At 60.9% G+C, this 112,318-nt stretch carries 106 protein-coding genes and 1 other RNA gene (2 of these 107 cut by a window edge); 65 read left to right on the plus strand and 42 right to left on the minus strand.

What is annotated here, in order from left to right; translation table 11 throughout:
- Positions 1-2,176 carry the 3' portion of a fimbria/pilus outer membrane usher protein gene (locus tag ACP7B3_RS10665; protein ID WP_426178766.1) on the plus strand. Its footprint begins 263 nt before the window's first position, so the window shows 2,176 of its 2,439 coding nt (coding positions 264-2,439); the start codon falls outside the window, past its left edge; the stop codon is at positions 2,174-2,176.
- Complete coding sequence (locus tag ACP7B3_RS10670) at positions 2,166-2,717, plus strand: hypothetical protein (RefSeq protein ID WP_426178767.1); 552 nt, start codon at positions 2,166-2,168, stop codon at positions 2,715-2,717. Before ACP7B3_RS10665 ends, ACP7B3_RS10670 begins: the two co-directional genes overlap by 11 nt.
- On the opposite strand, the gene ACP7B3_RS10675 is transcribed toward ACP7B3_RS10670, so the two are convergent.
- From ACP7B3_RS10675 to ACP7B3_RS10690, 4 genes are read right to left on the minus strand one after another with little or no spacing between them, the layout of a single operon-like run.
- The gene (locus tag ACP7B3_RS10675; RefSeq protein ID WP_106575793.1) at positions 2,689-3,426 is read right to left on the minus strand and encodes an amino acid ABC transporter ATP-binding protein; all 738 of its coding nucleotides are present in this window, start codon (positions 3,424-3,426) and stop codon (positions 2,689-2,691) included. The genes ACP7B3_RS10670 and ACP7B3_RS10675 overlap by 29 nt on opposite strands.
- Entirely contained in the window at positions 3,413-4,063 is a 651-nt protein-coding gene (locus tag ACP7B3_RS10680) for an amino acid ABC transporter permease (protein ID WP_242199664.1), read from the minus strand. Before ACP7B3_RS10680 ends, ACP7B3_RS10675 begins: the two co-directional genes overlap by 14 nt.
- Positions 4,060-4,728 carry an amino acid ABC transporter permease gene (locus ACP7B3_RS10685; RefSeq protein ID WP_064454658.1) on the minus strand — a complete coding sequence of 223 codons (669 nt, stop codon included), beginning with the start codon at positions 4,726-4,728 and terminating at the stop codon, positions 4,060-4,062. The genes ACP7B3_RS10680 and ACP7B3_RS10685 overlap by 4 nt, the downstream gene beginning before the upstream one ends.
- 17 nt (positions 4,729-4,745) lie before the next feature.
- On the minus strand, positions 4,746-5,531 hold the full coding sequence (locus ACP7B3_RS10690; RefSeq protein ID WP_106575791.1) for a transporter substrate-binding domain-containing protein: 786 nt from the start codon (positions 5,529-5,531) through the stop codon (positions 4,746-4,748).
- Positions 5,532-5,786: 255 nt separating this feature from the next.
- Here ACP7B3_RS10690 and ACP7B3_RS10695 point away from each other — a divergent pair, with 255 nt between their 5' ends.
- The 6 genes from ACP7B3_RS10695 to ACP7B3_RS10720 all read left to right on the plus strand — a co-directional run bounded on the left by ACP7B3_RS10695 (position 5,787) and on the right by ACP7B3_RS10720 (position 13,081).
- On the plus strand, positions 5,787-6,482 hold the full coding sequence (locus ACP7B3_RS10695; protein ID WP_145157994.1) for a FadR/GntR family transcriptional regulator: 696 nt from the start codon (positions 5,787-5,789) through the stop codon (positions 6,480-6,482).
- Between the two features lie 121 nt (positions 6,483-6,603).
- A complete protein-coding gene (trxA, locus tag ACP7B3_RS10700; protein ID WP_106575789.1) occupies positions 6,604-6,933 on the plus strand; it encodes a thioredoxin TrxA in 330 nt (109 codons plus the stop codon).
- Positions 6,934-7,167: 234 nt separating this feature from the next.
- Positions 7,168-8,427, plus strand: a complete 1,260-nt coding sequence (gene rho, locus ACP7B3_RS10705; protein WP_003176825.1) for a transcription termination factor Rho — start codon at positions 7,168-7,170, stop codon at positions 8,425-8,427.
- 156 nt (positions 8,428-8,583) lie between these two features.
- Positions 8,584-10,587: an acyltransferase family protein gene (locus ACP7B3_RS10710; RefSeq protein ID WP_242199666.1), complete on the plus strand. Its 2,004-nt coding sequence runs from the start codon at positions 8,584-8,586 to the stop codon at positions 10,585-10,587.
- Positions 10,588-10,646: 59 nt separating this feature from the next.
- Complete coding sequence (gene ubiD / locus ACP7B3_RS10715; protein WP_145157988.1) at positions 10,647-12,113, plus strand: 4-hydroxy-3-polyprenylbenzoate decarboxylase; 1,467 nt, start codon at positions 10,647-10,649, stop codon at positions 12,111-12,113.
- Positions 12,113-13,081 carry a CDP-6-deoxy-delta-3,4-glucoseen reductase gene (locus ACP7B3_RS10720; protein WP_426178768.1) on the plus strand — a complete coding sequence of 323 codons (969 nt, stop codon included), beginning with the start codon at positions 12,113-12,115 and terminating at the stop codon, positions 13,079-13,081. Before ubiD ends, ACP7B3_RS10720 begins: the two co-directional genes overlap by 1 nt.
- Here the strand turns inward: ACP7B3_RS10720 and ACP7B3_RS10725 are convergent.
- Positions 13,078-13,560: a sn-glycerol-3-phosphate transporter gene (locus ACP7B3_RS10725; protein WP_426178769.1), complete on the minus strand. Its 483-nt coding sequence runs from the start codon at positions 13,558-13,560 to the stop codon at positions 13,078-13,080. The genes ACP7B3_RS10720 and ACP7B3_RS10725 overlap by 4 nt on opposite strands.
- 322 nt (positions 13,561-13,882) lie before the next feature.
- On the opposite strand from ACP7B3_RS10725, the gene ACP7B3_RS10730 reads away from it, so the two are divergent.
- Positions 13,883-16,270, plus strand: a complete 2,388-nt coding sequence (locus ACP7B3_RS10730; RefSeq protein WP_426178770.1) for a TonB-dependent receptor plug domain-containing protein — start codon at positions 13,883-13,885, stop codon at positions 16,268-16,270.
- Between the two features lie 40 nt (positions 16,271-16,310).
- Positions 16,311-16,964, plus strand: coding sequence for a gamma-glutamylcyclotransferase (locus ACP7B3_RS10735; RefSeq protein WP_145157976.1), 654 nt, complete (start codon positions 16,311-16,313; stop codon positions 16,962-16,964).
- Here the strand turns inward: ACP7B3_RS10735 and glpT are convergent.
- Complete coding sequence (gene glpT / locus ACP7B3_RS10740; RefSeq protein ID WP_145157973.1) at positions 16,961-18,298, minus strand: glycerol-3-phosphate transporter; 1,338 nt, start codon at positions 18,296-18,298, stop codon at positions 16,961-16,963. The genes ACP7B3_RS10735 and glpT overlap by 4 nt on opposite strands.
- 232 nt (positions 18,299-18,530) lie before the next feature.
- Positions 18,531-19,508, minus strand: a complete 978-nt coding sequence (locus ACP7B3_RS10745; protein ID WP_242199674.1) for an NADPH:quinone oxidoreductase family protein — start codon at positions 19,506-19,508, stop codon at positions 18,531-18,533.
- Positions 19,509-19,658: 150 nt separating this feature from the next.
- On the opposite strand from ACP7B3_RS10745, the gene ACP7B3_RS10750 reads away from it, so the two are divergent.
- Positions 19,659-20,066, plus strand: a complete 408-nt coding sequence (locus ACP7B3_RS10750; protein ID WP_106575780.1) for a flagellar basal body-associated protein FliL — start codon at positions 19,659-19,661, stop codon at positions 20,064-20,066.
- 201 nt (positions 20,067-20,267) lie between these two features.
- On the opposite strand, the gene ACP7B3_RS10755 is transcribed toward ACP7B3_RS10750, so the two are convergent.
- The 4 genes from ACP7B3_RS10755 to ACP7B3_RS10770 all read right to left on the minus strand — a co-directional run bounded on the left by ACP7B3_RS10755 (position 20,268) and on the right by ACP7B3_RS10770 (position 25,656).
- Positions 20,268-21,386, minus strand: a complete 1,119-nt coding sequence (locus ACP7B3_RS10755; protein WP_426178771.1) for an ABC transporter permease — start codon at positions 21,384-21,386, stop codon at positions 20,268-20,270.
- Positions 21,386-24,103 carry a ribosome-associated ATPase/putative transporter RbbA gene (rbbA, locus tag ACP7B3_RS10760; RefSeq protein ID WP_426178772.1) on the minus strand — a complete coding sequence of 906 codons (2,718 nt, stop codon included), beginning with the start codon at positions 24,101-24,103 and terminating at the stop codon, positions 21,386-21,388. The genes ACP7B3_RS10755 and rbbA overlap by 1 nt, the downstream gene beginning before the upstream one ends.
- Positions 24,100-25,065 carry an HlyD family secretion protein gene (locus ACP7B3_RS10765; RefSeq protein ID WP_369301909.1) on the minus strand — a complete coding sequence of 322 codons (966 nt, stop codon included), beginning with the start codon at positions 25,063-25,065 and terminating at the stop codon, positions 24,100-24,102. The genes rbbA and ACP7B3_RS10765 overlap by 4 nt, the downstream gene beginning before the upstream one ends.
- Positions 25,066-25,206: 141 nt before the next feature.
- Positions 25,207-25,656, minus strand: a complete 450-nt coding sequence (locus ACP7B3_RS10770; RefSeq protein ID WP_426178773.1) for an EVE domain-containing protein — start codon at positions 25,654-25,656, stop codon at positions 25,207-25,209.
- Positions 25,657-25,850: 194 nt separating this feature from the next.
- Here ACP7B3_RS10770 and ACP7B3_RS10775 point away from each other — a divergent pair, with 194 nt between their 5' ends.
- Complete coding sequence (locus ACP7B3_RS10775; RefSeq protein WP_426178774.1) at positions 25,851-26,000, plus strand: hypothetical protein; 150 nt, start codon at positions 25,851-25,853, stop codon at positions 25,998-26,000.
- Between the two features lie 6 nt (positions 26,001-26,006).
- Here ACP7B3_RS10775 and ACP7B3_RS10780 read toward each other — a convergent pair whose 3' ends face one another.
- From ACP7B3_RS10780 to ACP7B3_RS10795, 4 genes are all read right to left on the minus strand, one after another.
- On the minus strand, positions 26,007-26,636 hold the full coding sequence (locus ACP7B3_RS10780; protein WP_145158576.1) for a 5-formyltetrahydrofolate cyclo-ligase: 630 nt from the start codon (positions 26,634-26,636) through the stop codon (positions 26,007-26,009).
- Between the two features lie 57 nt (positions 26,637-26,693).
- Positions 26,694-26,872: non-coding RNA, 6S RNA (ssrS, locus tag ACP7B3_RS10785), on the minus strand.
- Positions 26,873-26,902: 30 nt separating this feature from the next.
- A complete protein-coding gene (locus ACP7B3_RS10790; RefSeq protein WP_003213956.1) occupies positions 26,903-27,220 on the minus strand; it encodes a cell division protein ZapA in 318 nt (105 codons plus the stop codon).
- A complete protein-coding gene (locus ACP7B3_RS10795; protein ID WP_003177365.1) occupies positions 27,217-27,426 on the minus strand; it encodes a TIGR02449 family protein in 210 nt (69 codons plus the stop codon). The genes ACP7B3_RS10790 and ACP7B3_RS10795 overlap by 4 nt, the downstream gene beginning before the upstream one ends.
- Positions 27,427-27,564: 138 nt before the next feature.
- Here ACP7B3_RS10795 and ACP7B3_RS10800 point away from each other — a divergent pair, with 138 nt between their 5' ends.
- The 9 genes from ACP7B3_RS10800 to gcvH all read left to right on the plus strand — a co-directional run bounded on the left by ACP7B3_RS10800 (position 27,565) and on the right by gcvH (position 36,988).
- Positions 27,565-28,122, plus strand: a complete 558-nt coding sequence (locus tag ACP7B3_RS10800) for a YecA family protein (RefSeq protein ID WP_106575774.1) — start codon at positions 27,565-27,567, stop codon at positions 28,120-28,122.
- Between the two features lie 20 nt (positions 28,123-28,142).
- Positions 28,143-29,465, plus strand: a complete 1,323-nt coding sequence (pepP, locus tag ACP7B3_RS10805) for a Xaa-Pro aminopeptidase (RefSeq protein ID WP_106575773.1) — start codon at positions 28,143-28,145, stop codon at positions 29,463-29,465.
- Positions 29,462-30,649: a 2-octaprenyl-6-methoxyphenyl hydroxylase gene (gene ubiH / locus ACP7B3_RS10810; protein ID WP_145157952.1), complete on the plus strand. Its 1,188-nt coding sequence runs from the start codon at positions 29,462-29,464 to the stop codon at positions 30,647-30,649. The genes pepP and ubiH overlap by 4 nt, the downstream gene beginning before the upstream one ends.
- Positions 30,642-31,127 carry a DUF4442 domain-containing protein gene (locus tag ACP7B3_RS10815; protein ID WP_145157949.1) on the plus strand — a complete coding sequence of 162 codons (486 nt, stop codon included), beginning with the start codon at positions 30,642-30,644 and terminating at the stop codon, positions 31,125-31,127. The genes ubiH and ACP7B3_RS10815 overlap by 8 nt, the downstream gene beginning before the upstream one ends.
- A gap of 9 nt (positions 31,128-31,136) precedes the next feature.
- Positions 31,137-32,354: a 2-octaprenyl-3-methyl-6-methoxy-1,4-benzoquinol hydroxylase gene (locus tag ACP7B3_RS10820; protein ID WP_416365089.1), complete on the plus strand. Its 1,218-nt coding sequence runs from the start codon at positions 31,137-31,139 to the stop codon at positions 32,352-32,354.
- A gap of 159 nt (positions 32,355-32,513) precedes the next feature.
- A complete protein-coding gene (locus ACP7B3_RS10825; RefSeq protein ID WP_369301912.1) occupies positions 32,514-33,518 on the plus strand; it encodes an extracellular solute-binding protein in 1,005 nt (334 codons plus the stop codon).
- A 178-nt stretch (positions 33,519-33,696) separates the two neighbouring features.
- On the plus strand, positions 33,697-35,313 hold the full coding sequence (locus ACP7B3_RS10830; RefSeq protein ID WP_426178775.1) for an ABC transporter permease: 1,617 nt from the start codon (positions 33,697-33,699) through the stop codon (positions 35,311-35,313).
- 156 nt (positions 35,314-35,469) lie between these two features.
- A complete protein-coding gene (gene gcvT, locus ACP7B3_RS10835; RefSeq protein ID WP_145157939.1) occupies positions 35,470-36,552 on the plus strand; it encodes a glycine cleavage system aminomethyltransferase GcvT in 1,083 nt (360 codons plus the stop codon).
- A 52-nt stretch (positions 36,553-36,604) separates the two neighbouring features.
- Positions 36,605-36,988 (plus strand): glycine cleavage system protein GcvH, encoded by a 384-nt coding sequence (gene gcvH, locus ACP7B3_RS10840; RefSeq protein WP_262207134.1) that lies wholly within the window; start codon positions 36,605-36,607, stop codon positions 36,986-36,988.
- A 145-nt stretch (positions 36,989-37,133) separates the two neighbouring features.
- On the opposite strand, the gene ACP7B3_RS10845 is transcribed toward gcvH, so the two are convergent.
- From ACP7B3_RS10845 to ACP7B3_RS10875, 7 genes are all read right to left on the minus strand, one after another.
- Positions 37,134-38,276, minus strand: a complete 1,143-nt coding sequence (locus ACP7B3_RS10845) for a DegT/DnrJ/EryC1/StrS family aminotransferase (protein ID WP_145157933.1) — start codon at positions 38,274-38,276, stop codon at positions 37,134-37,136.
- Positions 38,277-38,431: 155 nt separating this feature from the next.
- Positions 38,432-39,097, minus strand: coding sequence for an outer membrane protein (locus ACP7B3_RS10850; RefSeq protein WP_426178776.1), 666 nt, complete (start codon positions 39,095-39,097; stop codon positions 38,432-38,434).
- A gap of 176 nt (positions 39,098-39,273) precedes the next feature.
- On the minus strand, positions 39,274-39,588 hold the full coding sequence (locus tag ACP7B3_RS10855) for a DUF2388 domain-containing protein (RefSeq protein ID WP_003176799.1): 315 nt from the start codon (positions 39,586-39,588) through the stop codon (positions 39,274-39,276).
- Between the two features lie 69 nt (positions 39,589-39,657).
- Positions 39,658-40,104, minus strand: coding sequence for an NfeD family protein (locus ACP7B3_RS10860; protein ID WP_426178777.1), 447 nt, complete (start codon positions 40,102-40,104; stop codon positions 39,658-39,660).
- Positions 40,105-40,114: 10 nt separating this feature from the next.
- Positions 40,115-41,035 (minus strand): SPFH domain-containing protein, encoded by a 921-nt coding sequence (locus tag ACP7B3_RS10865; RefSeq protein WP_024077991.1) that lies wholly within the window; start codon positions 41,033-41,035, stop codon positions 40,115-40,117.
- 77 nt (positions 41,036-41,112) lie between these two features.
- On the minus strand, positions 41,113-42,804 hold the full coding sequence (locus tag ACP7B3_RS10870) for a GspE/PulE family protein (RefSeq protein ID WP_426178778.1): 1,692 nt from the start codon (positions 42,802-42,804) through the stop codon (positions 41,113-41,115).
- A gap of 82 nt (positions 42,805-42,886) precedes the next feature.
- Positions 42,887-43,225 carry a hypothetical protein gene (locus tag ACP7B3_RS10875; RefSeq protein WP_426178779.1) on the minus strand — a complete coding sequence of 113 codons (339 nt, stop codon included), beginning with the start codon at positions 43,223-43,225 and terminating at the stop codon, positions 42,887-42,889.
- A gap of 127 nt (positions 43,226-43,352) precedes the next feature.
- Here ACP7B3_RS10875 and ACP7B3_RS10880 point away from each other — a divergent pair, with 127 nt between their 5' ends.
- On the plus strand, positions 43,353-43,823 hold the full coding sequence (locus ACP7B3_RS10880) for an Lrp/AsnC family transcriptional regulator (RefSeq protein ID WP_145157919.1): 471 nt from the start codon (positions 43,353-43,355) through the stop codon (positions 43,821-43,823).
- A 49-nt stretch (positions 43,824-43,872) separates the two neighbouring features.
- Here the strand turns inward: ACP7B3_RS10880 and ACP7B3_RS10885 are convergent, their stop codons facing one another.
- Positions 43,873-45,240, minus strand: coding sequence for an inorganic triphosphatase (locus tag ACP7B3_RS10885; protein ID WP_242199752.1), 1,368 nt, complete (start codon positions 45,238-45,240; stop codon positions 43,873-43,875).
- A 158-nt stretch (positions 45,241-45,398) separates the two neighbouring features.
- On the opposite strand from ACP7B3_RS10885, the gene argE reads away from it, so the two are divergent.
- Both argE and argA read left to right on the plus strand, forming a co-directional pair.
- The gene (argE, locus tag ACP7B3_RS10890) at positions 45,399-46,547 is read left to right on the plus strand and encodes an acetylornithine deacetylase (RefSeq protein ID WP_145157914.1); all 1,149 of its coding nucleotides are present in this window, start codon (positions 45,399-45,401) and stop codon (positions 46,545-46,547) included.
- Positions 46,548-46,680: 133 nt separating this feature from the next.
- On the plus strand, positions 46,681-47,979 hold the full coding sequence (gene argA / locus ACP7B3_RS10895; RefSeq protein ID WP_119737335.1) for an amino-acid N-acetyltransferase: 1,299 nt from the start codon (positions 46,681-46,683) through the stop codon (positions 47,977-47,979).
- A gap of 131 nt (positions 47,980-48,110) precedes the next feature.
- Here the strand turns inward: argA and tauA are convergent, their stop codons facing one another.
- Positions 48,111-49,097 carry a taurine ABC transporter substrate-binding protein gene (tauA, locus tag ACP7B3_RS10900; RefSeq protein WP_426178780.1) on the minus strand — a complete coding sequence of 329 codons (987 nt, stop codon included), beginning with the start codon at positions 49,095-49,097 and terminating at the stop codon, positions 48,111-48,113.
- Positions 49,098-49,467: 370 nt separating this feature from the next.
- Here tauA and ACP7B3_RS10905 point away from each other — a divergent pair, with 370 nt between their 5' ends.
- From ACP7B3_RS10905 to ACP7B3_RS10940, 8 genes are all read left to right on the plus strand, one after another.
- Positions 49,468-50,826, plus strand: coding sequence for an OprD family porin (locus ACP7B3_RS10905; RefSeq protein ID WP_145157909.1), 1,359 nt, complete (start codon positions 49,468-49,470; stop codon positions 50,824-50,826).
- Positions 50,827-51,099: 273 nt separating this feature from the next.
- A complete protein-coding gene (locus tag ACP7B3_RS10910; protein WP_003195267.1) occupies positions 51,100-51,738 on the plus strand; it encodes a peroxiredoxin in 639 nt (212 codons plus the stop codon).
- Between the two features lie 316 nt (positions 51,739-52,054).
- Entirely contained in the window at positions 52,055-52,648 is a 594-nt protein-coding gene (gene ssuE, locus ACP7B3_RS10915) for an NADPH-dependent FMN reductase (RefSeq protein WP_106575754.1), read from the plus strand.
- A gap of 93 nt (positions 52,649-52,741) precedes the next feature.
- Positions 52,742-53,710, plus strand: coding sequence for a sulfonate ABC transporter substrate-binding protein (locus ACP7B3_RS10920; RefSeq protein ID WP_426178781.1), 969 nt, complete (start codon positions 52,742-52,744; stop codon positions 53,708-53,710).
- Between the two features lie 25 nt (positions 53,711-53,735).
- Positions 53,736-54,884: an FMNH2-dependent alkanesulfonate monooxygenase gene (ssuD, locus tag ACP7B3_RS10925; protein ID WP_426178782.1), complete on the plus strand. Its 1,149-nt coding sequence runs from the start codon at positions 53,736-53,738 to the stop codon at positions 54,882-54,884.
- Between the two features lie 9 nt (positions 54,885-54,893).
- Positions 54,894-55,682, plus strand: a complete 789-nt coding sequence (gene ssuC / locus ACP7B3_RS10930; protein ID WP_145157904.1) for an aliphatic sulfonate ABC transporter permease SsuC — start codon at positions 54,894-54,896, stop codon at positions 55,680-55,682.
- Positions 55,679-56,485, plus strand: coding sequence for an aliphatic sulfonates ABC transporter ATP-binding protein (ssuB, locus tag ACP7B3_RS10935; RefSeq protein ID WP_106575750.1), 807 nt, complete (start codon positions 55,679-55,681; stop codon positions 56,483-56,485). Before ssuC ends, ssuB begins: the two co-directional genes overlap by 4 nt.
- A 19-nt stretch (positions 56,486-56,504) precedes the next feature.
- Positions 56,505-56,720, plus strand: coding sequence for a TOBE domain-containing protein (locus ACP7B3_RS10940; protein WP_003213899.1), 216 nt, complete (start codon positions 56,505-56,507; stop codon positions 56,718-56,720).
- A 130-nt stretch (positions 56,721-56,850) separates the two neighbouring features.
- Here the strand turns inward: ACP7B3_RS10940 and ACP7B3_RS10945 are convergent, their stop codons facing one another.
- Both ACP7B3_RS10945 and ACP7B3_RS10950 read right to left on the minus strand, forming a co-directional pair.
- Positions 56,851-57,480 carry a TetR/AcrR family transcriptional regulator gene (locus ACP7B3_RS10945; RefSeq protein ID WP_145157898.1) on the minus strand — a complete coding sequence of 210 codons (630 nt, stop codon included), beginning with the start codon at positions 57,478-57,480 and terminating at the stop codon, positions 56,851-56,853.
- A 259-nt stretch (positions 57,481-57,739) separates the two neighbouring features.
- On the minus strand, positions 57,740-59,116 hold the full coding sequence (locus tag ACP7B3_RS10950) for a glutamine synthetase family protein (protein WP_145157896.1): 1,377 nt from the start codon (positions 59,114-59,116) through the stop codon (positions 57,740-57,742).
- A gap of 278 nt (positions 59,117-59,394) precedes the next feature.
- Between ACP7B3_RS10950 and ACP7B3_RS10955 the strand changes: the two genes are divergently transcribed.
- From ACP7B3_RS10955 to ACP7B3_RS10990, 8 genes are all read left to right on the plus strand, one after another.
- Complete coding sequence (locus ACP7B3_RS10955) at positions 59,395-60,174, plus strand: gamma-glutamyl-gamma-aminobutyrate hydrolase family protein (RefSeq protein ID WP_145157893.1); 780 nt, start codon at positions 59,395-59,397, stop codon at positions 60,172-60,174.
- 39 nt (positions 60,175-60,213) lie between these two features.
- Entirely contained in the window at positions 60,214-61,572 is a 1,359-nt protein-coding gene (locus ACP7B3_RS10960; RefSeq protein ID WP_017139534.1) for a glutamine synthetase family protein, read from the plus strand.
- Positions 61,573-61,631: 59 nt separating this feature from the next.
- On the plus strand, positions 61,632-62,996 hold the full coding sequence (locus ACP7B3_RS10965) for an aspartate aminotransferase family protein (RefSeq protein ID WP_426178783.1): 1,365 nt from the start codon (positions 61,632-61,634) through the stop codon (positions 62,994-62,996).
- Positions 62,997-63,202: 206 nt separating this feature from the next.
- Positions 63,203-64,297 carry a polyamine ABC transporter substrate-binding protein gene (locus ACP7B3_RS10970; RefSeq protein WP_145158574.1) on the plus strand — a complete coding sequence of 365 codons (1,095 nt, stop codon included), beginning with the start codon at positions 63,203-63,205 and terminating at the stop codon, positions 64,295-64,297.
- A gap of 242 nt (positions 64,298-64,539) precedes the next feature.
- Positions 64,540-65,634: a polyamine ABC transporter substrate-binding protein gene (locus ACP7B3_RS10975; protein WP_262206593.1), complete on the plus strand. Its 1,095-nt coding sequence runs from the start codon at positions 64,540-64,542 to the stop codon at positions 65,632-65,634.
- A 72-nt stretch (positions 65,635-65,706) separates the two neighbouring features.
- Complete coding sequence (locus ACP7B3_RS10980; protein ID WP_065893882.1) at positions 65,707-66,849, plus strand: ABC transporter ATP-binding protein; 1,143 nt, start codon at positions 65,707-65,709, stop codon at positions 66,847-66,849.
- Positions 66,846-67,766: an ABC transporter permease subunit gene (locus tag ACP7B3_RS10985; protein ID WP_145157884.1), complete on the plus strand. Its 921-nt coding sequence runs from the start codon at positions 66,846-66,848 to the stop codon at positions 67,764-67,766. The genes ACP7B3_RS10980 and ACP7B3_RS10985 overlap by 4 nt, the downstream gene beginning before the upstream one ends.
- Positions 67,763-68,647, plus strand: coding sequence for an ABC transporter permease subunit (locus tag ACP7B3_RS10990; RefSeq protein WP_106575745.1), 885 nt, complete (start codon positions 67,763-67,765; stop codon positions 68,645-68,647). The genes ACP7B3_RS10985 and ACP7B3_RS10990 overlap by 4 nt, the downstream gene beginning before the upstream one ends.
- A gap of 142 nt (positions 68,648-68,789) precedes the next feature.
- Here the strand turns inward: ACP7B3_RS10990 and ACP7B3_RS10995 are convergent, their stop codons facing one another.
- A complete protein-coding gene (locus ACP7B3_RS10995; protein WP_426178784.1) occupies positions 68,790-69,431 on the minus strand; it encodes an HD domain-containing protein in 642 nt (213 codons plus the stop codon).
- 266 nt (positions 69,432-69,697) lie between these two features.
- Between ACP7B3_RS10995 and ACP7B3_RS11000 the strand changes: the two genes are divergently transcribed.
- Positions 69,698-70,663 (plus strand): GlxA family transcriptional regulator, encoded by a 966-nt coding sequence (locus ACP7B3_RS11000; RefSeq protein ID WP_242199772.1) that lies wholly within the window; start codon positions 69,698-69,700, stop codon positions 70,661-70,663.
- 137 nt (positions 70,664-70,800) lie between these two features.
- Here the strand turns inward: ACP7B3_RS11000 and ACP7B3_RS11005 are convergent, their stop codons facing one another.
- Complete coding sequence (locus ACP7B3_RS11005) at positions 70,801-73,155, minus strand: penicillin acylase family protein (RefSeq protein ID WP_426178785.1); 2,355 nt, start codon at positions 73,153-73,155, stop codon at positions 70,801-70,803.
- A gap of 159 nt (positions 73,156-73,314) precedes the next feature.
- Between ACP7B3_RS11005 and ACP7B3_RS11010 the strand changes: the two genes are divergently transcribed.
- Complete coding sequence (locus tag ACP7B3_RS11010; protein WP_242199776.1) at positions 73,315-74,421, plus strand: GNAT family N-acetyltransferase; 1,107 nt, start codon at positions 73,315-73,317, stop codon at positions 74,419-74,421.
- Entirely contained in the window at positions 74,418-75,296 is an 879-nt protein-coding gene (locus ACP7B3_RS11015; RefSeq protein WP_242199778.1) for a hypothetical protein, read from the plus strand. The genes ACP7B3_RS11010 and ACP7B3_RS11015 overlap by 4 nt, the downstream gene beginning before the upstream one ends.
- Here the strand turns inward: ACP7B3_RS11015 and ACP7B3_RS11020 are convergent.
- The 4 genes from ACP7B3_RS11020 to ACP7B3_RS11035 all read right to left on the minus strand — a co-directional run bounded on the left by ACP7B3_RS11020 (position 75,274) and on the right by ACP7B3_RS11035 (position 77,932).
- Positions 75,274-76,497 carry a DegT/DnrJ/EryC1/StrS family aminotransferase gene (locus ACP7B3_RS11020; RefSeq protein ID WP_426178786.1) on the minus strand — a complete coding sequence of 408 codons (1,224 nt, stop codon included), beginning with the start codon at positions 76,495-76,497 and terminating at the stop codon, positions 75,274-75,276. The two genes, ACP7B3_RS11015 and ACP7B3_RS11020, sit on opposite strands and share 23 nt — an antisense overlap.
- Positions 76,497-76,907: a DMT family transporter gene (locus ACP7B3_RS11025; protein ID WP_145157862.1), complete on the minus strand. Its 411-nt coding sequence runs from the start codon at positions 76,905-76,907 to the stop codon at positions 76,497-76,499. Before ACP7B3_RS11025 ends, ACP7B3_RS11020 begins: the two co-directional genes overlap by 1 nt.
- The gene (locus ACP7B3_RS11030) at positions 76,907-77,263 is read right to left on the minus strand and encodes an EamA family transporter (protein ID WP_145157859.1); all 357 of its coding nucleotides are present in this window, start codon (positions 77,261-77,263) and stop codon (positions 76,907-76,909) included. The genes ACP7B3_RS11025 and ACP7B3_RS11030 overlap by 1 nt, the downstream gene beginning before the upstream one ends.
- Positions 77,264-77,353: 90 nt before the next feature.
- Complete coding sequence (locus ACP7B3_RS11035) at positions 77,354-77,932, minus strand: DUF6436 domain-containing protein (protein WP_426178787.1); 579 nt, start codon at positions 77,930-77,932, stop codon at positions 77,354-77,356.
- A gap of 99 nt (positions 77,933-78,031) precedes the next feature.
- Between ACP7B3_RS11035 and ACP7B3_RS11040 the strand changes: the two genes are divergently transcribed.
- Positions 78,032-78,973, plus strand: coding sequence for an alpha/beta hydrolase (locus ACP7B3_RS11040; RefSeq protein ID WP_426178788.1), 942 nt, complete (start codon positions 78,032-78,034; stop codon positions 78,971-78,973).
- Between the two features lie 105 nt (positions 78,974-79,078).
- Here ACP7B3_RS11040 and ACP7B3_RS11045 read toward each other — a convergent pair whose 3' ends face one another.
- Positions 79,079-79,831, minus strand: coding sequence for a DUF2059 domain-containing protein (locus ACP7B3_RS11045; protein WP_106575734.1), 753 nt, complete (start codon positions 79,829-79,831; stop codon positions 79,079-79,081).
- Positions 79,832-79,962: 131 nt separating this feature from the next.
- Between ACP7B3_RS11045 and ACP7B3_RS11050 the strand changes: the two genes are divergently transcribed.
- Together ACP7B3_RS11050 and ACP7B3_RS11055 are read left to right on the plus strand one after the other, a co-directional pair.
- On the plus strand, positions 79,963-80,595 hold the full coding sequence (locus ACP7B3_RS11050; protein ID WP_145158572.1) for a 2OG-Fe(II) oxygenase: 633 nt from the start codon (positions 79,963-79,965) through the stop codon (positions 80,593-80,595).
- Between the two features lie 2 nt (positions 80,596-80,597).
- Positions 80,598-81,080 (plus strand): DUF523 domain-containing protein, encoded by a 483-nt coding sequence (locus ACP7B3_RS11055; RefSeq protein ID WP_404485759.1) that lies wholly within the window; start codon positions 80,598-80,600, stop codon positions 81,078-81,080.
- A gap of 114 nt (positions 81,081-81,194) precedes the next feature.
- On the opposite strand, the gene ACP7B3_RS11060 is transcribed toward ACP7B3_RS11055, so the two are convergent.
- A complete protein-coding gene (locus ACP7B3_RS11060) occupies positions 81,195-81,689 on the minus strand; it encodes a transporter substrate-binding domain-containing protein (RefSeq protein ID WP_145157845.1) in 495 nt (164 codons plus the stop codon).
- A 134-nt stretch (positions 81,690-81,823) separates the two neighbouring features.
- Between ACP7B3_RS11060 and ACP7B3_RS11065 the strand changes: the two genes are divergently transcribed.
- Positions 81,824-82,264, plus strand: coding sequence for a DUF4399 domain-containing protein (locus ACP7B3_RS11065; protein WP_106575730.1), 441 nt, complete (start codon positions 81,824-81,826; stop codon positions 82,262-82,264).
- 63 nt (positions 82,265-82,327) lie between these two features.
- Here ACP7B3_RS11065 and serA read toward each other — a convergent pair whose 3' ends face one another.
- Positions 82,328-83,557, minus strand: coding sequence for a phosphoglycerate dehydrogenase (gene serA / locus ACP7B3_RS11070; RefSeq protein WP_010167810.1), 1,230 nt, complete (start codon positions 83,555-83,557; stop codon positions 82,328-82,330).
- 205 nt (positions 83,558-83,762) lie between these two features.
- Between serA and ACP7B3_RS11075 the strand changes: the two genes are divergently transcribed.
- The 4 genes from ACP7B3_RS11075 to ACP7B3_RS11090 all read left to right on the plus strand — a co-directional run bounded on the left by ACP7B3_RS11075 (position 83,763) and on the right by ACP7B3_RS11090 (position 88,036).
- Complete coding sequence (locus ACP7B3_RS11075) at positions 83,763-85,157, plus strand: FAD-binding oxidoreductase (RefSeq protein ID WP_426178789.1); 1,395 nt, start codon at positions 83,763-83,765, stop codon at positions 85,155-85,157.
- A 22-nt stretch (positions 85,158-85,179) separates the two neighbouring features.
- Positions 85,180-85,845 (plus strand): fumarylacetoacetate hydrolase family protein, encoded by a 666-nt coding sequence (locus ACP7B3_RS11080; RefSeq protein WP_404485753.1) that lies wholly within the window; start codon positions 85,180-85,182, stop codon positions 85,843-85,845.
- Between the two features lie 238 nt (positions 85,846-86,083).
- Positions 86,084-87,007, plus strand: a complete 924-nt coding sequence (locus ACP7B3_RS11085) for an SdiA-regulated domain-containing protein (protein ID WP_426178790.1) — start codon at positions 86,084-86,086, stop codon at positions 87,005-87,007.
- Between the two features lie 120 nt (positions 87,008-87,127).
- On the plus strand, positions 87,128-88,036 hold the full coding sequence (locus ACP7B3_RS11090; protein WP_404485750.1) for an SdiA-regulated domain-containing protein: 909 nt from the start codon (positions 87,128-87,130) through the stop codon (positions 88,034-88,036).
- Here the strand turns inward: ACP7B3_RS11090 and ACP7B3_RS11095 are convergent, their stop codons facing one another.
- Both ACP7B3_RS11095 and rpiA read right to left on the minus strand, forming a co-directional pair.
- Positions 88,037-89,983 (minus strand): autotransporter domain-containing protein, encoded by a 1,947-nt coding sequence (locus ACP7B3_RS11095; RefSeq protein ID WP_426178791.1) that lies wholly within the window; start codon positions 89,981-89,983, stop codon positions 88,037-88,039.
- Positions 89,984-90,349: 366 nt separating this feature from the next.
- Positions 90,350-91,021, minus strand: coding sequence for a ribose-5-phosphate isomerase RpiA (rpiA, locus tag ACP7B3_RS11100; RefSeq protein ID WP_426178792.1), 672 nt, complete (start codon positions 91,019-91,021; stop codon positions 90,350-90,352).
- A 137-nt stretch (positions 91,022-91,158) separates the two neighbouring features.
- Here rpiA and ilvA point away from each other — a divergent pair, with 137 nt between their 5' ends.
- Positions 91,159-92,673 carry a threonine ammonia-lyase, biosynthetic gene (ilvA, locus tag ACP7B3_RS11105; protein ID WP_145157825.1) on the plus strand — a complete coding sequence of 505 codons (1,515 nt, stop codon included), beginning with the start codon at positions 91,159-91,161 and terminating at the stop codon, positions 92,671-92,673.
- A 40-nt stretch (positions 92,674-92,713) separates the two neighbouring features.
- Complete coding sequence (locus tag ACP7B3_RS11110) at positions 92,714-93,127, plus strand: DUF2269 family protein (RefSeq protein WP_242199795.1); 414 nt, start codon at positions 92,714-92,716, stop codon at positions 93,125-93,127.
- Between the two features lie 111 nt (positions 93,128-93,238).
- On the opposite strand, the gene ACP7B3_RS11115 is transcribed toward ACP7B3_RS11110, so the two are convergent.
- Positions 93,239-93,895 carry an HAD family hydrolase gene (locus tag ACP7B3_RS11115; protein WP_145157820.1) on the minus strand — a complete coding sequence of 219 codons (657 nt, stop codon included), beginning with the start codon at positions 93,893-93,895 and terminating at the stop codon, positions 93,239-93,241.
- A gap of 143 nt (positions 93,896-94,038) precedes the next feature.
- Between ACP7B3_RS11115 and ACP7B3_RS11120 the strand changes: the two genes are divergently transcribed.
- A complete protein-coding gene (locus tag ACP7B3_RS11120; protein ID WP_003176750.1) occupies positions 94,039-94,518 on the plus strand; it encodes an RNA pyrophosphohydrolase in 480 nt (159 codons plus the stop codon).
- A gap of 22 nt (positions 94,519-94,540) precedes the next feature.
- A complete protein-coding gene (gene ptsP / locus ACP7B3_RS11125) occupies positions 94,541-96,820 on the plus strand; it encodes a phosphoenolpyruvate--protein phosphotransferase (protein WP_262206608.1) in 2,280 nt (759 codons plus the stop codon).
- 100 nt (positions 96,821-96,920) lie between these two features.
- Here the strand turns inward: ptsP and ACP7B3_RS11130 are convergent, their stop codons facing one another.
- Positions 96,921-97,667, minus strand: a complete 747-nt coding sequence (locus ACP7B3_RS11130) for an NRDE family protein (protein WP_426178793.1) — start codon at positions 97,665-97,667, stop codon at positions 96,921-96,923.
- Between the two features lie 214 nt (positions 97,668-97,881).
- On the opposite strand from ACP7B3_RS11130, the gene lgt reads away from it, so the two are divergent.
- The gene (lgt, locus tag ACP7B3_RS11135; RefSeq protein WP_056857664.1) at positions 97,882-98,694 is read left to right on the plus strand and encodes a prolipoprotein diacylglyceryl transferase; all 813 of its coding nucleotides are present in this window, start codon (positions 97,882-97,884) and stop codon (positions 98,692-98,694) included.
- A gap of 54 nt (positions 98,695-98,748) precedes the next feature.
- Positions 98,749-99,582 carry a thymidylate synthase gene (locus tag ACP7B3_RS11140; RefSeq protein ID WP_106575719.1) on the plus strand — a complete coding sequence of 278 codons (834 nt, stop codon included), beginning with the start codon at positions 98,749-98,751 and terminating at the stop codon, positions 99,580-99,582.
- A 139-nt stretch (positions 99,583-99,721) separates the two neighbouring features.
- Here the strand turns inward: ACP7B3_RS11140 and cadR are convergent, their stop codons facing one another.
- Complete coding sequence (gene cadR, locus ACP7B3_RS11145; RefSeq protein ID WP_145157813.1) at positions 99,722-100,171, minus strand: Cd(II)/Pb(II)-responsive transcriptional regulator; 450 nt, start codon at positions 100,169-100,171, stop codon at positions 99,722-99,724.
- Positions 100,172-100,256: 85 nt separating this feature from the next.
- On the opposite strand from cadR, the gene ACP7B3_RS11150 reads away from it, so the two are divergent.
- From ACP7B3_RS11150 to ACP7B3_RS11180, 7 genes are all read left to right on the plus strand, one after another.
- Complete coding sequence (locus tag ACP7B3_RS11150; RefSeq protein WP_426178794.1) at positions 100,257-102,569, plus strand: heavy metal translocating P-type ATPase; 2,313 nt, start codon at positions 100,257-100,259, stop codon at positions 102,567-102,569.
- 16 nt (positions 102,570-102,585) lie between these two features.
- Positions 102,586-103,449, plus strand: coding sequence for a LysR family transcriptional regulator (locus tag ACP7B3_RS11155; RefSeq protein ID WP_369301936.1), 864 nt, complete (start codon positions 102,586-102,588; stop codon positions 103,447-103,449).
- 236 nt (positions 103,450-103,685) lie between these two features.
- Positions 103,686-104,750, plus strand: a complete 1,065-nt coding sequence (locus tag ACP7B3_RS11160) for a putative 2-aminoethylphosphonate ABC transporter ATP-binding protein (protein WP_426178795.1) — start codon at positions 103,686-103,688, stop codon at positions 104,748-104,750.
- Position 104,751: 1 nt separating this feature from the next.
- Positions 104,752-106,458 carry a putative 2-aminoethylphosphonate ABC transporter permease subunit gene (locus ACP7B3_RS11165; RefSeq protein ID WP_426178796.1) on the plus strand — a complete coding sequence of 569 codons (1,707 nt, stop codon included), beginning with the start codon at positions 104,752-104,754 and terminating at the stop codon, positions 106,456-106,458.
- Positions 106,459-106,480: 22 nt separating this feature from the next.
- On the plus strand, positions 106,481-107,503 hold the full coding sequence (locus tag ACP7B3_RS11170) for a putative 2-aminoethylphosphonate ABC transporter substrate-binding protein (protein ID WP_145157799.1): 1,023 nt from the start codon (positions 106,481-106,483) through the stop codon (positions 107,501-107,503).
- A gap of 125 nt (positions 107,504-107,628) precedes the next feature.
- A complete protein-coding gene (locus tag ACP7B3_RS11175) occupies positions 107,629-108,762 on the plus strand; it encodes a TIGR03364 family FAD-dependent oxidoreductase (protein WP_426178797.1) in 1,134 nt (377 codons plus the stop codon).
- The gene (locus ACP7B3_RS11180; RefSeq protein ID WP_426178798.1) at positions 108,762-109,316 is read left to right on the plus strand and encodes a phosphonate degradation HD-domain oxygenase; all 555 of its coding nucleotides are present in this window, start codon (positions 108,762-108,764) and stop codon (positions 109,314-109,316) included. Before ACP7B3_RS11175 ends, ACP7B3_RS11180 begins: the two co-directional genes overlap by 1 nt.
- Here ACP7B3_RS11180 and ACP7B3_RS11185 read toward each other — a convergent pair.
- Both ACP7B3_RS11185 and ACP7B3_RS11190 read right to left on the minus strand, forming a co-directional pair.
- Positions 109,313-110,680, minus strand: a complete 1,368-nt coding sequence (locus ACP7B3_RS11185; RefSeq protein ID WP_426178799.1) for a GTPase/DUF3482 domain-containing protein — start codon at positions 110,678-110,680, stop codon at positions 109,313-109,315. The genes ACP7B3_RS11180 and ACP7B3_RS11185 overlap by 4 nt on opposite strands.
- A complete protein-coding gene (locus ACP7B3_RS11190; protein ID WP_426178800.1) occupies positions 110,673-112,052 on the minus strand; it encodes a DUF2868 domain-containing protein in 1,380 nt (459 codons plus the stop codon). The genes ACP7B3_RS11185 and ACP7B3_RS11190 overlap by 8 nt, the downstream gene beginning before the upstream one ends.
- Before the next feature lie 69 nt (positions 112,053-112,121).
- On the opposite strand from ACP7B3_RS11190, the gene ACP7B3_RS11195 reads away from it, so the two are divergent.
- Positions 112,122-112,318 carry the 5' end (the start) of a dihydrofolate reductase gene (locus ACP7B3_RS11195; protein ID WP_369301942.1) on the plus strand. 316 nt of this gene lie beyond the right edge of the window, so the window shows 197 of its 513 coding nt (coding positions 1-197); its start codon is at positions 112,122-112,124; the stop codon falls past the right edge of the window.

Raw genomic sequence — 112,318 nt, forward strand, 5'->3', positions numbered from 1 at the left:
AAAGCCGCGCGAGATACTCCGCGAAGGCGCTACACCGGACGCGGCCTGTCATGACTTTCTCGCTGCGTTCCCAACCACAATGCTGAGGTTGCGTCCCGGTACCGAGGAAGTGACGCTGGTTGTGCCGACCCAGTCATTGCGTGCGCCGCAATGGGAGGCCGGGCCCTTTTCCACGGGCGGCTCAGCAGCGCTGTTCAACTATGACGTGCTGGGTTTTGACAGTCATTCGCGCAGTGGGCCCAGCCGGTTCATCTCGGCCTACACCGAGGCAGGCTTCAACCTTGAGGATTGGGTGGTTCGCAGTCGCCAGTTCTATGTGTCCGACAACGGCAAGACCCGTACCGAACACCTTTATGCTTTTGCCCAGCGGGATGTTGCTGCGTTGCAGTCGACTTTCCAGGTCGGCCAGATCTCCAGCCATAACCCCTTGTTTGGCGGGGTCCAGTTGTCCGGGCTGCAGTTTTACCCCGATGGCCAATCACGTGCCGCTGCGGGCGGCAACAATGCGGTGGTCGAAGGCCTCGCCCAGAGCCAGTCGCGGGTTGAAGTGCGCCAGTCCGGCGCGTTGATCCACAGCACGTTGGTGCCCGAAGGCCCATTCAGGCTTGCAGGGTTGCCTCTGCTCAATGCCACCAGTGACCTGGACGTCAGCGTGATCGATGTGCGCGGAGTCAGGCGCAGCTTCGTGGTGCCGGCGGCTTCGTTTGCAGGGGCTGGCCCGGCGGCGCCTGGTTATTATTTTTCGGTTGGCAAGCTGCGCAAAAATACCCTCGAAGAGGGGCCGTCACCGCGGGTCGCCATGGCCAGCGGCACTTGGGGGCTGGGGCGCGATTCGTCGGCGGGCTTTGGTTTGTTGAGCGCCGATGACTATGGGTCGGCGGGCGGCACCCTGAGCAGCGTGTTCATGCAGCGGGTTTCCGTGGGGGCACGTCTCAACCTGTCGCGAGACAGCAAAAACGCAGTGTCCGGGTCGCGCAGCAGCGTCTCCGTGAGCAGCCCGGTGCTGGCCAATGTTGACGTCAACCTCAGTGCGACCACCCAGACCCAAGGTTATCGTGAGGTCACTGAAGCCGGCCGCGTCGCCCGGCCCGACGAATTGGGTTCGCGCTTCAAGAACCAGTACACGGCAGGCATGAGCTGGGCCGATCCCACGCTGGGTGTGTTCTCGCTGGGCTATACCCGCAGCGCTCAATTTGACGGGCGAACGAGCGAGCATGTGTTCACCTCGTGGAACAAGTCATTCAGCCGCGCCGATGTCGCGTTGATTGCCGATTCGCAAGTGGGCGGCACGCGGTCGGATCGTGACGTCACGCGTACTGGCAACCGGCGCGAACGGGCGCTGGACAACGACCTGTCCGTGCGGTTGCAGGTCAGCGTGCCATTGGGTGGGGACCGTCGTGTGCACAGTTACACCAGTCGTCGCGGTGATCAGTTCACCGCGGGCACATCGCTCAGCGAGCGCGTCAACGAGTATGTGAATTACGAAGTGGGCGTCGAGCGCGACCTCAAGGCCCGGCAGGCATCGGTGCGCGGGCAGGTGGACCTGCTGCCCCGTTATACCCGGGTCGGCCTGGGTGTCAGCCGCGACCCGCAGGGCAGCAGTTACACCGGGCAGTTGCAAGGCGGCGTGGTGGCTCACGCAGGCGGGCTGACCTTTTCGCCTTACCCCGTGCAGGACACCTTCGGCATCGTCTCTGTCGGGGATATCGGCGCGGCAAAAGTCGAGACCCCCCAAGGCCCCGTGTGGACCGATTTCAGCGGGCAAGCCGTGATCGCAGGCCTGCCGGCCTACACCAACAGCCGGGTTGAGGTGCAGACCCCGTCCTTGCCCAGGCGCGTCGACCTGAAAAACGGCACGCAGGTGCTCACGGCGGGTCGTGGATCCTTCAATGCCGTGGATTTCGATGTGGTGAAAGTGCGCCGCATTTTGCTCACTGCAAAGGATCAGCAGGGCCGGCCATTGCCCCAGGGTGCCTCGGTGTTTGGCAGGGGCGATCGCTTCCTGACCAGCGTGGTGGGCGAGGGCATGGTGTTCCTCAATGACGTCAATGAGGCGCAAAGCCTGCGTGTTTCATTGCCGGACGCTTCCACCTGCCTGCTACGCATTGACCTCAAGAGCCAACCCGACAATGACAAGTTCTATGAAACCACCTCGGCGGTGTGCCATGGCCGTTAAGCTTAAAAGCGTGCCCTTGGTCATGCTCTGCGCACTGCTCGCGATGGCTGATGCCCGGGCTGAAAATTGCCGCTTATCGGTGAGCCAGCCGCGCATAGACTACGGCGTTATTCGCAGGGAGGCGCTCGTTGAAAGCCCTTCCGTGGCGCTCGGCACTCGCTCGTTGAGCGTGAATGTACTGTGTGCTGAGCCCGCGGCAATCGCGTTGCGTTTTATCGGCGTGGCTGCCGATGGCGAGGGCTTTCGTTTTGGGCGTCAGGGGCGTTTGCGCCTGAACCTCAAACACGCCCGTTTAGATGGGCAGGCCGTCGGCTGGGCGCTCGCGCACTCACCCGGCGAGACGGTCAGCGGGCACCTGTTGCCCGGTCAGACGTTGATAGCGCGAGTGGCCGGGGGACCGAGGGCAGGTCGTCAATTGACGGCCCAGGTCGATATCGACACCGACCTGGCTGCCGACGCCTTCCAGGTGCGTAGCGAAACACACCTTGAGGCGCAGGGCAGTTTCGAACTGGTCAGCCCGGCTGTTCCACCGAGCCAATGAAGTTGGCGAATTCCGGCGTTTTGGGGTTGGCGAACAATGTCTTGGGGTCGCCCACCTCATGCACTTTGCCTTGGTGCATGAACACCAGTTTGTCGCCGACTTCCCGGGCGAAGCGCATTTCGTGGGTCACCATGATCAGGGTCATGCCGTCGTTGGCCAGTTGACGCACCACGCTGAGCACTTCATTGACCAGTTCAGGGTCCAGGGCCGAGGTGATTTCGTCGCACAGCAGCACCTTGGGTGACATGGCCAGTGCGCGCGCAATGGCGACGCGTTGCTGTTGGCCACCGGACAGGCGATCCGGAAAGGCGTCGAACTTTTCCCCCAGCCCGACGCGCTCCAGCATCTGCCTGGCGAGCTGTGCGGCTTTGGCCTTGGGCACTTTTTGCACCACTTGCGGCGCGAGCATGACGTTTTCGCCCACCGTCAGGTGCGGGAACAGGTTGAACTGCTGGAACACCATGCCGACTTTCTGCCGCAGGCTGCGCAGGTCGGCGCGCGCGGCATCGAGGTACTCGCCATCGACTTCGATCACACCGTCGTTGATCGATTCCAGGCCATTGAGGGTACGCAGCAAGGTGGACTTGCCCGAGCCGCTGCGGCCGATGATCGCCACCACCTGGCCTTCTTCGACTGTCAGGTCGATGCCCTTGAGTACGTGGTGATCGCCGTAATACTTATGCAGGGCGGAAATTCTAAGCAGAGGCATGCAGTCTCCTTTCCAGGTAGCGGGCACTGAGGGACAAGGGGTAGCAGAGCAGGAAGTAACCGAGGGCCACCAGGCCGTAGACCATGAAGGGTTCGAAGGTGGCGTTGGCGAGCATGCCGCCGGTCTTGGTCAGTTCGGTAAAGCCAATGATCGAGGTCACGGCGGTGCCTTTGACCACCTGCACCGAGAAACCTACGGTGGGTGCCACGGCAATCCGCAGCGCTTGGGGCAGGATCACGTAGCGCAGTTGTTCAAGCGGGTTGAGTGCCAGGCTGGCCGACGCTTCCCATTGCCCGTGGGCGATGGATTCGACGCAGCCGCGCCAGATCTCGGCCAGGTAGGCGCTGGTAAACAGGGTCAGGGCAATGGCCGCCGCCAGCCAGGGCGAAATATCCACGCCCAACAGGGCGATGCCGAAAAACACCAGGAACAGCTGCATCAACAGCGGCGTGCCCTGAAACAGTTCGATATAGGTGCGCGCAATATTGCGCGCGAAGGCTTTGCGGCTGATGCGCATGGTCATCACCAGCAGACCGATCAGGCCGCCGCCGACAAACGCCACCAGCGACAGCAACAGGGTCCATTGCAGGCCGGTTGCCAGGTTGCGCACGATGTCCCAGAACGAAAAATCACTCATCGGCTGTTCCTCATCACAAACCGCCGGCCGATCCAGTTGAGCAACTGGCGAATCATCAACGCCATGCACAGGTACACCAGCGTGGTCAGCGCGTAGGTTTCAAAGGCGCGGAAGTTGCGCGACTGAATAAAGTTGGCGGCAAAGCTCAGCTCTTCGGTGGCGATCTGCGAACACACGGCCGAGCCGAGCATCACGATGATGATCTGGCTGCTCAGGGCCGGCCACACCTTGCCCAGCGCCGGCAGCAGCACCACGTGGCGGAACGCCTCGAAACGCGTCATTGCCAGTGCGGCAGCGGCTTCCAGCTGGCCGCGAGGGATGGCCTGGATGCCGGCGCGGATGATCTCGGTGGAGTAGGCCCCCAGGTTGATCACCATCGCCAGCACGGCGGCTTGCCATTCGGTGATTTTCAGCCCCAGCGAGGGCAGGCCGAAGAAGATGAAGAACAACTGCACCAGAAACGGCGTGTTGCGGATCAACTCGACATACACACCGAAGAACCACGCAAACGGCTGGATCTTCCAGGCCCGCACCACGGCGCCGACGGTGCCCAGGGCCACCCCGAGAATCGCGCCGATGGCCGTCAGCTCAAGCGTGAACAGCGCGCCGCGCAACAGCAGGTCGGTGTTGGCGAGCACAGGCATAAAGTCAAATTGATACGCCATGAATCAGCTCCGTCGCTTCAAAGGTCAGCGGGCAGCGGCTCTTTAAGCCACTGCATCGCATTTTTCTCCAGGCTGCCGTCGGCTTTGGCCGCTACCAGGATCTGGTTGACCTTCTCCAGCAGCGCCGGCTCGTTCTTGTTCACGCCCACGTAGACCGGCGAGTCCTTGAGTTTTACCTTCAGCGCCGGCACGCGTTTCGGGTTGCGCTCGCTGATTGCCACCATCACCACGTTGCCACTGGCGATCAGGTCGACCTGGCCGGCCAGGTAGGCGGCGATGGTCGAGTTGTTGTCTTCGAAGCGCTTGATCGTGGCTTCCTTGGGCGCAACGGCGGTCAACTCGATGTCTTCGATGGCGCCGCGGGTCACGCTGATGGTCTTGCCCTTGAGGTCGTCAGTGGTGCTGATCGGCGCGTCAGGCGGACCAAACACCGCCAGGTAGAAAGGGGCATAGGCCTTGGAGAAATCGATGACTTTTTCCCGCTCGGCGTTCTTGCCCAGGCTGGAAATCACCAGGTCGACCTTGCCAGTGGTGAGGAAAGGAATGCGGTTGGTGCTGTTGACCGGCGTCAGCTCCAGTTTGACCTTGAGCTGGTCAGCCAGCAGCTTGGCGGTGTCGATGTCCAGGCCGCGGGGCTTCATGTCAGGGCCGACCGAGCCGAACGGCGGGAAGTCTTGAGGCACGGCGACCTTGAGGGTGCCACGGGCGACGATGTCGTCCAGACCATTGGCCTGGGCGGGTGCCTGGCTCAGCATCAGGCTGGCAAACAGGGCAGTGAGCAGGGCGCTGTAGCGCTTGGTCATGGCAACTCTCCGAAAAGGGCGAAGGGATTTTCTGATTTTGCTCAGTGCACAGCCCATGCCATCACGGCTGGTATCGCCTGCAGGGCCGGGATTTATTGAGGTGCGGTGGTCTTACTGGTCTGAACAGTGCTTGCGCTTTTCGCACCTTTTTCGAGCGCCGGTAAAAGCCCGCGAGCCCCTTTGGGGCGTGGCTTGCCGCCGGCTGCGAATAGCTTTACAACTAGCGGCTCAGTTGTCTGGAACTATGAGTTTTTTATGAATTCCATCGCCCAAGCCGTACCGGAAGCGGCCCTGCAGGCCATCCGCAAACTGATCAAGGAGCAGGGCTTTGCAGCGGGCGATGCGTTGCCCTCACAGCGCGACCTGGCGGTGCAGTTGGGCGTGAGTCGGGCATCGCTGCGCGAGGCGTTGTCGTCATTGAGTGCCCTTGGCGTGGTCAGCGTGCAGCCGGGCAAGGGTGTGTTTGTGCAAGAGGTGCAGGAGGCGCCGGGTTTTGCCTGGCCTTTCGCCGCCCAGGCCACACCGCTGGATATCTTCCAGCTGCGCTATGCGCTGGAGGGTTTTGCCGCCGGGCTGGCGGCCGTAACATTGAGTATCGATGAGTTGGACAGCCTGGAAGACAATGTCGAGGCGATGCGCAAGGTGCTCAAGGCCGGCGATTTTGAAGCTGCTGCCCGGCTCGACTTCGAATTTCACCAGCGGATTCTGCTGGCCAGTGGTAACCAGGCGATGGTGAGCATTCTGAGTGCCAGCGCCGAGGTGTTTCTGGAGAGTCAGAAACTACCGTTCATCCGGCCGGAACGGGCCATGGAAACCTGGCAGGAGCACCGCAAGATACTGCGTGCACTGGCTCGGCGCGCCAGTGCGCAAGCACAGAAAACCATGCAGGAACACGTACGCAATGCGGCATTGCGCACTGGCATTGCCTTCGTGACTCCCGTGACACCGTAAGTTGAGCTATACCCAAACTCATGCGTGACCATAGCAAGAGTCAATCAGAGGCGGCTTCCTGAACGGGGGAAGGGCGGCTATGATGGGCCACGTTTTTTTTGCTTACAATCCGGAGACATCCATGAGCAACGATCTTATCAAGCACGTCACCGACGCGAACTTTGAGGAACAAGTACTCAAGGCTCAAGGCCCGGTCCTGGTTGACTACTGGGCTGAATGGTGCGGCCCTTGCAAAATGATCGCCCCTGTTCTGGACGACATTGCAACCACCTACGACGGCAAGCTGACCATCGCCAAGCTGAACATCGACGATAACCAGGAGACTCCGGCCAAGCACGGCGTGCGTGGTATCCCGACCCTGATGCTGTTCAAGAACGGCAACGTCGAAGCCACTAAAGTAGGCGCGCTGTCCAAGTCCCAGCTGCAAGCTTTCCTCGACGCGAACATTTAATCGTCGCCAAAAAAGCCCCGCAAATTGCGGGGCTTTTTCGTGAAACAGGGCTAGACGCTCCGAAATTCAGGTGGTACATTCGGCCCCGCACTGGTTTCTCCACTGCCCCCTGCAAGCCGTCGCCGACGCATTCCTTTTCGATTAGTACGCGATCCTGTCGCCTTCTCTGCGGCGCGGCCTCATTAAGCCAAAAGCTTAATTTCCCCCCTCCATAAATGATTACGTCATTCCTATATGAATCTGACTGAACTCAAGCAAAAGCCGATTACCGACCTGCTCCAATTGGCCGAAGAAATGGGCATAGAAAATATGGCCCGTTCGCGCAAGCAGGACGTGATTTTCTCCCTGCTCAAAAAGCACGCGAAAAGCGGCGAGGAAATCTCCGGTGATGGCGTGCTGGAGATTCTCCAGGACGGCTTCGGCTTCCTCCGCTCTGCAGACGCTTCCTATCTTGCCGGCCCAGACGACATCTATGTCTCGCCGAGCCAGATCCGTCGCTTCAACTTGCGCACCGGTGACACCATCGTTGGCAAGATCCGCCCTCCTAAGGAAGGCGAGCGTTATTTCGCCCTGCTCAAGGTCGACACGATCAACTTCGACCGTCCCGAGAACGCGAAAAACAAGATTCTCTTCGAGAACCTGACCCCGCTGTTCCCGACTGTGCGCATGAAGATGGAAGCCGGTAACGGTTCCACCGAAGACTTGACCGGTCGTGTCATCGACCTGTGCGCCCCGATCGGTAAAGGCCAGCGCGGTCTGATCGTCGCACCGCCGAAAGCCGGTAAGACCATCATGCTGCAGAACATTGCAGCGAACATCGCTCGTAACAACCCGGAAGTTCACCTGATCGTGTTGCTGATCGATGAGCGTCCGGAAGAAGTAACCGAAATGCAGCGCACTGTGCGCGGCGAAGTGGTTGCCTCCACGTTCGATGAGCCGCCAACCCGCCACGTGCAGGTTGCCGAAATGGTGATCGAGAAGGCCAAGCGCCTGGTCGAACACAAGAAAGACGTGGTGATCCTGCTCGACTCCATCACCCGTCTGGCCCGTGCCTACAACACCGTGATCCCAAGCTCCGGCAAGGTCCTCACCGGTGGTGTCGATGCCCACGCCCTGGAGAAACCAAAGCGTTTCTTCGGTGCTGCGCGGAACATCGAAGAAGGCGGCTCGCTGACCATTATCGCCACCGCGCTGGTTGAAACCGGCTCGAAAATGGACGAAGTGATCTACGAAGAGTTCAAGGGTACCGGCAACATGGAACTGCCTCTTGACCGTCGTATCGCTGAGAAGCGTGTGTTCCCTGCGATCAACATCAACCGCTCCGGCACCCGCCGCGAAGAGTTGCTGACCGCCGACGACGAACTGCAGCGCATGTGGATCCTGCGCAAGCTGCTGCACCCGATGGACGAAGTAGCCGCCATCGAGTTCCTGATCGACAAGCTGAAAACCACCAAGACCAACGACGAGTTCTTCCTGTCGATGAAGCGTAAGTAACACGACGCTCCAGGTCTGAAAAAATGGCGCCCTTCGGGGCGCCTTTTTTTTTGTGTCGAGAAAGGGAGCTTTGCAGGACAATAGTGTCAGTTAAGAAACAAATAGACTGAGTGCGGCTACGCTCATCTCCATTCGAATCAGGCTGACCTACGATTTATGACCGCTCTTGCTTACCGAAGGGACGTTGACGGCCTGCGTGCCATCGCTGTCCTGGCTGTTGTGCTGTTCCATTTTGGAGTTCCAGGCGTCACTGGCGGCTTTGTTGGCGTTGACGTGTTCTTTGTGATTTCAGGGTTCCTGATCACTTCGATCATCTGGCGTGAGCGTGAGGCCGGGCGTTTCAGTTTTCTCGATTTCTGGGCTCGCCGGGCCCGGCGCATCCTGCCGGCACTGGTCGTCATGATGTTCGTGTCATTGGTGGTTGGCTGGTTTTTGATGGCGCCCAAGGACTATTCAGAGCTGGGGCGCTCGATTCACAACCAAGTGATCTTCATCTCCAACCTCTTCTTTATGCGTCAGGACGGCTACTTCGATACAGCCTCCGATATGAAGCCGATGCTGCACACGTGGTCGCTTTCGGTTGAAGAGCAGTTCTACATCGGTTTCCCACTCTTGCTGGCGCTGTTGTCGAGCCGGCTCAAGCAATGGCGTGGTGCCTTGTTTGTGCTGATGCTCGCGTCATTTGCTGCCAGCGTATGGGCGGTGTCCCGAGAGCCGGACAAGGCCTTTTTCCTGTTACCAATGCGGGCCTGGGAGTTGCTGGCGGGCTCCATGCTGGCCGTTATGCCGGCGCGGGCGCAGCGCGCAAGCCCGATGCTGGCGCAGACCGTCAGCTTGATCGGCCTGGGAATGATTCTGGTGGCGGTATTGGGCTATGACGCCAGCACCGCCTTTCCAGGGGTTGCAGCGCTGTTGCCGGTGGTGGGTGTGGTGGGGCTTATTTGGGCCAACGGCCAGCACGCCACACTGGTAGGCCGGTTGTTGGGCAGCCGTGTGCTGGTAGGCGTGGGGCTGATTTCCTATTCCTGGTACCTGTGGCACTGGCCGGTGCTGGTGTTTGGCAAGTACGCCAGTATTTTCGGCCTGGCGCCTGTGGAGATTGCGGGGCTGTTTTTCCTGAGCCTGTTGCTGGGCTATGGGTCCTGGCGATTCGTTGAGGGGCCCTTTCGCGAGCGGCGTCTGTTGGCGGGCAATCGGGCAATCCTGGCCGCGGGCGTCATGGCGCTCGTCAGCCTCGGCCTGATCGGCAAGAGCCTGGTGTGGTCGGATGGTTTTGCGTGGCGGCTGCCGCCTCAGGCGCTGCAATTTGCCCAGGCGTACACCTGGAGTCCCACGCTTATGAACTGCTTGTCGGACGACAAGAAAAACAAGCACCGTGAGTTGTGCCATTTTGGTCCGCAGGCGGCCACGGTCAAGGCGCTGGTCTGGGGCGACAGCCATGCCTCGGCGTTGATTCCGGCGTTGAGCGATGCTTCAAAACAGTACGACTTCAGCATCACCCAGGCGGGCTACGCCGGTTGCCTGCCGTTCTACCGGAAAGAAAACACCCCAGGGTGCGGGGCGTTCAACGAGCGCGTTACGCAGTTGCTCAAGCGCGAGCCCTTCAGTGATGTGGTGCTGGTGGCGCGCTGGAGTCTCTACGTGTATGGACAGCGCTCCGGTGATACCGGTGCGTCGATCCATGACCCGGCGACCGGGAAATATGACCGCGCCGTGGCTGAGCAGCTATTCAGCGAAGGTTTGAATACCTTGGTGCAGCAATTACGCGCCGGTGGTCATCGGGTATGGCTGGTCAAGGAAGTGCCGCTGCAGGAATTCAATGTGCCGTACCGGCTTAGCCGTTTGGCCATGTTGGGGCGCCCGACCGACCGCGAAGGCTTGCCCCTGGCTGAACACCAGCAGCGTCAAACCTTTATCAGCAGTGTCTTTGAGCAGATCGCAGCGGCCGATTCAGGTGTTCAACTCCTGGACCCGGCGCCGAAGCTGTGCGACACCAACGGGTGGTGTCGCGTCGAACTCGGCGGCCAGTCGCTGTATACCGATGACAACCACCTCTCGAGCGTGGGCACGCGGTATGTGGAAGGGTTCCTGGAGCCGTTCTTCCGCACCCTGCGCCAGGCCTCGGTGCGAACAGATGTAAGCCGCAATGATGTGCAATAAGCTGCCAGCGCTCGTAAGAGCAGGTAGGATGTACGCCTATTTTACGGGTGGCATGGTTAATGAAATTCAAGGATCTTCGGGATTTCGTGCAGCAGCTTGAGCAGCGCGGAGAGTTGAAACGTATCCAGATGCCGATTTCCCCGGTGCTGGAAATGACTGAGATTTGCGACCGTACCCTGCGTAACAAGGGCCCGGCGCTGCTGTTCGAAAACCCGACCGGCTTTGATATCCCGGTGCTCGGCAACCTGTTCGGCACGCCCGACCGTGTTGCTTTTGGCATGGGCGCCGAGTCGGTCAGCGAGCTGCGCGAGATCGGCAAGCTGCTGGCCTTCCTCAAGGAGCCCGAGCCACCCAAGGGCCTCAAGGATGCCTGGTCGAAGCTGCCGATCTTCCGCAAGATCATCGCCATGGCGCCCAAGGTGGTCAAAGACGCTGTGTGTCAGGAAGTGGTCATCGAAGGCGATGACGTCGACCTCGGCATGCTGCCCGTACAGACCTGCTGGCCCGGCGACGTCGGCCCGCTGATCACCTGGGGCCTGACCGTCACCAAAGGCCCGAACAAAGACCGCCAGAACCTGGGCATCTACCGTCAGCAAGTGATCGGCCGCAACAAGGTGATCATGCGCTGGCTGAGCCACCGTGGCGGCGCACTGGACTTTCGTGAGTGGTGCGAAAAACACCCCGGCAAGCCGTTCCCGGTTTCCGTGGCCCTGGGCGCTGACCCGGCGACCATTCTCGGCGCCGTCACGCCGGTGCCCGACAGCCTGTCCGAATACGCGTTCGCCGGCCTGCTGCGCGGTAATCGTACCGAACTGGTGAAGTGCCGCGGCAACGACCTGCAAGTGCCGGCCACCGCCGAAATCATCCTTGAAGGCGTGATTCATCCAGGCGAAATGGCCGATGAAGGCCCTTACGGCGACCATACCGGCTACTACAACGAAGTCGACAGCTTCCCAGTGTTCACCGTCGAGCGCATCACCCACCGCATCAAACCGATCTACCACAGCACCTATACCGGCCGTCCGCCGGATGAGCCGGCCATTCTGGGCGTGGCGCTCAACGAAGTGTTTGTGCCGATCCTGCAGAAGCAATTCCCGGAAATCACCGACTTCTACCTGCCGCCGGAGGGCTGCTCGTACCGCATGGCCATCGTGACGATGAAGAAGTCGTACCCGGGCCACGCAAAGCGGGTAATGCTCGGCGTGTGGTCGTTTTTGCGACAGTTCATGTACACCAAGTTCGTTATTGTCACCGACGACGACATCAATGCGCGGGACTGGAACGACGTGATCTGGGCCATCACCACGCGCATGGACCCCAAGCGCGACACGGTGATGATCGACAACACGCCGATCGACTACCTCGACTTCGCATCACCAGTGTCAGGCCTGGGCTCGAAAATGGGCCTGGATGCCACCCACAAATGGCCGGGTGAAACGACGCGCGAATGGGGCCGGGTAATTGTCAAGGATGACGCCGTGACTGCGCGTGTCGATGCAATCTGGAAAGAATTGGGAATAGATTGATGCGTGTAACCCTGCAACCTTCCGGCGCTGTACTGGAACTGGTCCCTGGCGAGCGGATCCTCGAAGGTGCACGCCGCCTGGGCTACGAGTGCCCGCAGGCCTGTCGCAATGGCGTGTGCCATGTGTGCGCGGCGCTGCTGGTGGAAGGGCGGGTGCAGCAAGCCGGCGAGGTGCGCGACCATGGTGAGTTCTTCACCTGCATCGCCGAGCCGCTGGAAGATTGCGTTGTGTTGTGGGATGGCGTGCTGGCGCCGGGAGAGTTGCCGTTGCGCAAGTTGTCGTGCCAATTGAGTGAGTGCGTGGAAGTCGGTGGCGATGTATGGCGCGTGCGCCTGCGGGCTCCGGCCGGCAAGCCGGTGCGTTACCACGCCGGGCAATACCTGATGATCGAGCGGGAGAATGGCGAGAAATCGGCGTTTTCTTTGGCCTCGGCGCCCCATGCCGGGCGTGAGCTGGAATTGCATGTGCTGGCCCGTGAGGACAGCGCGCGTGACCTGCTCGAACAGTTGCAGCGTAATCAGATGGCTCGCATCGAATTGCCGTTTGGCGACACTCACCTGGCTGAACTGCCGGACGGGCCGCTGGTACTGATCGCCGCCGGCACCGGCATGGCGCAGATGCACAGCCTGATCGAGCATTGCCGCGCCTCTGGCTTCAAGCACCCGGTACACCTGTACTGGGGCGTGCGCCGCCCGGAAGACTTCTACGAAATCGAGCACTGGGACCAGTGGCTGAAACTGCCCAACCTGTTCCTGCACAAAGTGGTCAGCGACCTCTGTGGCTGGGAAGGCCGTTGCGGGCTCCTGCATGAAGCGGTGTGTGAAGACATCAGCGACCTTAAGGCCGTGCATGTCTACGCCAGTGGCTCGCCGGCGATGATCTACGGCACGCTGGATGCGCTGGTTGAAGCGGGTATGGATGCGCACCAGATGCGCGCCGATGTGTTCGCCTACGCACCGCGCCCTTAAAAGCGCAGGCCGGTGGTGACCATCGCGGCACTAAAGCCCAGTAACACCAGCTCTGCTGCTACCGGCCCATAGTGGGCCCCCACGGACGGGATGATCACCGGCGCAACGCCGAAACGGTTCAACGGGATCTTGTCGCGGTACTCGCCGCGATAGCCCTGCAATAACCCGCCCGTGAGTTTCACATACACCGGATAGTCGGCCATGTCATAGCGCTTGCCTGCATAGGCGTAGTAAGAGCGTTGGCTGAACGAATTGCGAAATGTCGCCGCGCCATACACAAAACCTGACGCTTCATTGCGCTCCAGGCCGATCAGGTCCTGGTTGTTGTTGTGCTTTGGGTCGGGCGCGAAATGCCGGGTGTAGACGCTGGTCTGCGCGTACCAGAACCCCTTGTTGTCATCAGCCGGCGGTACTTCGGCCGCCAGTGCGGTGGTGGCCTGGGCCAGGAACAACAGGCTGGGCAATCGAAACTTCTTCATGGGTGCGACCTCGATAGGCGGTTGGACGGCTAAGTGGGTCGTGCTGTGCGCTATTTTGAGGGTTTGGCGCGTTGTCAGGCTGAACCGCGGCTGAAATTACCGGGATAGCCGGCCCCAATCCTGATGAACAGGTGCGGCGCTTATGCTTTTGCTTATGCTTTAAAGGTATTTAATTTGTTACATAGATATCATTAAGCTATATCTCAACGGACTACCGACTATCTGCCAATAACCAATAACTGACCGCCACCGCCCGCCAGCCGGATCGATCGTAGGAACTCAGAGCATTGACGTTCTGAAGTTTGATTCTGAGGGGAGCGGTATGGGGAGCTACAAGAAGCACGCGTTGTACACGGCAATTTTGTCGGCCAATTTGCTGACTGCTGTGGGATTCAATCCCGTCATGGCCGCGCAGACAGCGGCCACCGATGCACCAAAACTCGACACCGTCATCGTTACCGGCACTCGCGCCCAAGAGCGCACGGCCAGTGCTTCGCTGTCGCCCATTGATGTGATTTCCGGCGATACCCTGCGCAGCACCGGCTCCGATGAGCTGGGCGCAGTGTTAGCGCGCCTGATTCCGTCGATCAACTTCCCGCGTCCGAGCCTGGTGGACGGCGCCGAACTGGTGCGCCCTGCGCAACTGCGCGGGCTGTCGCCGGATCAGGTGCTGGTGCTGGTCAATGGCAAACGCCGCCACACCAGCGCCTTCGTCAACCTTGGCGGGGCGGTGGGGCGTGGCTCGGCCCCGGCGGATTTGAATGCGATACCGTTGTCGGCAGTCGACCACATCGAAGTGCTGCGTGACGGCGCGTCAGCGCGTTACGGCTCTGACGCGATCGCCGGCGTGATCAACGTGATCCTCAAGCACGACGACCACGGCGGTTCGATCTCGACCAAGTTCGGCGAGTACAAAAAGGGTGATGGCATCCAGCGCAATGTCAGCGGCAATACCGGGTTTGCCTTGGGCGACAACGGCTTTATGAATGTCTCGGGCGAAGGTGCCGACAACGATTACACCAACCGCGCCGGCGACGACTTGCGCCCTGGCAGCATCGGTTCCACCACGTATGGGCAGCGTGTGTTCCGTCAGGGCGAACCGGCCACCAATGAAGGCAAATTCCAGTTCAACTCGGAATATTCCTTCAACGATGCAGCCCAGTTCTACACCTTCGGCGGCTACAGCAAGCGTCGCGGCGAGACGGCGGCGTTCTACCGGGCAAGCAATGCGTCCAATAACATCCCGGCGCTGAACCCTAATGGTTATCTGCCGTTGATCAAAGGCAACCTGGAAGACACCTCATTGGTCGTCGGCCTGCGCGGCTTGCTGGCTTACGACTGGCATTACGACCTGTCGGCCAACTACGGCAAGAACCAGTACGCGCTGAGCACCGAAACCATCAACACCTCACTGGGCCTGGCCACGCCGCGCAAGTTCGATAACGGCACCCTGAGCAATGACCAGAAGCAAGTCAGCCTGGACCTGTCGCGCGAATTCGACGTGGGCTTTCTGCCGTATCCGGTGTCGGTGGCGTTTGGCGGCGAGTACCTGCGCCAGGGCTATGAAATCGAAGCCGGAGAGCCTGCGTCCTACTATCAAAGCGGCAGCTCGGGCCTGGGTGGTTTCCGTGATGCCGACGCCGGCAGCAGCGCGCGGCATAGCTGGGCCCAGTACCTGGACCTGGAAACCAACTTCACCGAAAAGCTCAGCGCCTCGGCCGCGGTGCGTCATGAGGACTACAGCGACTTTGGTTCCAACGTCAGCGGTTCGCTGTCGGCCCGTTATGACTTCACCCCGCAAGTGGCCTTGCGTGGCAGCGTCTCGAATGGTTTTCGCGCGCCTTCCCTGGCCCAGCAGAACTTTGCCTACACCTCGTCCCAGTTGATCGGTAACACCATTCAGGAAGCCGGCACGTTCCCGGCCAACAGCCAGGTGGCCCGCCTGCTCGGCGCTGAAGACCTGAAAGCCGAGAAGTCGCGCAACTACAGCCTTGGCCTGGTGCTGGAGCCTGCCGATGACTTGACCGTGACGCTCGACGTGTACCGCATCGACATCCGCGATCGCATCAGCCTGTCCTCCAACCTCAATCTCAACCCGGCCACCATCGCCTACCTGCAAGCCAATGGGGTTGGCAACATCAACTACACCAGCGCCCGTTACTTCACCAACGCCACCGACACCAGCACCGACGGCGTCGATCTGGTGGCCAACTATCGCTACCAGTTCGATAACGGCATCCGCTGGAACAGCACCGTGGGCTACAACTACAACCACACCAAAGTGACCGACGTGAAGCCTAACCCGGCGATTCTGGACAGCCTGGGCGCCAACCTGGTGCGGGTGGACCGACGTGAGCGCATCGGTTTGCTCGGCGACACCACGCCTGAGCACAAACTGAGCCTGGGTAACGATTTCACCTATGGCCATTGGGCGCTGCACAGCAACCTGGTTCGCTACGGTGAATTCACCAGTTATCAAGCAGACAAGGTCAACGACCAGACCTTCAAGGCCGCCTGGGTGTTGGACCTGTCGGCAGACTACAAGCTCAAGAACTGGACCTTCACCCTGGGCGGCGACAACGTCACCGATAAATACCCGGAAAAGGTCAACGCTTACGCCAGCAGTGGCGGCAACCTCGCCTATAGCACTTTTTCGCCGTACGGTTACAGCGGCGCGTTTTATTACGGTAAAGTTGCTTACAACTGGTAACAGCTTATTTGAGTGATAAAGGAGACCTAAGCGATCCGCCATGACCGTTATTGAAACCGATCTTTTGCAATTGGCTTACCCTCCGCGGCTCGATCTGGGGCCGCAACTGACTCACGAGCAATTAATGAGTTCGATGCAGGCCACCATGGCCAAGCACAAGGGTGGGCCGGTCTGGCTGTTCGCTTATGGTTCGCTGATCTGGCGTCCCGAATGCTCGTCGACCCAGCGCATGCGCGCACGGGTTCACGGCTATCACCGGGGCTTGTACCTGTGGTCGCACGAGCATCGGGGTACGCCGGAGTTGCCAGGGTTGGTGTTCGGTCTGGATCGCGGCGGCTCATGCAGCGGGTTTGCCTACCGCTTGCCGGAGGATCAGCTGGAGGCCTCGCTTTACGCCTTGTGGCAACGCGAGATGCCTTACCCTTCGTACCGGCCGCACTGGCTCAGCTGCCGTCTGGAAGATGGCAGTCAGGTACAAGCGTTGGGGTTTGTGTTGGAGCGGCATTTGCCCAGCTACGCCGGCAACTTGCCCGATATCGTGCTCAATCACGTGCTGCAAAGCGCTTGCGGGCGTTACGGCACCACGCGCGATTATGTCGAGCAGACCGTTAACGCCCTGCGTAGCCACGCCATGCCAGATAAAAATCTGGAGGCGCGGCTCAAGCGTTGTGCAAAGGATTGCTCAGGCGATTAACGCGCTGCGCTGACGCTGTTGGTGTGCCACAGCGTTGGGATCAGGAATGCAATCGCCAACAGGCACGCGCCCACCAGCAACACAAAACCACCGTCCCAGCCGAAATGGTCCACGGTGTAGCCCATGGCCGCACTCGCTGCCACTGAACCGCCCAGGTAACCAAACAAGCCCGTGAAACCCGCAGCGGTGCCCGCGGCTTTTTTCGGCGCCAGTTCCAGCGCCTGCAGGCCGATCAGCATCACCGGGCCGTAAATCAGGAAGCCGATGGAGAACAGCGCGATCATGTCGATCATCGGGTTGCCTGGCGGGTTGAGCCAGTAAACCAGGGTCGCCACGGTGACCAACGCCATGAACACGATGCCGGTCAGGCCGCGGTTGCCACGGAAGATCTTGTCCGACATCCAGCCGCACAACAGCGTGCCCGGAATACCCGCCCACTCATAGAAGAAGTACGCCCACGAAGTTTTATCCACGTCGAAGTGCTTGGCTTCCTTGAGGTACGTCGGCGCCCAGTCCAGTACGCCGTAGCGCAGCAGGTAGACGAACACGTTGGCGAAGGCGATGTACCACAGCATTTTGTTGCGCAGCACGTACTTGACGAAGATTTCCTTGGCGCTGAATTCGTCTTCGTGGCTGGCGTCGTAGCCTTCCGGGTAGTCGTTCTTGTATTCCTCGATTGGCGGCAGGCCGACCGATTGCGGGGTGTCACGCATGGTGATGAAGGCAAACGCCGCCACCAGCAACGCCACGGTCGCCGGCACATAGAACGCCGCGTGCCAGTCGTTGAACCAGGCCATGCCCAGCAGGAACAGCGGGCCGATCAGGCCACCGCCGACGTTGTGCGCCACGTTCCAGACCGACACCACGCCGCCGCGTTCTTTCTGCGACCACCAGTGCACCATGGTGCGTCCGCTCGGCGGCCAGCCCATTCCCTGGGCCCAGCCGTTGATGAACAGCAAAATGAACATCATGGTCACGCTGGACGTTGCCCAAGGCGCGAAACCGAAAATGAACATCACCCCGGCCGATATCAGCAGGCCGAAGGGCAGGAAATAGCGCGGGTTGGAGCGGTCGGACACCAGGCCCATGAGGAACTTGGACAAGCCGTAGGCAATCGCAATCGCCGACATCGCCAGGCCCAGCTCACCACGGGTGTAACCCTCGTCGATCAGGTACGGCATGGCCAGCGAGAAGTTTTTGCGCAGCAGGTAGTAACCGGCGTAACCAAAGAAAATACCGGCGAAGATCTGCCAGCGCAGCCGTCGGTAGGTACTGTCTATTTTTTCTTCAGGCAGGGGCGCCTGGTGTGCGGCAGGACGAAAGAAAGCAAACATTCAAGAGCTCCAAATTTCTTGTTTTGACTGCGGATGCGAATGTTACAGTTTCGTTACCGAAAATAGCATCGCCTCTTATCCGCAAACACAGGAAATCGGAGTGATTGCATGTTCTCTTATGAACATGTCGCTAATAGGCAAGTGTGGGTCGTGATTGCGTTCTTCAGAACGATGGGAATCCAAATGTGGGAGCGAGCAAGCCCGCTCCCACATTGACCGCGTTTCAGATCAATCAGCGGGTCTGAACGACGACCTTGCCCACTGCCTTGCGCTGCCCCAGATCATTGATCGCCTGGGCAGCCTGCTCCAGCGGATACACCTGCGACACCAGCGGCTTCAACTTGCCCTCGGCGTACCAGGTGAACAGTTGCTGGAAATTCGCCGCATTGTCCTGCGGCTGGCGCTGGGCAAACGAACCCCAGAACACCCCGACCACCGACGCACCTTTGAGCAGCGCCAGGTTCACCGGCAGCTCGGGAATACGTCCGCTGGCAAAACCCACCACCAACAGGCGGCCGTTCCAGGCGATGCCACGAACGGCCTGGTCAAACAGATCGCCGCCCACCGGGTCGTAGATCACATCGACACCGTTGCCGTCGGTCAGGCGCTTGATCTCATCCTTGAGGCTGGCTTCGCTGTAGTTGATCAACTCGTCTGCACCGGCCGCCTTGGCCACGGCGAGTTTGTCGGCGCTGCTGGCGGCGGCGATCACGCGGGCACCCATGGCCTTGCCGATTTCCACGGCGGCCAGGCCCACGCCGCCAGAGGCGCCGAGCACCAGCAGGGTTTCGCCGGGCTGCAGGTTGGCCCGTTGTTTCAAGGCATGCATCGACGTGCCGTAGGTCATGCTGAATGCGGCGGCGACGTTGAAATCCATGCTCGGCGGGATCGGCAGCACGTTGTAGCCGGGGACCGCGACCTGTTCGGCAAAGCTGCCCCAGCCGGTCAGCGCCATGACCCGGTCGCCGACTTTCAAATGGCTGACCTTCTCGCCCACTTCACTGATCACGCCCGCCGCTTCGCCACCCGGCGAGAACGGGAAGGGCGGCTTGAACTGGTATTTGCCCTCGATGATCAAGGTGTCCGGGAAATTCACCCCGGCCGCGTGCACGTCCAGCAGGATTTCGTTCTTCTTGATCGCCGGGCTTGCGATCTCTTCCAGCACCAGGGTTTCGGCGGGGCCGAAGGCTTTGCACAGCACAGCTTTCATCGGACTATTCCTTTTGGCGTCATGGCCGATAAGTGTAGGAGGGTACGCCCGTGGGTCAACGAGCATGCCCAGGCCTGATAAGTCGCCATAAGCTTGTGCTCAGCCTTGCTAGCGTTATGCTACCCGGCAACCGAATTTGAGGAATGAACTGTGAAAGCGTGGATCCTGTTGATGCTCGCCCTGACCTTGCCGATGGCAGCCCAGGCCGAAGAAGCGAAAGAAGGCGAGGCACCGAAGGTCAGCTATATCAGCCTGACGCCGCCGTTCGTGGGCAACTATGGCCTGGACGGCTCCGCAAAACTCAAGGTGTTCAAGGCCGACATCGCCCTGCGCGTGACCGGGCCTGAAGCCGCCGCTGCGGTCAAAGCCAACGATGCGTTGATCCGGAATCAGTTGGTGGCGTTGTTTACTCAGCAGACCAATGAGGCCATGAGCACCGTTGAGGGCAAAGAAAAGCTGCGCCAGGAAGCCCTCAAGCAAACCCAGCAAGTGATGAACGACGAGACCGGCAAGCCGGTGGTGGAAGACCTGTTGTTCAACAACCTGATCATCCAGTAACGGTTCCATGTGGCGAGCGGGCGTGTCGTGGCGAGCGGGCTTGCCCCGCGTTGGGTGGCGAAGCCGCCCCAGAACCATACGCCTCGGTACACCTGAAACAATGTGGTGTATCTGGGGGATGGGGCTGCTGCGCAGCCCAACGCGGGGCAAGCCCGCTCGCCACAACAAGCCCGCTTGCCACACAAAGCCTGCTCGCCACAATTAAGAGGCCAGGCTTTTTCTGAACCGAGCCAGTGCCACTGCAAAAAACACTGACCCAATCCCCGCCAGCGCCAGCACATCCGGCCACACCACGCTCACGCCTGCGTCCCTGAACAGAATCGCCGCGCTCAAACTCACAAAGTGTGTGGACGGCGATCCCTGCATCACCCATTGCAACCACTCGGGCATGCTGTCCAGCGGCGTGCTGCCGCCCGACAGCAACAGCATCGGGATGATCACCGGAATCGCCAGCAGCCCGAACTGCGGCGTCGAGCGGGCGAGCGTGGCAAGGAATATCCCCAACGCGGTGCTCGCAAACAAATACAGCGCGGTCACAAACAGAAACAGGCTCAGAGAGCCGGCCAACGGCACGCCGAGCAGGCCTTTGACCACCAGCTCCAGCGACAGCCACGTGCACAGCACCACCACCAGCATGTTGCTCCAGATTTTTGCCAGCATGATTTCCAGCGCGGTCAGCGGCAGCACCAGCAAATGGTCGAGGGTGCCGTGCTCGCGTTCGCGCAGCAGCGCGGTGCCGGTCAGCACAATCGCGAGGATGGTGATGTTATTGACGATCTGGATCACCGCCAGAAACCAGCCGCCTTCCAGGTTGGTATTGAACAGCGCGCGGGTGGTCAGCAGTGCAGGCGCCTTCTGGCTGGCGTCGGTTTGGCCGCTGTAGTTGAGCAATTCGCGCTGGAAAATCCTGCCGATGTAACCTGCGCCCATAAACGCCTGGCTCATCGCCGTGGCATCCACGTTGACCTGCACACCCGGCTGGCGCCCGGCCAGCAGGTCGGCCTGGAAATTGGCCGGCACGTTGATCACGAATGTGTACTCGCCGCTGTCCATGACCTTGTCCAGTTGGTCGTAGGCCAGCGGTGCAGGCGGCTGGAATTCGGGCGGTTGCAACGCCTCGGCCATTTGCCGCGAGAGCGCGCTGTGGTCTTCATCAACAAAGGCCACGCTGGCATTGTGCACACCAATCACCGAACCGGCGGCGGGCATGTAGATCGCGACGGTGAAGGCGTAGGCCAGAAACAGCAGCAATACGCTGTCATGGCGCAGGCTGGTCAATTCCTTGAGGCCCAGGCGCAGGATATGAGCGAGCTTGTGCATCACGCCTCCTGCTTCTTGAGCATGATCAGGCTCAGGCCGGTGAACCCGACGAAAAACCCGAACAGCGCCAGGCATTGCGGCCACAACTGGCGCAGGTCGAGGGCCTTGGTGAAGGTGCCCACGGCGATGTCGAGAAAATGCCCGGCGGGAAACAGCATGCCCATCAGCGCGGCGGCGCCTTCCAGGGATGAGCGCGGCACGATCAGCCCGGAGAACTGGATGGTCGGCAGGCTGGTGATGATCATGGTGCCCAGGATTGCCGCGATCTGCGTGCGTGTAAACGCCGAAATCAGCAAGCCCATGCTGGTGGTGGCCAACACATACAACAGGCCGCCGAATGCCAGCGCCAGGCCGCTGCCCTTGAATGGCACGCCGAACAGCCAGCGGTTCATGGCCACCAGCAACGCCAGGTTGACCAGGCTAACGGCCAGGTACGGCGCTTGTTTGCCCAGCAGAAATTCCAGGCGGGTCAGGGGTGTGGCATAGAAGTTGGTGATCGAGCCCAGCTCTTTTTCGCGCACGATGCCCAGCGCGGTGAGCATCGCCGGGATAAACGCCAGGATCAGCGCCATCACGCCGGGGCCGATGGCATTCACGCTGACCACGTCCTGGTTGTAGCGAAAGCGCGTTTCCAGCTTGGCGGCAGCTTGAGTGCTGCGGGGCAGGCTGCTCAGGTCGGCCAGTTGCTGGAGATTGCCTTGGTGTACCGCTTCCACATAGTTACGGCTGGTTTCCGCGCGAAACGGCATGCCGCCGTCGATCCATGCGGCCACGGTGGGTTGGCGGCCGGCGTACAGGTCGCGGCCAAAACCCGGCGGGATTTCCAGGGCCAATTTGATTTCCGAGCGTTGCAGGCGCCGGTGCAGTTCGCTCGCATCGCGAATCGGCGCCTGCTCGGCGAAGTAGCGCGAACTGCGGAAGGCTTCGAGGTAGGCGCGGCTTTGTGGGGTCTGGTCCTGGTCGTAGACGGCGAAGGCGAGGTTTTCCACGTCCAGGGAAATGCCGTAGCCGAAGATCACCATCATGAACATCGCCCCGAGCAGGGCAAAGGCCATGCGCACTTTGTCGCGCAGCAGCTCCTTGCCTTCGCGGCTGGCCACGGCCAGCAGCCGAGAAAGACTGAAACCACGTTTGCTCACGGGCGGCGCACTGGTTTCGCTGACGGTGCTGCTGGGTGCTGCGGGTTCGGGAGCGCCTTGAGCTTGCTCCAGGCAGGTGACGAATGCGGCTTCCAGGGTGTCGCCGTGAAATTGCTGTTGCAGGGCGTCGGGTGTGTCGCACGCCAGCACTTTACCCGCGTGCATCAGAGAGATGCGGTCGCAGCGCTGGGCTTCGTTCATGAAATGGGTGGACAGGAAGATCGTCACGCCTTGTTCGCGGGACAGCTCGATCAGCAGCCGCCAGAAGTCATCCCGCGCCGCCGGGTCTACGCCCGAGGTGGGCTCATCGAGGATCAGCACTTCCGGGCGATGCAGCACCGCCACGGCCAATGACAGGCGCTGGCGCAGGCCAAGGGGCAATTCGCCGGAAGGCTGCTCGGCCACCTCGCCGAGGTCGAAGCGCTGAATCAACTCATCGATACGCGGGCCGCTGTCGGCCTTGGGCAAATCGAACAGCTGCGCGTGCAACACCAGGTTCTGGCGCACGCTGAGTTCGCCGTACAGCGAGAAACTTTGCGACATGAACCCAACGCGCTTGCGGGTGGCCAGGTCCTTGGCGTTCACCGGGTTGCCGAGCAGCGTGGCACTGCCCTCGGTGGCCGGCATCAGCCCGGTGAGGACCTTCATCGTGGTGGTCTTGCCGCAGCCGTTGGAGCCGAGAAAGCCGAAAATCTCACCGCGGCCAATCGCGAAGCTGACCTTGTTTACCGCCGTGAAATCACCAAAGCGCAGGGTCAGCTCGTGGGCTTCGATGGCGATATCGGTGTTGGCGCTTTCGCGCGGCGGGATCACCAACGGCTGATTGTTGTGGGCGCTGTCGCCCTGGAAGTGAGTAAAGGCTTCATCGAGTTTGCCGCTGGGTGTCGCGGCTGCCAATTCGCGGCTCAGGCCATCGGCGATGAGTGTGCCGCGATCGAGCATCAGGCAATGTTCGAACTGCTCGGCTTCTTCCATGTAGGCCGTTGCCACCAGCAGCGTCAGTTGCGGGCGCTCGCGGCGTACGCTGTCGACCAGTTCCCAAAAACGTCGGCGCGACAGCGGGTCGACGCCGGTGGTGGGCTCGTCGAGGATCAACAGGTCCGGGTCGTGGATCAGTGCACAGCACAGGCCGAGTTTCTGTTTCATGCCGCCGGACAACTTGCCGGCCGGGCGCTCGGCGAAGCGTGCAAGGTCGGTGGCCAGCAGCAGGTTATGCATGCGCTGTTCGCAATCGGCTTTCGACAGACCGAACAGTGTGGCGAAGAAGCGGATGTTCTCGCTGATGGACAATTCCGGATACAGGTTGCCGCCCAGGCCTTGGGGCATGAAGGCAATACGCGGGTACAGGCTGTTGCGGTGGCGGCGATTCTCGATGGAGCCGCCGAGCACTTCCAGCTGGCCGTCTTGAAGCTTTTTAACCCCGGCGATCAACCCCAGCAAGCTCGATTTGCCCGCGCCATCCGGACCGATCAACCCGCAGCGCGTGCCGGCGGGCAGGCTGAAGGCAATGTCGATCAGTGCCTGTTGCTTGCCGTAGCGATGGTTGATGCCCGTGGCGTGCAGCGCCAGGCCGGTCATTGCAGGTTGGCCGGCCAGTCGATATCTGCCGTGCGCACGTAGCCGGCGCCGGGCATGCCCGGTTTGGCTTGCGGTACGGCACTGGGTTGGGTCAGACGCAGCTTGACGCGAAACACCAGCTTCTGGCGTTCGTCGCGGGTCTCCACTTCCTTGGGCGTGAACTGCGATTTAGCCGCGACAAAGCTGATTTTGGCCGGCAGCGGTTGTTGGGGCAGGGCGTCGAGCAGGATGCGCGCGTCACTGCCGACGGTCAGGCGACCGGTGACGGAGGCGGGCAGGTAGAGGTTCATGTACTGGTCATTCGGATCAATCAGCAGCAACACGCGACCGCCGGCGCCGAGCACTTCACCTGGCTCGGCCAGGCGCAATTGGATAATGCCGTCGATGGGCGCGCGCAGGCTGCTGTCGTCGATTTCGCTGGTGAGCTGCGCAACCTGGGCCTGTGCGGCGCCGATGGCAGCCTTCACCGAGTTGACCTGGGCTTGCGCGGCGATCACCGCGGCATTACCGGTGTTCTGGCGTGCTTGCTGTTGGTCAATCAACTGGCTGCTGGCGAAGCCGCGCTTGTATAGCTCCTGGGTGCGCTTGAGTTCCTGATTGGCCAGCAACTGCTCGCTTTGGCGCAACTGCACGTTGGCCTCGGCGGCGGCGAAGTTTTCCTTGGCGCGCAGCACTTCGGCTTCGGCCTGGGCACGCTGGGCTTCGAGGGTGCGGGTGTCCATGCGCGCGAGCAATTGGCCCTTGAGCACCTTGTCGCCTTCATCCACGCGCACTTCGGCCAGGCGCCCGGGGATCTTCGCGGCGATCTGTACTTCGGTGGATTCCAGGCGGCCATTGCCCATGCTCAAGCCTTCGGGCAGGCGGTCCTGGGTTGATCGCCAGTAACCGAAACCGCCTGCGCCCAGTAACAGGACGATCAGGGCGATGGCGAAAAGGCGCGACATATGGTGGTTCGTAGACATGGCTGCATCCTGCGGCATTAGCATCCTAGTTTGACCGATAGCGCCGGAGCGGCCGTTGATACCGGTCAAATGAAGCGCAAGCCTAACCCGCATGGCACGCAGATGCATGCGCCAGAAGTGTGACCGCAGGGTTCTGCCCTTTCAGCGCAGTGCCAGCACCGCCGCCCACTGCTCGGCGGTCACCGGCATCACCGACAGTCGGCTGCCTTTTTGCACCAAAGGCAATTCGGCGAGAGCGCTTTGTTGTTTCAGATAGCCCAGGCCCAGCACCTTTGCGAAGGTCTCGATGTGGGCCACGTTGATTGCACTCCACGGGTTTTTCTCCGGGCTGGCCTTGGCGTCGAAATAGTGGCTTTGCGGCTCCAGCGCTGTCGGGTCCGGGTAGGCTGCCTCGACGATCTTGCCGATCCCGGCAATGCCGGGCTCGGGGCAGCTGGAGTGGTAAAAGAAAAACTCGTCACCGACGGCCATGGCGCGCAGGAAATTGCGCGCCTGATAATTGCGCACGCCGTCCCAGCGAGATTCGCCGAGCGTTTCCAGGCCCTTGATGGACAGTTCGTCGGGCTCGGATTTCATCAGCCAGTAGGCCATTGTTGGGCTCCTGAAAAAGGCATTGGGAAAGTTGTCGGGCAATTCCATGACAAACCGACAGTCGGTTGGCGCCAAGGTTTGCGTGTTGGTTCACGTTACCGCAGAATGCGCGCTTTTAAGCTTGGCGCAGCTGCAACGGACTACTTTGGAACGTTGTTGTCATCGTGTACGAGGTGCCTGAAGGGGGGCAATCGATGCAACGTAAACCGGATTTACTATGGATTTTGGTTATTTTGTTTGGTCTGGGCGTCGTAACCACCGGGTATGCCCAGAGCTTGTGGTCGAACAAGACCGATGCGCCGGTTGAGCTGGCTCAGCAGCCGCCGCAACCGTTCAAGCGTTAATACCCTTCAAGGCGTCGCTGGTTCCAGCGACGTTTGTGCGACATACCACTGCTTATCCGTGACGGTGCCCGCCAGCGGCACATCCCAGCTTGCCTGCGCCAGGCGCTCGACTTTCTGACATTCATGGGCCAGCCCCAGCAGCGCCGGCGCGCGCCAACTCTGGCGCCTGGCGAGGTAGGCCAGGCTGCGGTCGTAAAACCCACCGCCCATGCCCAGACGCCCACCCACATCATCGAACCCCACCAGCGGCAGCAACACCAGGTCGAGTGCCCAGACGCGGCGCTGGCGATTGGCATTCACTTGCGGCTCCAGGATACGAAAACGGTTGGGCGACAACTTATCCCCAGGCCGCACGCGCTGGAACACCATCTTGGTTCGCGGCCAGGCACTGAGCACTGGCAGGTAAGTGGCCTTGCCCCGGCGCTGAGCGGCGCGCAGCAGCAGGCGCGGATCGATTTCACCGTCCGTCGGTAGATATAAGGAAATATGTTTGGCCCGGCGAAACAGCGGGTGCTGTGCCAGTTGCCGATACAGGCCAAGGGCGGCCTTGCGCTGCTCGCTCGGCGTCAGTTCGCGGCGGGCTTTGCGCAACATGCGTCGAAGTTGCGGACGGGAAAGCGGCGCAGGTTCGGTCATGGTTTTTCGGCTCATAAAACAATGCCAGTCCGAGGACTGGCATTGAGTTTGGAATTCAGGCTCCCCGACAGAGCCGCTGTCGACTTAGCCCTTGAACCCGAAAGTTCAAGGTGGAAGATGCAGTAGGCTTTAAGGCTTTCCGTCTAGCGGACATGCACACCAGCCCAACGTGCAACTTCCAGGGTAGTGCGAATCGGCTCAGGGACATCGCCGACTGGCAAACACGCCAGGGAGTGGGGCGAGTATACCTTAAACAGACTCGGCAATCAGCCCTTGGGTGGCTCTGGATCGGTAGAAAGTACCAGATCAACCCGTTCCAGCAGGTCTCGCACTTGCTCGCGCGTCGAGCCACTGGCCTGCACGTCAGGCCGTTCCTGCTTATGCAGCAAATCGTGGGTAATGTTCAGCGCGGCCATCACGGCGATACGATCGGCGCCGATGACTTTGCCGCTGCTGCGGATTTCACGCATCTTGCCATCCAGGTAGCGGGCAGCACTCACCAGGTTGCTGCGTTCTTCCTGGGGGCAGATGATCGAATATTCTTTGTCGAGGATCTGCACGGTAACGCTATTGCTTGAACTCATGAGTCTTGCTCCAGGGCCTTCAGGCGCGAAATCATCGATTCGACCTTACGCCGGGCGATTTCGTTTTTTTCAATGAGGTGAGCGCGTTCCTCGCGCCAGGTCTTTTCCTGAGCTAATAGGAGTCCGTTTTGACTCTTAAGTTGCTCGACCCGATCAATTAGCAATTCGAGTCTGGCCATCAGCGCTTGCAGGTCGGTGTCTTCCATTGGGTTCCACTGGATTTGTCTGATGAATGGCAACTGCAGGATAAACGATCTGACGCCCTCGATAGTCTTGGTACGTCTGCCGGTGCTAGGATACAGCGCTTCATTCTAGACATTGCGCCGTCTGGCGCCTAGCTCACCATGCCTATTCAGAACTCCCCGTACGACGCTTTTTCCAAACTGCTGAGCACCAGCGGTCATCCTTGCTCGCCTGCCGAACTGCACGGCGTACTGTTGGGCCGCAGCTGCACCGGTGTTGGCTTTGATGCCGACAATTGGCTGGCTGATGTGGCCGAGCTGCTGGAAACCGAGCCGACCGAGAACGTGCGTAACGCGCTGATCGGCCTGCAAGAGATGGTCAAAGGCGAGCTGACCGGTGATGACGTCACCGTGGTCCTGCTGCTGCCGACCGACGACGCGCCGCTGACCGAGCGCGCCGCTGCGCTGGGCCAATGGTGCCAGGGTTTCCTCCACGGTTTCGGCGTGAACGCCGGTGGCCTGGAACTGAGCACCGACGCCAAGGAAGTGCTGCAGGACCTGGCGGCCATTTCCCAGGTGCAAGACGCCCTGGAAGAGTCCGAAGACGGCGAAGGCGATTACATGGAAGTCATGGAATACCTGCGCGTCGCGCCGCTGCTGCTGTTCACCGAGACCAAGAAAGCCGCTGAGCCAGCCGCACCCAAGCCGTCGCTGCACTAAGAAAGGAAGCCCATCTGCCCATGATCCATATCCCGAAAGCGGAATACACCCGTCGCCGCAAGGCGCTCATGGCGCAGATGGAACCCAACAGCATCGCAATTCTGCCGGCCGCCGCCGTGGCGATCCGCAACCGTGATGTCGAGCACGTTTACCGCCAGGACAGCGACTTTCAGTACCTGAGCGGCTTCCCTGAACCGGAAGCGGTGATCGTGCTGATGCCCGGTCGCCAGCACGGCGAGTACGTGCTGTTCTGCCGCGAGCGCAATGCCGAGCGCGAATTGTGGGACGGCCTGCGTGCGGGCACCGAAGGCGCGATCCGTGACTTTGGCGCCGACGATGCCTTCCCCATCACTGACATCGACGACATCCTGCCCGGCCTGATCGAAGGCCGTGACCGGGTGTATTCGGCCATGGGCAGCAACGCCGAATTCGACCGGCACGTGATGGAGTGGATCAACGTGATCCGCTCTAAAGCGCACCTGGGCGCCCAGCCACCGAACGAGTTTGTTGCCCTGGATCACCTGCTTCACGACATGCGCCTGTATAAATCGGCGGCAGAAGTGAAGGTGATGCGCGAGGCCGCGCGAATTTCCTGTGCGGCGCACGTCAAGGCGATGCAGGCCAGCCGCGCCGGGTTATATGAGTTCAGCCTCGAAGCCGAGCTGGATTACGAATTCCGCAAGGGCGGCGCGAAAATGCCGGCCTATGGCTCCATCGTCGCTGCCGGGCGTAACAGCTGCATCCTGCATTACCAACAGAATGACGCCGTGCTCAAGGACGGCGACCTGGTGCTGATCGACGCCGGTTGCGAGATCGACTGCTACGCCAGCGACATCACCCGCACCTGGCCGGTCAACGGCAGGTTTTCGCCCGAGCAAAAGGCGATCTACGAGATTGTGCTGGCCTCCCAGGAAGCCGCCTTTGCCGAGATCGCGCCGAACAAACATTGGAACCAGGCCCACGAGGCAACGGTGCGCGTCATCACCGCCGGGCTGGTAAAACTGGGACTGCTGCAAGGCGACGTCGACGAGTTGATCGCCAGCGAAGCCTACCGCGCTTTTTATATGCACCGCGCCGGCCATTGGCTGGGCATGGACGTGCATGATGTGGGCGAATACAAGGTGGGCGGCGAATGGCGTGTGCTGGAAGTCGGCATGGCCTTGACCGTGGAACCCGGCATCTATATTTCGCCGGACAACCAGAACGTGGCGAAGAAATGGCGTGGCATTGGCGTACGCATCGAGGACGACGTGGTAGTGACCAAGCAAGGCTGTGAAATTCTGACCGGCGGCGTGCCCAAGACCGTCGCTGACATCGAAGCGCTGATGGCGGCTGCCCGATGAGCCGGGTCAACCTGGCCATCATCGGCGGCGGACTGGTAGGCGCCAGCCTGGCGTTGGCCTTGCAGGCGGGTGCCAAGGCGCGGGGTTGGAAAATCGTGCTGATCGAACCGTTCGCGCCAGGCGACAGTTACCAACCGAGCTACGACGCGCGTTCTTCGGCGCTGTCCTATGGCGCTCGGCAGATTTATCAGCGTTTGGGCCTGTGGCAGGCCATTTCCCGCCGAGCCGAGCCGATCAAACAGATTCACGTGTCGGACCGAGGCCGCTTCTCCACTGCGCGCTTGTCCGCCATGGAGGAGGGCGTGCCGGCCCTCGGCTACGTGGTGGAGAACGCCTGGCTCGGCCAGTGCCTGTGGCAAGGTTTGGACAAAGAAGTGGTCAGTTGGCGCTGCCCGGCCGAAGTCACCCGCATGGAGCCACTGCCCGACGGTTATCGCCTGACGCTCAACGACGAAACCGTGCTGGAATGCGACCTTGCGGTATTGGCCGATGGCGGCCGCTCCGGTTTGCGCGAGCAATTGGGCATCGGCGTGAAAACCCGGCCCTACAACCAGAGCGCGCTGATCGCCAATATCACCCCAAGCGAAGCGCACAACGGCGAGGCGTTCGAGCGCTTTACCGACGAAGGCCCAATGGCCTTGCTGCCGCTGCCGGACAACCGTTGCGCGCTGGTGTGGACGCGTATCGGCATGGACGCCCAGCGCCTGGCCAACCTTGATGAACGCAGTTTCCTCAGTGAATTGCAGGGCGTGTTTGGCTACCGCCTGGGCACGCTGAAACAAGTCGGCGCCCGCCATTTGTACCCGCTGACGCTGGTGGAGGCCGAAGAACAAGTGCGCTCGCACCTGGCGATCCTCGGTAATGCCGCCCACAGCCTGCACCCGATTGCCGGGCAGGGTTTCAACCTGTCCCTGCGCGACGCGAACGCCTTGGCCGAGGCCTTGCTGGCCGGGCCGGCGGTGCCGGGCGACCTGGCAACGTTGCAGCGCTATCGCGAGCGCCAGCGCCAGGACCAGCAACTGACCGTAGGTTTTTCCGATCAAGTGACCCGACTGTTTGGCAGCGCGCAACCGTTAGTGACATTGGGCCGTAACCTGGGCCTGCTGGGCCTGGATTTGTTGCCTCCCGCCAAACGCTGGTTCGCCCGTCAGGCCATGGGCCTGGGCACACGCCCTGATGCTTAACTGGCTGACCCGACGCCTGGGCAAGGCGCGGCTGTTGCGCTGGGTGCTGTCCCTGTACCCGCCGTACCTGGGCGCGGGAATTCGGGTGCAGGCACTCAGCGCCGATTTTCGCCACGCCAAGGTGCGCATGGGCCTGGGCTGGTACAACCGCAATTACGTCGGTACGCAATTTGGCGGCAGCCTGTATTCGATGGTCGATCCGTTCTACATGTTGCTGTTGATGGAGAACCTGGGGCGCGACTACATCGTCTGGGACAAAGCCGCGAGCATCGACTTCGTGTCGCCGGGCAAAGGCCCGGTCTACGCTGAGTTTTCCATCGACGAGGCCTTGCTGGACGAGATTCGCCGGCAAACCGAAGGCGGCGAGAAGTACTTGCCCCTTCTCAAAGTACAGATTCATGACGGCTCCGGCACTCTGGTGGCGCGGGTCGACAAAACCCTTTACGTGCGGCGCAAGCCGCCAGCAAAGCAGGCTTAAAGCATGGACATGCGCGCAGATGTGCTGATCGTCGGGGCCGGAATGGTCGGAAGCGCCCTGGCGCTGGCGTTGCAAGGCAGTGGCCTGCAGGTGCTGCTGCTCGATGGCAGCCCGCTGAGCGTCAAACCGTTCGACCAGGATGCGGCCTTCGAACCCCGCGTGAGCGCCTTGTCGGCTGCCAGCCAGCGCATTCTGGAGCGCCTGGGCGTGTGGGATGGCATCGTCGAACGGCGCGCCAGCCCTTACGGTGAAATGCAGGTATGGGACGGCAGCGGCACCGGGCAGATCCATTTTTCGGCAGCCAGTGTGCATGCCCAAGTGCTCGGGCATATCGTCGAGAACCGGGTGGTTCAGGATGCCTTGCTCGACCGCCTGCACGACTGCGACCTGGGCCTGCTGGCCAACGCGCGCCTGGAGCAGATGCGTCGCTCCGGCGATGACTGGCTGCTGACCCTGGCCGACGGTCGCAAATTGCGTGCGCCGCTGGTGGTGGCCGCCGACGGCGCCAATTCCGCCGTGCGCCGCCTGACCGGCACTGCCACGCGCGAATGGGATTACCTGCACAACGCCATCGTCACCAGCGTGCGCAGCAACCAGCCGCACCAGCGCACGGCGTGGCAACGCTTTACCGATACCGGCCCGCTGGCATTTTTGCCGCTGGTGCGCGATGGGCAAGAGGATTGGTGCTCGATCGTCTGGTCGACCACGCCGACGGAGTCCGAACGCTTGATGGCGCTGGACGACGACAGCTTCTGCCGTGAACTGGAGCGCGCGTTTGAAGGGCGCTTGGGCAATGTGATCAGCGCCGACCCGCGCGTATGCGTACCGCTGCGCCAGCGCCATGCCAAGCGCTACGTGGCCGAAGGCCTGGCGTTGATTGGCGATGCCGCCCATGTGATCCACCCATTGGCCGGGCAGGGCGTGAACCTGGGTTTCCTTGACGCGGCGGTGCTGGCCGAGGTGCTGTTGGCTGCGACGGAACGTGGCGAACGCCTGGCGGATGTGAAGGTGCTGAGCCGCTACGAGCGTAGACGCATGCCGCATAACCTGGCACTGATGGCGGCGATGGAGGGCTTTGAACGCTTGTTCCAGGCCGACCAACTGCCGTTACGTTGGCTGCGTAATGCCGGATTGAAACTGGTCGACCAGATGCCCGAAGCCAAGGCCGTGTTTGTGCGCCAGGCCCTCGGGCTGACGGGCGACCTGCCAGACCTAGCAAAGCCCTGAATTGAAAGATGCCCCCTGTGGGAGGGGGCTCGCCCCCGATGAGGCCAGCCCATCCGGCGCAAATCCCAACTATGCAACATCTGGTAACGCCTCTAGCAAGCGCTACCAAATGTGAGTCCTTATCATTTGCCTTCTTTTTGCAAATGAGAGACCGCACCCATGTTGGCACCCAAGCGCCTCCTGACTGCCCTGGCACTCACCCTCATCGGCAGCACCACTGTGCAGGCAGCCGACGAAGTCGTGGTCTACTCCTCGCGCATCGACGAACTGATCAAACCGGTGTTCGACGCCTACACCAAAAAGACCGGCGTGCAGGTGAAGTTCATCACCGACAAGGAAGCCCCGCTGATGCAGCGGATCAAGGCCGAAGGCGAAAACGCCACGGCTGACCTGCTGCTCACCGTTGATGCCGGCAACCTCTGGCAAGCCGAACAAATGGGCATCCTGCAGCCGTTCACCTCTGCGGTGATCGACAAGAATATTCCCCTGCAATACCGCTCTTCCAACCATGCGTGGACCGGCTTGAGCTTGCGCGCGCGGACCATTGCCTATTCCACCGACCGGGTAAAACCCGGTGACCTGACCACCTACGAAGCGCTGGCCGACAAGCAATGGGAAGGGCGTCTGTGCCTGCGTACGGCGAAGAAGGTCTACAACCAGTCGCTGACCGCCACGCTGATCGAAACCCATGGCGCGGCCAAGACCGAAGAAATCGTCAAGGGCTGGGTCAACAACTTGTCTACCGACGTGTTCTCCGATGACATCGCGGTGCTCGAAGCGATCAACGCCGGGCAGTGCGACGTGGGCATCGTCAACACTTACTACTACGGCCGCCTGCACAAGCAGAAACCGGACCTTGCGGTGAAGCTGTTCTGGCCGAACCAGGGCGACCGCGGCGTGCATGTGAACCTGTCGGGCATCGGCCTGACCAAACATGCGCCGCACCCGGAAGCCGCCAAGGCCTTGGTGGAATGGATGACCACGCCTGAGGCGCAGAAGATCTTTGCCGATGTGAACCAGGAGTTCCCAGCCAACCCCGCCGTGCCGCCATCGGCGGAAGTCGCGACCTGGGGCAAGTTCGTGGCCGATACCCTGCCGGTGGAAGTGGCCGGTAAACGTCAGGCTGAGGCCATTCGCCTGATGGATCGCGCTGGCTGGAACTGAGTACAGATCTAACTGTGGGAGCGGCCTTGTGTGGGAGCTGGCTTGCCTGCGATAGCATCACCTCGGTGTAAATGACACACCGAGGTGCCTGCATCGCCGGCAAGCCCGGCACCCACACAAGCCCGCTCCCACAGTGTTAGCCGCGACTTCAAAACCATCATTTCCAGAGAGCTTTTCCTTGGCCCACCCCGCCCAACGTCGCTGGTACCTGCCGGTTTTCACCGTCGCCGCACTGGTGCTACTGCCGCTGAGCGTGTTGTTGCTGTCCTGGCAGAGCATCGATCAACAAATCTGGTCGCACCTGTGGGAAACCCAGATGCCCCGCCTGCTGGGCAACACCCTGACATTGGTGTTGGGCGTTGGCACCGGCGTGACGCTGTTGGGCGTAAGCCTGGCCTGGCTGACCAGCCTCTGCGAATTCCCGGGGCGGCGCTGGCTCGACTGGGCGTTGATGCTGCCCTTCGCAATTCCGGCCTACGTGCTGGCCTTTGTGTTTGTAGGCCTGCTGGATTTCGCGGGGCCGGTGCAAACCCTGCTGCGCGAAGGGTTCGGCAACGGCTTGCGCCTGCCACGCGTGCGTTCTACCAGCGGCGTGATCATCGTGCTGGTGCTGGTGTTCTATCCCTACGTCTACCTGTTGGCGCGCACTGCATTTTTGGCGCAGGGCAAAGGGCTGATGGAAGCGGCGCGGGTGCTCGGTCAATCGCCATGGCAAGCGTTCTGGCGTGTCGCATTGCCCATGGCGCGGCCGGCAATTGGTGCCGGCGTCGCCTTGGCACTGATGGAAACCCTGGCGGACTTCGGCGCTGTCTCGGTGTTCAACTTCGACACCTTCACCACGGCCATCTACAAGACCTGGTACGGCTTTTTCAGCCTTTCCAGCGCCGCCCAACTGGCCAGCCTGTTGCTTCTGGTGGTGATGCTGGTGCTGTACGGCGAACGACGTGCCCGAGGCGCCAGCCGCCCGAGTAATGAGCGGCCACGCGGCAAGGCGTTGTATCACCTGCGCGGTTTCAAGGCGGCGGCAGCCAGCACGTGGTGTGGCTTGGTGTTCGCCTGCGCCTTTGTCATCCCGATGCTGCAACTGGTCGCCTGGTTCTGGCAACGTGGCCGGTTCGACCTGGATGAGCGCTACAGCGGCTTGATCATCCATACCCTCTACCTGGGTGGCATCGCGGCACTGATTACAGTCAGCGTGGCGTTGATATTGGCCTTTGCCAATCGCCTGGCGCCCACGCGGGCGATCCGCACCGGGATCAGCCTGGGCAATGTCGGCTATGCCTTGCCGGGTTCGGTGCTGGCGGTGTCGATCATGCTGGCGTTCAGCTACCTGGACCGTGAACTGGTGGTGCCGTTGTCGAGTTGGCTCGGCGGCGCGGGCAAGCCCCTGTTGCTGGGCAGCCTGTCGGCGTTGGTGCTGGCGTATCTGGTGCGTTTCCTGGCAGTGGCCTACGGGCCGTTGGAAAACAGCCTGGCGCGAATCCGTCCCTCGTTGCCGGAAGCAGCGCGCAGCCTCGGCGTGAGTGGGCCGCGACTGTTTTGCAAAGTGTATCTGCCGCTGTTGCTGCCGGGGACGTTGAGCGCGGCGCTGCTGGTGTTTGTCGATGTGCTCAAGGAAATGCCTGCGACCCTGCTGATGCGCCCGTTTGGCTGGGACACCCTGGCCGTACGAATTTTTGAAATGACCAGCGAAGGGGAATGGGCGCGAGCCTCATTACCCGCACTCACGTTGGTGTTGGTGGGCCTGTTGCCGGTGATCGGCCTGATTCGACGCTCCGCTCGGCAAATCGGTTAGGTGCCAGTCCTACGGCTTGCGGCTACAATGCGCGGCATTCGGTGCGCTCCGTCCTTCGGATCGAGTCGTTGTATGTCGCTGCAGGCCTTGTAGTCAGAGGTGTTGAGCGCAAACAGCAGCTCTGTGCATCTTCGCCAATCCCGGAAGGAGAAACCCATGGGACAGCGTACGCCTCTGTATGACCTGCATCTCGCCCTCGGCGCGAAAATGGTCGATTTTGGCGGTTGGGATATGCCTCTGCACTACGGCTCGCAAGTTGAAGAACACCATCAGGTGCGACGCGACTGCGGGGTGTTTGACGTATCTCATATGACCGTGATCGATGTCACAGGCCTTCAGGCCAAGGAATGGCTCCAGCACCTGCTGGCCAATGATGTCGATCGTTTGCATGGCTGCGGCCGTGCGCTTTACAGCGCCATGCTCAACGAGCAGGGCGGCGTGGTGGACGACATGATCGTTTACCGCACCGAGACCGGTTATCGGCTGGTAGTCAACGCCGCTACGCGTGATCAGGACATGGCCTGGATGCAAGCACAGCTGGGCGACTACGCGGCGCAGCTGCATGAGCGGCCAGAATTGGCCATGCTCGCCATTCAAGGCCCGCACGCCCGGCAGAAAATCGCCGAGCTGGTCACGCAGGCCCGCGGCACGCTTATCCACCAGCTCAAGCCCTTTGAAGGCCAGGCCGATGGCGATTGGTTTATCGCCCGCACGGGTTACACCGGCGAAGACGGTCTGGAAATTGTCCTGCCGGCCGAGCAGGCTCCGGGCTTTTTCAACGATCTGGTAGGGGCCGGTATTTCACCCATCGGCCTTGGCGCCCGCGATACGCTGCGCCTCGAAGCCGGCATGAACCTGTACGGTCAGGATATTCACCAGGACGTTTCGCCTCTGGCGGCCAATATGGCCTGGAGCATCGCCTGGGAACCGGCTGAGCGTCAGTTCATCGGCCGCACTGCCCTTGAGGCGGAAAAGGCCGCAGGTGTGCAGTTCAAATTGGTCGGGCTGGTACTGGAAGAGCGTGGTGTTTTACGCGCTCATCAGGTGGTTCGTATCGCCAATGTTGGCGAAGGGGAGATAACCAGTGGTAGTTTCTCTCCTACGCTGAGCAAATCCATTGCCCTGGCGCGCGTACCGACGGCCACCGCCGATCGGGCCGAAGTGGAAATCCGCGGCAAGTGGTACCCGGTTCGAGTGGTCAAACCGACCTTCGTGCGCCATGGCAAAACCTTGATTTAACTATTTCCGGCAGGCCTGAGGCCGCTGACATTTCTTCTTGAGGACACAGACTATGAGCGATATCCCTGCCGACCTGCGTTTTGCCGAAAGTCACGAGTGGGCCCGTCTGGAAGCCGACGGCACCGTGACCGTCGGTATCTCCGACCATGCTCAGGAAGCTTTGGGTGATGTGGTGTTTGTTGAGTTGGCCGAAGTCGGCGCCAAGTTTGACGCTGAAGGCCAGGCTGGTGTGGTTGAGTCTGTGAAAGCCGCTTCGGATATCTACTCACCGGTTGCTGGCGAAGTGATCGCCGTTAACGAGGAACTGAGTGGCAGCCCTGAACTGCTGAACTCCGACCCGTATGGCGCCTGGATCTTCAAGCTCAAGCCAAGCAACCCGGCTGACCTGGAAAAACTGCTTGATGCCGCTGGCTACAAAGCGGCCATCGGCGAGTAAACGCGAGCCGTTGGAACAGCGCAAATCAATGTGGGAGCTGGCTTGCCTGCGATAGCATCACTGCGGTGTGGTTGAATCACCGCGGTGCCGGCATCGCAGGCAAGCCAGCTCCCACAGTTGATTGCGGATAGCTGGCAGTTTGTTTTCAGCTCGCTTTCAGTACCGCTTTTACCGCCGCAACCGACCGCTCGACATCCGCCTCTGTCATCGCCGTGAACATCGGCAACGACACGATCAAACGCCCAACACGCTCAGCCACCGGGAACATGCCTTCCTTGAAACCCTGTGCCCGGTACAAGCTCAGCAGGTGGATTGGCGGGTAGTGATAGCCAATGCCGACGCCGTGGGCCTGCATCTGTTCCATGAACGTAGCGCGGGCGGGCAGACCATCCTGACGCTCCGGCAGTACCAGCTGGAACAGGTGCCAGTTGCTGTTTTCGAAATCCGCTGGCGGCAGTTGCGCGCCGTATTGCGCTTCAAAATCGCTGCCGAAGCACTTGAAGTAATGGCGTGCCAGTTTCTGGCGATGCGCAGTGATCTTCTCGATATGCGCGAATTGCCCCAGGCCGATGGCTGCGGCTATGTCGGTCATGTTGAATTTGCCACCCAGCACATCCACGTCCAGGCCGTCGAAGCCGGTGCGGGTAACACCTTGCAGGCGATACTTTTCAGCCAGACGGGCTTCCTCGGCGTTGTTCAACACCAGGCAACCGCCTTCGGAAGACGTGATGTTCTTGTTCGCCTGGAAGCTGAACGAGACGAAGTCGCCGGTCGCGCCGATACGCTCGCCATCCCAGCTGGAGCCCAACGCTTGGGCCGCGTCTTCGACAATGCGCAGGTTGTACTTGTTGGCCAGCGCGTAGAGCATCGGCATATCCAGGGGCAGGCCCGCCAGGTACACCGGAATGATCGCCTTGGTGCGTGGGGTGATCGCGGCTTCTACCTGAGCCAGGTCAATATTGCGGGTGACCGGGTCGATATCCGCAAATACCGGCGTGGCCCCTACTTCCAGAATCACGTTTGCCGTGGCGACCCAGGAAATCGGCGTGGTGATCACTTCATCGCCAGGCCCGATGCCGGCGATGCGCAACGCGATCTCCATGGTGCAGGTGCCGGAATTGAAGGTCCGCACCGGACGGCCGCCAAAGTATTCCGAAAGCTGTGCTTCGAACGCCTGCACTTTCGGCCCGCTGGTGATCCAGCCCGAGCGCAGTACATCGCCGACCGCCGAGATGGTCGCTTCGTCAATGGTAGGTTTGGAAAACGGCAGAAAGGGCTGTTGGCTCATAACGACGAAGGCATCCGTTTCAGATAGGCGATGAGTAATAGAGGTATCAGTACCGCATGGTTGCACGGCTCGACTGAATATAGCCTGTCGTCGGTGAACGAATTGTCATGTTGCGCATAAAAATGCCGCTTATCAGCGGCATTTTCTGTTGCAGGTCAGAATGAAACGCGCGCTTCAAGAAACACATTCTGCTCTTTGAGTTTGCCCTTGAGCTGTTCATCGCGGGCGTTTATCCGGTTAGCGAAGGTGTTGTAGCCGGTTTCGACCTTGCCCATGTCCACGTAACGCCAACCTGTGCCCAAAGTGACCTTTTCGCTGACCTTGGCCTCCAGGCCCAAGCCTGCGCTGTAGGCAAAGTTGTAGTGGCGGTTACTGGCGAACTGGCGAGTCGCATTGCTCTGGTACCCCGCGGCATCGATTTGCGCCATGCCGATACCGGCCATTGCGTAGAACGACAGCCAGTCATTGACCGGGATATTTTTATAGCCGTTGAGCATCACGCGCTGGCTGTCGACCTCCAGGCGGTTAACGTTGGTATTGAAGGGGGCCCAATAGGAGTCGAACGTCGAGCTGCTGCGCGTGGTGTATTCCCCTTCCAGGCGCCAGCCATCGGCAAAGGCGTAACCTAAAGCCAATGACCCAGTGAACGCCTTGTTACTGTCAGGGGCCTCCATGCGATCAGTGACGCGTGGGCTGGTCAATTGCGCACTGGAGAGGTTCTGACGGGCACTGTTGAGCTTTGCCGACCCGTACCAATTTTCTGCTTGAGCCAAGGGTGCAGCTAACGCAGAGAGAGCCAAAGCGTAAGCAAGTTTTTGCATGGGAGAGGATTCACTTTAACTAAGAGAATCTCAGTGTGGCGCTTGGTACTTTTGTGTTCGGCAGGAGTTTTCCGCTTTCAACGGGAAAAAGCAGAAGGTCTGGGCGGCGGCGGCGATCGTAGAGAAACAGGCATAAAAAATGCCGCTTAAAAAGCGGCATTTTTTATGGGCAGGTATTACTCGGTCACAGCATTTTTCGCGAGGATGGCGTTGGCCAACTCCATGTCCGTGGCCTGCAGGCCAGGGTTGTCGGCGCGAACTTTCTGCATGGCAGCTTCCAGGTACGGGCCGCGGATGCCGCCGTCGCTGGCGACAAAGCTACCGGCGTCGTCTTGGGCGGCGACCACCAGCTTGTGGTCCTTGAAGGTCAGGTACGTCGAGCCAGTCGTGGCGCCCGACGAGATGACATTGCGCCAGAAGCTGTCGGCCATGGCTGAACCGACAGGTAGGGAAAGCACAGCGAGGGTCGCGACAGCATATTTGAGACGCATGGTGGGTGACTCCGGGTGGGTTATCTGAACAGTTTGATTGTAGATAACCCAGGCGAGTTCCATCACTGACTAAACAGTTTCGACCTGTAAAACCACGCCATCCTGACCAATGACACGGACTTGAGCGCCCACGGGGCTGTCCGGCCCGGTTGCCATCCACACGCCATCGCCGACTTTTATCTTGCCTCGGCCATCGACGATGGCTTGATGCACCACAAAGGTGCGCCCTATCAATTCCGAGCCGCGTATATTCAGCCCCGGCTGATCGCTGACTTTGGCGCTGCTGCGCTGGCGCTTCCACCAGTACACCGCCGTGAGGATCGACAACACTGCGAATAGCAGCAGCTGCCATTCCAGCCCGAGCGGTGGGATCAAAAACTTGATCACGCCCACAGCAGCGGCAGCGATCCCCATCCACAGCAGGTAGCCACCGGCGCCGAATACTTCAAGAATCAACAGCACCGTACCCAGTGCCAACCAATCCCAGAACGACAGATGCTGCAGGAAATCCCACATGGCGATCGCCTCAGCCTTTCTTGTTGTCGAACGTTGCCTTGACGATTTCGCCGATCCCACCCACGGCGCCAATCACCTGGCTGGCTTCCAGCGGCATCAGGATGACTTTGCTGTTGTTGGCCGACGCCAGCTTGCCCAATGCATCGATGTATTTCTGCGCCACGAAGTAGTTGATGGCCTGCACGTTACCGGTGGCGATTGCTTCGGACACCACCTGGGTCGCACGGGCCTCTGCTTCTGCCTGGCGTTCACGGGCTTCGGATTCGAGGAAGGCTGCCTGGCGTCCACCTTCGGCTTCAAGGATCTGCGCCTGCTTCTTGCCTTCGGCGGTCAGGATCGCCGATGCCCGCAGGCCTTCGGCCTCCAGGATCTGCGCACGCTTGATCCGCTCGGCTTTCATCTGGCCGGACATGGCGGCCATCAGGTCGGCGGGTGGGCTGATGTCCTTGATCTCGATCCGGGTGATCTTGATACCCCACGGCGCCGTGGCTTCGTCCACGGTGCGCAGCAGTTTTTCGTTGATGCCGTCACGCTGGCTAAGCATCGCGTCCAGCTCCATGGAGCCGAGCACGGTACGGATATTGGTTTGCAGCAGGTTACGGATGGCATGCTCGAGGTTATTGACCTCGTAGGCGGCCTGGGCGGTGTTGACTACCTGGAAGAAGCACACGGCGTCGATCTGCACGGTGGCGTTGTCGGCGGTGATCACTTCCTGGGGCGGGATATCCAACACGCTTTCCATCACGTTGATCTTGCGACCGATGCGGTCCATGACCGGGATGATGATGTTGAGGCCAGGTTTAAGGGTGTTGGTGTAGCGGCCGAAACGCTCGACCGTCCACTGGTAACCCTGAGGCACCACCTTGAAGCCCATGAAAAGGATGGCCACGGCCAACCCCACGAAAAGAAGCAGTACGGTTCCGATCTGCATAGCGATTCCCTATCTGATGGTGTCAGTGAAGCGACGTGCGGCCGATTGTAACGGTCTGGTCACGGATAAGGACGGTTTCAGGGTGCAACAAGCAAATCATTTGTTTCTGAATCCCCAGGCGTTACCCGTAATACTTCTGCCATCGTTGTCAGCCCGGCATTCACTTTGTCGATGCCGCTCATCCGCAGGCTGCGCATGCCTTGGCTCCGCGATGCCCGACGTAAGGCCTGCACATCGGCGCCCGGGGTGATCAGCGCCTTGAGCTTCTCGTCCATCACCATGATTTCGTAGAGCCCGGCGCGGCCTCGATAACCGCTATCACGGCAGTCCGCGCAGCCGACCGCTTCATGGGTATTGCCGTGCCCAGTCACCCCACGTTTGCAGTGAGGGCACAAAAGCCGCACCAAGCGCTGCGCCATTACACCTATCAGCGTAGCTTTGATCAAATAATGAGCAATGCCAAGTTCCTGCAAACGGCTGATAGCGCTGGGTGCATCGTTGGTGTGCAGGGTCGATAGCACCAGGTGCCCGGTGAGCGCAGCCTGGATGGCCATTTCTGCAGTTTCCTGATCGCGAATCTCGCCGATCATGATGATGTCCGGGTCCTGGCGCAGCAGTGCGCGAACACCGCTGGCGAAGGTCAGGTCGATGTTGTGCTGCACCTGCATCTGGTTAAAGGCAGGTTCCACCATCTCTATCGGGTCTTCCACCGTGCACAGGTTGACCTCGCGGGTCGCCAGGTGCTTGAGCGTGGTGTAGAGCGTGCTGGTCTTGCCTGAACCGGTAGGCCCGGTGACCAGGATGATGCCGTTGGCCTGACCGGCCATGGCATTCCAGCGTTGCTGATCATCGGCAGACAAACCCAACTGGTCAAAATCCTTGAGCAAGACGTGCGGGTCGAAAATCCGCATCACCAGTTTTTCGCCAAACGCTGTCGGCAGTGTTGAGAGGCGCAACTCCACTTCGATGCCCGCCGGGCTCTTGGTCTTGACCCGGCCGTCCTGGGGTTTGCGTTTTTCCGCCACATTCATACGGCCCAGACTTTTCAGGCGGCTGACCACCGCCATGGTGACCTGGGGTGGAAACTGATAGACGTCATGCAGCAGCCCGTCGATGCGAAAACGCACGCGGCCCTGGTCGCGGCAGGGTTCGATATGGATGTCACTAGCTCGCTGGCCGAAGGCGTACTGCAACAGCCAGTCGACGATGTTGACGATATGCGCGTCATTGGCGTCCGGCTCCTGATCACCGGCGCCGAGGTTGAGCAGTTCGAAGTTGCCAGCCACCGCAACTTTTTGATCGGCACCGCTGACGGACTTGGCCAGCCGGTAGAAGTCACCGATACAGCGCTGAATCTCTCGGGGGTTGGCGACCACGCGCCTGATCGAGCGCTTGAGCACCTGTGCCAAACCGGCCTCCCATCCACGGATATGCGGCTGTGCGCTGGCGACGGTGACGGTCTGCGCATCCACCGCCACCGCGAGGATGGCGTGGCGTTGCGCGAACGCGTGGGACATCAACGGCACCACCGCCGCCACGTCGATCTTCAGCGGGTCGATACGCAGATAAGGTTGCCCGACATGCCCGGCAAGCCATTGAGTCAACGTTTCGAGGCAAGGCCCTTCAGCCGCGATGCTTTCCAACGGATGTCGAGTGGCGGGTGCTTTCGCTGACCTTTGGGCCTCGTCCGCTGTAATCAGCCCCTGCTCGACCAATGCAGGTAAGAGTTGATGCAGTTCCAATCGATGATCGTGCAAGGCGGCGAGCATGAAGAATTCCTGAGTGACGGCGGGCGTAATCTCAGGCTAGCCATCCTCTGAACGCCCACCGCTCAGGGTGTATTGCAGGTTTTTACTGATTGGCCGCCGCCACCGCTTGAGGCCGCGGGGAATCGGCCTGCCACACCTCCAGCGAGCACACGCTGATCAGGTTTCGAATCTTTTCACCGATCACCTGGGCACGGTGCCAGCTCAGGCCGTTCATCACGATATCAATGCTCAGCAGGTCGTCGTCACGGCTCACATTGACGTGTTGCGGCGTCAGGAACTGCAGCGCGAAGTAGTTCAGTACCCGGCACAGCAAGTCCGGTTCTGCCTCGGCGGTGATCTGATAATGCGCTTGGCAGTGGGCGCTGTTGACGGCCCATGCATCGAGACGCGTAGCGGGGCAGGTGGTTTCGACGGCGTGCATGCTGACTCTCCAGATTCGACTGGAGAAATTTTTACATTCGCACGCGGAGATTTCTTATCTAAGATGCGCCCTATTAGTGAAAAAACGACTCAAGTAATTCAGGCTTAGCGCCTTCATAGGTATTTTTATGCACAGTGAGTTGGACGCCTACGACCGCCGCATTCTGGCCCTGCTGCAAGAGGACGCCTCGCTTTCCAGCGCGCAGATCGCCGAGCAGGTGGGTCTCTCGCAATCGCCATGCTGGCGGCGTATTCAACGGCTTAAAGAGGAGGGCGTGATTCGCGCGCAGGTCACGCTGCTGGACCGCAAGAAGATCGGCCTCAACACGCAGATTTTTGCCGAGGTCAAACTCAATGCTCACGGACGGTCCAACTTCACCGAATTCACCGAAGCGATTCGCGGGTTTCCGGAAGTCCTGGAGTGCTATGTGCTGATGGGGGCGGTGGATTTTCTGCTGCGCATCGTTACCTCTGACATCGAGGCGTATGAGCGGTTTTTCTTCGAGAAGCTGTCGATGGTGCCGGGGATTCAGGAGGTGAACTCGATTGTGGCCCTGTCGGAGATCAAGTCCACCACCAGCCTGCCAGTGTTGCGCTGACTGTGGGAGCGCACAAGCCCGCTCCCACATTTGACCGAGTTGCCTGGTATTACAGACGCAGCAACGTCTTCCATGCACGGTTCTGATACACCGCAATCGCCTGATGCATACGCGCATCCAGCGACTCGTCGGTAATCGGCTGATTAGCCAGTACCGCCAGCTTATTCAGCTCGCCGTACAAACGGTCCAGTTCCGGAATGTCCACCACCTGACGCGCGTGGTGAAGCCAGGCCTGGATGCGTTCAATGCGCGGCAGTTGCTCGGCCAGGTCTTCCGGTTGTTGCTGGTAACGTTGCAGTTGCAGGGCAACGGCGTCGTCAGCCAGCAGGCGCGGCAGCCAGTTGGTGATTTGCGCAGCGCCCTGGCGGTTGCCACGCACGTTGCGGTCGGCGGTCCAGGTGCGGGCCAGCAGCCAGCGCGAGGTGTTCAGCGAGAACAAGCCCCAGCGCACGTCTTGCAGTTCTTCAACAAACTGTTCCGGCGCGGCTTTGCGGATGTCTTCATCGTCGTCACCGGCCTGCACCAGTGGGCGCCAGTCTTCCAGCAATGCATCGAGTGCGCTGCGCAGCTCGCTGGTGGATTGACGCGGGGCGGCCTGACCGAGGCTGCCGATCAGCGCGCGCAGTTCACCGAGGTTTTCGACCCAGTCCTGCAGCAAGCGCCAGTGGCCATTGAAGCGATATTGTTCGGCCAGGCGCTGGCTGCTGCCCAACAGGTGCCACATGATCGCGGCGAAGGCGTCGTCCAGCGGCATTTCGGCGTGGATCTGCGGCGCCGGCAGGCTCAGCGAGTAGCTGCTGGCGTCATACAGACGGTAGCCGCGCTCGGCCTTGCTGATATCGCACGGCATCAGCGCCAGGGTGGCGGCCAGTTCGGCGGCCAGTTCCAGCAGGGCGGCCGGTTCACCTTCGCGCAGTTCCAGTTCCAGCTCGCAGATTTCTTCTTTCTGCTTGCCGACCACGACGTGGCCCAGGTCCAGAGCGGCTTCGATCACGACCTTGGCCTTGCCACGGCCCCAGGCGATTTCGGCACGTTCGCGCACAAAATCGGTGGTGAAAATCGGCTTGAGGGTCTTTTTGTCCAACTCGGCCAGTTGCTCGGGCCAGCATTCGCCGTCGAGCTTCTTCACGTCGAGCTTGGCTTTGGGCAGGTCCCAGTTGTACTCGTTGCGTTCCGACAAGCCGGCGACGCTTTGGCCACGGGTCTTGAGGGTCTGGATGATTTCGTCACCGTCCTTGCGCAAACGCAGGGCGACTTTGGCCTGAGCCAGGTCGCGCTCGGGGGTGTCGAAGTATTGGTTCATCAACTCACGGCGTTCCCAGCCACTTTTGTTGCGTTTTTTCAGTAGCGGGTGCTCACGCAGCGCGGCGAGTGTTTCGCGGCTGACGCGGAGCTTGATTTCGGTTTCTTTCTGCATGGCCGGAAAATCCAGGATCGGGAGCGCAGCCGGGGAAAAGAGTGGCTGCCAAGGTCGTGCAGTGTACAGGACTGAGCCCGGCAACGCGCCGCAACGGTTTATTGTGGCGTGCAGATGGTTCTATAGTGGGGCTCATCCGGGAAGTTGAGAGGCCGCGCATGCCGTTACCGTCCATGAAAGAGCAATTCGCCGCATTGATTGCCGCGCCGTCGGTCAGTTGCACCCAAGCGTCTCTCGACCAGACCAACCGCCCGGTGATCGATCTGCTCGCCGGGTGGCTGGGCGACCTGGGTTTCGCCATCGACATCCAGCAAGTCAGCCCGGGCAAGTTCAACCTGCTCGCCAGTTTCGGCAGTGGCCCCGGCGGCCTGGTGCTGGCCGGGCATAGCGATACCGTTCCCTACGACGCCGCGCTGTGGAAGACCGATCCGCTCAAGTTGACGGAAGTTGACGGCCGTTGGGTAGGACTGGGCAGCTGCGACATGAAAGGCTTTTTTGCGCTGATCATCGAAGCCGTGCTGCCCTTGCTGGACCAGCCGTTCAAACAACCGCTGCTGATCCTCGCCACGTGCGATGAAGAAAGCTCGATGTCCGGCGCCCGCGCACTGGCCGAGGCCGGGCGCCCGTTGGGCCGCGCGGCGGTGATCGGCGAACCGACGGGCCTCAAGCCGATCCGCCTGCACAAAGGCGTGATGATGGAGCGCATCGACATCCTCGGGCAAAGCGGCCATTCGTCGGACCCAAGCCTGGGCCACAGTGCTCTGGAAGCCATGCACGATGCCATTGGTGAACTGCGCGGCCTGCGGCTGGCCTGGCAGCGCGAGTACCGCAACCCGCAATTCAGCGTGCCGCAACCGACCATGAACTTCGGTTGTATCCACGGCGGCGACAACCCCAACCGTATCTGCGGCCAATGTTCCCTGGAGTTCGACCTGCGGCCCCTGCCGGGCATGGACCCCAAGGTGCTGCGCGACGCTATCCGGCAAAAGCTCGAACCCCTGGCCGAGCGCCATAAAGTCAAGATCGACTACGCGCCGTTGTTCCCCGAAGTGCCGCCGTTCGAGCAGGCCGAAGACGCCGAGCTGGTGCGGGTGGCGGAACGATTGACCGGTCATCGTGCCGAAGCAGTAGCGTTCGGCACCGAAGCGCCTTATCTTCAGCGCCTTGGTTGTGAAACTCTGGTGCTTGGCCCTGGCGATATTGCCTGCGCCCACCAGCCGGGCGAGTACCTCGAAATGTCACGCTTGACGCCTACAGTGCGTCTATTGCGGGAACTGATCGACCATTACTGCCTGAAACCTGCATAAATTAACCCCTGCCCATTCGTACATAAGGAGAGCGAGCGTGTCGCCAAGCCTGTTCCGACGATAACCATCAGCCCGCTGTGCGCTTTTATGTTTCATCCTTTTTTGGCTGCTTTTTATTACAGGCCCAGGTTTTATGCCCGAATACGTCAATTGGCTTCGTCACGCTTCGCCCTACATCAACGCTCACCGCGACTGCACCTTTGTGGTCATGCTGCCCGGCGATGGTGTGGAACATCCCAACTTCGGCAACATCGTCCACGACCTGGTGCTGCTCCATAGCCTGGGCGTGCGGTTGGTATTGGTTCACGGGTCGCGCCCACAAATCGAAGCGCGCCTTGAAGCGCGTGGCCTCACCCCGGCTTACCACGAAGGCCTGCGCATCACGGATGCCGCGACGCTGGAGTGCGTGATCGATGCGGTCGGCCACCTGCGCATTGCTATCGAAGCACGCCTGTCGATGGACATGGCCTCCTCGCCGATGCAGGGCTCGCGCCTGCGCGTCGCCAGCGGCAACCTGGTTACGGCACGGCCGATCGGAGTGCTTGAAGGCGTGGATTACCACCACACCGGCGAAGTGCGCCGGGTCGACCGCAAGGGCATCAACCGCCTGCTGGACGAGCGCTCCATCGTGCTGCTGTCGCCGTTGGGTTACTCGCCGACCGGCGAAATCTTCAACCTGGCCTGCGAAGACGTCGCCACCCGCGCCGCCATCGACCTGGGCGCCGACAAACTGCTGCTGTTTGGCGCCGATCTGGGCCTGATCGACGAACATGGTCGCCTGGTCCGCGAGCTGCGTCCGCAGCAAGTGCCGGCGCACCTGCAGCGCCTGGGCAGCAACTATCAAGCTGAACTGTTGGACGCCGCCGCCGAAGCGTGCCGGGGCGGAGTAGGGCGCAGCCATATCGTCAGCTACGCCGAAGACGGCGCGTTGCTCACCGAGCTGTTCACCCGGGACGGCGGCGGTACGCTGGTGGCCCAGGAGCAATTCGAACAGGTGCGCGAGGCGGCGATTGAGGATGTGGGTGGTTTGCTCGACCTGATCAGCCCACTGGAAGAGCAGGGCATTCTGGTGCGGCGTTCGCGGGAAGTGCTGGAGCGTGAGATCGAGCAGTTCAGTGTGGTTGAGCGCGAAGGCATGATCATCGCTTGTGCGGCGCTGTATCAGATCGCGGATTCGGATGCAGGGGAGCTGGCGTGTCTGGCGGTCAACCCGGAGTATCGTCACGGCGCACGCGGCGACGTGTTGCTGGAGCGCATCGAGACCCGTGCGCGGGCGCAGGGTTTGAAGACGCTGTTTGTGCTCACCACGCGAACCGCACACTGGTTCCGCGAGCGCGGGTTTGTGCCGAGCAGCGTCGACCGCCTGCCGTCAGCGCGGGCGTCGCTGTACAACTATCAGCGTAACTCGAAGATTTTCGAGAAGGCTCTGTAAGCCTGATCTTCCTGCCTGATAAAGAGCTGGCTCATGTGGGAGCTGGCTTGCCTGCGATGCAGACGACTCGGTTTTTCAGATAAACCGAGGTGATGCTATCGCAGGCAAGCCAGCTCCCACATTTGATTACCTTATTGGCTGATGAATTTATCGGTCACAAAGGCCGAGTAGTCCGGCAACACCGTCTCAACCTTCCCCTGTTCCTTCAAAAACTTCGCCGTTTCCCCAATCGCTTTCGCCGTGCCCCCTTTAAGCAGGGCATCGGTTTGTTGCGCCTGGGCGTCCGGGAAGGTGCTGCCGGCCAACAGCTCAGGAATATCGGCCGCATTTGAACCTGTCAGTTTGGCGATTTTCTGCACCGGCTCCGAATCTACTGTCCAGCCGTCTTTATGGGCGGCGTAGTCGGCGAATGCATCCAGCGTAACCTTGGAAAACTTGGCCACTGCGTCAGGATGTTTTTCCGCGAAATCCTTGCGCGCTACCCACACCTCAAATGTCGGCGCCCCCCACTGGCCCACCTGGGCCGCGTCTGTCAGGGTTTTTCCGGTCTTGCGGATTTCTCCCAGCGCCGGTGACCACACGAACGCGCCGTCGATATCGCCACGTTTCCACGCGGCCGCAATTTCCGCGGGCTGCAGGTTCACTACTTTGACTTGTTTGGTGTCCAGCCCCCAATGTTTCAGCGCGCCGAGCAGGCTGTAATGAGAGGTTGAGACGAAGGGCGTAGCGATGGTTTTACCGATCAGGTCCTGCGGTTTGTCGATGCCACTGCCATTGCGCACAACCAGGGCTTCAGAAGCATTGATCTGCGCCGATACGATAAAGGCCACGATGGGTAGATTGCGTGAAGCCGCCGCTGCGAGGGGGCTGGAACCGAGGTTGCCGATTTGCACATCGCCAGACGCAATCGCGGTTACAACGTCGGGCCCACTGTTGAAACGGCGCCAGGCAATCTTCTCGCCGAGGGCTTTTTCGTAGAGGCCGTCGGCCTGTGGGACTTTGCTGGGGTCGATGCCGGTTTGGTAGCCGATGGTTAAATCGGCCGCTTTGACACCAAAAGAAAGTATTAGTGACACAAAAACTGTAACAAATTGACGGGAGGATGTGCCTTTGGCCATGATGGCGTCGCCTTTTTGATCGTGGGTGACGTATGCAACAGTACGGCCACACTAATCGATCTAAAAAAAGGCTAGTAAATACCCTTTAGGAATTAGCTTATGGAGCGGTTGGTCTACGCTGATCGGCTCGCCTCATGGAAAGGCTTATTCCTGGATCGTATGAAAAAGAATGAAACAATTCTTTTTGGGTGTATGAAAAACTCATTACCCTGCAGGGACCAAATTAACTGCGGTTAGACGAAGGTAGTAGACATACAAAGTTACGATTGACTTGGTAGTCACTATCTGGCGCTAATCGCGCATCTGTGGATCCGGGGCGTCAGACCCAGGACCTAAGAAATACAAAAATTAGAAATGAGAGGAGCGGTACATGAAGAAGTCAACATTGGCGTTGGCCGTGGCTGTCGCTGCGATTGCCCAACAGGCAAACTCCGCCGGTTTCATCGATGACAGCAAAGTAACACTGGGTCTGCGTAACTTTTACATCAACACCGACAACCGTGATTTGAAGCCTTCGGCGACCTCGAACACCCGCAGCAAGAACGCTGAATGGGGCCAAGGTTTTGACCTGCGTTTCATCTCCGGCTTCACCGAAGGGACCGTTGGTTTCGGTCTTGACGCTATCGGCCTGTACGGCGTACGTCTGGATTCCAGCCGTGCCGATCACGGTAACTACACTGGCACCGCGTCTGGCGGCACCGTGTTCCCAAGCGATGGCAACAAAGCGGTCAACGATTTCGCCAGCCTGGGTGTGACCGGTAAGGTCAAGGTTTCCCAGACCGTGCTGAAAATCGGCACCCTGCAGCCAAACAACCCGGTTATCAAAACCAACGACGGTCGTCTGCTGCCGCAAACGTTCCAAGGTGGCGAGATCTCCTCGAACGAGATCAAGGACCTGACCCTGACTGCCGGTCAGATCGAGCACTCCAAGGGCCGTAACTCCAGCAACAACGAAGGCCTGTCGCTGGCGGGTGCCAACGGTAGCTCGAACTATGACGCTGGCAACTTCGTCAACAAGTTCTACTACGCCGGTGCTGACTACAAAATCACCAAAGATCTGACCGCTTCGTACTACTACGGCGAGCTGAAAGACTTTTACGCGCAGAACTTCCTGGGCTTGGTCCACAACTGGGCTATCGGTCCTGGCGTGTTGAAAAGTGACCTGCGTTACTACCGCAGCCGCGACAACGGCGCCAACGGCAACGAAGCGGGCTACTACACTTCGGGTTACTACTCGGATCACCCGACCAACGCCACCAAGGTTAAAGGCAAGGTCGACAACGATCTGTACAGCTACCTGGCGTTGTACTCGGTTGCCGGTCACACCTTCGGCGGTGGCTACCAGTACACCAAGGGCGACAGCGACTTCCCTTGGCTGAACCAAGGTGATGGCTCTTCGAACAGCACCACCACCGACATGCAAATCCAGAAGTTTGCCCGTGCTGGCGAACGCACCTGGCAAGCTCGCTACGCGTATGACTTCGCCAAGGTTGGCCTGCCAGGCCTGACCGCTGGTGTTGTCTACCTCAAAGGCAGCAACATCCAGACCACCGCCGGTGATAAAACCGAGTGGGAACGCGACCTGACTCTGGCTTACGTTGTTCCAGAAGGCCCGCTGAAAAACCTCGGCGTCGCCTGGAAAAACGCTATGTGGCGTACCGATCTGGTTAACACCCGTGCTCAGGACGAAAACCGCGTAATCGTTAGCTACAGCTACGCGTTCAAGTAAGAGCGTAAAACCTTGCCCGGCGCAACGCCGGGCAGGGTGCTTTACTTTCAAGTCGGGCTCAACCCCCGCAAGCCCTTCCTGAATCCCTTCTTTGTACAGCGTCTCAAGGCCTTCTCGAACCTTGTGATGGATGTTGATCCTCGGTCTTTCCCGCGTCCAATGAATTGATTTTTAATATTCGTTTATCGTCTAAATAAATCGATATTTATTCTTTTTAAATAATCTTCAACCCATGCACAGTGGGCTCCATAAGCACTCACCAGGAGCCACACCATGAGCCTAAGACTGGGCGACATCGCCCCCGACTTCGAACAGGATTCCAGCGCCGGCAAGATTCGTTTCCACGAATGGTTGGGCGATAGCTGGGGCGTGCTGTTTTCCCATCCGGCGGACTTCACCCCGGTGTGCACCACCGAGCTTGGCTTTACCGCCAAGCTCAAGGACGAATTCGCCAAGCGCGGCGTCAAGGCCATTGCCCTGTCGGTCGACCCGGTGGACTCGCACCACAAGTGGATCGAAGACATCAATGAAACCCAGAACACGGTCGTCAACTTCCCGATCCTCGCCGACGCCGATCGCAAAGTCTCGGACCTGTATGACCTGATCCACCCGAACGCCAGTGACACCCTCACCGTGCGCTCCTTGTTCGTGATCGACCCGAACAAGAAGATCCGCCTGACGATTACCTACCCGGCCAGCACCGGGCGCAACTTCCACGAAATCCTCCGGGTCATCGACTCGCTGCAACTGACCGACAACCACAAGGTGGCCACGCCCGCCAACTGGCAGGACGGTGATGAGGTGGTGATCGTGCCGTCTCTCAAGGATGAGGAAGAGATCAAGAAGCGCTTTCCCAAGGGCTATCGCGCCGTGAAGCCGTACCTGCGCCTTACCCCACAGCCCAACCGTTAACACACACCCCAATGTGGGAGCGGGCTTGCTCGCGAATGCTGACTTTCAGTTGATGCATCTTTGAATGACACACCGCGTTCGCGAGCAAGCCCGCTCCCACATTTGAACGCATTTCCAGTCTCACATAGCAGGGGTTTTCAGGCCGTTTCGACGGCCTTTTTTTTCGCCCCAGGATTTATAAAGTGCATATGCATTTATAGAATAAACAAATGAAAAAATAAGATTTATAGATATATAAATCACCTGATATGGTCTGTCCCATCTTGGCGCCATCGCCACACAGCGAACCGCCGACACTTGCTCAAGGAATACCTGCATGCTGGTCGTAACACTTGGAGGCAGTCCCAGCCAGCGTTCCCGCTCCGGGGTCTTGCTGGAAAAAACCCGTCAGTGGCTGCAAGACAAAGGCGTGGAAGTGGTGAGTTATCAGATACGGGACTTCCCGGCCGAAGACTTGCTGCATGCGCGCTTCGACAGCCCTAAGGTCATCGACCTGCTGCAACAGGTCGCCAACGCCGACGGCCTGGTCATTGCCACGCCGGTGTACAAAGCCTCGTTCTCCGGCGCGCTGAAAACCGTGCTGGATCTGCTGCCCGAACGCGCCCTGGCGCACAAGATCGTATTGCCCATGGCCACGGGCGGCAGCATCGCGCACATGCTGGCGGTGGACTACGCACTGAAACCCGTGCTGTCGGCCCTCAAGGCCCAGGAATTGCTCCACGGCATTTTTGCCGAGGACAGCCAGATCGCTTATGCCGAAGGCAGCGCCCAGGCGCAGCTGGTGCCCGTGCTTGAACAGCGTTTGCACGAGGCCCTGGAGACGTTCTATAGCGCCATGGCCCGTCGCCCGAAACCGCTGGACCCCAATGTGTTGAATGAACGTTTGTTGAGTGCTCGCTGGAGCATTTAAGCCTCACCGGAATTTGTAGTACTCACCTTACTCAGCCGCCAACGGCCAAGCAGGTGCAGCCAACCCCCTCATCGCATTTTTGGAGAGAGCGCCATGCGCACTGTCATCTTGCGTCGTGGTCTGGTCGCACTGTTTGTTGCGGCTGTGTCCTTCGGCGCCACGGTTCAAGCCCAAGCCGCCGAAACCCTGCGGATCGGCTATCAGAAGTACGGCACGCTGGTGCTGCTCAAAGCCAAGGGCACCCTGGAAAAACGCCTGGCCGCCCAAGGCGTGCAGGTGCAATGGACTGAATTCCCCGGTGGCCCGCAACTGCTCGAAGGCCTGAACGTCGGCTCCATCGACTTCGGCGTTACCGGCGAAACCCCGCCGGTCTTCGCCCAGGCGGCCGGTGCCGATCTGCTCTATGTAGCTTACGAGCCGCCGGCGCCGACCAGCGAAGCGATCCTGGTGCCGAAAGACTCGCCGATCAAATCCGTGGCCGAGCTCAAGGGCAAGAAAATCGTGCTCAATAAAGGCTCCAACGTGCACTACCTGCTGGTGCGTGCGCTGGAAGATGCCGGCCTGAAATACACCGACGTGCAGACCGTGTTCCTGCCGCCCGCCGATGCCCGCGCCGCGTTCGAGCGTGGCAGCGTCGACGCCTGGGTGATCTGGGACCCGTACCAGGCTGCCGCCGAGAAACAACTGCAGGCACGCACCCTGCGGGACGGCACCGGCATTGCCGACAACCACCAGTTCTACCTGGCCACCAAGCCGTACGCCACGCAGCACCCTGAAGTGATCAAGGCGCTGGTGGAAGAAGTGCGCGCAGTGGGCGAATGGTCCAAGGCCAACCCGCAGGAAGTCACCGAACAAGTCGCACCGCTGCTTGGCCTGCCGGCTGACATCACCCTGACCTCGGTGAAGCGCCAGGGCTACGGCGCGCTGTTCCTGACTCCGGACGTGGTCGCCGCCCAGCAGAAAATCGCCGACAGCTTCTACCAGCTCAAACTGATCCCCAAACCCTTGAACATCAAGGACGTGATCTGGACGCCACCCGCCGCCGTTGCCACAGCGCCGTAATCCGATTTCTTCAGGAGACAACTCCATGAGCCTCAATATTTTCTGGTTCCTGCCTACCCACGGCGACGGCCATTACCTTGGCACCGCCGAAGGCGCTCGCGCCGTCGATCACGGTTATCTGCAGCAAGTGGCCCAAGCCGCTGACCGGCTGGGTTTTGGCGGTGTGCTGATTCCCACCGGCCGCTCCTGCGAAGACTCGTGGCTGGTGGCCGCCTCGCTGATCCCGGTGACTCAGCGCTTGAAATTCCTTGTGGCTCTGCGCCCCGGGATCATTTCCCCGACGGTGGCCGCGCGTCAGGCCGCGACCCTGGATCGCCTGTCCGGCGGCCGTGCGCTGTTCAACCTGGTCACCGGCGGTGATCCGGAAGAACTGGCCGGCGACGGCTTGTTCCTCAGCCACGAAGAGCGCTACCAGGCCTCGGTGGAATTCACGCGCATCTGGCGCCGCGTGCTCGAAGGCGAAACCGTGGACTACGACGGCGAGCACATCAGCGTCAAAGGTGCCAAATTGCTCTACCCGCCGATCCAGCAACCGCGTCCGCCGCTGTACTTCGGCGGTTCTTCCGAAGCGGCCCAGGACTTGGCAGCCGAACAGGTTGAAATGGTCCTGACCTGGGGCGAACCACCGGCTGCGGTCGCGGAAAAAATCAAACAGGTGCGCGCCAAGGCCGCGAAGCTCGGGCGCACCGTGCGCTTTGGCATTCGCCTGCATGTGATCGTGCGCGAGACCAACGACGAAGCATGGAAAGCCGCGGACAAACTGATCTCCCATGTGGATGACGAGACCATCGCCCGTGCCCAGGCTTCTCTCGCACGCTTCGACTCCGTGGGCCAGCAGCGCATGGCCGCCTTGCACGGCGGCAACCGCGACAACCTCGAAGTCAGCCCCAACCTGTGGGCCGGCGTTGGCCTGGTACGCGGCGGCGCAGGCACCGCGCTGGTGGGCGATGGCCCGACCGTCGCGGCACGCGTCAATGAATACGCCGCGTTGGGCATCGACACGTTCATCTTCTCCGGTTATCCACACCTGGAAGAGTCGTATCGGGTTGCCGAACTGCTGTTCCCGCACTTGGATATCGAACGTCCCGAGCTGCCGAAAAGCGCCGGTTACGTCAGCCCGTTCGGCGAGATGGTCGCCAACGACATCCTTCCCAAAGCGGCGTCGCAGAGCTGAGGCGTAGTCATGAACTATGAAAAATTAAGCCATCGTGTCGCGCCTTGGGTGCTGCCGATTCTGTTGCTGGCGGTGTGGCAGCTGTCGGTATCGGCGGGCTGGTTGTCGACGCGCATTCTGCCGGCGCCGAGCGCTGTGATCGAAGCCGGGGTCAACCTGGTGCGCACCGGTGAAATCTGGAAACACCTGGCCATCAGCGGCTGGCGTGCCGGCCTGGGTTTTGTGATCGGTGGCAGCATCGGTCTGGCCCTGGGCTTTATCACCGGCCTGTCGAAATGGGGCGAGCGCCTGCTGGACAGCTCGGTGCAGATGATCCGCAACGTGCCGCACCTGGCACTGATTCCGCTGGTGATCCTGTGGTTCGGCATTGACGAGACCGCGAAGATTTTCCTGGTCGCCCTCGGCACGCTGTTCCCGATTTACCTGAACACCTATCACGGCATCCGCAACGTCGACCCGGCGCTGGTAGAAATGTCGCGCAGCTACGGCTTGTCCGGCTTCAGCCTGTTCCGTCAGGTGATCCTGCCGGGCGCGCTGCCGTCGATCCTGGTGGGCGTGCGCTTCGCCCTGGGCTTTATGTGGTTGACGCTGATCGTGGCGGAAACCATCTCGGCCAGCTCCGGCATCGGTTACCTGGCGATGAATGCGCGTGAATTTCTGCAAACCGACGTGGTGGTGTTGGCCATCGTCATGTACGCCATCCTCGGCAAGCTGGCCGACCTGGCCGCGCGTGGCCTGGAGCGTGTGTGGCTGCGCTGGCACCCGGCCTATCAAGTGAATAAAGGAGGTGCGGCATGACGGCTCAACAACCTCCGCGCCTGCTCAAGGGCATCCCGCTGGCGGTGCGCAAATTGCGCAAGGCCTTTGGTGCGCGGGAAGTACTTAAAGAGATTGATCTGCACATTCCCGCTGGCCAGTTCGTGGCGGTGGTGGGGCGCAGCGGCTGCGGCAAAAGTACCTTGCTGCGCTTGCTGGCTGGCCTGGACAAAGCCAGCGGCGGTGAGCTGCTGGCGGGCTCCGCGCCACTCGGCGATGCGATTGAAGACACGCGGTTGATGTTTCAGGAAGCGCGCCTGCTGCCGTGGAAAAAGATCATCGACAACGTGGGGCTGGGTCTGAAGGGCAACTGGCGTCCCAAGGCGCTTGAAGCGCTGGAAGCGGTTGGCCTGGCCGAGCGTGCCAACGAGTGGCCGGCGGCCTTGTCCGGTGGCCAGAAGCAGCGTGTGGCGCTGGCTCGCGCGTTGATTCACCAGCCGCGCCTGCTGCTGCTGGATGAGCCGCTGGGTGCGCTGGATGCCCTGACCCGTATCGAGATGCAGCAACTGATCGAAAACCTGTGGCAGAAGCACGGCTTCACCGTGTTGCTGGTGACTCACGACGTCAGCGAAGCCGTGGCGATTGCCGACCGGGTGATTCTGATCGAGGACGGCGAGATCGGTCTCGACCTGATCGTCGACCTGCCGCGCCCACGCGCCCGGGGCTCACATCGCCTGGCGGCGCTGGAAGCCGAAGTGCTCAACCGTGTGCTGTCGTTGCCCGGCACGCCGCCGGAACCCGAACCTGTTTCACCGCTGCCTACGCAATTGCGTTGGGCCCAATAACTCATAGAGGAAAACCATCATGACTATCAAAGCCATCAACGTACGTAACCAGTTCAAGGGCACTATCAAGGAAATCGTCGAAGGCGACGTGTTGTCGGAAATCGACGTGCAGACGGCGTCCGGCATCGTGACCTCCGTGATCACTACCCGCTCGGTCAAAGAGCTGGAGTTGGTGATTGGCAGCGAAGTGATTGCCTTTGTTAAGTCCACCGAGGTGTCGATCGCCAAGTTGTGATTGTCGTCGCTCTGGAGGCCGCCTTCGCGAGCAAGCCCGCTCCCACATTTGAATGCATTCCAGCGTTGGAACTCGGTCAAGTGTGGGAGCGGGCTTGCTCGCGAAGAGGCCGGCCCAGTCACCACGAGCTTTACCGCTTGGGTAAATACGCCGGCAAATAAAGCCCCACATACGCATCAAACACCCGCATTCCTTCCTCGGCCATGCGCGGCGTAATCTGCCCGTGCTGATGCACCGAGCGCGCGTAAACGCGGTCGCTCAGTTCCAGCGCCAGGGCAAACACATCCACATCGGTGGGCAACGTCGGCACTTCGAAGTGACGATTGAACACCTCCAGCATCAAATCCCCCAATTCCAGATCATGCTGACGGTCCGCCTGGGTCACTTCGGTCAGCCCGTGCTGGGCCAGGATCAATTGGCGTGCGGCGGCGTCACGGTCGTAGATGCTGAGCATGCGTTGCTCGACGATGCAGGACAGGTCACGCCAATGCTTGAGTGGCTCGTGCTCGATGGGCGCCTGGATCGCCGCCCGGAACGCCGCGTGCACATCGGCGGTCAGGGCTTCCAGCAACGCCGGCACGCTGGCAAAGAAGTGGTACACCGACGAGGGTGGAATCTGCGCGCGCTCGGCCACGCTGTAGATCGACAAACTGGCCACGCCTTGGGTCGCCAGCAAGGTGCGGGCGGCGTCGAGGATCGCATCGATCCGGGCCTGGCTGCGGGCGCGGGGTTTGCGAGGAGCGGCGGGGCGGGTAGTCATGGAAGTCTCCTACAAGGCAGAGCGCATTGTACGCAGAGCCAGTGGATGATCCATACCTGGGATGAGGTGGGGGCTGGGGATCAGTCTTGTTGTGGCGAGCAGGCTTGCCCTGCGCTGGGCTGCGAAGCAGCCCCAATAGAAACGCCGAGTTCCTTCAGCAAGAACTCGGCGTCCGGTTTTAGGGCCGCTTCGCAGCCCAACGCAGGGCAAGCCTGCTCGCCACAGAAAGCTTGCCCACCGCATTGAATACCGAAACCGCTTACACGGTATGCAAGTACCAGTTGTACTCAAGGTCGGAGATGGAGTGTTCAAACTCCTCCAGCTCACTTTCCTTACAGGCAACGAAGATATCGATGTACTTGGGATCGATGTACTTGGCCATCACCTCGCTGTCGTCCAACTCGCGCAGGGCATCGCGCAGGTTGTTCGGCAGGCTTTGTTCGTTCTGCTCGTAGCTGTTGCCTTCCACGGGTGCGCTCGGTTCGATCTTGTTGGTCAGACCGTGGTGCACGCCTGCCAGGACCGAAGCCATCAGCAGGTAAGGGTTGGCGTCGGCGCCGGCCACGCGGTGTTCGATACGTACGGCATCGGACGAGCCGGTCGGTACGCGAATCGCTACGGTGCGGTTATCCAGGCCCCAGCACGGCGAGTTCGGCACGTAGAACTGTGCGCCGAAACGACGGTAGGAGTTGACGTTAGGGCACAGGAACGCCATTTGGGCGGGTAGGGTCTCGAGCACACCGCCGATCGCGTGACGCAATGCGGCGTTCTGCTCGGGATCCTCGCTGGCAAAGATGTTCTTGCCGTCCTTGTCCAGGATCGAAATGTGTACGTGTAAGCCGTTGCCTGCCTGGCCCGGGTAAGGCTTGGCCATGAAGGTGGTGTCCATCTCATGGTCGTAGGCGATGTTCTTGATCAGGCGCTTGAGCAGTACTGCGTAGTCGCAAGCCTTGATCGGGTCGGCCACGTGGTGCAGGTTCACTTCGAACTGCGCCGGGGCACTTTCCTTGACGATGGCGTCGGCAGGGATGCCTTGCTCTTTGGCCCCTTCCAGAATGTCCTGGAGGCAGTCGACGTATTCGTCGAGGTCGTCGATCAGGTAGACCTGTGTCGAGTGCGGGCGTTTGCCGGAGATCGGCGAGCGGGGCGGTTGGGGACGGCCGTTCACGTTCTCCTGGTCGATCAGGTAGAACTCAAGCTCGAAGGCGGCGCAGATGGTCAGACCGAGGTCGTCGAATTTGCTGACAACTTGGCGGAGTACTTCGCGAGGATCGGCGAAGAAAGGTTCACCTTCAAGTTCGTGCATGGTCATCAGCAGTTGCGCGGTGGGGCGCTTTTGCCAGGGTTCATTGCACAGGGTGTCGGGGATCGGATAACAGATTCGGTCAGCATCACCGATGTCCAGACCCAGGCCGGTGCTTTCCACCGTCGAGCCGTTGATATCCAGGGCAAATAAAGAGGCAGGCAGGTTAATGCCCTTCTCGTAAACCTTGTGGAGGCTGGTGCGTTCGATGCGCTTGCCGCGCACCACACCATTCATATCCGCAATTAGAAGGTCTACGTACAGAACCTCAGGATGATCCTTAAGGAACGCGTTCGCTTCGTTAAGCTGAACGGCACGCGGGGGTACCGACATGATGCAACACCTTTGTTGTTAAAAATATCAATCATTGATCTTTTCTGGTTTCAGTCAACCCGAACGGCATGCCGAAGTCAAGCGAGGCCTTTTTTGCCCTAAAAAAGCGCCATGAGGCCTTTTTTGGGGCTTTTTGGGGCGGTTTTTTGGGTTTGGAGGGCTTGGGACTAGCAGGCTTGAGCGGGCCGTGTTGTATTTTTTACGGGGGTGTTGTGTAAAAAAATGAACAAGGCTAAGCTCGATTCAAACCCATAACAGCAATAATACCGGGGTGCTTCATGTCTCGCCTGCCGTTAATCGGCGTCACCGCCTGCTCCAAACAGGTCGGTCTGCATGCTTATCACATCAGTGGCGACAAATACGTCCGTGCAGTGGCCACCGCTGCCAAGGGCTTGCCATTGATCATTCCATCCTTGGGCGATCTGCTCGACCCGGCCAATATTTTTGACGGCCTGGATGGCATTCTATTTACCGGCTCTCCTTCCAATATCGAACCCTTTCATTACGACGGTCCGGCCAGCGCGCCCGGGACTGCTCATGATTCTGCACGCGACCAGACCACTTTGCCGTTGCTGCGTGCCGCGATTGCGGCAGGCGTGCCGGTGCTGGGCATCTGCCGTGGGTTCCAGGAAATGAACGTGGCGTTTGGCGGCAGCCTGCACCAGAAGGTTCATGAAGTGCCGGGCATGATGGATCACCGCGAAGACGACACTCAGCCGCTGGACGTTCAGTACGGCCCGGCGCACGCCGTGGCGATCTCCCCGAATGGGGTATTGGCAAGCCTGGGTTTGCCGCAGACGATCCAGGTCAACTCGATTCACAGCCAGGGCGTTGACCGCCTGGCGCCCGGTTTGCAGGTCGAAGCCACCGCGCCTGATGGGTTGATCGAAGCTTTTTCTTACACCGCGGGCAAGGCTTTTGCTTTAGGAGTGCAATGGCACCCCGAATGGCAGGTAAGCTCTAACCCGCACTACCTCGCGATCTTCCAGGCCTTTGGTTCGGCCTGTCGACAGCGGGCGATGCAACGCGACGCGGATGCTGCGTCAACTTACGCCTGACCTTTAATGGATGTCAGGAAACACAGCCCAGAGGCATTTATGAGTAACAACCTCGACCAGCTCACCGATTGGTTGAAAGACCACAAGATCACAGAAGTCGAATGCATGATTGGCGACCTCACCGGCATCACCCGGGGCAAGATCTCGCCGACCAACAAGTTCATCGCCGAAAAAGGCATGCGCCTGCCCGAGAGCGTTCTGTTGCAGACCGTGACCGGCGACTATGTCGAAGACGACATCTATTACGAATTGCTCGACCCGGCCGACATCGACATGATCTGCCGCCCGGACCAGAACGCCGTGTTCCTGGTGCCCTGGGCCATCGAGCCCACCGCCCAGGTGATTCACGACACCTACGACAAGCAAGGCAACCCGATCGAGCTGTCGCCGCGCAACGTGCTCAAGAAAGTCCTCAAGTTGTACTCCGACAGAGGCTGGCAGCCCATCGTGGCGCCGGAGATGGAGTTCTACCTGACCAAACGCTGCGAAGACCCGGACTTCCCGCTGCAACCGCCGATCGGCCGTTCCGGGCGCCCGGAGACCGGTCGCCAATCCTTCTCTATAGAAGCGGCCAACGAGTTCGACCCATTGTTCGAAGACGTCTACGACTGGTGCGAGCTGCAGGAGCTGGACCTCGACACGCTGATCCACGAGGACGGCACGGCGCAGATGGAAATCAACTTCCGTCACGGCGATGCCCTGTCCCTGGCCGACCAGATCCTGGTGTTCAAGCGCACCATGCGTGAAGCCGCGCTCAAGCACAACGTGGCCGCCACCTTCATGGCCAAGCCGATGACCGGTGAGCCCGGCAGCGCGATGCACTTGCACCAGAGCATCATCGACATCGCCACCGGCAAGAACGTCTTCTCCAATGAAGACGGGACCATGAGCCAGCTGTTCCTTAACCACATTGGCGGCCTGCAAAAATTCATCCCTGAATTGCTGCCGCTGTTTGCCCCCAACGTGAACTCGTTCCGCCGCTTCCTGCCCGACACCTCGGCGCCGGTCAACGTGGAGTGGGGCGAAGAGAACCGCACCGTGGGCCTGCGCGTGCCGGATGCCGGCCCGCAGAACCGTCGCGTCGAAAACCGCCTGCCGGGCGCCGACGCCAACCCGTACCTGGCGATTGCCGCCAGCCTGCTGTGCGGCTACATCGGCATGGTCGAAGGCCACAACCCGAGCGCGCCCGTGGTGGGTCGTGGCTACGAGCGGCGCAACCTGCGCCTGCCGTTGACCATCGAAGACGCCCTGGAACGCATGGAAAACAGCAAGACCATCGAGAAATACCTGGGTCAAAAATTCATCACAGGCTACGTCGCGGTCAAGCGGGCCGAGCATGAAAACTTCAAGCGCGTGATCAGTTCATGGGAGCGGGAATTCCTGCTCTTCGCCGTCTGATGCGCCGGGCGCGCCGCAGGATTGGCGCGCCCTCACCTGAAAAAGTCTAGGAGATTGGTATGTCCAGCAACAACCCGCAAACCCGTGAATGGCAAGCCTTGAGCAACGATCACCACCTGGCGCCGTTCAGTGACTTCAAGCAATTGAAAGTGAAAGGCCCACGGATCATCACCAAAGCCCACGGCGTTTACCTGTGGGACAGCGAAGGCAACAAGATCCTCGACGGCATGGCCGGCCTGTGGTGCGTGGCAATCGGTTACGGTCGCGATGAACTGGCTGACGCCGCCGCCAAGCAGATGAAAGAACTGCCGTACTACAACCTGTTCTTCCAGACCGCTCACCCGCCTGTGCTGGAGTTGGCCAAGGTTATTTCCGACATCGCACCGGCCGGCATGAACCATGTGTTCTTCACCGGTTCAGGCTCCGAAGGCAACGACACCATGTTGCGCATGGTCCGCCACTACTGGGCGATCAAGGGCCAGCCAAACAAGAAAACCATCATCAGCCGCAAGAATGGCTACCACGGCTCTACCGTGGCCGGCGCCAGCCTGGGCGGCATGACCTACATGCATGAACAGGGCGACTTGCCGATCCCGGGCATCACCCACATCGCCCAGCCGTACTGGTATGGCGAAGGCGGCGACATGAGCCCTGAAGAGTTCGGGGTATGGGCCGCCAACCAGCTGGAAGAGAAGATTCTGGAAGTGGGCGTGGACAACGTCGGTGCCTTTATTGCCGAGCCGATCCAGGGCGCCGGTGGCGTGATCGTGCCGCCAGCAACCTACTGGCCGCGCATCAAGGAAATCCTCGCCAAGTACGACATCCTGTTTGTTGCTGACGAAGTGATCTGCGGTTTCGGCCGTACCGGTGAGTGGTTCGGCAGCGACTTCTACGACCTCAAGCCGCACATGATGACCATCGCCAAGGGCCTGACCTCGGGTTACATCCCCATGGGCGGCCTGATCGTGCACGACGACGTGGTCGCCGTGCTCAACGAAGGCGGCGATTTCAACCACGGCTTCACCTATTCCGGTCACCCGGTGGCGGCAGCTGTGGCGCTGGAAAACATCCGCATCCTGCGCGATGAAGAAATCGTTAATCGTGTGCACGAAGAAACGGCACCGTATTTGCAGAAACGTCTGAGGGAACTGGCTGATCACCCGTTGGTGGGTGAAGTTCGCGGAGTCGGCATGCTCGGGGCGATTGAGCTGGTGCAGGACAAGGCCACGCGCAAACGTTACGAAGGCCGTGGCGTGGGCATGATCTGCCGCACGTTCTGCTTCGATAACGGCCTGATCATGCGCGCCGTGGGCGACACCATGATCATTTCGCCGTCGCTGGTGATCAGCAAGGCGGAAATCGACGAACTGGTCACCAAGGCTCGCCAGTGCCTGGACCTGACTTTGGCGGCATTGCAGGGCTAAGTGCTAGGCTCAGGGCGCAGCGGCTTCGGGCGCTGCGTCCGGGCAGTTACAAAAACGCAGTAATAAGGGTGCTTTGGTTGAAAGCCGGCCCCTGAACTTGCCAGACTGTCGCCCTGTTTTGTTGCCCTTTGGAAGGGCCGCTGAACGTGTAAAAAATGTGGCCCAAAAAAGAAAAATTGGAGCATCACCAAATGAAGGCATTAGGTTTGAAGAACGCTGGCAAGACCCTCCTCGCCTTGTCCCTGTTGGGCGCAATGGCGGGCGCGGCCCAGGCAGACGATAAAGTGCTGCACGTCTATAACTGGTCCGACTACATTGCACCGGACACCATCGCCAACTTTGAAAAAGAGTCGGGCATTAAAGTGGTGTACGACGTTTTCGACAGCAACGAGACGCTGGAAGCCAAGTTGCTGGCAGGCAAGTCCGGTTACGACATTGTCGTACCGTCGAACAACTTCCTCGCCAAGCAGATCAAGGCCGGTGTCTATCAGGAGCTGGACAAGTCCAAGCTGTCCAACTACGACAACCTGAACAAGTCCCTGCTCAAGGCCGTGTCGGTCAGCGACCCGGACAACAAGCACGCCTTCCCGTACATGTGGGGCTCGATCGGTATCGGCTACAACCCGGAGAAGGTCAAGGCTGCACTGGGCATCGACAAGATCGAATCCTGGGACACCATCCTCAAGCCGGAGAACCTCGCCAAGCTGAAAGGCTGCGGCGTGAGCTTCCTGGATTCGCCAACCGAAATGCTGCCGGTGGCGCTGCATTACCTGGGGCTGCCGACCGACACCCAGAAAAAGGCCGACCTCAAGCAAGCCGAGGACCTGTTCCTCAAGCTGCGTCCATCGATCAGCTACTTCCACTCGTCCAAGTACATCTCGGACCTGGCCAACGGCAACATCTGCGTAGCCGTGGGCTACTCGGGTGACATCCAGCAGGCCAAATCCCGCGCAGCTGAAGCCGGTGGCAAGGTCAAGGTGGCCTACGACATTCCGAAAGAAGGCGCCGGCAGTTTCTATGACATGGTCGCCATCCCTAAAGATGCCGAAAACGTCGACGCTGCCTACAAGTTCATGAACTACCTGCTGGAGCCGAAAGTCATGGCTGCCATCACCAACAGCGTACGTTTCCCGAACGGTAACGAGAAAGCGACCCCACTGGTCGACAAAGACATCACCAGCGACCCGGGCATCTACCCGTCCGCCGATGTGCAAGCCAAGCTCTACGCCATTGCTGACTTGCCGGCTGCAACTCAGCGTGAAATGACCCGCAGCTGGACCAAAATCAAATCGGGTAAATAAGCCTTAAACCCTGTGGGAGGGGGCTTGTGTGGGAGCGGGCTTGCTCGCGAAAGCGGTGTATCAGTTGATACACCTGCTGGCTGACACACCGCCTTCGCGAGCAAGCCCGCTCCCACCTAGACCGACTCCCACAAATTAAATGACAGAAAGTTTTGCCGGATCGGTTTATCGAGGGTAAGTTGCGCGCCGGTTTTGTTGCCGGGCAACAACTTTAAGGCCCAACTATTTAAGAGGACCTCCACTTGCCAATTTCTTTATTTCGCAAAGCCGTGCTGGTGGGTGCAGGTATCACGCTGGCTGTCAGCGTGCAGGCCGCGCCGACTGTGCATATTTATAACTGGTCGGACTACATCGGCCCCGACACCCTGGCCAACTTTGAAAAGGCCAGCGGCATCAAACCCGTGTATGACGTGTTTGATTCCAATGAAACCCTGGAAGGCAAGTTGCTCGCCGGGCGTACCGGTTACGACGTGGTCGTGCCGTCGAACCACTTCCTCGGCAAGCAGATCAAGGCCGGGGCGTTCCAGAAGCTCGACAAGTCATTGCTGAGCAATTATGCAAACCTCGACCCGGCGCTGCTCAAGCGTCTGGAAAAGAACGATCCGGGTAACCAGTACGCCGTGCCGTATCTGTGGGGCACCAACGGCATCGGTTACAACGTCGACAAAGTCAAAGAAGTACTGGGCGTCGACCATATCGATTCCTGGGCCGTGCTGTTCGAGCCGGAGAACATGAAGAAGCTGGCCACCTGTGGCGTCTCGTTCATGGACTCGGCCGATGAAATGCTGCCGGCGGTGCTCAACTACATGGGCCTGAACCCCAACAGTACCAACCCGGCCGACTATAAAAAGGCCGAAGAGAAACTGCTGAAAGTGCGTCCTTACGTGACTTACTTCCACTCGTCCAAGTACATCTCGGACCTGGCCAACGGCAACATCTGCGTGGCGGCAGGCTTCTCCGGCGATGTGTTCCAGGCCAAGGCCCGCGCGGCCGAGGCGGGCAAGGGCGTGAAGATCGCCTACGCGATTCCGAAAGAAGGCGGCAACCTGTGGTTTGACGTGCTGGCGATTCCGGCGGACGCGACCAACGTTAAAGAGGCCCACGCCTACATCAACTATTTACTGCAACCTGAGGTGATCGCTCAGGTCAGTGATTACGTCGGTTACGCCAACCCTAACCCCGGGGCGGACAAACTGATGGAGCAATCGATACGCACTGACGCAGCGGTTTACCCACCGCAGGCGGTTCTCGACCGGACGTTTGTCAACTTCGAGTTACCCCCGAACGTGCAGCGTTTAATGACCCGTAGCTGGACCAAGGTCAAGACGGGCAAGTAAGGCTTAAAGCTCAAACTATCCAAGGTTTCGCCCGTATTGGGCGAACCTCAAATTTTGTTGGGAGTTTCGTAAATGGCAGTTGCCTCCGGCGCCTATAAGAAAGCCCTCGAGGGCGACCAGACACCGAAAAAGGTGTTGGTCAAAATCGACCGGGTCACGAAGAAGTTCGACGAGACGATTGCCGTGGACGATGTGTCCCTGGAAATCAAGAAAGGCGAGATCTTCGCCTTGCTCGGCGGTTCGGGTTCGGGCAAATCCACCTTGCTGCGCATGCTCGCAGGCTTCGAGCGCCCAACCGAAGGTCGCATTTACCTCGACGGCGTGGACATCACCGACATGCCGCCGTACGAGCGGCCGATCAACATGATGTTCCAGTCCTACGCCTTGTTCCCGCACATGACGGTCGCGCAGAACATCGCGTTCGGCCTGCAGCAGGACAAGATTCCCAAGGCTGAAGTCGACGCCCGTGTGGCCGAGATGCTCAAGCTGGTGCAGATGAGCCAGTACGCCAAGCGCAAGCCGCATCAACTGTCGGGTGGTCAGCGTCAGCGTGTGGCACTGGCTCGCTCGCTGGCCAAGCGCCCGAAACTGCTGCTGCTTGATGAGCCGATGGGCGCCCTCGACAAGAAGCTGCGTTCGCAGATGCAACTGGAGCTGGTGGAGATCATCGAGCGCGTGGGCGTGACCTGCGTGATGGTGACCCACGACCAGGAAGAGGCCATGACCATGGCCGAACGCATTGCGATCATGCACCTGGGCTGGATCGCGCAGATCGGCAGCCCGATCGACATCTACGAAACGCCAACCAGCCGCCTGGTGTGCGAGTTCATCGGCAACGTAAACATCTTCGACACCCAAGTGGTGGACGACGCCGAAGGCCACGCGGTGCTCAAGTGCCCGGACCTGGACCGCGACATCTACGTGGGTTACGGCATCGCGACTGCCGTGGAAGACAAGTCGGTGACCTACGCCATCCGCCCTGAAAAGCTGCTGGTGACCACCCAAATGCCGACCTGTGAGCACAACTGGTCCAGCGGCAAGGTGCACGACATCGCCTACCTGGGCGGCCACTCGGTGTTCTACGTGGAACTGCCGAGCGGCAAGCTGGTGCAGTCCTTCGTCGCCAACGCCGAACGCCGTGGCCAGCGCCCAACCTGGGGTGACCAGGTGTACGTGTGGTGGGAAGACGACAGCGGCGTGGTGCTTCGCTCATGAATATGAAGAAGTTCAAACGCCAGCTGCAACGAATAACACCCGGTGGCCGGCATGTGGTCATCGGGATCCCTTTCCTCTGGCTGTTCCTGTTTTTCGCGCTGCCGTTCTTCATCGTCTTGAAGATCAGCTTTGCCGAAGCCGACGTAGCGATCCCGCCTTACACCGAGATCTACACCTTCGTTGAACAAAAGCTGCAACTGGTGCTCAACCTGGGCAACTACGCGATGCTCGGCGACGACGAGTTGTACATCGCCGCGTACCTGGGCTCGCTGAAGATGGCGTTTTTCAGCACGATTTTGTGCCTGTTGATCGGCTATCCGATGGCCTACGCCATTGCCAGCGCACGCAAAGAGATGCAGACCGTGCTGGTGCTGCTGATCATGATGCCGACCTGGACCGCGATTCTGATCCGCGTGTATGCGTGGATGGGCATCCTCAGCAACAACGGCTTGCTCAACGGCTTCCTGATGTCCATGGGGCTGATCAACGAACCGCTGCAGATCCTCAACACCAACATCGCGGTGTACATCGGCGTGGTCTATTCGTACCTGCCGTTCATGATCCTGCCGCTGTACGCCAACCTGGTCAAACACGACCAGAGCCTGCTGGAAGCCGCGTCCGACCTGGGCTCGAGCACCTTCAACAGCTTCTGGAAAATCACCGTGCCGCTGTCCAAGAACGGCATCATCGCCGGCTGCATGCTGGTGTTCATTCCGGTGGTGGGCGAGTTCGTGATCCCGGAGCTGCTCGGCGGCCCGGAAACGCTGATGATCGGTAAAGTGTTGTGGCAAGAATTCTTCAACAACCGTGACTGGCCGGTGGCGTCTGCCCTGGCGGTGGTGATGCTGGCGATCCTGATCGTGCCGATCATCCTGTTTAACCGCAGCCAAGCCAAAGAGATGGAGGGCAAGATATGAAGCGCTTCAGTTTCTCGAGTTTCATGCTGGTGGCGGGGTTGCTGTTCATCTACCTGCCGATGCTGATCCTGGTGATCTACTCGTTCAACGAATCCAAGCTGGTGACGGTGTGGGGCGGTTGGTCGATCAAGTGGTACGTGGGCCTGCTGGACAACACCCAGTTGATGGGCTCGGTGGCACGCTCTCTGGAAATCGCCTGCTACACGGCGGTGGCCGCCGTGGCGCTGGGGACGTTGGCGGCGTTCGTGCTGACGCGCATCAGCCACTTCAAGGGCCGTACGCTGTTTGGCGGCCTGGTAACGGCGCCGCTGGTCATGCCCGAGGTGATCACCGGTCTGTCGCTGTTGCTGCTGTTCGTGGCCATGGCGCAGATGATCGGCTGGCCCCAGGAGCGTGGCATCGTGACTATCTGGATCGCCCACACCACGTTCTGTGCGGCGTATGTGGCGGTGGTGGTGTCGGCGCGCTTGCGTGAGCTGGACCTGTCGATTGAAGAGGCGGCAATGGACCTGGGCGCGCGGCCGTGGAAGGTGTTCTTTCTGATCACCATCCCGATGATCGCGCCGTCTTTGGCGGCGGGCGGCATGATGTCGTTCGCGCTGTCGCTGGATGACCTGGTACTGGCCAGCTTCGTGTCGGGCCCCGGTTCGACCACCTTGCCGATGGAAGTGTTCTCGGCCGTGCGCCTTGGGGTTAAACCCGAGATCAACGCCGTGGCCAGCCTGATTCTGTTGGCGGTGTCGCTGGTGACCTTCCTGGTGTGGTTCTTCAGCCGCCGTGCCGAAGAGCACCGCAAGAAAGCCATTCAGCAAGCGATTGAAGAAGCGGCAGCGGATGGCTGGCAGCAGCCGGACAAGCGCCGGGCGCCTGCGCCGGTCTAACTGGCGCAGCCTGACGGAACCGGATCAAAAATGTGGGAGCGGGCTTGCTCGCGAATGCGGTGGATCAGTCAGTACATCGGGTGACTGACACTCCGCATTCGCGAGCAAGCCCGCTCCCACATTTGATTGTATTTCAGGCTGATTAAGCCGCCCACGGCGACTTACGAATCACCTCCACAAAATTCATCGGCTTGAACCCCGGCTCCTGATCCACCAGCACGTCGGTCTTCACGTTGCCGAACGTGGTCTGCGGGCGATGGCGCAAGCCGTCGGCAAACGCGCAGATAATGCACTCCTTGAACCCTTCACCGCGTGGATGCGCATGCACCACGGCTTCGCGCTGCACGCTGGAAAACGCGGCGTAGTCCATGCCCAGTACGTCCATCTCGACACCGGCAGTCACCAGCGCGACGGTCGGGCGCAGGTGCTGCGGCACGCCCGGCGTGGTGTGCAGGGCGATGGACAGCCACACCTGCTCGATATCGTCATCGCTCAGCCCGTACGGCTTGAGAAACGCGGCGGCGGCGTTGGCGCCGTCCACTTCGAAACGCTCGTTGTCGCTGCGATGGCCTTCAACCATGCCCAGGTCATGGAACATGGCGCCGACGTAAAGCAGCTCCGGGTTGTAGGCCAGCTGCTTGCGCTCACCGCTCAAGGCGCCGAACAGGAACACGCGGCGAGAGTGGTGGTAGAGCAGGTCGGATTCGACGTCGCGGATGTATTCGGTGGTGGCCTTGGCCAAGGCGCTGTCCGGGATCTGGATGCCGGCGATGGTGGTGCTCATGGTCGTTCTCCTCAACAAAGCGCCGGGGGTGGCGCCGATGAGTCCAGTCTGGTCGCGCCTGCGCGAGGGGGCTATCACGGTGAGGATGCGATGTCGGCCAAAGTGGCGCTACATCGTGCCAAGGCTGTACACGGTCAACTGTGGGAGCTGGCTTGCCTGCGAGGCTGGCGACTCGGTCTGTCAGTTAGACTGAGGTGATGCCATCGCAGGCAAGCCAGCTCCCACAGGGGATTTGTGTTCATTCAGTTAATCAAGGTTTACCACCCATGGGCAAAACCGTCGCCATCCTGATCTTCCCCGGCGTCCAGTCACTGGACGTGACCGGCCCCATGGATGTGTTCTGCGAGGCCAACCGTTTTCTGCCGCCGCAAGACCACTACCAGCTTGAAGTGCTCGGCCTGGGCCACGGCACCCTGGCCGCCTCCAATGGCTTGTCGCTGCAGGCCCACCGGCATTACAGCGAAGCCGTGCAAGGCTACGACTTGCTGCTGGTCGCCGGTGGCCCGCAATTGCCCTTCGAGGATTTCGGCGCGCAGTTTGATGACTGGCTACGCGCCGCCGCCGCCCGGGCGCAGCGTTTCGGCTCGATCTGCAACGGCGCCTTCATGCTGGCGCGAGCCGGACTGCTGGACGGCAAAACCGTCACCACCCACTGGAACGATGCCGCCGACCTGGCGCGCCTGTGCCCCTCGGCCCAGGTCGACGCCGACCGCCTCTACGTGCAGGACGGCAACCTCTACACCTCGGCCGGGGTCACGGCCGGCATTGACTTGTCGCTGTTTCTGCTGGCCCAGGACCACGGTCCGGAAGTCGCGCTGAGTGTGGCCAAACGCCTGGTGGTGTTTACTCAGCGCTCGGGCGGGCAGTCGCAGTTCAGTCCATTCCTGACGCCCCACGCCGAAAGCACTTCGGCGGTGGCGTTGGTGCAGCTGTACGTGCTGGCCAACCTGACCGGTGATTTGACCATCGCCGACCTGGCCAAGGCGGCGAATATGAGCGCGCGCAATTTCTCCCGGGTGTTTGCCCGTGAAGCGCGCATAACCCCGGCCGAGTTCGTCGAGCGCGCGCGGGTGGACGCGGCGCGGGTGATGCTCGAAAGCAGCCCTGCGCCGCTGAAGACCGTGGCCTATCAATGCGGGTTTCGCGACGCCCAGCACATGCGCAGCGTGTTCAACCGCCGGCTGGGCGTAACGCCGCAACAGTTCCGACTTAACTTTGCGGCGCCGGTTTGAGCGTGTCGTAGGCTGGCGCAGGCTTGTGTGGGAGCTGGCTTGCCTGCGATAGCATCACCGCGGTCTATCAGTAACACCGAGGGGCTTGCATCGCAGGCAAGCCAGCGCCCACAAAAACCAGCCCACAGTGATCGGTATTACCGCGCTGGCAACAGCTTCAACGTACCCCGGGTATTTGCCGTCACTTCCTCATCGCTGAAATGCGCTTGTTCGTAGCCGCCTTCGATGTAGGTTTGCGCCTGGTCGTCATAGTGCGAGTCAAACGGCACGCCGCTTTGCCCCACCGGGTTGATGGTCAGGGCGTGAGCCGGGTCGGCGAAGTCGATCAGGCGCCGGGTCGATGGGCCGTACGTCACTGGCCAGGGTGCCGGGCCGATCATGGCGGACTGGTTGTTCGGCACTTCGTGGGTGCCGGGTGCGGGGAACGGGCCGACGTTGAAGATTTTATCCAACGGTTTTTGCTGGCCCAGCGGGTGGCCCTGGGTCAGGGTATGCGCCTTGCCCCATTGCCACTGTGTGGGGTCATCGCCGAAGGTGGCCTTGAGGTGCGCCAGGCTGTTGTCCCAGGCGAGCTTGACGGTGTCCGCACGAGAGCCGTTCCACCATGGCGAGTCCGGCGAGGCGGCCAGGCGTGGCAATGCCGCATCGATCACGCGCGTAGTGAGCAGGGTCTTGAACATGCCGTCGCCGAGTTTCGGGTGAAACGCCGCGTCCGTGAGGTTGAACAGGAACTGGTTGAACAGCGTGGCGCTGGTGGACTCCAGCGGGTAATCACCTTTCCAGGCGGCCAGTTGTTCCACCAGTTGCAACTGCGCCGGGTCTTTGACCACCTCACGCAGCACCGGCAAAAGTGGCGCCAGCAAGCGTGGGCCATAGGCGGTGGTGGTGCCCAGTTGCAAGGCCTGGCTGTTGGTCACGTCCCATTTCACGCTCTTGTCGCTCAACTGCATGTTCAACTGCTGGCCACGGTCGGCCAGGTTGTAATAACCGGGAATCTCCATACCGGTGGGCGACACTGGCTGGGCATTGGCCGACACCACATAACCGCGCGCCGGGTTTTCCTCCTGCGGGTTGGCGCTGAACGGGTAAAAGCCCAGCTTGTCGGCCTGGGCGGTGCTGCCGTCGAGGATAAACCCGGCATTCACGCCAGCCGGGCGCACCGGCAGTTGCGCCGCCGCCCACCAGCCAATATCGCCTTTGGCGTTGGCCCACACGATATTCAGGCCGGGTGCAGAAACCAGCGCCGCCGCCGCGCGCGCCTTGGCCAGCGTGTCGGCGCGGTTGAGTTGGTAGAAGCCTTCGAGAATCGGGTTTTCGGTGTCCAGGAATGCCCACCACATGGCAATCGGCGTCTTGCCGGCATTTTCGCCGAGCACGTCATTGATGATCGGGCCGTGGGGCGACTGGCGCAGGGTGAGGGTCACCGGTGCCTCGCCCTTCACCGCAATCTGCTGCTCGCTGCTGGTCATGTTGACCCATTGGCCGTGATACCAGACTTGATTGGGGTTGTCCGGGTTGACCTTTTCGGCGATCAGGTCGAGGTCATCGTTCTGGAACATGGTCAGGCTCCAGCCGAAATCCAGGTTGTGGCCCAGGAACGCCACCGGCACCAGCGCGTTGTGATAACCGTACAGCTCAAAGCCCGGCGCCGACAGCTGCGCCTCGTACCACACCGACGGCACCGAGAAACGAATATGCGGGTCACCCGCCAGCAAGGGCTTGCCACTTTTGGTGCGGCTGCCACTGATGGCCCAGGCGTTGCTGCCTTCGAACTGTGGCAGGCCATTGTCGGCCAGGGCCTGCTCGCTCAACGAGGCGATTGCGCCGAGGGTGTTCCAGTCGCTGGCGGCAAGGTTGAGCGCGCCTTTGGGCTGCCAGTCCAGGTCGAAGACTTTCAGGTAGTCGCTGCCCAGCTGGTCGCGTACGTAAGTCAGCAGCGGCTCGGTACGAAACGCGGCGGCAAAGCTGTAGGCCATGTACCCGGCAACGCTGATGGTGTCCTCGGCAGTGAACGGCCGCTTGGCGATGCCCAGCACGTCGAACTCCATCGGGCTGGCGTGGCTGTCCTGATACTGGTTGATGCCGTCCAGGTAGGCTTGCAAGGCCTTCCATGCCTTCGAGTCGTGGTCGATGTGCTCCACGTAACTCAAGGCGCGTTCGCGAATACGCAGGCTGCGGAACAACTTGTCGGTGTCCAGCAGCTTGGGCCCGAGCACCTCGGCCAGTTCGCCACGGGCCAGGCGCCGCATGATCTCCATCTGGAACAGCCGGTCCTGGGCATGCACGTAACCCAGGGCGCGGTAGAGGTCGGTTTCGTTCTCGGCGCGAATGTGCGGCACACCCCGGTCGTCGTAGCGCACGGTGACTGTGCCTTGCAGGTTGGCCAGCGTTTCGGTGCCCTGGCGGGTGGGTTGCTTGCTGTAGACATACACGCCAGCGCCGGCCATGAGGGCGGCAATCAGCAGAGCGAGCACGGTCAGGCTGCGTTTCATGGACGGTCCTTGGTCATTCACCTTTCAAGTCAGCGGAGTCTAATAGGTTTTTGACGGGTGCTGAGGGAAATGCTGATGTGCCTTGCCGACAGCCGAGGTTCAAGTGGAGAACACCCCATAGGCAGTATTATCCCACCTGTCATCTTTGAGCTTTTTGTCATGACTTGCGCCACGCAACCACTGTCAGACTCCAGCCGCCCCGAGGCTACCTACGCGTGCTGCCTGGAGGCGCCATCGCTGATCGGGCGCTTTTTGCAGCACCCGCCAGTGGGCTTTGACGTGCACCTGTCCGAACAGGGCCTGCCGTACTTCTTCACCCCCTTCGACCTGCTGACCACCGCCGACGACGCGTTCGTGAAGCGTGTGCGCAACTGGCCTGGTTATACGCTCTGGAATGCGTGGCTGCGGATCGACAGCTGCTTTGTCGGCACCACGGTCAGCGAATACTCGCCGTTCCCCCAGGCCGTTTCGCCTCAGGCTCTGGCGCAGTGGCTGCAACATGAGTGCGCACCCCAGCGCAGACTCACCGTCATCAAAGACGTGCCCTGCAACTCGCCGCTGCTCAGCGACGCGGACAACCGCTACGCGCAGGCTCTGATCGATGACTGCACCCGACGCGGCTTCATCAGCCTGGAAGGCCAGGCGCTGGCGTATGTACCGATCAACTTCAGCACGGTCGACGAATACCTCGCGCGCTTGTCCCACAGCCGTCGGCGCAATATCCGACGCAAACTGCGCAGCCGTGAGGCGATGCACGTGGAAATCCTGGAAACCGGCGATGAGCGTTTCGACGATGACGCCTGGCTCGCGCAGTTGTACGCGCTGTACCGGGCCGTCTACGACCAGAGCGAGATCCATTTTGACCTGCTCACGCCGGAGTTCTTCCGTGGCGTGCTGCGGGACGCCAGCAGCAGCGGGCGGGTGTTCTGTTACTGGCACTGCGACGAACTGATCGGCTACAACCTGTGCTACGTGGAGGGCGACAAGCTGCTCGACAAGTACATCGGCCTCAACTACCCGCAAGCGCTGGAGTTCAACCTGTACTTTGTCAGCTGGTTTGTGAACCTGGAGTACGCGGTGGCCAATGGGCTGAAGTTTTACGTGGCCGGCTGGACCGACCCACAGGTCAAGGCCAGCCTCGGCGCCGACTTCACCTTCACCCGCCACCTGGTCTGGGTGCGTAACCCGCTGTTGCGCAAACTGGGCAACCGGTTCCGCCATCACTTTGAAAGCGATGCCCAGTGGCAACAGGAGTACACTTCATGAGCCAGGATCGACCGCCGCTGATTCTGGATTTCGACGGCGCCGTCAGTGACATTCCCGGCGCACTGACCCTGCCACTGCAGGCCTGGCAGGAAAAAATCCGCTTCGGCTGCCGTTGGGCGCAGTTCCGGGAGCTGGAGACGGCCCTGCACGCACAGATGCCCGGCGACTATGGCTGTGTGTTTACCGGCAGCGGCGACTATCACCACCTCAGCCAGTTGTTGCTGAACCGACTGCCCAGCCAGCAGAAGTTCCAGCTGATCATTTGCGACAACCATCCGGACAACATGCGCTATCCATTCGGCATTCACTGCGGTTCGTGGGTCTACTGGGCCAGCCGGTTGCCGCAGGTCGAGCACGTGCATGTGCTGGGTATCGGCTCGCAGGATATCGGCCTGGGCCATGCCTGGGAGAATCACTGGTCGCCGCTGCTCAAGCGCAAATTGACCTACTGGAATATCAACGTCGACACGCGCTGGATGAACTGGGTCGGCGCCGGTCGCAGCAATCGCGCGTTCAGTCATCCGGATGAATTGATGCGCGCGTTCCTGGCGCAGTTTGACCGTTCGCTGCCGGTGTACCTGTCGATCGACAAAGACGTGTTGAGCCCCGAGGTGGTCAACACCAATTGGGATCAGGGTGAGTTTCTGGAGCAACACTTGAACGAGCTGATCGACGCCTGCGAGGGGCGGATCATCGGCGCGGACATTACCGGCGATGTGTCGGCCTATCACTATGAAAGCAAGTTCAAGCGCTGGCTAAGCGCCTCCGATGGTCAGGAAGCGTTGCCTGAGGCGCAGGTGCAGATCTGGCAACAGCAGCAGAACGCGTTGAACAGCCGGTTGGTGGCGCGCATCAATCAAGGCTGGCGACGATAGCCTTCAGTTGGGTCAGTATCTTTTCGAAGTGTGCGTCGGTCAGCCAATGGCTGTTGCTGATCGACAGCGTGCGCGTGGCGAAGGCTTGGGCCTGGGTCATGTCGCTGCCAGACTGTAACAGCGGGGCCACGGCCGGGTAGTCCGGCAAGGTGTGGATAAACAGGCGGGTCACACCCAGCCCTGAGGTCCACAGCTGCGTCATCGCCGCATCACGCATGTGTGCCGACGGCATCATCACCATCAGAAACGGCCAGGTGCCTTGCTGCCCCGGCCGGTCCATTACGACTGAGACACCGGGCAAGGCATTCAAGCGTGCGGCGCGTTGCAGTGCCCGGTTGCGGCCTTGTTGCAGGTGATCGGGCAAACGAGCCAGCGCGGCGGCGCCGACCTTCTGGCGATAGGCGCCTAGGCGGTGTAGCGGGATGTCATTGACCGAAAAGTCGTCGCCCACGGCGGCCACTTCATCGCCTTGCGCCAGCGCCGCACGCAACCCTTTGCCGTACACGTAGTACAAACCGCGCGGCTGATAGGCCAGGGCGTAACCCCACAGTTCAGCGGTGCGTTGCAGCTCCCAGCGCAGGCTGAATGGCAGGTCCTGCCGGCATTGCCGGTGCAGCGCCTGATGCAGCACCGGGTCGCGGCTGAACAGCACGCCACCTTCGGCCGTCGTCAGGCCTTTGCCCAGCGCCATGCTGAAAAACCCCACATCACCTTTGAGCCCAACGCTGTGGCCACCGTCGAGCGCGCCCATGGCTTGCGCAGCGTCCTCGATGACCGCCGCGCCGACAGCCCCGGCAATGCGCTTGGCGGTATCGACATCGGCCACACGTCCTGCCAAGTGAGTGACCACCACGGCCAGGGTGTTCTCGTCGCACAACTGCGTCAGTTGCTGTTCATCCAGGTCAATGCTGTCGGGCTGTAGATCGCAAGGCACCACGCGCAATGGCGGGCAGTAATAGGCGGCCAGTGCCACCAGCGGGCAGGTGTAGGCGGGCACGATAAGTTGGGTGCGGCCGGGCATGCGTTGCTGTAAGACGCGCAGCGCGATGATCAGCGCCGCCGTGCCGGAGCAGGGCAGTGCTGGCAGTGGGATAGAGAATTGGCGGGCCAGCAATTCGGCCAGGTTGCCCGAGCGTGCGAGTAAATCTTGCCAGCGCAAAGGAAGCCCCGCAGTTGGCGGGATTTCCCAATGGCGGCTCATCACGCCGGGGCCTGCGACGGCTCGACCTCAAGCTGCTTGCTCTCTTTGTCTTCGCTGCGCGCCAGGCAGAGAATGCCCGCAATAATCAGCGCGCCGCCAATGATTTTAGGCAGGGTCAGGGTGTCATCGAACAGCCACACGGAGATCAGCGTCACGCTGATCAGCTCCAGGTGGGAGGCGGCAAACGCCGGGCCCACCGGTGCGTATTTGAGCAGCGTCATCCAGGTAAAGAACGCGCCGATATAGCCGACGAAGGCGCCGTAGATCCACGGCGCGCCGAACACGCGAATCAGCCAGGCTGCATCCATCGTCAGGGGCTCGGCATGCACCGAGGCGAATTTGAAGCTGACCTGCGCCAAAGTGTCGAAAATGATCAGCGCGAGAAAACCCAGGATGTAGAAACGTTTCATCATTCAAACCCTACGACAGTCACGCCACAGGCGATCAGCATGATGCCGATCAGGCGCCATTTGCTCAGGCGCTCTTTGAACAGAAAACGCCCGGCAATCATGATCACGACAATATTGATCGAACCCAGCATCACACCCACCGACAGCGGCACGAGTGTGAGGAACGCCAGCCACAACACGAATTCGAAGACATAACAGATCACGCCGAGCCAGATCCACGGACGCTTGAGCATGTGCTTCCAGTGAGCCAGCCCGTCATGTTCGGCGCTGGCCGAGGCGGCGGCTTTAAAGGCCAGTTGGCCGGACGTGTCAACGATAACGTTGAGCATCCAGAGGATGATGGTTAACTGGCTCATGTATTCCTATGCTTACAAACTCTGCGAAATCCTACGATACAACAGGCTGTTGATCGGGTGATTGGAGTTTGCCAGTTGAACAGCCTGTGTTCAGTTTGAGGCCTTGCTCCACGCACAGTAGCAGCCCACCGCCAGCGTGTGGGTCGCGTCTACTTCGCGCCCGGCCTCAAGGGCTTGCAGGATCGGCTCGATAAAACTGTTGCTGGAATTGCACGTGAGCCCTTCGCTGTACGGCCCGAAATACGCAAGTTTGCCGCTTCGGTCCCAGATTCCGACGGCAGGTGTGGCCGGTATCTGCTCGGCACCGGACAGGGCATTGAGGGGTTTCATCTTGCGCAGGTTGTCGGGCAGTTGGCCGTGGCTGCCGGCCTTTTGCAGAGCGTAGAACTCGACGCCTTGGGGCGCGTAGTGCTCCATCAACTCGCCCAGGTGTTGCTGGTTGCCAACGTTGCACGGGCAGGCCGGGTCCCAGAAGTGCACCAGGCGAATCGGGCCTGGGCCGGCAAGTTCGGCGGGCAGGCGCAGTGCGTCGCCGGAAAACACCGCCGTGTGCTCACTGAATGCGCGCAGGTAGCGACCCTGGAACCAGTCATACGCCGCCCACAGCACGCCGGCGCAGATGACCAGGATCAGGCTGGCGAACAAGGCGGAACGGTAGGGCTGTCGCATTCAGATCAATCCTCGAAGGTCGCGTAGCTTGCCATGCTTGTCCTGACAGATGAATATCGCAGCTCGATATTCATCTTCACCGTCAGTCTGGAACCCTTTATGCCTGTGAGCTTTGACCCCGATCATCTGCGCGAAAGCTTGCGGCCACTTGTGGATGCGCAACCGCTCAGCGCCGAGGCGCGGGTCTACCAGCGCTTCTACGGGCTGGACCTGGCCGCGCGCAAAGTACCGGCGGTGAGCCGCCTGGGGCGTTTCGATGTGGATGGCTTCCACGTGGTGGCGCAGGTGTGGTGGCCACCTCAGCCCGTGGCAACCATGTTCGTGTTCCACGGCTTCTACGACCATATGGGTCTGTACCGTCATGTGGTGAACTGGGCGCTGGACCAGGGCTGTGTGGTGATTGCCTGCGATCTGCCCGGCCATGGCCTGTCCAGCGGCGCACGCGCCAGCATCGATGATTTTGCGGTGTACCAGAACGTGGTGCAGGCGCTGTTTGCCCAGGCCACGGCGCTGCAATTGCCGCAGCCCTGGCATCTGTTCGGGCAAAGCACCGGCGGCGCAGTGGTGGTGGACCATGTGCTCCATCACGGCGCCGACAGCCCGGCGCAGGGCAAGACCTTCCTGCTGTCACCCTTGGTGCGCCCGCGTGCGTGGGGTTGGTCGCAGGTCAGCTATTACCTGCTGCGGCCCTTCGTCAAAGGCATCGCGCGGCGGTTCAGCGAGAACACCAATGACCCTGCGTTCAAGCCGTTCCTGGAAGCTGACCCGCTGCAGCCGCGCCACTTGCCGACCGCCTGGGTGGGCGCGCTGGCACGCTGGATCAAGCGCATCGAAGCCGCACCGCGCAGCCCACGGCGGCCGGTGATTGTGCAGGGTGAGGAAGACATGACGGTGGACTGGCAGCACAACTTGCAGGTGCTGCGGGGCAAGTTTGATCAGCCTGAAGTGTTGATGATCCCGCGTGGCAGGCATCATTTGGCGAATGAGATTGCGGAGATTCGCGAGGAGTATTTCAGCTTTCTCACGGACCATCTGAAGTAACACCATTCAAATGTGGGAGCGGGCTTGCTCGCGAAAGCGGAGTGTCAGTCAACTAATTTGCTAACTGACACACTGCATTCGCGAGCAAGCCCGCTCCCACATTGGTTACTGCGACAGGCTTGAGGTGCTCTGGCCTACTGCAAGCCCTGCGCGAATGGCTGCCAACGCCGCCTTGTAATACGCCCGACCTTCCGGCGACTCGGCAAACGTGGCGAATTCTTCCAGTTCCGGGTCAGACAAATCCCGATAGACGTACAGCAACGTGTTGTTCAGGTCATTGCCGATCTGCTGCATCAGCCGCTCACGCTGCCCATTCAACATGCCCTGAGCCTGCCCACCGCCCAACAGGCCCGGAATCATCTGGCTCAAGCTGTCGGCGGCCACACCGGCAATCGCCAGGCTGACTTCCGCACCGGCTTCACGGGCAGGCAGCGCCTGGGCCAGGTGGCCGATGATCAGGCTGCGAGTGGCATCGGCCTCGATGTGTGGCAGGCCTTGGGCGTTTTTCGCCAACTGGTCGCGGCGCGTAGCCAGCAACTCGGCGGCGACAATCTTGCGGCCCAGCGGCGATTGGAAAAACGCCAGGGCGGGTTTCGGGTCCGCCAGGTTCTTGCGCAATTGCGCCTCGGCACGCTGGTCCACGGCCTGGGCGGCAAAGCGTTTATTGCTGTTGTCCACCAGCGCCTGGTACACCGCCGGCGGCAGGCTGTTGCGGTAGCGTTGCTGAGCGGCACTCAGAGCGTCATTGAAATGCGCACGCTGTTCGGCCCAGCCGGCGACCTTGTACAACTGGTCATGGCCGTCTGCCCAAGCGGGCAAAACGCAGAACATCAGCACGGAAAAAAACAAACGACGCATATGGACTCCTGTCAGTCGGCCACTATTGTCCGTGTCGGGCGTAGGATTTGTCGAGAAATCCTATCGGTCACCTGACTAAAGTGTATTCAGACGCTCGGCGGCTCTGTCGGATTCACAGGCGTATGGATACTATGCGCGCCATGCAAATACCCCTCGATCATCCCCTGCTGCAACGCATTGTCGACGACCTGGCCGAAAAAGGCTGGTCGCAGCAGAACGGCTTCCTGCCCCAGGCTCTGACCCTGGAACTGGCGGCTGAGTGCCGTAAACGTGCGGCTGAGGGGGAATTGGCACCCGCAGCCGTAGGACGCGGGCCGGCCCAGGAGATTCGCGAGGGTATTCGCGGTGACCGTATCCAGTGGTTGGAAGAGGGTGATGCAGCGGTCTGCGAGACCTACATGGGCGTGATGGACAGCCTGCGGTCGGCCATGAACCGCGGGCTGTTCCTGGGCCTGGAAGATTTCGAAAGCCACTTTGCGATGTACCCCCCGGGTGCGTTTTACCTCAAGCACCTGGACCGCTTTCGCGATGATGACCGGCGCATGGTCTCGGCGGTGGTCTACTTGAACGATGCCTGGCTGCCCGAACATGGCGGCCAGCTGCGCATGTACCTCAAGGGCGGCGTCGAATACGACGTGGTGCCCACCGGCGGTAGCCTGGTGGTGTTCCTGTCCGGGGAGGTGCCCCACGAAGTCCTGCCCGCCACGCGCGAACGCCTGTCCCTGACCGGCTGGTTTCGCCGGCGGGGTAACGAGCCGTTTTAAACATGGAAAAGATTCTGATCAGTCGCTGCCTGCTCGGGCACAAAGTGCGCTACGACGGCGGCGCCAGCGGCCCGTTTGATCAATTGGCGGCGTGGCAGGCTGAAGGCCGTGTGGTTGCGATCTGCCCGGAAGTGTCGGGCGGTTTGCCGACGCCCCGGCCCTCTGCCGAAATCCCGGGCGGGCAGGGCATCGATGTGTGGGAGGGCCGTGCCCAGGTGCTGACCGCTGAAGGTGAAGACTTCAGCGCCGCCTTTCTCGATGGCGCCCGCCAAGCCCTGGCGCTGGTGCAACGCCACAATATCCGTGTCGCCATTCTCAAGGCCAATAGCCCGTCCTGCGGCAACGTGCTGACCTATGACGGCACGTTCACTGGGGTTAAGGTCAGCGGCGAAGGCGTGACGGCGGCGTTGCTCAAGCGCCACGGCGTGTTGGTGTTCAGTGAGCTGGAGCTGCCTGAGGCGGCTGCGGCCTTGGCCCAACGCTAAACCCTCCCCTGAATCAACATGTGGGAGCGGGCTTGCTCGCGAAGGCGGTGCGTCAGTCACCGTTTCTGGTACTGACACTGCGTCTTCGCGGGCAAGCCCGCTCCCACAATTGATCTAGGGTGTCTTGAGGACCGGTGTGTCGCCTTCAAACCACTTCTGCGTCAGCGCCTTCAAGCGACCATCCGCCTTCACCTGCTGCAACGCCTTGTCCAGGCTGTTTTTGAACGCCGGGTTGCCCTTTTGGAAGGGAATGGCCAGCTCAGGTGTTTCCTTGTAGGGATCGCTGAAATCGAAACGATCCTGCAGCTCGGCAGTCATAGCGATATGGTTGATGGCTACGTCGTACTTGCCGGTTTCAACGCCTGGCAGCATGTCGGCGTCATCGGTGGTGATGAATGAGGGGCGCACATCCATTTCCTTCGCCAGCTGCTCGCCCAGTTCCACTTCAAAGCCGGTGAGCTTGTCGCCGTCCTTGAAGTTGAACGGCGGTGTGTTGGCCTCCAGGGCGATGCGCAGTTCGCCACGATCAAACACATCATCAATCAATTCGGCGTGAGCCAAGGGGCTCAGAAGGGGCAGCAAAAGTACAAGGCCAGGCGAAAAGCGCATGGTCGCTCCTGATGAATTCGTCTACGCGAGGGGCCGTTCAGCATCGCTTTGCTATGGTGTTGAGTGCCTTGGACAGCAATTTGTCGCGAAGTTGTCATAACCCTACAGATTTCATAGAAAAACTGGAGAAGCGAATGAAAGCCTTTTTGTCCCGTGCCACCCTGGCCAGCGTTCTGCTGGGTGCTTCGATGTTGGCTACCGCTGCTGACGGTATCCCACGCAGCGCGCCGCCTGAAGGCGCCAAAGTCTTTATCGTGTCGCCAAAAGACGGCGCCACTGTCGATAAAACCTTCACCGTCAAATTCGGCATGGAAGGCTTGAAACTGGCCCCGGCCACCAGCCAGGACCCAGGCACCGGCCACCACCACCTGCTGATCGACCAGAAAGAGCTGCCTGACGCCAGCGTGCCGATCCCGGCCACCGACACCGTGATCCACTACGGCAAGGCCCAGACCGAAACCGAGCTGACCCTCACACCTGGCAAGCACACCCTGCAGCTGGTAGCCGGCGACAAACTGCACATGCAGTTCAACCCGACTGTAGCCTCGAAAGTCATCACGGTTAACGTCAAGTAAGATTTGTTCAGATGTGAAAAAGGGAGCCCCGAGGGGCTCCCTTTTTTGTGCTGCGTTGAAACCTTAGAACAACACGCGGCTACGAATCGTGCCGTTGATGTGCTGCAGCTTCTCTTGCGCCAGGTCCGAGTACTCGGCGTCGACGTCGATGACCACGTAGCCGACTTTCTCATTGGTCTGCAGGAACTGACCGGAGATGTTGATACCGTTTTCTGCGAAGACCTTGTTGATCTCCATCATCACGCCAGGGATGTTCTGGTGGATGTGCAGCAGACGGTGCTTGCCAGGGTGAGCCGGAAGCGCCACTTCCGGGAAGTTGACCGAGGACACCGAGGTACCGTTGTCGCTGTACTTGACCAGCTTTTCCGACACTTCCAGGCCGATGTTGGCTTGGGCTTCAGCGGTGGAACCGCCGATGTGCGGGGTCAGGATCACGTTGTCCAGGCCACGCAGCGGGCTTTCGAAGATGTCGTCGTTGGAGCGTGGCTCCACCGGGAACACGTCGATCGCGGCGCCGATCAGGTGCTTGTCCTTGATCGCGTCAGCCAGGGCGTCCAGCTCAACCACGGTGCCGCGCGCAGCGTTGATCAGGATGCCGCCTTTCTTGATGGCGCGGATTTCCTTCTCGCCGATCATCCACTGGGTCTCAGCGGTTTCCGGTACGTGCAGGGTGACGATGTCGGACATGCCCAGCAGCTCGGTCAGGCTCGACACTTGAGTGGCGTTGCCCAGCGGCAGCTTGGTCAGGGTGTCGTAGAAGAACACCTGCATGCCCAGGCCTTCGGCCAGAACCGACAACTGTGTGCCGATCGAGCCATAGCCGACGATACCCAGCTTCTTGCCGCGGATTTCGAAGGAGTTGGCCGCGCTTTTGATCCAGCCGCCACGGTGGCAGGAAGCGTTCTTCTCAGGGATGCCGCGCAGCAACAGGATGGCCTCGGCCAATACCAGCTCCGCAACGGAACGGGTGTTGGAGTACGGTGCGTTGAACACCGCGATGCCGCGCTCGCGCGCTGCGTTGAGGTCGACCTGGTTGGTGCCGATGCAGAAACAGCCGACAGCCACGAGTTTCTTGGCGTGGTCGAAGATCTCTTCGGTCAGCTGAGTGCGGGAGCGAATGCCGATAAAGTGCGCGTCGGCGATCTTTTCCTTTAACTGGGCTTCCGGCAGAGAACTGGTGATGTACTCAATGCTGGAGTACCCAGCGGCCTTCAGTACGTCGACAGCCGATGGGTGGACGCCTTCCAGAAGAAGGAACTTGATCTTGCTCTTATCGAGAGAAGTCTTGCTCATCTGCGTAAACCTGTATCCCGGAGAAAAATGGCAGGGAATCGAGCAGCGCAAGCTGACCCGGACGGCAGGAAAGCCGTCACCGCAGAAACGCCCTTGGGCTCTGTCCTGCGGGGGCGGTATGCTAGCATACGTGCCCCGCTAAACACCCATTCCTGCGACGTGAAGCGTTCTCAGGATGACCATGAATTGTTCGAGAGTTCTGTCGATGACCCATCCTGCCCTGATTGATGAGCTGAAGACCCTGGTTGAGCCTGGCAAAGTGCTGACCGATGCAGACTCCCTGGAGGCTTACGGCAAGGATTGGACCAAGCACTTCGCACCCGCGCCTTGCGCCATTGTGTTCCCCAAGACCACCGAGCAAGTGCAAGCCATCGTGCGTTGGGCCAACGAACACAAGGTTGCGCTGGTGCCTTCCGGCGGCCGCACTGGCCTGTCGGCTGCGGCGGTGGCGGCGAATGGCGAAGTGGTGGTGTCGTTCGACTACATGAACCAGATTCTCGAAGTGAACCTCACCGACCGCACCGCCGTGTGTCAGCCGGGTGTGGTCACCAAGCAATTGCAGAACGTCGCTGAAGAAAAAGGTCTTTATTACCCGGTGGATTTCGCGTCGTCCGGTTCGAGCCAGATTGGCGGCAATATCGGCACCAATGCCGGCGGGATCAAGGTCATTCGCTACGGCATGACCCGTAACTGGGTGGCCGGCATGAAAGTGGTCACCGGCAAGGGTGATGTGCTGGAACTGAACCGCGACCTGATCAAGAACGCCACCGGCTACGACATGCGCCAGCTGTTCATCGGCGCTGAAGGCACTTTGGGCTTTGTGGTCGAAGCCACCATGCGCCTGGACCGTGCGCCGAAAAACCTCACCGCCATGGTGCTCGGTACCACGGATTTCGACTCGATCATGCCGGTGCTGCACGCGTTCCAGAGCAAGCTGGACCTGACCGCCTTCGAATTCTTCTCCGACAAAGCCTTGGCCAAGGTCATGGGCCGTGGCGACGTGCCGGCACCGTTCGAAACCGACTGCCCGTTCTACGCGCTGCTGGAATTCGAAGCCACCACCGAAGAAGTCGCCAACCACGCCCTGGAAACCTTTGAGCATTGCGTCGAGCAAGGCTGGGTACTGGACGGAGTGATGAGCCAGAGCGAAACCCAACTGCACAACCTGTGGAAGCTGCGCGAGTACATCTCCGAGACCATTTCCCACTGGACGCCCTACAAGAACGACATCTCGGTGACTGTCTCCAAAGTGCCGGCGTTCTTGAAGGAAATCGACGCGATCGTCGGCGAACACTACCCCGATTTCGAAATTGTCTGGTTTGGCCATATCGGCGACGGCAACCTGCACCTGAACATCCTCAAGCCGGAAAACCTGAGCAAGGACGAGTTCTTCGCCAAGTGCGCCACCGTCAACAAGTGGGTGTTCGAAACCGTCGAGAAGTACAACGGCTCGATCTCCGCCGAACACGGCGTGGGCATGACCAAGCGTGATTACCTGACATACAGCCGCTCGCCGGTTGAAATCGAATACATGAAGGCAGTCAAAGCGGTGTTCGACCCTAACGGGATCATGAACCCTGGCAAGATCTTCGCTGTTTAATCGCCCCTGTAGGAGTCGTTTCATGAGCTACCAGCACAAGTACGTCGACGGCACCAACATCCACTTTCCCCTGGGCAAAGTGGTGTGCATCGGGCGTAACTACGCCGAACATGCCAAGGAACTGGACAACCCGGTGCCCACCGAACCATTGCTGTTCATCAAACCGGGCAGCTGCGTGGTCGCGCTGGAAGGCGGTTTCGCCATCCCGACCGACCGCGGTTCGGTGCACTACGAGGCGGAAATCGCGGTGTTGATCGGCAAGCCCCTGTCGAACAAACCCAGCCGTGAAGAAGTACTCGACGCTATCTCTGGCTTCGCGCCGGCCCTGGATTTGACCTTGCGCGACAAACAGGCCGAGCTGAAAGCCAAAGGCCTGCCCTGGGAAATCGCCAAGTCGTTCGATGGCGCGGCGGTGATTGCACCGTTCGTGGTCGGCAGCACGTTCCCGGACGTGACCGATATCGGTATTCGCCTGACCATCAATGGCGAAGTGCGCCAGGACGGCAACAGCTCGCAGATGCTCAACCCGATTATCCCGATGATCCAGCACATGGCTGGCTGCTTCTCGCTGCAGGCCGGTGACGTGATTCTCACCGGCACGCCGGCCGGTGTGGGGCCGCTGAATGTGGGGGATGAGCTGGTGCTGGAGTTGACGGGTGTGAGCCGTTTCGAAAGCAGCGTTCGCTAAAGACGGCATGCCTTCAAATGTGGGAGCTGGCTTGCCTGCGATAGCATCACCTCAGTGTCACTGACACACCGAGGTGCCTGCATCGCAGGCAAGCCAGCTCCCACATTGGTCTGAGTGGTCCGAAACATCTGGCTTTTGCATTTTTTTCACACGCCATCCGGATAATCCACAGCCTCCTGCGCGCGGGCCCGCTGATCCTGTGCTATCACCTAACGCTGACTTTCCGGAAAAGCGCTCAATGGCCGTGACTTTGCCCTCCGCTGCACCCAAGCCCCGTTCACGTTTTGCCCTGCGCTGGTATTCCTGGCTGTTTCTCGCCGGGGCGATTGTGTATGGCGTTGCCTGGCTCATGCATTGGGATGATCGTGGCGTACTGTGGGTGGCGGAACGCTTTGAAACGCCGGCTGAGCAGCAGGCCAGCGTCTGGCTGCCGGACTACCATGCGGTCATCGACGGCAAGTTGTTGCCCGGCATGGAGAAGGATGAGGCTTCGGATCTTTCCTACAATCCGCAGACCAAAACCCTGTTTTCCGTGATGGGCAAAAACCCGTTCCTGGTTGAGTTGAGCCTGCAAGGCGATGTGCTGCGCAAGATGCCACTCAACGGCTGGAACAACCCGGAAGGCGTGACGATGATGGAGAACGGCTTGATGGCCATTGTCGATGAGCGCATGCACACGCTCACCGTGGTGAAAGTCGATGCCGGCACCCAGCAACTGAATATCGCTGACTTCAAGAGCTACGACCTGGGCCCGTCCAAGGATCAGAACAAAGCCTTCGAAGGCATCACCTGGGACAAGCGCAATCAACAGCTCGTGCTGGGCGAGGAGCGCCCACCGGCGCTGTTCACCTGGAAAAGCGATGGCACCACGCTGACGGGCGACAAGCAAAAACTCGCCAGCACCGAGCTGGACATGCGCAACCTTTCGGCCCTTGCCGTCGATCCGCGTACTGGCCACTTGATGGCATTGTCGGCCGACTCCCACCTGTTGCTGGAGCTGGATGAAAAGGGCGAGCAAGTCAGCTTCATGACCTTGCTCGGCGGCTTCAACGGCCTCAAGCGCACCATTCCACGTGCCGAAGGCGTGACCATGGACGAGAGCGGCTCGTTGTACATGGTCAGTGAGCCGAACCTGTTCTACCGTTTCGAGAAGCAGAAATAACCCACGATTACGTCGGACATTTCCCCAATAGCGGCATTCGTCAGACATCCGGCAGCGTTTAAGTTTAAATTCAGACAGGCGTGATATTCATTCGCCACTTTTTGACTTCGAGCTGCCCTGATGCGTCGATTCGCCCGCCCCAAACCCGCGTTTTTTACTGTGCTGCTGATCGCCCTGGTGGCCGCTGGTGTGGTCGCACAGCAATTGCGTCTGTTCGAGCGCGCATGGTTTAACTGGCAGGCCTGGCGCCAGCCTGCCGATGAGCGCTCCATCGGCCTGGCTGATTATCGCGTCAGCCTGGAAGCCAAGGTGATCGAAGGCCTCGACGATGATGTCTCAGCCCTCACCTATGACCCGGTGCGCAAGAGCCTGTTTACCGTCACCAATAAAAACGCCGAGCTGGTCGAACTGTCCCTGGACGGCAAGATTTTGCGGCGCATTCCGCTGGTGGGCTTTGGCGATGCCGAAGCGGTGGAGTTCATCAGCGACAACATCTACGTGATCAGCGATGAGCGTCAGCAGCGGCTGATCAAAGTGCACGTGAACGACGACACCCAGTTCCTCGACGCCGCCGATGCGGAGCAGATGACATTGGGCGTACACATGGGCGGCAACAAGGGTTTCGAGGGCCTTGCCTACGATTCGGTCGGCAAGCGCCTGTTTGTGGCCAAGGAACGAGACCCGATGCTGATTTACGAGGTGCACGGTTTCCCTCATTTCAAGCCGGAAAAAACCTACTCGGTGCACGTCATCAACAACCCCAAGCGCGATGCCGGACTGTTTGTGCGCGATCTGTCGAGTTTGCAATACGACGAGCGCAGCGGCCATCTGCTGGCGCTGTCGGATGAGTCGTTTCTGGTGCTGGAGCTGGACATCGACGGTCGCCCGCTAAGCAGCCTTTCTCTGCTCAACGGGCGCCATGGCCTGCAAAAACGTGTGCCTCAGGCCGAGGGCATCGCCATGGACGACGAAGGCAGCTTGTACCTGGTCAGCGAGCCCAACCTGTTTTACGTGTTCAAGAAACCCTGATCAAAACATCCACTGCACACCCAGCGAATAGCCGGTCTGGCTGCCTTCGGCATGCCCCAGGCGGCTGTTTACCTCGGCGTAAACGCCCAGCTGCGGGGTGATCGCCAACTGGCTGCCGACTTGGGCGCGGCCAAAGCTTTTGTCCACGGCACCGAGCGTGGCGGTGCGCGCCCGGCCGTCGGCGTGGGCGGTCAGTTGCAGGTCGTCGAGACGTCCGTCAGCCAATTCCTTGACCCAGGCGATGTCGCCGTAAGGCAGCAGGCTCAAGCCATAGGGCAGGGCGACGGCACCGCGTACGCGCCAACCGAGGCTGGCTTCCAGGGAGTCGAAGGATTGCTCCTGATACTCAAGCGCCGTGCGCAGGTTCTGTTTCTCGTGGAATTTATCGATGCGCGCGTGACTGTAATCCAGACCGGCAAACGGCCCACTCTTGACCGTGCCGAAGTCGAAGTCGTAGCCGCCCAGGACGCGCGCGCCCAAGGACAGAGCGTCGGTGTTGCCGCTCAGTTGCTGATTGAGCAAGATCGGGCCGCCATTGGCCTGGATCAACAGGTTGCGCTTGGAATCAAAGCGCGTACGCCCGACGCTCAGGTCGCCGGCCAGCCAGCTCGGCCCGCCGTCGTTGAGCAAGGCATAGACCGCCGCCTGCCAGGTGTCGCTGTCGAGTTTGCCGCGGTGTTCGAGGGTGTCGCGCCCGTTGAGGTAGCTAAGGCTGGCGCCGATGTTCAGGCTGGACGTGAGTTGGTAGTCGCCCAGCGCATGCACGCCCAGGCGCCGCGCCTCGGGGTTGAGCGGGCTGTCGAAGCCGCTGTCCGGGCTGTATTCGCCATCCACGCCAATTTCGCCATCAAAACTGCCGGCCTCGCGGCTGGCGGACTGCAAGGTCAGCCAGCGCCGATCATGCAGCCGCACCATGGCCTGGTGCTGGCGCTGCAAGTTGTCTTGCATGTTGCGCGCAACGGCGCCGCCCGAGGCGGTCGAGGCCGTCAGGTCGGCGTTGGTCAACTCCAGTACCAGGCGGCTGAGCAGGCGCGAATAGTCACGCAGGCGCTGGTCGATGCGCGCCTGGCCGAAGGCATCGGTGAGCACGGCTTCGTTGTCCTCGGCCGGGTCATGCCAGGTGGAGCCACCCGGAATTTTCGGGTTGTTGGTCTGGGTGTAGCCGTCCAGGTCGCCCAGCTCCCAGTTGGTGGCTTCGATATACAGAATCGGGATGTTCAGCGGCTCGAACGGCTCGCCATCGCTGCAACAGCCGGTGCCCTTGGGGTATTGCGGGTCCAGGCCAGGGTTGGTGAACAGTGGGATGTTCAATTCCTTGGCGATCTGGAATGTGTGCTCGCGCAGCGAGGCCAGAGCGGGGTTGGCCGCGCTGTTCTGGCCGGCGTGCGCGTACATCATGTCGCCGGTGATCAGGCTGTCGAGGTTGATCATCGCCAGCATGTTCGCGCGCTGGCTGGCGCTGAGTGAGTCGACAAACGCCTTGGAGCCGCGCAGGCCTTCTTCTTCCGCGCCGAAGCCGACGATTTGCAGACCGTTTTCCAACTGCAGGCCGCCCAGGTTCTTCGCCACTTCGGTCAGCACGCTGGCACCGGAACCATTGTCGTCCAGGCCTTGCAGGGTCGGGCGGCCGAAGTAGGTGTCAAAATGCGCGCCAATTACCACGTATTGCGCCGTGGTGCCGGCGGCGTAGGCCACCACGTTTTGCGAGGCGCGAGTGCCGTTGTTCCAGGTGAAGTTCTGGCGACTGAGGCTGTAGGCCGAGCCCATCTGGCTTTGCATCCAATCTGCTGCGCCGGCGAAATTGGCGGTGCCGCGATACCGGCCGGGGTAATCGTTGATCAGCTTTTCCAGGGTGGTGTTGGCGTGCTGGCCGTAATCGTAGGCCTGGGTATGTGTCGACAGCAGGCTGGCGACCACGCTGATCGCGAGGGCTAAGGGCTTTATCACAAGGTCGTCCTTGAGGTGTGGGGAAGGTCAAGCCCAGACCCATTGCACAATGCGCGCCTCATTCCTTGAGCAACTGCAAAGTGGCGCATGGTTAAACGCGTGGGTCGCCTGGCTGTAATTTGTAACGGATTTGATACTGAGGAAGGTACGACATGCCGTCAGGTGACGCACGATTTTGGCGAGGGGATGCAGCGAAAAGTAGCATTCTTGTTACATAAATATCGAGGTCAGCACATAGCAAATGTGGGAGCGGGCTTGCTCGCGAATGCGGTGTGTCAGGCAACTGATTCAGCGACTGACACACCGCATTCGCGAGCAAGCCCGCTCCCACACAAACCCGGCTCCCGCAGGGGGATTCGCGGTTTTTTAAGCTTTGAGGGTTTTCACGCCTTCAGAGGTGCCCAGCAGCAATACGTCCGCTGGACGCGCGGCGAACAACCCATTGGTCACCACGCCGACGATCGCATTGATCTGCGTCTCCAGCTGCACCGGGTTGGTGATCTGCATGTTGAACACATCAATGATGATGTTGCCGTTGTCGGTCAACACGCCTTCGCGGTACACCGGGTCGCCGCCCAGCTTGACCAGCTCGCGGGCCACGTGGCTGCGGGCCATCGGGATCACTTCCACCGGCAGCGGGAATGCGCCGAGTACCGGCACCAGCTTGCTGGCGTCCGCGATGCAGATAAAGGTCTTGGCCACGGCCGCGACGATCTTCTCGCGGGTCAGGGCAGCGCCGCCGCCTTTGATCAGGTTCAGGTGTTCGTCGCTTTCATCGGCGCCGTCGACATAGAACTCCATGTCGCTCACGGTGTTGAGCTCGTACACCGGAATGCCATGGCCCTTGAGGCGCGCGGCGGTGGCTTCGGAGCTTGCCACGGCGCCGTCAAACGCACCTTTGTGCTGGGCCAGCGCATCGATAAAGCAGTTGGCGGTGGAGCCGGTGCCGACACCGACGATGCTCTTGTCGTCGAGTTTAGGAAGGATTAAATCGACGGCGGCCTGGGCCACTGCCTGTTTGAGTTGATCCTGGGTCATGCGGGCTCCGGAACGGGCGGGGAGTTATCGAGGGCGGCGAGTATAACCCAACAAAACCTCGGGATTCGTGTGGTCGCCCGGCCAAAAGCCGGGTTAGACTCCTTGGCCCTGCCCAACCTGCTCAGTGATTCCCGCCGATGCTTGAACAGTACGTCAAAAAGATCCTCACCTCGCGCGTCTACGACGTTGCCGTAGAAACCCCTTTGCAGACCGCCCGCCAGCTCTCCGAGCGGCTGGGCAACAAGGTCTGGCTCAAGCGTGAAGACTTGCAGCCGGTGTTCTCGTTCAAGATTCGCGGCGCCTACAACAAGCTGACGCAACTGAGCAGCGAGGAACGTGCGCGCGGCGTGGTCACCGCGTCTGCTGGCAACCACGCCCAGGGCCTGGCCCTGGCGGCCAAGGTGCTGGGGGTCAAGGCCACCATCGTGATGCCCAAGACCACCCCGGAAATCAAAGTTGAAGGCGTGCGTTCGCGTGGCGGCAAAGTGGTGCTGCACGGCGATTCCTTCCCGGAAGCCCTGGCCTACTCGCTCAAACTGGTCGACGAAAAAGGCTACGTCTACATTCACCCCTACGATGATCCGCACACCATTGCCGGGCAGGGCACCGTGGCGATGGAGATTCTGCGTCAGCACCCTGGGCCGCTGGACGCGATTTTCGTACCGGTGGGCGGCGGCGGGCTGATCGCCGGTATCGCGGCGTACGTGAAATACCTGCGCCCGGAAATCAAGATCATCGGCGTCGAGCCGGACGACTCCAACTGCCTGCAGGCCGCCATGGCTGCCGGCGAGCGTGTGGTGCTGCCGACTGTCGGTATCTTTGCCGATGGCGTGGCGGTGGCGCAGATCGGCCAGCACACCTTCGACATCTGCAAAGACTATGTGGACGAAGTGATCACCGTCAGCACCGATGAAATCTGCGCGGCGATCAAGGACATCTACGACGACACGCGCTCCATCACCGAGCCCGCTGGCGCGCTTGGCGTGGCGGGTATCAAGAAATACGTGGAAACGCGGGGCATCACCGGGCAAACCCTGGTGGCCATCGACTCCGGCGCCAACGTCAACTTCGACCGCCTGCGCCACGTGGCCGAACGCGCCGAGCTGGGTGAAGGCCGCGAAGCCATCATCGCGGTGACTATTCCCGAGCAACCGGGCAGCTTCAAGGCGTTCTGCGAGGCTGTGGGCAAGCGCCAGATCACCGAATTCAACTACCGCTACCACTCCGGGCGCGAGGCGCACATCTTCGTCGGCGTGCAGACGCACCCGGAAAACGACCCGCGCAGCGCGCTGATTGCCAGCCTCACCAGTCAGGGTTTCCCGGTGCTGGACCTGACCGAGAACGAACTGGCCAAGTTGCATATCCGCCACATGGTCGGCGGGCACGCGGCCAAAGTCAGCGATGAGCTGGTGTTCCGTTTCGAATTCCCGGAGCGTCCGGGAGCGTTGTTCAACTTCCTGAACAAACTGGGCGGGCGCTGGAACATCTCGATGTTCCACTACCGCAACCACGGCGCGGCCGATGGCCGTGTGGTCGCAGGCCTGCAAGTGCCGGCGGACGAGCGCCATCTGGTGCCGGCGGCCTTGGCGCAAATCGGCTACCCGTACTGGGATGAAAGCGAAAACCCGGCTTACCAGCTGTTCCTCGGTTAAGCGACTACGCTGACTGAGCGGCCTTCAAGGAATCAAGACCATGGAAACGCTGACCACCCTCAAGGTGATCCACATCACCGCCACTGTGTTACTGCTGCTCAGCGGCCTGGGCCTTGCGGTACTGGCCTGGCGCAAACGCAGCGTCGGTCCGACCGCTACCGTGCAACGTCCGTGGGCGTTTGTGTGGTTGCTGATGGGGGTGTGCATGGTCAGCATGCCGTTTACCGGCTGGTGGCTGGTGCATATGACCGGCTGGCCGCTGGGCCAAACCTGGATTCTGGGCTCCAGCATCCTCTACACCGTGGCGGCGCTGGCCTGGTTCTGGCTGGTGGCGCGGCTTAATCGCCTGCGTAAAGGCGAGGGCGGTAGCCTGAATTTCACGTTGGTGCTGGCGGTGGTCAGCCTGGTGGGGTTTGTGGCTATTGCCGGGTTGATGGGTGCCAAGCCGGTTTAAGGCTTGAGACCGCGTCGGCTGCATCGGGGGCAAGCCCCCTCCCACACTCGACCGCATTCCAAAGGATCTACTCGGTTAAATGTGGGAGGGGGCTTGCCCCCGATAGGGCCATCAGCTACGCAGCGTAATCACCGGCCAGCCACGCTTCTGGGCCTCAGCCCGCAAATTCGGATCCGGATCCACCGCCACCGGGTGGGTCACTTGCTCCAGCAACGGCAAATCGTTCATCGAGTCGCTGTAGAAGTAGCTGTCTTCCAGGCTGTACCCGGTTTCTTCCAGCCAACGATTCAGGCGCGTCACTTTGCCTTCACGGAAGCACGGCACATCGGTGCTGCGCCCGGTGTAGCGGCCATTTTCCATCTCGCATTCAGTGGCGATCAGGGTTTCAACGCCCAGGCGTGCGGCAATCGGCGCGGTGACGAAGCGGTTGGTGGCGGTGATGATCACCAGCTTATCGCCCGCAGCGCGGTGTTTGGCCAGCAGTTCCACGGCCTTGGGCAGCATGATCGGCTCGATGCAGTCGCGCATGTAATCGTTGTGCCACTCGTTCAACTGGGCCATCTCGGTGCGGCCGAGGATTTCCAGGCAGAAGTTCAGGTACTCGGCGTTATCCAGCGTGCCGGCCAGGTAGTCCTGGTAGAACTCGTCGTTGCGGGCCTTGTAGGCCACCGCGTCGAGAATCCCGCGTTCGCAGAGGTAATCGCCCCAGGCGTGATCGCTGTCACCGCCCAGAAGCGTGTTGTCCAAGTCGAATAAAGCCAGGCGCATTGCAGTTACTCGCTGAAAAGTCTGTAAAAAGGCGTCCAGAATACGGTCTTTTCACAAGAGTGCACATAAGGTAAGAAGCCTCGTTGCCGCTGGAACAACCTTTGTGGAACAATGCGGCGACATGCGTTTGCGAGGTTGTTGCCGTGATCGACCCCGATGGTTTCCGTCCTAATGTCGGGATTATTCTTACGAATGATGCCGGACAGGTGCTATGGGCTCGCCGAATCAACCAAGATGCCTGGCAGTTTCCTCAAGGCGGAATCAACCCCGACGAAACCCCTGAAGACGCCTTGTACCGTGAGTTGAATGAAGAAGTCGGCCTTGAGCGCGAAGATGTGCAAATTCTGGCCTGTACCCGGGGCTGGTTGCGCTATCGTTTGCCGCAACGCCTGGTGCGTACCCACAGCCAGCCGCTGTGCATCGGCCAGAAGCAGAAATGGTTTCTCCTGCGCCTGATCTCCAACGAGCAGCGGGTGCGGATGGATTTGACCGGTAAACCGGAGTTCGATGGCTGGCGTTGGGTCAGCTATTGGTACCCGTTGGGCCAGGTGGTGACATTCAAGCGCGAGGTTTATCGTCGCGCTCTCAAAGAGCTTGCCCCGCGCCTTTTAGCGCGCGACTGACGACGGAGTTCGACCCCGAGCCATGCTCAATACGCTGCGCAAGATCGTCCAGGAAGTTAACTCCGCCAAGGATCTCAAGGCGGCGTTGGGGATTATTGTGTTGCGCGTCAAGGAAGCCATGGGCAGCCAAGTCTGCTCGGTTTACCTGCTGGACCCCGAGACCAACCGTTTTGTGCTGATGGCCACCGAGGGCCTGAACAAGCGCTCCATCGGCAAGGTCAGCATGGCGCCCAATGAAGGTCTGGTGGGCCTGGTGGGGACGCGTGAAGAACCCCTGAACCTCGAAAACGCGGCCGATCACCCGCGTTACCGCTACTTTGCCGAAACCGGCGAAGAGCGCTACGCCTCGTTCCTCGGCGCACCGATCATTCACCACCGCCGCGTTGTCGGCGTGTTGGTCATCCAGCAAAAAGAACGCCGCCAGTTCGACGAAGGTGAAGAAGCCTTCCTCGTGACCATGAGCGCGCAGCTCGCCGGGGTTATTGCCCACGCCGAGGCGACGGGCTCGATTCGCGGCCTGGGCCGTCAGGGCAAGGGCATCCAGGAAGCCAAGTTCGTCGGCGTGCCGGGTTCGCCGGGTGCTGCCGTCGGTACGGCGGTGGTCATGCTGCCACCGGCCGACCTCGATGTGGTGCCGGACAAGACCGTCCACGACATCGACGCCGAAATCAAACTGTTCAAGACCGCCCTGGAAGGCGTGCGCGCCGACATGCGCAACCTGTCGACCAAGCTGGCCACGCAACTGCGTCCCGAAGAGCGCGCGCTGTTCGACGTGTACCAGATGATGCTCGACGACGCGTCGCTGGGTAATGAAGTCAAAACCGTGATCAAGACCGGCCAGTGGGCCCAGGGCGCGCTGCGCCAAGTGGTCACCGATCACGTCAACCGTTTCGAGTTGATGGACGACGCCTACCTGCGCGAGCGTGCCTCGGATGTGCGTGACCTTGGTCGCCGTCTGTTGGCCTACCTGCAGGAAGACCGCACCACCAACCTGGTCTACCCCGACAACACCATCCTGATCAGTGAAGAGCTGACCGCCACCATGCTTGGCGAAGTGCCGGAAGGCAAACTGGTGGGCCTGGTTTCGGTGCTGGGTTCGGGTAACTCCCACGTCGCGATCCTGGCCCGGGCCATGGGTATTCCGACGGTCATGGGCCTGGTGGACCTTCCGTATTCCAAGGTCGACGGCATCGACATGATTGTCGATGGCCATCGCGGCGAAGTCTTCACCAATCCCAGCGAGCTTTTGCGCAAGCAATACGCCGAGGTGGTGGAAGAAGAGAAACAACTGGCGCTGGGCCTGGATTCGCTGCGCGAACTGCCGTGCGTGACCCTCGACGGCCACCGCGTGCCGCTGCTGGTGAACACCGGCCTGCTCGCCGATGTGGCCCGCGCGCAACAGCGCGGCGCCGAAGGGGTAGGGCTGTACCGCACCGAAGTGCCGTTCATGATCAACCAACGGTTCCCGAGCGAGAAGGAGCAGCTGGCGATTTATCGCGAGCAACTGCAAGCCTTCCACCCGTTGCCGGTGACGATGCGCAGCCTGGACATCGGCGGCGATAAGTCACTGTCCTACTTCCCGATCAAGGAGGACAACCCTTTCCTTGGATGGCGCGGCATTCGAGTAACCCTCGATCACCCTGAAATTTTCCTCGTACAGACCCGCGCGATGCTCAAGGCCAGCGAAGGCCTGAACAACCTGCGCATCCTGTTGCCGATGATCTCCGGCACCCATGAGCTGGAAGAGGCTCTGCATTTGATTCACCGCGCCTGGGGCGAAGTCCGTGACGAAGGCGCCGACGTGCCGATGCCGCCGATTGGCGTGATGATCGAAATTCCGGCGGCGGTGTACCAGGCTAAAGAGCTGGCGCGGCAGGTGGACTTCCTTTCGGTCGGCTCCAACGACTTGACCCAATACCTGCTCGCTGTGGACCGTAACAACCCGCGGGTGGCCGACCTCTACGACTACCTGCACCCAGCCGTGCTGCAAGCCCTGCAACACGTGGTGCGCGACGCCCATGCCGAAGGCAAGCCGGTGAGCATCTGCGGTGAAATGGCCGGCGACCCGGCCGCAGCGGTGCTGTTGATGGCGATGGGCTTTGACAGCCTGTCGATGAACGCCACCAACTTGCCGAAGGTGAAGTGGATGCTGCGCCAGGTGAACCTGAACATGGCCAAGGAATTGCTGGCCGAGCTGATGACCATCGACAACCCGCAAGTTATCCACAGCTCGCTGCAATTGGCGCTGAAGAACCTGGGGCTGACGCGGATGATCAACCCGGCTTCTGCAAAAAACCTCTAAACCGAGGGGCCGCCATCGCGGGCAAGCCCGGCTCCCACAGGGGAATGCATTCCACACTGTGGGAGCTGGCTTGCCTGCGATGAGGCCGGCCCAAGCACCGCTAAATCCTGAGTTCCACCTCGCCCAGCCGGCCACCCAGCGGCCCAAAGCTGCGCTCGACCATCTGCCGCGTCCCGTCGGCATTCACAATCAATGCCGTGCTCGCCCGCGTCCCATAACTGGGGCTGGCGATGAACACGCTCGACAGCAGACTTTCGGTCGCCAACCCCACGCCGGTGTCCGGCAAGTCGGCAAACGGCGCGGTCTGCGGGTCGCTCAAGATGTCCAGCAAAGCCTCCGGCTGCGGGTTTTCCAGTAACTCGCTTAGAGCCGCCTTGGCCTTGAGCAGCTTCGGCCATGGCGTATCCAGCCCGGCGTTGGACAACCCATAAACCCCGGCCTTCAGTTGTGTCGGTGTAGTCTCATTGGCGTTGTAATGCCACAGTTCGTTCTGCGTGCCCACTAACAGGTTAAATCCGGCATATTCAATTGAACGGCCATTAACGTCGGCTAAGTAGTCGTCAATTGACAGCGAACCGGCGAGGAATCGCGCCACAAGCTCCCCGCGCGACTTACGTGACGGCGGCTGGTGCGGGTCGCGGATATTGGTCAGGGCCGCAAAACGCCCCTCGGCGTTCACCCCAAGCCAGGTGCCACCCGCTTCCTGGTCGCGGCCGGCGTAAATGTGCGGCGCATCCGGCCATTGGGCCAGCGGCAGGCTGGGGCGGGCGTAGAACTCATCACGGTTGGCCGCGACGATCAGCGGTTGGGCGTGGCCCGGCCGCCAGGCGAAAACTATCAGGCACATCAGGCGATCCCTTTTGTGTTTTCCCTCACTCTACCCACACAACGGCGGGCGTTCCATCGTATCGAAGTTGGGCCGCACGCCTTCCATCCGTTAACATGCGTGGCTATTGGGCGCGTGTGAACTTCTTAATTTGAAATAGCGGCTGTAACGCAGGCTTAATCGCACACCGGCATGGTCCGGTGCGTCATGACTAATGATTTAACGAGGAGTCGCAATGCTGCCTTACCCGCAGATCAACCCGGTGGCCGTGGCTATCGGTCCGCTGCAAATCCATTGGTACGGGTTGATGTACCTGATCGGCATCGGCGGTGCCTGGCTGCTGGCTTCCCGGCGCCTGAACCGTTTCGACCCGACCTGGACCAAGGAGAAGCTCTCCGACATGGTGTTCTGGATGTCGATGGGCGTAATCGTCGGCGGGCGGCTCGGGTATGTGCTGTTTTACGACCTGCCAGCCTATATCGCCAACCCGACGCTGATTTTCGAAGTGTGGAAGGGCGGCATGGCATTCCACGGTGGGTTTGTCGGCGTGATGATCGCCGCGTGGTGGTTTGGCCGCCGCAACGGCAAGTCGTTCTTCCAGCTGATGGACTTCGTCGCGCCGTTCGTGCCGATTGGCCTGGGTGCTGGGCGGATCGGTAACTTCATCAACGCCGAGCTGTGGGGCAAGCCGACCGACGTGCCGTGGGCCATGGTGTTCCCGCCATTCAGCGACCCGGCGCAGTTGCCGCGCCATCCGTCGCAGCTCTACCAGTTCGCCCTGGAAGGTGTGGCACTGTTCCTGATTCTGTACATCTTCTCGCGCAAGCCACGCCCAACCATGGCCGTGTCGGGGATGTTCGCGCTGTTCTACGGGATCTTCCGCTTTATCGTCGAGTTCGTGCGTGTGCCGGATGCACAGCTGGGCTACCTGGCGTGGGGCTGGTTGACCATGGGCCAGATCCTCAGCATGCCGATGATTCTGGCGGGCCTGGGCCTGCTGTGGTGGGCTTACAACCGTCCGCAGGGCATCAAGAACGCCGCGCTTTAAATTCGAATGCCGAGGCTTTTGCGTAGCCTCGGCTTCAACGATACGGGTAAAAACATGAAGCAATATCTCGAACTACTGAACGACGTCGTGACCAATGGATTGACCAAGGGCGATCGCACCGGCACCGGCACCAAGGCTGTGTTCGCCCGTCAGTATCGGCATAACTTGGCCGACGGCTTCCCGCTGCTGACCACCAAGAAGCTTCATTTCAAGAGCATCGCCAACGAACTGATCTGGATGTTGAGTGGCAACACCAACATCAAGTGGCTCAACGAAAACGGCGTGAAAATCTGGGACGAATGGGCCACCGAAGACGGCGACCTGGGCCCGGTGTACGGCGAGCAGTGGACCGCCTGGCCGACCAAGGACGGCGGCAAGATCAACCAGATCGACTACATGGTCGACACGTTGAAGAACAACCCCAACAGCCGTCGCATCCTATTCCACGGCTGGAACGTCGAATACCTGCCGGACGAAACCAAGAGCCCGCAGGAAAACGCGCGCAACGGCAAGCAAGCGCTGCCGCCGTGCCACCTGCTGTACCAGGCGTTTGTGCATGACGGCCATCTGTCTATGCAGTTGTACATCCGCAGCTCCGACGTTTTCCTCGGCCTGCCGTACAACACCGCGGCGCTGGCGTTGCTGACCCACATGCTGGCCCAGCAATGCGACCTGATCCCGCACGAGATCATCGTCACCACTGGCGACACCCACGCGTACAGCAACCACATGGAACAGATCCGCACTCAGCTGGCGCGCACGCCGAAAAAGCTGCCGGAACTGGTGATCAAGCGCAAACCTGCGTCGATCTACGACTATAAGTTCGAAGACTTTGAAATCGTCGGCTACGACGCCGACCCAAGCATCAAGGCTGACGTGGCCATCTAAAGGCTGTCCTGGTCTCAATGGATGGGCTTGTGTGGGAGGGGGCTTGCCCCCGATAGCAGTGGTTCAGTCACCCGGTTAGTGACTGACAGACTGCCATCGGGGGCAAGCCCCTCCCACATTAGAACCCTGTTCGCTTGAGTTAATGGCCGTGGCTTCTGCCCACATGCGAAGGCTCCGCCTCGCTGGCTGCCACACTGCCGCTGACCTCCAGCCGCTGCAAAATCGCGCATTGATCCATTCCCGGCCCACCGCCGCAGCGTTGGCGCAGGTCCAGCAATTGCTCCTGTAACGCCAGCAGCCCATCGATCCGCGCTTTCACGTGGTGGATATGCTCATCAATCAACGCATTCACGCTTTCGCATTGGTCCTGAGGACTGTCGCGTAGGCCGAGCAGGCTGCGGATTTCTTCGAGGGTCATGTCCAGGCTGCGGCAGTTGCGGATAAAGATCAGCCGCTCGGTGTGCGCCTGGGTGTACACGCGGTAGTTGGCATCGGTACGCGCCGGGGGCGGCAGCAGGCCTTCCTTCTCGTAATAACGGATGGTTTCCACCTGACAGTCGGTCAGTTTGGCCAATTCACCGATCTTCATCGCAGCAATCTCCAAATGGGTGCTTGACCCTATAGTGGCTACAGGGTCTTTACTTGGCAACAGGCACCTTTACGGACGCGACAGAATGAGCGACTCCATCCACACCCCCAAAAAGCATGATCACAAGCACGATCACGATCACGATCATGACCATGACCATGACCATGACCATGACCATGGCCACGACCACGGCGCCAAACTGACGCCGGTCAAAAAGCACGACCACGCCAGCCACGGCGACACTTGCTGCTCCAGCAAGGCAGCGCCCGCCGTGGTCACATTGAGCGAAGCGCCGACCGCCGGCTCGCGCCTGAGCACCTTTCGCATCGAAGCCATGGACTGCCCCACCGAGCAGACGCTGATCCAGAACAAACTGGGCAAGCTCGCTGGCGTGCAGCAGCTGGAATTCAACCTGATCAACCGTATCCTCGGCGTCACCCATGACCTGCCGAGCACTGCGCCGATCATCGACGCGATCAAATCCATCGGCATGCAGGCCGACCCGATCGAAGAAGGCGCCCCCGCCGCCGCACCGCCGGCCAAGAAACACTGGTGGCCGCTGGCGCTGTCCGGCGTCGGTGCATTGGGCGCTGAAGTGCTGCATTTCACCGGCGTAGCCCCGACGTGGGTGATTGCACTGGTGGCACTGGTGTCGATCCTCAGCGGCGGCCTCACCACCTACAAAAAAGGCTGGATCGCGCTCAAGAACCTCAATCTGAACATCAACGCGCTGATGAGCATCGCAGTCACCGGCGCGATCCTGATCGGCCAATGGCCGGAAGCAGCGATGGTGATGTTCTTGTTCACCGTCGCCGAGTTGATCGAAGCCAAGTCCCTGGACCGAGCGCGCAATGCCATCAGTGGCTTGATGCAGATGACCCCGGAACAAGCCACGGTGCAGCAAGCCGATGGTGGGTGGGTCGAACAAGAAGTTAAAAGCATCGAACTTGGCGCCATCGTGCGGGTTAAGCCCGGCGAGCGCATCGGCCTGGACGGTGAAGTCACCGCTGGCCAATCCACCATCGACCAAGCGCCGATCACCGGCGAAAGCCTGCCGATTGAAAAGGGCGTGGGCGATAAAGTCTTCGCCGGCACCATCAACCAGGCCGGTTCGCTGGAATACAAAGTCACCGCCGCCGCTAACAATTCAACGCTGGCGCGCATCATTCACGCCGTGGAACAGGCCCAAGGCGCTCGGGCGCCCACCCAGCGCTTTGTCGACACCTTCGCCAAGGTTTACACCCCGGCGGTGTTCTTGTTTGCCCTGGGTGTGGCGATTATCCCGCCACTGTTTATGGCGGGCGTCTGGTTCGACTGGATCTACCGCGCCCTGGTGCTGTTGGTAGTCGCGTGCCCCTGTGCGTTGGTGATCTCCACCCCCGTGACCATCGTCAGCGGCCTGGCCGCGGCAGCGCGTAAAGGCATCCTGATCAAAGGCGGCGTGTACCTGGAGGGCGGTTACAAGCTCGACTACCTGGCCCTCGACAAAACCGGCACGATCACCCACGGCAAGCCGGTGCAAACCGATTACCTGGCGCTGTTTCCCAATCTCGAAGACAGTGCGCCGGCCCTGGCTGCCAGCCTGGCCGGGCGCTCCGACCACCCGGTGTCGCTGGCCATCGCCAATGCGGCTGTGGATAAAAACCTGCAGAGCCACGTTGTGGATAACTTCGAGGCCCTGGCCGGGCGTGGTGTGCGCGGCGATATCAACGGCGAAACCTATCACTTGGGTAACCACCGCCTGGTGGAAGACCTTGGCCTGTGTTCACCCGAGCTTGAAGAAAAGCTCTTCGCGCTGGAGAAACAAGGCAAGTCCGTGGTGTTGCTGCTCGACAAGTCCGGCCCGCTGGCGTTGTTCGCCGTGGCCGACACGGTCAAGGACAGCAGCCGCGAAGCCATCCAGCAACTGCACGACCTGGGCATCAAGACCCTGATGCTCACGGGCGACAACACCCACACCGCCCAGGCGATTGCGGCCCAGGTCGGCATCGACCAGGCCCAGGGCGACCTGTTGCCCACCGACAAACTGCAAGCCATCGAAACCCTCTACGGCCAAGGCCACCGCGTGGGCATGGTTGGCGACGGCATCAACGATGCCCCGGCGCTGGCCCGCGCCGAGATCGGTTTTGCCATGGCCGCCGCCGGTACCGACACCGCCATCGAGACCGCCGACGTGGCCTTGATGGACGATGATTTGCGCAAGATCCCGGCTTTCATTCGGCTCTCCCGGCAAACGTCGAGTATCCTCAAGCAGAACATCGCCTTGGCGCTGGTGATCAAGGCGATCTTCCTCGCAGTCACCTTCCTCGGCATGGCGACCATGTGGATGGCGGTGTTCGCCGACATGGGCGTCAGCCTGCTGGTGGTGTTCAATGGCCTGCGCCTGTTGCGCAAATAATTGATGTGAGGGTGGCGTGCTGAGTGCCGAGTTAAAGGCGTTTTTTATGGTCGCCCGCCTGGGCAGCATTACCCAGGCGGCGAAAAAACTCGGGCTGAGCCAGCCCACGGTGACTACCCAGATTCGCAACCTGGAAAGCCAATACGGCGTTGAGCTGTTCTACCGTGGCGGGCGCCGCCTTACCGTCAGCGACGACGGCGCGCGCCTGCTGCCGATGGTCAAGGCGCTGTTGCAGCAGGAAGCCGACATCGAGTTCTTTCTGCGCAACAACGGACAGGTCCAGGGCACGTTACGGATTGCTGCAACGGCGCCGTATTACATCCTCGACCTGGTCAAAGCCTTTCGCGAACGCCTGCCGCAAGTGGAGGTGTCGGTGGAAATCGGCAACTCCCAGCAGGTGCTCGAAGCGCTCGACGATTACCGCGTCGATGTCGCCGCGTCCTCCCAACTGCTGGAAGACCCCCGCCTGATTCGCCGCGTGCTGGGCACCGATCCTTTGGTGTTGGCGGTGCACCGCAATCATCCCCTGGCCACGCTCGATCACGTGCCGCTCAATGCGTTGGCCGGGCATACCTTGCTGATGCGTGAGGCGGGCTCTACCACGCGGCGGCTGAGCGAAGAAATGCTGCAGGGCGCCGGGGTGAGTTACGGGCCGTTGCTGGAGATTGGCAGCCGTGAGTCGATCCGCGAGGCGGTGCTGCGCAACATCGGCATCAGCATCATCGCTCGTCAGGAAGTGCCTCATGACCCGCAGTTGCGCGTGCTGACCATCGAGAACGCGCCGCAGATTGCGGAGTATTTGTACTGCCTCAAGGAACGCAAGTCGGCGCGCCTGCCGGCGGCGTTTCTTGGGCTGGCGCAGGAAATGTCGCCCCTCTGAACCTTGCTGGTGGCCTTTGAATCGCCATCGCAGGCAAGCCAGCTCCCACCTTTGAATGCGTTCACACATCAAAATGTGGGAGCGGGCTTGCCCGCGATGGCGTCAGCCCTGACGACACAGCCTCCAAATCCTACCCAAATCCACCAATACCACTATCACCGCATTTTGCCTTCCTGCCACATCAGGTACGCATTGCCCACCTAGCATGGCCTTCATCCGTTTGATGAGGCGCCTCCATGAACACAGCCCTGACCCACCCCGGCGCGCCGATGACGGTGCGCGGTATCCACAAACGCTTCGGTGCCTTTACTGCGCTGGACGATGTGTCCCTGGACGTCGCCGCCGGCGAGCTGGTGTGCCTGCTGGGCCCGTCCGGTTGCGGCAAGACCACCTTGCTGCGCTGCATCGCCGGCCTTGAACGCCAGGACAGCGGTGAGCTGCGCCTGGGCAACCGCGACGTTTCCCTACTGCCGCCGCAGGCGCGGGACTACGGCATTCTGTTTCAGTCCTACGCACTGTTTCCCAACCTCACCGTCGAGGCGAATATCGGCTACGGCCTCACCGGCAGCGGCCGCGATGAGGTGCGCAAGCGCGTCGGTCAGATGCTCGAACTGGTCGGCCTGCTGGGCAGCGAAAAGAAATACCCCGGCCAACTTTCCGGCGGCCAGCAACAACGCATCGCCCTGGCCCGTGCCCTGGCACCGGCGCCCTCGCTGTTGCTGCTCGACGAACCCATGTCGGCCCTCGACGCCCGCGTGCGCGAGCATTTATGCACCGAGCTGCGTCAGCTGCAGCGGCGCCTGGGTATCACCACGCTGATGGTCACCCACAATCAGGACGAGGCCATGCTGATGGCCGACCGCATTGCCGTGATGAACAACGGCAAGGTCGAGCAATACGCCACGCCCCAGGAAATCTACGACCGCCCGGCCACGCCGTTTGTGGCGGAGTTTGTCGGCCAGGGTAACTGGCTGCCGTTCAGCCGCAACAGTGCAAGCCATGCCCAGGTCGGCGGGCTGAACATGCGCCTGGCCGACGATGCTGGCGTGGCGAAATCCGGGCGCTTGTTCTGCCGCCCGGAAGCCATCAGCGTCAACCCGCCGGTGCATGAAGAAAACCTGTTCCCGGCCAAGGTTCGCGAAATCACGTTTCTTGGCAACCGCTGCCGCATGCGTTTTGAACTGGAACAATTGCCCGGCCACGCGCTGCTGGCCGAGTTGGCCCCGGAAGCCATGCCACGCCTGGGTGCCCAGGACATCTGGGTCGCCTTGCCGCCGCGCAGCCTGCAGGTGTTTGCCTGAGATGGCGGCTGTGATGACCCTGCCGCGTCCGGTATCGCGCGCCGAAAACGGCGACCGTATTTTTGTGCTCGGCGGCAAACTGCTGTGGCTGGTGCTGCTGGGTGTCGCCGTATTGCTGCCATTGCTGGCAATCTTCTGGCGCGGTTTCAGCAGTGAAGCCGGGCAGGGCGGCGGTCTTGCTGCGGCGCGGGAAATGCTCACCAGCGCTAACTTCCACTGGCTGCTGGGCAATAGCCTGAAAGTCTCTCTCAGCGTGGCGGCCATCGTCGTACCGCTGGCCTATCTGTTTGCCTACGCCCTGCAACGCACGCTGATTCCCGGCAAAGCGATGTGGCGTGGTCTGTCACTGCTGCCGTTGATGGCGCCGTCGATGCTGCCGGGGATTGCGCTGGTGTACCTGTTCGGCAATCAAGGCCTGTTGCGCGGTGTGCTCTCGGACAATATCTACGGCTTCTGGGGCATTGTTCTCGGCGAGGTGATCTACACCTTCCCACACGCTTTGATGATCCTGCTGTCAGCACTTTCGCTGGCGGATGCGCGGCTTTTCGATGCGGCATCAAGCATGGGCGCCAGCCCCGCGCGGGCGTTTCGCAGCATTACCTGGCCGGCCACGCGCCAAGCTGTGTTCGCCGCGTTTTGCCTGGTGTTCACCCTGACCATCACCGACTTCGGTGTGCCCGTTGTGGTCGGCGGCGATTATCAGGTGCTGGCGCTGGAAGCCTACAAGGCGGTGGTCGGCCAGCAGCAGTTCGGTCGCGGCGCGTTGATCGGCATGGTGTTGCTGCTGCCGGCGCTGTTCAGCTTTGGCGTCGATGCCTGGCTGCGCCGTCGGCAGGGCGATGCCATGAGCGGCCGCGCCCAGGTGTTCCAGCCGGCACCGTCGCGGCTGCGTGATGGTTGCTACCTGGCCATTGTGTTGCTGATCTGCGCGGTGTTGCTGCCGGTATTCGGCATGGCGGTGTATTCCTCGCTGGTGAAATTCTGGCCGTACAACCTGTCGTTGTCGCTCAACCACTACCAGTTCGAAGACACGGCCGGCGGCGGTTGGCTGGCCTACCGCAACAGCCTGACCATGGCGCTGTGCACGGCGCTGATCGGCAGCGTGTTGATCTTCACCGGCGCCTACCTGATGGAAAAGACCAAAAGCCAGAAGGGCCTGAACCTGGCCCTGCGCATGCTCAGCTTTGTGCCGATGGCCGTGCCGGGCCTGGTGTTGGGCCTGGGCTACGTGTTCTTTTTCAACCTGGGCGGCAACCCGCTGCATGTGTTCTACGGGACGATGACCCTGCTGGTGGTGTGCACCATTGCGCACTATTTGACCACCGCGCAGATGACCGCGACCACGGCGCTGCGCCAGCTCGACAGCGAATTCGAAGCCGCCGCGCTGTCCCTCAAGGCGCCGCTGTACCGCCACTACCTGCGTGTCACCGTGCCGATCTGCCTGCCGGCGCTGCTGGACATCGTGCGCTACCTGTTTGTGTCGGCGATGACCACCGTGTCGGCCGCAATTTTCCTCTACAGCCCCGACACCATCCTCGCCGCCGTCGCCGTATTGAACATGGACGACGCCGGCAACGTGGGCGGTGCGGCGGCCATGTCGACCTTGATTCTGTTCACCTCGGCCGGCGTCTCGCTGCTGCTGGCGTGGGCCTCACGTGGCGCACTGCGTCGCTCTCAAGCCTGGCGCCAGACCGCGCCCGGCCAATAACCATCCTTGAAGGAGGTGCTCCATGTTCAAGCCCCTGGCGCTGGTCGCTGCCGTACTCACCGCATTCAGCCTGAATGCCTTCGCCAAGACCGAGCTGACCGTGTACACGGCCCTCGAAGCCGAGCAGTTGAAGACCTACAAGCAGGCCTTCGAAAAGGCCAATCCCGACGTCGAGATCAAATGGGTGCGCGACTCCACCGGCATCATCACCGCCAAGCTTCTGGCCGAGAAAGACCGCCCGCAAGCCGACGTGGTCTGGGGCCTGGCGGCCTCTAGCCTGGCGATTCTCGATCAGCAAGGCATGCTGGATAACTATGCGCCGAAGGGCCTGGACAAAATCGGCAAAAACTACCGCGACGCTGCCAACCCGCCGGCGTGGGTCGGCATGGACGTGTGGGCCGCAACCATCTGCTTTAACACCATCGAAGCCCAGAAACAGGGCCTGACCAAGCCGGTGAGCTGGCAAGACCTGACCAAGCCTGAGTACAAGGGCAAGATCGTGATGCCCAACCCGGCCTCCTCCGGCACCGGCTTTTTGGATGTCAGTGCCTGGCTGCAAACCTTCGGCGAGAAGCAGGGCTGGCAGTACATGGACGACCTGCACCAGAACATCGGCCAGTACGTTCACTCCGGTTCCAAGCCGTGCAAGCTGGCGGCCTCGGGTGAATTCCCGATTGGTATTTCCTTCGAGTACCCCGCCGTTCAACTGAAACGCCAGGGCGCGCCGCTGGACATCATCCTGCCCAAAGAAGGCCTGGGCTGGGACATTGAAGCGACTGCCGTGATCAAGGGCACTGCCCACGCCGATGCGGCTAAAAAGCTCGCGGACTTCTCCGCCAGTGCAGCGGCGATGGACCTGTACAAAGACAACTTTGCCGTACTTGCCCAGCCCGGTATCGCCAAGCCGCAGACCGAATTGCCGGCCGATTATGAGCAGCGCCTGATCAAGAACGACTTTGCCTGGGCTTCGAAAAACCGCGACAGCATCCTGACTGAATGGCGCAAGCGCTATGACGGCAAGTCCGAGAAGGTGGCCGGTCAGTAAGGTTTTCGTTAGGGCTTATGGCCTCATCGCAGGCAAGCCAGCTCCCACATTTGACGGTGTTCACAAATCAAAATGTGGGAGCTGGCTTGCCGGCGATAGCGGCTTCGAATTCAGGACATTTCTTCATGACACAACGCAGCGACCTGCTCATCATCGGCGCCGGCATCCTCGGCCTGTCCCACGCCTACGCCGCCGCCAAACGCGGCCTCAAGGTCAAGGTATTCGAACGCAGCGCCACGCCGCTCGGCGCCTCAGTGCGCAACTTTGGCCAGGCGCTGGTCACCGGCCAACCGCCGGGGCCGATGCTCGACCTGGCCCTGAAAAGCCGTGATATCTGGGGGCATTGGGCGCAGGTCGCCGGCCTGCAGCTCAAGCGCAAGGGCTCATACCTGTTTGCGCGTACAGAGGCGGAGGAACAGCTGTTGGAAGCTTTTTGCGCCGGTCGTGCGCAGGCTTACGGCTACAACGTCGAACTGCTGCAAGGCGCGGCGATGAAGGATCTATATGGCGGCCAGTTCCGCCATCACCGCGCCGCGCTGCATGGCAAGGACGATCAGCAGTTGTATTCGCGCGAAGCGATTCCGGCGCTGATCAACTACCTTCGCAGCGAATTGAAGGTGGAGTTTCATTTCTCCACGCTGGTGCGCGACGTTGAGCCCGGCCACGTGCACACCACGGCGGGGAGCTTTCGTGGCGAGCAGGTCATTGTGTGCTCCGGCCACGACTACCAAACCCTGCTGGCGGAATCGATCGCCGAACTCAACCCGAGTGTCTGTCGCCTGCAAATGCTGCGCGCCCGCCCAGCCGTCAACCTGAACCTGCAACACGCGTTGCTCACAGGCCTCAGTTGTGTGCATTACGGCGCCTTCGCCGATTTGCCGGAAGCGGCGCCCGTGCGGGCGCAAATCCTGCGCGATGCACCGCATTTGCATGCACACGGCATTCACTTGCTGATCAGCCCGACGCCTTATGGCGACCTGATTATCGGTGATTCCCATGACTACGGCCGCGATGCCTCGCCGTTCAATACCGAGCAGGTCGATGACTGGATGATCGAACTGGCGCAACAGACCCTGGGTTGCAAGGTTCAGGTGGTGGAGCGCTGGCAGGGCGTGTATGGCGCGCGTGGACCGGGGCCGTTTTCGTTCCTGCGCGTAGCACCGGGCGTGAGCGCGGCGTTGATGCACACCGGCGTGGGGATGAGCGTCGGGCCGGCGATGGCCGAACGAAACATCAGCACGGTGTGGGGTGAGGCGTGATGAACCCGGAACAGGCGATTGCCGAACTCTTCGGCTTGTACGAGCTGCATGGCACGGCGGACTACATCGGCGAGCCGGTGTCGCAGATCGAACACATGTCCCAGGCCGCACAGTTGGCCATGGCTGAGGGCTTTGACGATGAAGTGGTGCTGGCAGCGTTTTTCCACGACATCGGGCACCTCTGCGGCCAGGCCGGCGAGAACATGGGCGGTTACGGCGTGGTCAGCCACGAGCGGCTGGGCGCGGATTATTTGCGCCGCGCAGGGTTCAGCGAACGCATGGCCAGGCTGGTGGAGTATCACGTGCAGGCCAAGCGTTACCTGACCTTCAGCCAGCCGGCCTATTACGCCCGCTTGAGCGAAGCCAGCCGCCGAACCCTGAGTTACCAGGGCGGCGTGATGAGCGCCGAAGAAGCCCAGGCGTTCGAGCAGGACCCGCTTTGTTCGGTGAGCCTGCGCATGCGCCACTGGGATGAGCAGGCCAAAAACATGCACGTGCCGGTGCTGGACCTTGAAGTGTTGAAGGCCAAGGCCCGGCAACTGCTGACGGCTTAGCGTTCATCCAGGCGCAGGGCCAGCGCCTCGACCTGTTCCTGGCGCTCGGCCTGGCTGAGTTTGGCGTGAGGGTTCAGGGACGACCATTGCGGGTGCGCGCGGGCTTTATGCAGCGCGTCCGGCAGCTTGCCCTCGCGCCAGGTTTTGTCCTGGGGCGTGTCGACCTTGATGCTGTGCATCGCCGCATGGCCACGCAGGTTCAGGGCCTTGAGCAATTGGCGCTGGCGCAAGGCGAGCAGGCGCAGCACGCTGTCGTCGACGGTCAGCTCGCGATGGCCCTTGATCTTGCCCAGCAGACGGCTGCCGTAGCTGCGGGCGGTTTGCAGCGCACCGCCGGCAATCGCACCGGCAATCGCGGCGACGCCCAGGGTCAGGCCGCCAACCAGCAAATCCACGCCGGCCCCGGCGGCGGCGCCTGCGGCGATCCCGCCGCCGACGCGCACGCCAAGTTGCTTGAGGGTTTCGGGGTTGAACAGGTCATCGCCCCAACGGCCATCGAGCAGCGGCAAGTCGCTGGCGGTGGCGTCCTGCGAGCGAAAGCCGAAAAGTTTGAGCAGGGCTTCCACGCATTTTTGTTCGCGCTGGCGCACGGCCTTGCGTAAATCGCCGATGGCTTGCTGTTCATCCTCGGTGACCACGCTGCGCCGGCACGCGGCGCAGTCGATCAACAACTCGGCGATCAACCGCGCGGCGCTCTGCTGGCGGGCCTGGCGCTGGGCTTGCTGATCAAGGATCAACCGTTCCAGCTGCGGCCGCGCATTCTCCAGCAGCAGGGCCAGGCTTTCATACAGGCGGCGCTCCCCGTCTTCCGGCGGCGCGACGCTGTCGAACCGCACCAGCGCATGCAGGCCCAGGCGGGCCAGGGCTTCGCGCCAGTCGGGTTCGCGGTGGTCGCTGCTGCTGACGAAGTTGAGCACCGGCAGCAGCGGCTTGCCGCAACTGGCCAGCACTTGCAGCTCGTCGCGGTACTTGGCCAGCACCGGCTCGCGAGCGTCGATCACATACAGGCCGGCGTCGCAGGCCAGCAGTTGGCGCAAAACCTTGGCCTCCTGTTCGAAACGCTGGCGCGCTTCGCTGCCTTCCAGGAAACGCGCCAGGCGTGCCGGGCCGTCCAAGCGCTCGCCGGGGCGATCCAGGCGCTCCAGGTAGTCGAGCAATGCGATCGCGTCTTCCAGGCCGGGCGTGTCGTACAGCTCCAGCAAGGCTTCGCCGTCGACCGACAACCGTGCGCCTTCCACATGCCGCGTGGTGCTGGGGCGATGAGAGACTTCGCCGAAGCCGACGTCACGGGTCAGCGTGCGCAAAAGCGAGGTCTTGCCGACATTGGTGTGGCCGACCACGGCCAGTTTCAGCGGTTTAGTCATGACCGGTCTCCAGCCATGTGAGCGGCGCGCAGTCGGCGAAGGGCAGTTCGAGTTGGTGCAACGCGGCGTGCCAATCGCCAAGGCGCTCGGCGTCCAGCGCCTGGCCGGGCGGTGCCTGCAGCAGCCACACGCGGGTGGCCGTGGCGCTGCGTGCCAGTTCGGCGATCAGCGCCAGACTGCCACGGTCAGGCGAGCGACGAGGGTCGCAGGCGATGGCCAGGCGTGCGGGTGGGAAGCGCGTGAGCTGTTCCAGCAGTTTGTTGCGCGATTCGCGGCTGTCCAGAATGCCGGCGTTTTTGATGCTGGCCGGTAATTTGGGCGGCCACGGGTGCTGATCGTCGAGTTCGATGGCCACCAGCAGGGCGCCGTCGCTCTGCAGTTCGCTGACGCCACCGCTGACCTGGTGCAGCTGTTCGGGCGCTGCATCGTTGACACCGAGCCGTTCGCTGCTTGGCATCAGGCGTTCGCGCAACGGGCTGTAGCCGGGCAGGTTGAGGTCCAGGCGCAAGGCGGCGCGCCCGCGTTTCCAGCGCCACAGGCACAGCAGCGCGAGGATCAACCGCGGCAGCAGGCCGTAGACCAGCAGCACGCCCACCAGCCAGGCGGCCCAGGCTTGGCGTGCGCTTTCGATATTCAGGGCGGAGTCGCCGCTGGCGCGGATCATGTCGACGGTCGGCACGTTAAAGCCCAGCAGCGCGGGCAGGCTGCCGAGGGCTTGGGTGACGGCGACAAAGGTGTCGGCGCCCAGGATGGTGGTTTCCCACACAAAACCGTAGCGCCGGGTGGCCAGCAGTGTCAGCAAAATCACCACGGCACTGAGCAATGCCAGCAACCACAGGCTGTTGACCAGTACACCCACTGCCCAGCGATTGAGTTTGTGGCGTTGCAGCAACAGCAGCAGTGCCGGCGCCAATTGAGCCGCCTTGGCATCACGCGCGAATTTTTCGCTGAGCCACAGCCACAGGCGGCCGAGGCTGGCGCTGTGCTCGCCGGCAAACGCCAGGCCCAAGGCCCAGCTCAGCAGCAGAATCAGGTTCAAGCCGAGCAGACTGCCCAGCGCCCAGAACACATTCACCGGGGTCAGGCCGTTACCCAGCGCGGCAAACGCCAGGCCGGCGCCACTGATCACCGCGACCACGGCCAACAGCACCAGCGCCAAACGGGCGCCTTGCAGCCAGCGGGTGAGGGCGGCGGTCAGTCCGTCGCGTTCGGCCAAGTGCAGGGCGCGCGTCTGGATGCGCGTCGGCAAGTCGCCACCGGCCGTGCGGGCCAGGCGGTTGGCTTCCAAGTCTTCGAGTGGGCCGGCGTGTTCTTCACGCAGGCGCACGGTTTCTGTCAGCCAGAGGGTGTGCAGGGGATTCAGAGCAGTCACGCGCCGTCCTGTTGAGCAAGTGAGGTTGGAGCATAACCGCTGACTCGCAGCTCTGGTATTCTCGTCGCCATGAAAAAAACTCTCCCTTTAAGCCTGATCGCAGCCCTCGGTGAAAACCGCGTGATCGGCGTCGACAACAGCATGCCCTGGCATTTGCCGGGGGATTTCAAATATTTCAAGGCCACCACGCTCGGCAAGCCGATCATCATGGGGCGCAAGACCTGGGATTCGCTGGGCCGGCCGCTGCCGGGGCGCTTGAATATCGT

Origin of the sequence: Pseudomonas sp. TWRC1-2 (genome assembly GCF_049896685.1) — a bacterium.
In the GTDB taxonomy this organism is placed as follows: Bacteria; Pseudomonadota; Gammaproteobacteria; order Pseudomonadales; family Pseudomonadaceae; genus Aquipseudomonas.

Coding starts and splice junctions, on each gene's coding strand:
- ACP7B3_RS11165 (WP_426178796.1), top strand. CDS start 104,752: ATGGCGGCTGTGATGACCCTGCCGCGTCCGGTATCGCGCGCCGAAAAC.
- trxA (WP_106575789.1), top strand. CDS start 6,604: ATGAGCAACGATCTTATCAAGCACGTCACCGACGCGAACTTTGAGGAA.
- ACP7B3_RS11020 (WP_426178786.1), bottom strand. CDS start 76,497: ATGAGCCGCCATTGGGAAATCCCGCCAACTGCGGGGCTTCCTTTGCGC.
- ACP7B3_RS10965 (WP_426178783.1), top strand. CDS start 61,632: ATGTCCAGCAACAACCCGCAAACCCGTGAATGGCAAGCCTTGAGCAAC.
- ACP7B3_RS10910 (WP_003195267.1), top strand. CDS start 51,100: ATGAGCCTAAGACTGGGCGACATCGCCCCCGACTTCGAACAGGATTCC.
- ACP7B3_RS10850 (WP_426178776.1), bottom strand. CDS start 39,097: ATGCAAAAACTTGCTTACGCTTTGGCTCTCTCTGCGTTAGCTGCACCC.
- ACP7B3_RS11090 (WP_404485750.1), top strand. CDS start 87,128: ATGCGTCGATTCGCCCGCCCCAAACCCGCGTTTTTTACTGTGCTGCTG.
- ACP7B3_RS10870 (WP_426178778.1), bottom strand. CDS start 42,804: ATGCTCGCCGCCTTGCACGATCATCGATTGGAACTGCATCAACTCTTA.
- ACP7B3_RS11175 (WP_426178797.1), top strand. CDS start 107,629: ATGACACAACGCAGCGACCTGCTCATCATCGGCGCCGGCATCCTCGGC.
- ACP7B3_RS10735 (WP_145157976.1), top strand. CDS start 16,311: ATGACCGTTATTGAAACCGATCTTTTGCAATTGGCTTACCCTCCGCGG.
- ACP7B3_RS11045 (WP_106575734.1), bottom strand. CDS start 79,831: ATGCGTCGTTTGTTTTTTTCCGTGCTGATGTTCTGCGTTTTGCCCGCT.
- ACP7B3_RS10710 (WP_242199666.1), top strand. CDS start 8,584: ATGACCGCTCTTGCTTACCGAAGGGACGTTGACGGCCTGCGTGCCATC.
- cadR (WP_145157813.1), bottom strand. CDS start 100,171: ATGAAGATCGGTGAATTGGCCAAACTGACCGACTGTCAGGTGGAAACC.
- ACP7B3_RS11080 (WP_404485753.1), top strand. CDS start 85,180: ATGAGCTACCAGCACAAGTACGTCGACGGCACCAACATCCACTTTCCC.
- rbbA (WP_426178772.1), bottom strand. CDS start 24,103: ATGACCGGCCTGGCGCTGCACGCCACGGGCATCAACCATCGCTACGGC.
- ACP7B3_RS10940 (WP_003213899.1), top strand. CDS start 56,505: ATGACTATCAAAGCCATCAACGTACGTAACCAGTTCAAGGGCACTATC.
- ACP7B3_RS10845 (WP_145157933.1), bottom strand. CDS start 38,276: ATGAGCCAACAGCCCTTTCTGCCGTTTTCCAAACCTACCATTGACGAA.
- ACP7B3_RS11160 (WP_426178795.1), top strand. CDS start 103,686: ATGAACACAGCCCTGACCCACCCCGGCGCGCCGATGACGGTGCGCGGT.
- ACP7B3_RS10690 (WP_106575791.1), bottom strand. CDS start 5,531: ATGACCAAGCGCTACAGCGCCCTGCTCACTGCCCTGTTTGCCAGCCTG.
- ssuC (WP_145157904.1), top strand. CDS start 54,894: ATGAACTATGAAAAATTAAGCCATCGTGTCGCGCCTTGGGTGCTGCCG.
- ACP7B3_RS11150 (WP_426178794.1), top strand. CDS start 100,257: ATGAGCGACTCCATCCACACCCCCAAAAAGCATGATCACAAGCACGAT.
- argE (WP_145157914.1), top strand. CDS start 45,399: ATGCCGTTACCGTCCATGAAAGAGCAATTCGCCGCATTGATTGCCGCG.
- ssuB (WP_106575750.1), top strand. CDS start 55,679: ATGACGGCTCAACAACCTCCGCGCCTGCTCAAGGGCATCCCGCTGGCG.
- ACP7B3_RS10920 (WP_426178781.1), top strand. CDS start 52,742: ATGCGCACTGTCATCTTGCGTCGTGGTCTGGTCGCACTGTTTGTTGCG.
- ACP7B3_RS10755 (WP_426178771.1), bottom strand. CDS start 21,386: ATGCACAAGCTCGCTCATATCCTGCGCCTGGGCCTCAAGGAATTGACC.
- ACP7B3_RS10725 (WP_426178769.1), bottom strand. CDS start 13,560: ATGAAGAAGTTTCGATTGCCCAGCCTGTTGTTCCTGGCCCAGGCCACC.
- ilvA (WP_145157825.1), top strand. CDS start 91,159: ATGCTTGAACAGTACGTCAAAAAGATCCTCACCTCGCGCGTCTACGAC.
- ACP7B3_RS10790 (WP_003213956.1), bottom strand. CDS start 27,220: ATGAGTTCAAGCAATAGCGTTACCGTGCAGATCCTCGACAAAGAATAT.
- lgt (WP_056857664.1), top strand. CDS start 97,882: ATGCTGCCTTACCCGCAGATCAACCCGGTGGCCGTGGCTATCGGTCCG.
- ACP7B3_RS10950 (WP_145157896.1), bottom strand. CDS start 59,116: ATGTCGGTACCCCCGCGTGCCGTTCAGCTTAACGAAGCGAACGCGTTC.
- gcvH (WP_262207134.1), top strand. CDS start 36,605: ATGAGCGATATCCCTGCCGACCTGCGTTTTGCCGAAAGTCACGAGTGG.
- ACP7B3_RS10980 (WP_065893882.1), top strand. CDS start 65,707: ATGGCAGTTGCCTCCGGCGCCTATAAGAAAGCCCTCGAGGGCGACCAG.
- ACP7B3_RS11140 (WP_106575719.1), top strand. CDS start 98,749: ATGAAGCAATATCTCGAACTACTGAACGACGTCGTGACCAATGGATTG.
- ACP7B3_RS10775 (WP_426178774.1), top strand. CDS start 25,851: ATGCAACGTAAACCGGATTTACTATGGATTTTGGTTATTTTGTTTGGT.
- ACP7B3_RS11085 (WP_426178790.1), top strand. CDS start 86,084: ATGGCCGTGACTTTGCCCTCCGCTGCACCCAAGCCCCGTTCACGTTTT.
- rho (WP_003176825.1), top strand. CDS start 7,168: ATGAATCTGACTGAACTCAAGCAAAAGCCGATTACCGACCTGCTCCAA.
- ACP7B3_RS11025 (WP_145157862.1), bottom strand. CDS start 76,907: ATGAAACGTTTCTACATCCTGGGTTTTCTCGCGCTGATCATTTTCGAC.
- ACP7B3_RS10795 (WP_003177365.1), bottom strand. CDS start 27,426: ATGGAAGACACCGACCTGCAAGCGCTGATGGCCAGACTCGAATTGCTA.
- ACP7B3_RS10820 (WP_416365089.1), top strand. CDS start 31,137: ATGCGCGCAGATGTGCTGATCGTCGGGGCCGGAATGGTCGGAAGCGCC.
- ACP7B3_RS11055 (WP_404485759.1), top strand. CDS start 80,598: ATGGAAAAGATTCTGATCAGTCGCTGCCTGCTCGGGCACAAAGTGCGC.
- gcvT (WP_145157939.1), top strand. CDS start 35,470: ATGGGACAGCGTACGCCTCTGTATGACCTGCATCTCGCCCTCGGCGCG.
- ACP7B3_RS11015 (WP_242199778.1), top strand. CDS start 74,418: ATGAGCCAGGATCGACCGCCGCTGATTCTGGATTTCGACGGCGCCGTC.
- ACP7B3_RS11110 (WP_242199795.1), top strand. CDS start 92,714: ATGGAAACGCTGACCACCCTCAAGGTGATCCACATCACCGCCACTGTG.
- ssuD (WP_426178782.1), top strand. CDS start 53,736: ATGAGCCTCAATATTTTCTGGTTCCTGCCTACCCACGGCGACGGCCAT.
- ACP7B3_RS10860 (WP_426178777.1), bottom strand. CDS start 40,104: ATGTGGGATTTCCTGCAGCATCTGTCGTTCTGGGATTGGTTGGCACTG.
- ACP7B3_RS10945 (WP_145157898.1), bottom strand. CDS start 57,480: ATGACTACCCGCCCCGCCGCTCCTCGCAAACCCCGCGCCCGCAGCCAG.
- ACP7B3_RS11035 (WP_426178787.1), bottom strand. CDS start 77,932: ATGCGACAGCCCTACCGTTCCGCCTTGTTCGCCAGCCTGATCCTGGTC.
- ACP7B3_RS10770 (WP_426178773.1), bottom strand. CDS start 25,656: ATGGCCTACTGGCTGATGAAATCCGAGCCCGACGAACTGTCCATCAAG.
- ACP7B3_RS10880 (WP_145157919.1), top strand. CDS start 43,353: ATGCACAGTGAGTTGGACGCCTACGACCGCCGCATTCTGGCCCTGCTG.
- ACP7B3_RS11170 (WP_145157799.1), top strand. CDS start 106,481: ATGTTCAAGCCCCTGGCGCTGGTCGCTGCCGTACTCACCGCATTCAGC.
- ACP7B3_RS11065 (WP_106575730.1), top strand. CDS start 81,824: ATGAAAGCCTTTTTGTCCCGTGCCACCCTGGCCAGCGTTCTGCTGGGT.
- ACP7B3_RS10780 (WP_145158576.1), bottom strand. CDS start 26,636: ATGACCGAACCTGCGCCGCTTTCCCGTCCGCAACTTCGACGCATGTTG.
- ACP7B3_RS11040 (WP_426178788.1), top strand. CDS start 78,032: ATGCCTGTGAGCTTTGACCCCGATCATCTGCGCGAAAGCTTGCGGCCA.
- tauA (WP_426178780.1), bottom strand. CDS start 49,097: ATGGCCAAAGGCACATCCTCCCGTCAATTTGTTACAGTTTTTGTGTCA.
- ACP7B3_RS11185 (WP_426178799.1), bottom strand. CDS start 110,680: ATGACTAAACCGCTGAAACTGGCCGTGGTCGGCCACACCAATGTCGGC.
- ACP7B3_RS11180 (WP_426178798.1), top strand. CDS start 108,762: ATGAACCCGGAACAGGCGATTGCCGAACTCTTCGGCTTGTACGAGCTG.
- ACP7B3_RS10745 (WP_242199674.1), bottom strand. CDS start 19,508: ATGAAAGCTGTGCTGTGCAAAGCCTTCGGCCCCGCCGAAACCCTGGTG.
- rpiA (WP_426178792.1), bottom strand. CDS start 91,021: ATGACCCAGGATCAACTCAAACAGGCAGTGGCCCAGGCCGCCGTCGAT.
- ptsP (WP_262206608.1), top strand. CDS start 94,541: ATGCTCAATACGCTGCGCAAGATCGTCCAGGAAGTTAACTCCGCCAAG.
- ssuE (WP_106575754.1), top strand. CDS start 52,055: ATGCTGGTCGTAACACTTGGAGGCAGTCCCAGCCAGCGTTCCCGCTCC.
- ACP7B3_RS10670 (WP_426178767.1), top strand. CDS start 2,166: ATGGCCGTTAAGCTTAAAAGCGTGCCCTTGGTCATGCTCTGCGCACTG.
- ACP7B3_RS10800 (WP_106575774.1), top strand. CDS start 27,565: ATGCCTATTCAGAACTCCCCGTACGACGCTTTTTCCAAACTGCTGAGC.
- ACP7B3_RS10960 (WP_017139534.1), top strand. CDS start 60,214: ATGAGTAACAACCTCGACCAGCTCACCGATTGGTTGAAAGACCACAAG.
- ACP7B3_RS10905 (WP_145157909.1), top strand. CDS start 49,468: ATGAAGAAGTCAACATTGGCGTTGGCCGTGGCTGTCGCTGCGATTGCC.
- ACP7B3_RS11005 (WP_426178785.1), bottom strand. CDS start 73,155: ATGAAACGCAGCCTGACCGTGCTCGCTCTGCTGATTGCCGCCCTCATG.
- ACP7B3_RS11050 (WP_145158572.1), top strand. CDS start 79,963: ATGCGCGCCATGCAAATACCCCTCGATCATCCCCTGCTGCAACGCATT.
- ACP7B3_RS10720 (WP_426178768.1), top strand. CDS start 12,113: ATGCGTGTAACCCTGCAACCTTCCGGCGCTGTACTGGAACTGGTCCCT.
- ACP7B3_RS11115 (WP_145157820.1), bottom strand. CDS start 93,895: ATGCGCCTGGCTTTATTCGACTTGGACAACACGCTTCTGGGCGGTGAC.
- glpT (WP_145157973.1), bottom strand. CDS start 18,298: ATGTTTGCTTTCTTTCGTCCTGCCGCACACCAGGCGCCCCTGCCTGAA.
- ACP7B3_RS10865 (WP_024077991.1), bottom strand. CDS start 41,035: ATGCAGATCGGAACCGTACTGCTTCTTTTCGTGGGGTTGGCCGTGGCC.
- serA (WP_010167810.1), bottom strand. CDS start 83,557: ATGAGCAAGACTTCTCTCGATAAGAGCAAGATCAAGTTCCTTCTTCTG.
- ACP7B3_RS10855 (WP_003176799.1), bottom strand. CDS start 39,588: ATGCGTCTCAAATATGCTGTCGCGACCCTCGCTGTGCTTTCCCTACCT.
- ACP7B3_RS10955 (WP_145157893.1), top strand. CDS start 59,395: ATGTCTCGCCTGCCGTTAATCGGCGTCACCGCCTGCTCCAAACAGGTC.
- ACP7B3_RS11030 (WP_145157859.1), bottom strand. CDS start 77,263: ATGAGCCAGTTAACCATCATCCTCTGGATGCTCAACGTTATCGTTGAC.
- ACP7B3_RS10885 (WP_242199752.1), bottom strand. CDS start 45,240: ATGCAGAAAGAAACCGAAATCAAGCTCCGCGTCAGCCGCGAAACACTC.
- ACP7B3_RS10680 (WP_242199664.1), bottom strand. CDS start 4,063: ATGAGTGATTTTTCGTTCTGGGACATCGTGCGCAACCTGGCAACCGGC.
- ACP7B3_RS10685 (WP_064454658.1), bottom strand. CDS start 4,728: ATGGCGTATCAATTTGACTTTATGCCTGTGCTCGCCAACACCGACCTG.
- ACP7B3_RS11130 (WP_426178793.1), bottom strand. CDS start 97,667: ATGTGCCTGATAGTTTTCGCCTGGCGGCCGGGCCACGCCCAACCGCTG.
- ACP7B3_RS10730 (WP_426178770.1), top strand. CDS start 13,883: ATGGGGAGCTACAAGAAGCACGCGTTGTACACGGCAATTTTGTCGGCC.
- ACP7B3_RS10985 (WP_145157884.1), top strand. CDS start 66,846: ATGAATATGAAGAAGTTCAAACGCCAGCTGCAACGAATAACACCCGGT.
- ACP7B3_RS10695 (WP_145157994.1), top strand. CDS start 5,787: ATGAATTCCATCGCCCAAGCCGTACCGGAAGCGGCCCTGCAGGCCATC.
- ACP7B3_RS10815 (WP_145157949.1), top strand. CDS start 30,642: ATGCTTAACTGGCTGACCCGACGCCTGGGCAAGGCGCGGCTGTTGCGC.
- ACP7B3_RS11000 (WP_242199772.1), top strand. CDS start 69,698: ATGGGCAAAACCGTCGCCATCCTGATCTTCCCCGGCGTCCAGTCACTG.
- ACP7B3_RS10990 (WP_106575745.1), top strand. CDS start 67,763: ATGAAGCGCTTCAGTTTCTCGAGTTTCATGCTGGTGGCGGGGTTGCTG.
- ubiD (WP_145157988.1), top strand. CDS start 10,647: ATGAAATTCAAGGATCTTCGGGATTTCGTGCAGCAGCTTGAGCAGCGC.
- ACP7B3_RS10825 (WP_369301912.1), top strand. CDS start 32,514: ATGTTGGCACCCAAGCGCCTCCTGACTGCCCTGGCACTCACCCTCATC.
- pepP (WP_106575773.1), top strand. CDS start 28,143: ATGATCCATATCCCGAAAGCGGAATACACCCGTCGCCGCAAGGCGCTC.
- ACP7B3_RS10995 (WP_426178784.1), bottom strand. CDS start 69,431: ATGAGCACCACCATCGCCGGCATCCAGATCCCGGACAGCGCCTTGGCC.
- ACP7B3_RS11010 (WP_242199776.1), top strand. CDS start 73,315: ATGACTTGCGCCACGCAACCACTGTCAGACTCCAGCCGCCCCGAGGCT.
- ACP7B3_RS11060 (WP_145157845.1), bottom strand. CDS start 81,689: ATGCGCTTTTCGCCTGGCCTTGTACTTTTGCTGCCCCTTCTGAGCCCC.
- argA (WP_119737335.1), top strand. CDS start 46,681: ATGCCCGAATACGTCAATTGGCTTCGTCACGCTTCGCCCTACATCAAC.
- ACP7B3_RS10875 (WP_426178779.1), bottom strand. CDS start 43,225: ATGCACGCCGTCGAAACCACCTGCCCCGCTACGCGTCTCGATGCATGG.
- ubiH (WP_145157952.1), top strand. CDS start 29,462: ATGAGCCGGGTCAACCTGGCCATCATCGGCGGCGGACTGGTAGGCGCC.
- ACP7B3_RS10765 (WP_369301909.1), bottom strand. CDS start 25,065: ATGTCTACGAACCACCATATGTCGCGCCTTTTCGCCATCGCCCTGATC.
- ACP7B3_RS11075 (WP_426178789.1), top strand. CDS start 83,763: ATGACCCATCCTGCCCTGATTGATGAGCTGAAGACCCTGGTTGAGCCT.
- ACP7B3_RS10675 (WP_106575793.1), bottom strand. CDS start 3,426: ATGCCTCTGCTTAGAATTTCCGCCCTGCATAAGTATTACGGCGATCAC.